This window comes from Mycolicibacter acidiphilus (assembly GCF_018455725.1).
GTDB classification, from domain to species: Bacteria; Actinomycetota; Actinomycetes; order Mycobacteriales; family Mycobacteriaceae; genus Mycobacterium; species Mycobacterium acidiphilum.
The window spans coordinates 1-110345 of the sequence record NZ_JAHCLR010000003.1 but is presented as its reverse complement, the minus strand read 5'-3'; the positions used below and the strand labels follow the sequence as shown (position 1 = coordinate 110345).

The window sequence follows — 110345 nt, the reverse complement described above, 5'->3', positions numbered from 1 at the left end:
ACCTCGACGCCGGCGGCGTCCGCGGGGACCAAGAACACCGCGATACCGGCGCCCTGCGCGTCGGCGGGCCGGGTGCGGGCGAACACCACGAACAGGTCGGCGACCGTCGCGTTGGTGATGAACCGCTTCGCACCGGAGATCAGCCAGTCCGTCCCGTCCCGGACGGCTTTGGTGGTCAGCCCGGCCGGGTTGGACCCGGCGCCCGGTTCGGTGAGCGCGAACGACGCGACGACGTCGCCGGCGGCCATCGGGCCCAGCCAACGGGATTTCTGCTCGTCGGTGCCGAACCCGACCAGGACCTGACCGGCGATCCCGTTGTTGGTGCCGAACATCGAGCGCAGCGCCAGCGAGGTGTAGCCGAACTCCAACGCCAACTCGACGTCCTGGATCAGGTCGAGGCCGAGGCCGCCCCACTGCTGGGGGATGGCGTAGCCGAACAGTCCCATCGCCTTGGCCTGCTCGCGGAGGTCGTCGGGGACCCGGTCACCGTCGAGGATCTCCTGTTCGCGCGGGACGACGGCGGTGCGCAGGAAGCGGCGGGTCTGGGCCAGGATCTCCGCGAAATCGTCGTCGCTGACTTCACTCATCCGCCTGCGAACCCTCCTGATCGATTTACGGCAGGATCATATATGAAATATGATGCATGGCTAGCGGGCGGACGAGAGGCGGAACTGCGATGGGACTGTTGACCGATCGGACGGCGGTCATCACCGGCGGAGCGCAGGGACTGGGCTACGCGATCGCGCAGCGCTTCGTCGCCGAGGGCGCGCGGGTGGTGCTCGGTGACGTGAACCTGGACGCCACCCGGGTGGCGGCCGAACGGCTCGGCGGCGCCGACGTCGCCGCCGCGGTGTCCTGCGACGTCACCCGCAGCGCGGAGGTCGAGGCCCTGGTGGCCACCGCCGTGCAGCGCTTCGGCAGCCTGGACGTGATGGTGAACAACGCCGGGATCACCCGCGACGCCACCATGCGCAAGATGACCGAGGAGCAGTTCGACCAGGTGATCGCCGTGCACCTGAAGGGCACCTGGAACGGGCTGCGCGCGGCGTCGGCGATCATGCGGGAGAACAAGCGCGGTGCGATCGTCAACATGGGGTCGATCTCCGGCAAGGTCGGCATGATCGGCCAGACCAACTACTCGGCGGCCAAGGCGGGCATCGTCGGGATGACCAAGGCCGCCAGCAAGGAACTGGCGTACCTCGGCGTCCGGGTGAACGCGATCCAGCCGGGCCTGATCCGCTCGGCGATGACCGAGGCGATGCCGCAGCGCATCTGGGATTCCAAGGTGGCCGAGGTGCCGATGGGCCGGGCCGGCGAACCCGACGAGGTGGCCGGCGTCGCCCTCTTCCTGGCCAGCGACCTGTCGTCGTACATGACCGGCACCGTGCTCGACGTGACCGGCGGCCGGCACCTGTGACCGAGGCGGTGATCTGCGAACCGGTCCGCACCCCGATCGGTCGGTACGGCGGGATGTTCGCCGCGCTGACCGCCGTCGATCTCGGCGTCGCGGCGCTGACCGGCCTGCTGGAGCGCACCGGGATTCCCGCCGACGAGGTGGACGACGTCGTGCTGGGGCACTGCTATCCGAGCAGTGAGGCCCCGGCGATCGGGCGGGTCGTCGCGCTGGATTCCGGTCTGCCGGTGCGGGTTCCGGGTATGCAGGTCGACCGCCGCTGCGGCTCCGGTCTGCAGGCGGTGATCCAGGCCTGCCTGCAGGTCCGCTCCGGCGACAGTGAACTGGTGATCGCCGGCGGCACGGAGAGCATGAGCAACGTCGTCTTCTACTCCACCGACATGCGCTGGGGCGGTTCCCGCGGCGGCGTGCGGGTGCACGACGGTCTGACTCGTGGCCGTACCACCGCCGGCGGGCGGCACCACCCGGTCCCCGGCGGCATGCTGGAGACCGCGGAGAACCTGCGCCGCGAGTACGGCATCTCCCGGGAGGCGCAGGACGAACTCGCGGTCGCCTCGCACCGGCGGGCGGTGGCCGCCCAGCGCAGCGGCGTGTTCGCCGAGGAGATCATCGGTGTGACGGTGCGGACCCGACACGGCGCGGAACTCATCGACACCGATGAGCATCCGCGTGCCGACGCCACGCTGGAATCGCTCGGCAGGCTCAAACCCGTTCTGTCGTCCGATGATCCGGATGCGACGGTGACCGCGGGGAACTCCAGCGGCCAGAACGACGCCGCGTCGATGTGCGTGGTGACCACGCGGGAGAAGGCCGAGCGGCTGGGGCTGACCCCGCTGGTGCGGTTGGTCTCCTGGGGTGTCGCCGGGGTGCCGCCGGAGGTCATGGGGATCGGCCCGGTGCCGGCCACCGAGGTCGCGCTGACCAAAGCCGGGCTGCGCCTGGCCGACCTGGACCTGATCGAGTTGAACGAGGCGTTCGCCGCGCAGGCGCTCGCGGTGCTGGCGGAGTGGGGATTCACCGCCGCCGACCGGGAACGCATCAACGTGCACGGGTCGGGGATCTCCCTGGGACACCCGGTCGGCGCCACCGGCGGCCGGATGCTCGCCACCCTGGCCCGGGAGCTGACCCGGCGTCACGCCCGCTACGGGCTGGAAACCATGTGCATCGGCGGCGGTCAGGGGCTGGCCGCGGTATTCGAGAGGATCGACTCGTGACGCGACTGGCGCAGACGTTGGGGCTCAACGAGTTCCAGACCGAGATCATCGCCACGGTGCGGCGCTTCGTCGACCGGGAAGTCATCCCGGCGGCGGCAGAACTGGAACGCACCGACACCTACCCGCAGGCCCTCGTCGACACGATGCGTGAGATGGGCCTGTTCGGTCTGATGATCCCGGAATCCCATGGCGGACTGGGGGAATCACTGCTCACCTACGCGCTCTGCGTGGAGGAACTGGCCCGCGGCTGGATGAGCGTCTCCGGTGTGCTCAACACCCACTTCATCGTCGCGTACATGCTGCGCCAGCACGGCACCGAGGAGCAGAAGCAGCGCTACCTGCCGCGGATGGCCACCGGGGAGACCCGGGGCGCGTTCTCGATGTCCGAGCCGGAACTCGGCTCCGATGTCGCCGCGATCCGCACCCGCGGCACCCGCACCCCGGACGGCGGCTACACCGTTCACGGTCAGAAGATGTGGCTCACCAACGGCGGCAGTTCCACCCTGGTCGCGGCGCTGGTGCGCACCGACGAGGGCGCCGAGAAGCCCCACCGGAACCTGACCGCGTTCCTGATCGAGAAGCCCGTCGGTTTCGGGGAGGTCAAACCCGGCCTGACCATCACCGGCAAGATCGACAAGCTCGGCTACAAGGGCATCGACACCACCGAGATGATCTTCGACGGCTACGCCGCCGGCGCCGACGACGTCCTCGGCGGCGTCCCGGGGCAGGGTTTCTTCCAGATGATGGACGGCATCGAGGTCGGCCGGGTCAACGTCTCGGCGCGCGCCTGCGGGGTGGGGCTGCGGGCATTCGAACTCGCGGTGCGCTACGCCCAGCAGCGCGAGACGTTCGGCAAGCCGATCGCCGAACACCAGGCGATCGCATTCCAACTGGCCGAGATGGCCACCAAAGTCGAAGCGGCGCACCTGATGATGGTCAACGCCGCCCGGCTGAAGGACTCCGGCGAGCGCAACGATGTCGCCGCCGGTATGGCGAAATACCTGGCCAGCGAGTACTGCAACGAGGTCACCCAGCAGAGTTTCCGGATCCACGGCGGTTACGGCTACTCCAAGGAGTACGAGATCGAACGCCTGATGCGTGACGCGCCTTTCCTGCTGATCGGCGAGGGCACCAGTGAGATCCAGAAGCAGATCATCAGCAAGCGCCTGCTGGCCGACTACCGGATCTGATCCCGGTGAGCGCCCCCGATTTCCCCGCACGATCCCAGCTCTCCGAGGAGGTCGCCCGGTTCGTCCGCAAGCGGATCTTCGACGGCAGCTACCCGGCCGGGCAGTACGTCCGGCTGGATCAGCTGGCCGCCGAGTTGGGCGTCAGTGTGACCCCGGTGCGCGAGGCGCTGTTCGGACTGCGGGCCGAGGGCCTGCTCGACCAGCAGCCGCACCGCGGCTTCGTGGTGCTGCCGCTGACCGGCCGGGACATCGTCGACGTCGCCGACGTGCAGGCGCACATCGGCGGGGAACTCGCAGCCCGCGCCGCCGCCCGCATGGACGACGACGCGGTGCGCGCGATCGAGGCCATCCAGGACCAGTTGGAGGCCGCCTACGCCGCCGCCGACGAGGAGCGCGCCGTGCGGCTCAACCACGAGTTCCACCGGGCGATCAACGTCGCCGCCGGTTCACCCAAACTCGCCCAGCTGATGTCCCAGATCACCCGGTACGCACCGGAATCGGTGTTCCCGATCGTCGCCGGTTACCCGGCCGAGTCGATCCGGCACCACCGCCGGGTGCTGGCCGCACTGGCCGGGCGTGACGAAGACCGGGCGCGCAGCGCGATGGCCGAGCACCTCGCCTCCGGCGCGGCACCGCTGATCGACCACCTGATCGAGCATGGGGTGCTCGACGGGCGGGACCAAGACTGAGGGGGGCCGCTCAGCCGCCGGAGTGCATGACGTCGGCCCCGGCCGGCACCGCGCAGTCATCCGGATCGGCCAGCCAGCCGTCGGGCAGCGAAACCTTGCCGGGCGACCCCTGCCGGCCCCGCGGGCCGGTGGCGGCGTCCGGGAACGGCACCGCGGGGTCCAGCCGGGCCAGCAGCGCGTCGAGGTCGTCGAGGGTGCAGACCAGCGCCAGTTCGCGGCGCAGATCCGAGCCGGCCGGAAAACCGTGCAGATACCAGGCGATGTGCTTGCGCATCTCGCGCATGCCCTTGTCCTCGCCGAAGTGGGCGGCCAGCAACTCGCCGTGCCGGCGGATGATCTGCGCGACCTCACCGAGGTTCGGGGGAGTGGGCGTCGGACGGCCGGTGAACGCCGCCGACAGTTCGGCGAACAGCCACGGCCGGCCCAGGCAGCCGCGACCGATCACCACACCGTCGCAGCCGGTGGCCGCCATCATCGCCTGCGCGTCGGCGGCCTCGAAGATGTCACCGTTGCCGAGCACGGGAATGCTGCGGACGTGCTGTTTGAGTGCGGCGATCTGCTCCCAGTCGGCGGTGCCGGAGTAGCGCTGCGCCGCGGTGCGGGCGTGCAGGGCAACCGCTGCGGCGCCTTCACTTTCGGCGATCCGGCCGGCGTCCAGGTGGGTGTGGTGGGCGTCGTCGATGCCGATGCGGAACTTCACCGTCACCGGGATGTCAGTGCCGGCCACGCCGCGCACCGCGGCGGCAACGATGTTGCCGAACAACCGGCGCTTGTACGGCAGCGCCGAACCGCCGCCGAGGCGGGTCACCTTCGGCACCGGACAGCCGAAGTTCATGTCGATGTGGTCGGCCAGACCCTCGTCGGCGATCATCTTCGCCGCCGCGTAGGTGGTGTCCGGGTCGACGGTGTACAGCTGCAGCGAGCGCGGCGACTCGTCCGGGCCGAACGTCGTCATGTGCAACGTGGCCTCGTTGCGCTCGACCAGGGCGCGGGCGGTGATCATCTCGCAGACGTACAGCCCGCTGACGGTGCCGATCCGGGACCGCTCCAACTCCCGGCAGAGGGTGCGGAACGCGACGTTGGTGACACCGGCCATCGGGGCGAGCACGACCGGGCTGGCGAGCTCGATCGACCCGATCTTCAGCGGCTGCTCGACGGTGGTCAGGACGCTGATGGTTCGAGCACCTTCTTCGCGGCCTTCTTCTCGGCCACCTTGGCCTCGCGCTCCAGCCGGCGCTGCTTGGCGGTCTCGAACTTCTCGCAGGTCTCTTCCAGCCCCTCGACGATCTTGCCGATCAGATCCTGGTAGCGGGCGGCCTCGCCGGTGAAGTCGGTCCGCTCGAGGATCCGCCACTTCTTCAGCACCGGCATCACCACGTCGTCGAGGTGGATCCGCGGGTCGTAGACGCCGCCGACCGCGATGATGACGGCCTTGCGCCGGAACTCCGGGACCACGTAGCCGGGCATCTGGAAGTTGTCCAGCACCCGGTGCAACGAGTTCATCGCCTCCTGCGGGGCGATGTTGAAGCCGTGCTCGGCGACGTCGCGGTAGAAGATCATGTGCAGGTTCTCGTCATGCGAGATCCGCGCGAGCAGCTGGTCGGCGACGCTCTCGTTGCACGCCTTGCCGGTGTTGCGGTGCGAGATCCGGGTGGCCAGCTCCTGGAACGTCACGTAAATGACGGAGTCCAAAGGACTTTCGGCGAACAGATCGCCGGAGATCTGCTGATTCTGGCCGGGGCTGAAACCGCGGTTGACGGTCTCCATCCGCAGCGTCTCCAGCTCGATCGGGTCGACGTTGCGGGTGACGACGAGGTAGTCGCGCAGCGCGATGCCGTGCCGGTTCTCCTCGGCGGTCCACCGGTTGATCCAGGTGCCCCAGGCCGAGTCCATCGAGTAGTTCATCGCGATCTCGCGGTGGTACGACGGCAGGTTGTCCTCGGTGAGCAGGTTCTGGATCATCGCGACCCGTGCCACCTCGGAGAGCTGCGCCTGCTCGGGGTCCCAGTCCTGGCCGCCGAGCGCGTAGTAGTTCTTGCCCTCGGCCCACGGAATGTAGTCGTGCGGGTTCCAGTCCTTGGTCATCGAGAAGTGTCGGTTGATGGCCTTCTCGACCACCGGCTCGAACTCTCGCAGCAGCTGAAGGTCGCTCAGCTTCGGCGCCATGGGCACTCCCGGGTTATCTGTGTCCGCTAGTTGCAGGAAATATATCTGTGTACGTCGGTATCAGCAAGTTTTTCGCGGGCGTGCCGCGTCACATATCCGGGTGAGCCGTGCGCCACCGGCGGTAGACGCCGAGTGCGGCGTCACGTCGGTCGTAGCGCATCGGTAACCGCCTGTCCGCCCAGTCCTTGGCGAATTCCGGGTAGAAGGTGTCCAACTCGAAGTACTTGCGGTCGTCCCGGTAGTACGGGCGGTAGTCATCGCGGGTGGTCAGGAACACGACCTCGTCGGGTGAGCAGTAGTAGAGCGCCGCCAGGCACATCGGACACGGGTGGGCCAGCACGTAGATGGTGGCGCCAGTGAGGTGCTCGCTCCCGATCTTCGTGCAGGCGTCGCGGATCGCGAGGATCTCGGCGTGCGCCGTCGGGTCATGGGTTTGGGCCACCTGATTGGCGGCTTCGGCGAGGATGGTGCCGTCGCGCACGATGACGGTGGCGAAGGGCCGGCCGCCCTCGGCGACATTGCGGTTGGCCAGGTCGATGGTGTGCTGTGCGAAGTCCACGCCGATCCACGGTAGCCAATGGGCACGCCGAGGCTGTGATAGTCAGTAGCTGATCTATGTTTCGGCTGGATGAGAGGCTCAACGATGGCACGCACGGACAAGGACAGCTGGGATCTGGCGACGAGTGTGGGGGCGACCGCCACCATGATCGCCGCGCAGCGGGCACTGGCCGCCGCCGGCCCGGACCCGTTGATTCACGACCCGTATGCCGCGCCACTGGTGCGCGCGGTCGGCATGGACGCCTACACCCGGCTGGCCGAAGGCACGGTCGACGTGCCGGCCGGCTCGGATTTCAACCCGCAGCGGATGGCGCAGGGCATGGCGGTACGGACCCGGTTCTTCGACGCGCACTTCCTCGACGCGACACGCGACGGCGTGGGGCAGGCGGTGATCCTGGCCGCCGGGCTGGATTCGCGCGCCTACCGGCTGCCCTGGCCTGCGGGCACCGTCGTCTATGAGATCGACCTGCCCGACGTCATCGACTTCAAGACCGAGACGCTGCGCGGCCTGGGCGCCGAGCCGACCGCGCAGCGCCGCACGGTGAAGATCGATCTGCGCGATGACTGGCCGGCCGCGCTGCGCGACGCCGGCTTCGACCCGGCCGCGCCGTCGGTGTGGAGCGCCGAGGGACTGGTGGTGTACCTGCCGTCGGAGGCTCAGGACGCACTGCTGGACAACATCACCGCGCTCAGCGCGCCCGGCAGCCGGTTCGCGTGCGAATTCATCCAGGACACAAGCGTTTTCGACACGCCGGCGTGGCGGACCCGCCAGGAGCGGATGGGCCGGCTGGGGTTCACCGTCGACATCGGCGAGCTGGTGTACCACGGTGAGCGCAACGACGTCGTCGACTATCTGACCGCCGCCGGCTGGTCGGTGTCCGAGCGGACGGTCTTGGAGTTGCACGGCGCCAATGGCTTTCCGTACTCCGACGACGAGGTCGCCCAGGCGTTCGCCGGGATGACCTACCTCAGCGCGACGCTGCGGTGATGATTGCGGTGCTGGTGCCCCCACCAGGGCTCGAACCTGGGACCTGCGGATTAAAAGTCCGTAGCTCTACCAACTGAGCTATAGGGGCCGTGCTGGATCAGGATACTGCCCGCCGAATCGGCCGGTGTGGGGGGTTGAACCAGGGCGGTTTGAGGATTTGGCCCGCAGTGCCCTAAGCTATCGAAGCTCCCAACGTGAACACGTCGGCGAGTACCCCGAAGAGATTCGGATCGGCCCCCTTCGTTTAGCGGCCTAGGACGCCGCCCTTTCAAGGCGGTAGCGCGGGTTCGAATCCCGTAGGGGGTACTACGACGCGGCGACGCGGAGTAAGCGGTAAACAGTAGTGAAGCAGTACAGCAAGGCCCTGTGGCGCAGTTGGTTAGCGCGCCGCCCTGTCACGGCGGAGGTCGCGGGTTCAAGTCCCGTCAGGGTCGCTTTATACGGCGAGGCACCTGGTGCCTTCCGGCCAGGTAGCTCAGTTGGTACGAGCGTCCGCCTGAAAAGCGGAAGGTCGCCGGTTCGATCCCGGCCCTGGCCACAGATAAACCCGCTGGTAGCAGCGGGTTTTCTTATTTCTGGACCGCCTCAGTCCGACGACGATGTGTCACGAGATGTCACAAGGGAACCGAGCGTTGCCGCCGCGGCGGCCAGCGCCGAGGGGTCCGAGTGGGCGTAGGTGCGAAGCGTGAAGCTGGCGTCGGTGTGCCCGAGCCAGGCCGCGATCACCGCCAGGGGGACATCCCGCTGGTGCATCAAGGTCGCGCAGGAATGCCGGGCGTCGTGGAGACGGACGTGGGGGAGACGCGCCGCCTTCAACGTCCGCGTCCAGTACTTGTAGAGGGTGTCCGGGTGATACGGGTTGCCGAACTCGTCGGCGACGACGTAGCCCTGGCCGACCCATTTGTTCCCCGCCGCGGCCCGCTCGGTCTCGGATCGTTTCTGGGCCTGCTGCAGCACGGGCTGCAGATCGTCCGGGATCGGCAGCACCCTCTTCCCGGCCTCAGTCTTCGGGCCTGCCTCGTGGGCGCCGCCGGCGACTGCTGTCCGGTTGGCGGCCACGGTCACCGTCGGCAGGTCTGAATCCAGATCTACCCCGTCCCACCGCAGGGCGCCGATCTCCCCGCGGCGCAGCCCGAGCAGCGCCAGGCGGATGAACGGTTCGAGGCGTTGACCGGCGACGTGGGCGAACAGAGCTTCGATCTGCTCAGTGGACAGCGTCGCCATCGGTTTCTTCGTCGTCTTCCTCGCCGGCACCAGCGCCGGGACGTTCCGGGCGACGATCCCCTGTTGCACCAGATCCGCCCAGACCGAGCGCAGCCGGGCGAGCATCGGGTTGATGCTCGTCGCCGCCCAGGGGGCGCGGACCTTCTTCGCGTTCTTGGTCAGCTTGGCGGGCGCGTTCCAGGTGCCCATCCGGCTGGTGCCGGCGGCCAGATCCCGCACGACGGTGTCGATGTCTGCCTTGGTGATCGACTGCACCCGCCGGTCGCCGAGGGCGTCCACCACCGGACGCAGGGCGGTGACGTAGGCGCTTCGGGTCTTCGGTCGAAGTTCCTTGCCGGCAAGCCAGGCATCCACAGCCTGCTGGACGGTCAAGGTCTCCGGGCGGACGTGGACTCCGCGGGCGACGTCGCCTTGGAGGGCGGCCAGATGATCCTTCGCATCCTGGAGCCTCACGAACCGCTTCCGGGTCTGATGGCGTTTCCCGCTGCGGGCGACATCGACCACCACCTCGTACCGGATCGCCCCGGAAGGCAGCTCCTTCCGTTTGATCTGCGGCGGCAGGTTGGAACGGGGTGCCCTGGTCACTCCGGGACCCCCATGCCACCGTCTGGCACCGACTCCACACCATCCGACAGGTCGGCGGCCGGGTCGATCTTCGGGTCGGGAAAGGCCCACCACGGCAAGGATTTTCGCCGAAACTTCTCCACCAGGAAACTCCGCTCGGCGGCATCTCGGGGGGCGAAGTCAATAGGCACCGTCCCCTGCAGCCAGGCAACCGCGCGTACCGCCCACGTTGGCCCGGTGCCGGTCAATGCCACCGGCGCCTTCGCCCGGGCTTCGCGCTCGTCGGGAAGCCCCTCCGGTAGCGGAGGGATGAGCAGCGTTATCGGCGACACCCCTAGTCCGACGGCGATGGCGGTGAGGTCGTCCACGGAGACCGTCCTGGTGCCCCGCTGAATCGCACTCAGCTGGGTGTGGGTCAGGGCCCGGTCCTCGGGCATCCGTTCGGCCAGTTTCCGCAGGCTGAGCTTCTGATCCGCACAGATCGCCCGGAGGTTCCGGGCGACGGCCTGGCTGGTCAATCCGGCTTCGACGGGCTTCGGCGGCATGCACCGGAGTGTAGCGGATATAGAGACACTCCGAGTTCATGTTGACACCGTCGTGGTTCGAGGTTAGATTCATCATTATTGATCCACGACGGAGTCAAGTAAAGGACAGGACGGATGGATATCGAGAAGCTTGCAGTCCGGCTGGCGCTGGTAATCGCCGAAGCGCAGGCGGAAACCCCGGAGCTCGAGAAGCCGAAGGTGCCGGTGCTGTTCACCGTCCCAGAGGCCACCGAGCACCTGCGCTGCGCCGAGTCGACCGTCTGGCAGCTGCTCCGCAACGGCGAGCTCGGCAGCGTCCGCGTCGGACGCCGGCGGCTCATCCCCGCAGACGCGATCACCGATTACCTGGCCGGCCCCGGCGCCGCCTGACCCCACAGACCTGACCCGGCCGACCATGGGCGGGCTGAACACAAGGAGAGACAGAAAATGACCAAGACGATCACCATCACCCCCGTCACCGAGCCGCTGTGGGTGAAGGGCTCTGAGAGCGGCAACCCCGGCTTCGCCTACGCGCAGTGCGACGGCGACACCGTTTTCGCCGCCACGATGGCGAAGGCCAACGAGAGCAGCCGCAGCGTCACCTACGTCGAGATCCCGCCGCTGTTTCCGGCCGATGCGAACCGGCTTCTGGCGGAGCTGGCCCCGATCCTCACGGAAGCCTCCGAGGAGGGCTGGGGTGACCGGCTCGACGACGACAATCTCGACGACCAGGCCGAGAAGATCATCGACCGGTACCGCGGATGCGACCGCGCTGAGTTGATCTCCGCCACCGTCGAGCCAGCGCTGATGAACGCCACCATCACCGCGGAGACCACCGACGCCGAGTTGGACGCAATCATCGAGCGGGTCGCCGCCGACGCCCGGGCTGAGAGCTACGGCTACTACGACCTCGAGGAGGTCGCCTACGCGCAACGCGACCGGCTTCGGGCGGAATCCGCCTGACCCCTACAGATTTCCGCCGGGCCGAAATGGCCCCAGAACAGCGGAAAACCCCGGTGCCAGCCGGGGCATCCAAGAAGAAACGATCTACCCAAGAAAGGTATCACAATGACGATTACAGAGGCACAGGGCGTCGACGGTTTCAACGAGGACGGCTACGACGCCGACGGCTACGACGAGAACGGTTTCGACGAAGACGGCCGCGACCGGGACGGCTACGACGAAGACGGTCTCGACGACGATGGCCTCGACCGCGACGGGGTGCCGGACGGCGATCTGGAGAAGCTCGCCGACCGGGCCATCGATGCGACTGATGGTGCGTGCCACGCCCACGTCGGTGACGACGGGGTGGAGCGCGGGATCGAGGTGCACGTCGTCAACGACACCACCGTGAAGCTGCGGCTGTACGGGCAGTACCCCTGCTGCTCCCGCACGGCCACCTACTGGGGTGGCCAGTGCGGCGGGTGTGGCGCCCAGGCATACACCCCGCAGGTGCGTTGGGATCGGGGCGATGATCCCAGCACCCTGCAGGTGCGTCTCGCGGAGATGCTCGCCCAGTACGGCCTTGGGCCGACGGATGAGATCGACACCGCGTGGGAGCTGGCTGAGGCGCTGACCAACTGCGAGGACCTCACCGACCTGTTCGGGGTGTGCGAATTCGAGACCGTCGCGGATGACTACGGCATGAACGATTACGGCCTGGCGCGCATCGGCGGCGAGCTGCATGAGGTGTGGGTCGACGCCGGTCGCTGGACGGTGACCCCGGTCCGCCCCGCCACCACCGTGGGTGACCTGATCGACCAGTTGGAGCGGATCGGCCGAGTTGACAGCGTCGGGCTGGCCACCTCGGACGAGCTGGTGGAAGAGCTCATGACGATGGCGGCCGACGCGGGCGTGTCGCCGGAGCGCGGCCGGCATACGGGCAGCTGGATGCTCTCGTTCGGCGGCCAGCGGATCACCGTCACTGACACCGCGGAGGGGTGGGTGGCGAAATGAGCTGGAATCCGCGGCGTTTCGCCGACACATTCCGTCCGATGCGTCGCGGAGACGACGATCCCGAGCTGCTGTGGTTGTCCGATTCCGCGATCGACCGGATTCTTTCGGCATTACGGCATCGGGGGCTCGAGCTTACCGCCGAGCCGCTGCCGGCCGATGGATTCATCCTGGGCTTGGGACGTCTCGTCATCGATGAGCGTGGTGAGGTGCTGGAAAAAGGCACCGCGATCCACGCCGCGGTCGTGGAGCCGGTCGCCGACTTGGCGGCCACCGGCGGGATGATCACCCAGCCGGGAGCGGTCGTGCCACACATCCCCGGTTTTCAGGTATGGCTGCTAGACCGTGACGGTGGCAGCCATATCAGTTTCCTGCTCAACCGCGACGGGAATCCCCCGTGCAGCCCCCCGGACGGTGGACGTCCGGCGTCGTCGACGGACGCCGCCGTGTATCCCCTCCTCAACTTTTTCACCGCACTGATCCGCGCAGCCTGGACGCTCTACGCCGAACCCACGGAGCGGGAAGTCACGGCGACGACCGCGGAAGCCGTTGTCGTGGGCGGCAGACAGCGCCGGGACGGTCGCCGACCGCGCAGCCGCCACCGCCCGGTCGAGGTGTCCGTGATTGACATCCGGGCGCCTCGGGCCGCGCACGCGTCCACCGTCGGCGGCGGCCACCACCCGATCACCCACGACCACCGCTGGACGGTTCGCGGGCATTGGCGGCGGCAGCCGTTCGGCCCCGGCCGCACACAGCGGCGGCGCATCTGGATCGATCCGTTCGTCTGCGGCCCGGAAGACAGACCGATAAGGAATCCGGTTCGTGTGCACCGGATTTGACCCCACAGATTTCCGCCGACGGAGCTCACCGGCCCCCAGAAAAGCGGAAACCCCCGTTGCACCGGGGGCATCCAAGAGAAGAAACGGCTCTAGGGAGAGGACTTTAGTAGATGAATTACGGTAACTACCACCTCCGGGGAATCCCTGGCGGCTGGGCGGTGGTCGATGAGGGCACCAAGCAGACGCTGGGGGAGATCACACGCGGCTGGCACAACAGCCGGGCATACAGCAACAGCTGTTTCACCCGCTACCACACGCTGTGGGACGCCCGCCTGCCGGACGGCCGTGTCCAGTACGGGCTCTGGTATCGATCCGACGCTGCTGAGTGGGTGATAAAGCACGCCGCAACCCCCCGCAGCGAGGATCCCACCGCGACCTACGGGGCCGGCCTGCCGTACCTGGGCGGCCGTCCCGCCGCCTGGCGGTCTCTCCGGGCGGCGTTAGACGCAGGCGGGATGTGGGCGCCTCACCTCGATGCTCCGGCCTACGCCCGGATAGCGGACTTGCGCCGCGTGGGGCGACGCCGGGTACGGCAGCTCGCCTTGAGCACCGAAACCGCTGACGCCCGACCGCACCTGGTAGGTGCCGTCCCCACCGCCCCCGGGTCTCGATGCGTGATCGGAGGGGAGCAGGTCGCACAGGTGATCCACCGACCGGTTCCCACCCCCGGGCAGCTGCAGCGCATAACGAAGACCGCGCACGCAGTGCCGCTGGATCGACCTTGGACGGTCGAGGTCATGTGCAAAGCGGATGCGCTGCCGATCCCGCAGTTTGAGGACCGAGTGGCTCTCCGCGATGCCCTGGCCGCGTTGCCCGTCCGTGCCACATCTGCCGATGCGTCCGCGGTACTGGCCGCCTTCGCACCTGCGACGAGTGCGGCTGCCTGATCCGCGGGGGAGAAGCCCCCCACCCCACCGGAATCCGTCAACGACCAAGCCGCGGGTTCCGGTGGGGGACGGGGTTTCCCACCATCACCTTCCCCTTCACGAAAGGTCTTCTCATGGTATCCATCGACCACGGACTCCCCGAGGTCATCGTCCTCACCAAACCTCACTGCCAGCCCTGCCGGGCGACGACCCGGGCGCTGGCCCAGGCCGGCATCCCGTTCGATGTCATCGACCTCACCGCCGATGACGACGGCCGGCAGATGGTGCTCGACCTGGGCTACAGCTCCGCACCTGTCGTCGTGGCCGGCGAGGAGCACTGGTCGGGGCATCGGCCGGATCGGATCAGTGAGTTGGCGCGGGGGCGTAGGGGCGCGGCGTGAACCCGCTCGTCGAGGTGAGCATCGCCGGAGTCGTCGGCTTCGGTATGGCCCTCGTTGCGTTCGGGATCATCTGGGGCGTCGTCGCCGTGACGGTGCCTCGGGTGCGACGGGCGTACGACCGCTGGGTGGAACGGAAGTCGGTGTGAGCAGCGCGGGAACTGCCCGCCGTGCCAGGCTGTCCCTGATCGTCCTGTACGTGGCGGATCTGGAAGCATCCCGGCGGTTCTACGAGGACACCGTCGGTCTGACCTTCGCCCGGGAGAAACACGGCAACGGCCCGATCCATTACGCCGCCACCATCGCCGGCGGCTGCGTCCTGGAGCTCTATCCCGCCGGGCCCTCCCGCCCGCCAACCCGAACCCGGCTCGGGTTCATGGTTCCAGGAGCGGCCGGCGGGGCCTGGCGGGATCCGGACGGGAATGTGGTGGTGGTCAATGCCGGCGGATAATGCAGGTGTGGACGAGGATTCAGCGGTGAAGGCGGCCTTGTCCGCGGCGGCCGACGGGATCCAAGCTGTCGGTGTAGATCCCCGGGAGCTGTTGGCACAGTGGGGAGGTCGGGTCGAGTGTCGGCAGGGTTGGTACCCACTGGTCGCGGCGACGGGTGCTGCCATCGCCGCGGTTGATCCGGACTACCGGATCGATGAGATCCGGGAAAAGTACGGAGAACTCCGCTTCTTCGCCACCCCTTCCGCCGGAACCACCGCCGCCGCCCGGCGTCGGATGGAGGCGATCACCGACGCTGCCGAAGAGATTTCCCGAACCGTCTGCGAAACCTGCGGCGCCCCCGGTTCCCTCCACCAAACCCCCCGTCGCTGGCTCGCCACCCTCTGCCCGGCGTGCGCCGCGGCGTCCGGGCGGGGATACCGGCCGGCGGTGACCGTCGACACCTAAAACCCCAGGTAAACAGCACAATCCGTCGGTAGAATAGCGACCATGAGTACCACACTTCCGCCGCTGGAAGCGCCCTTCGATGGCGGGTGGATGCCGATTTATCACCGCCTCGCCGAACGGCTGGCAGCGATCGACCCCGGCTTGGTGATCACCGAGGCGAAGGACAAGATCGGTCGCCTCAAGGTCCGCGTCACGATCGCGGACAAGGCCGTGCGGGAACAGGTTCGGGAGCTGATCGCCGAAGCCGCCGAGGAATCCGCGCACACCTGTGTTCGCTGTGGAGCCCCCGGGGAACCGACCCGAATCCATGTATGGATTTTCACTGTCTGCCCGGCCTGCGCCGAATTTACCGAGACCACCCATGGTCGCCGCAGTTACGCTATCCGGGATGTTCGCCACCGGTTGGCTGGAATCGCTGATGGGGCACCGGTTTTGATGGAAACCGGTGACGGGGAGCTGGTCGAGGTCGCTGCGGATCCCGGTGTCGAGCGTGTCCGGGCGGTGACGGTGGATGGCGGGCTCCGGTGGATCCGGGCGGATGCCGAGAGTCCAGGTGAGCCGCTTGGTGGGGTCGTGGATGCGGTGGTGCTGAAGGTCTACCAGGACCCTGGGGAGCCTGACGAGGCTGCCGGCGACCGCGAACCCGCGCGGCGGTCTGGCCACACCGTCGAGTGGATCATCGAACATCAGGAAGAGATAGCAGCGCGGTTCGAAAACTGGGAACCGAGCGCTGACGACGAGCGTGCCCCACAGTGACGCACCCATCGGGCCTGGTGGAGTTGCCTGATGCTCGTTGAGCACGAACTCGTCGTCCTCGGCCGGGTGCTGAAGGGGGGCGGTGGGGCACTCGACGTTGTAGCTGACAGACGCCTGGTCGGCATCGACCGGGCACGTGTAGTCGCCTCTAGACGCACCGACCGCACCGCTCTGCAGCAATCCGCTGTTCGCGGTGGCCTAGCATTGCAGCATGGGAGACATGGCAGCTGTTGGAGCACTCCCATCGTTCGAAAAGCCACCGGTGGTAGAAGTCGCGGTAGGTGTCCATTTTTTACAGCTCCCGGGTCTGGACACTGTGGCGCTGGTGAGGCTGGTCGATAAGTGGCGTGAACGCTTCCCTAAGGTTCGGCAGCAGGCGGCTCTACCACCCCCGGGACCGCAGGCGGCTTTCACATTCCAGGTCGGGAATGCCGCTCCTCTAGCGCGGCTGTGGGCACTGACCGAAGACGAGTCGCTACTGATCCAGGTGCAGCACGACCGGGTTCTGGTCAACTGGCGCAAGCAGTCAGGTGACGCACCGTACCCCCGCTACGACGTGCTGCGTGGTGAACTATCGAGCATCTGGGGTGACTTTGAACGCTACGTCGAAAGTGCACAGTTCGGCGTACTCAGGCCGACGGCCGCAGAAGTAGCGTTCTTCAATCGGATACCAGTCGGTAGCGCCGCTGATATTTCGCGGGTCATCGACGCACTCTCACCCAATTTCGTAATCGACGGGCTTGCCGCGACGAGACTCCAGATGGAACGTCAACTGAGCCGTGCGGACGGACAGCGGCACGGCAGTCAGACGATCTCCCTGAGCTACCCCGCTGACGAAAACAACCTGCAGCTTGAGATCGCATCTATGGTGGCAGTAGATGCTGAACTCTCTTCGTCGGACGTTCTAGGTGCGCTCGACACGGCCCACGCCGAGGGCGTACGGACGTTCGAACGCTTCACGACGGAGAGCGCGCACGTCGAATGGGAGAAAAGCTGATGCTGGTCATTGAACGGTCGCCAATCACGATGGCTGCCAGAGCCGTGCCGGTGTTTACCCAGGATGAGCTGGTTCGCCGGTGGGTGAGTGGAGGTGAACCGCACCCTCCGTTCCCGACACGTGCAGAGATCATTGTCTATGCACAACGTCAGGTCGTTGAACTCACACGGATACCTTACGGCTGGGATGGTGGCACCGGACGACCAGTGGACACCACGATCGCCAATCTTGCAGTCTCCCTGATCGGGGCCGTCACCCGTTCGGACGGTCTCGCAACCCCGCAGTTTTCGCCGCTTCCCGACGGGGGGGTGAGCATAACCTGGCTGGTCAACGGCGACCGGCTCACGATCGAATTCGAAGATGGCGAGCTGATGTTCCGTGCCTGCTGGGGCGACGGGAAAGATGCCTTCGACTACGACTTCGCGCCAGGCGATACCACCCTTTCGGGGCGGCTCGAGGCTGCCCTTGACGACTCGCGTACCTTTCTCGAAAAGATCAGTGCGGGGATCCAGCACCAACTGATCTCACGGTGAGTCCAGACGACCCGACTATCGGCTGCGAAGAGACCCTGCACCGGTATTCACCCAGCATTCCTCACGCCCAGTGGACTGTCACCGACCAGGGGACGCAGGAAGTGATGATCGCTGTGGCTGCGGTCCGTTTCGATGCTGACGGGATCTCCTGCTACCGCAACCGGATCCTGCTTGAACACGGCCTCAGCTGGTTGGATGTGAAGCGCGAACCGCGGAACGGCATCTTCTCAATCCTGGTCGGGGATGTCCGCGACGTGGGCCTTGGGGTTGCTTTCGATCCGTATCCAGAAACCGAGCAACCCCACCCCCGCGACGTGGCGCACTCACTGATCGTCGATAACGGTTTGCCGAAGAAGGAGGGGCGGGTAGCGCGGGAGACCCTCGCCAAGCGAGCGAAGATCATCCATACAGGAACTACGGCATGACCGTAATGACGAACTGATCCATGGGAGCTGCCCCAGTTCTGGTCACCGTCCCACAACCCTTCGGTTTCGGCACACACTTCGCCGGCGAGATATTCCCTGGTCACGCTGTCCCGAAACCCTGTTCCGAAATCCAACCGTGGTACGTAGTTCTCGATTTTCTGTCGGCGGGGTTTGCGAGAATCGTGGTATGAAAACGATCGGATACGCCCGGGTGTCCACCGACGACCAGAACACGGCGTTGCAGCTCGACGCTCTGCGGGCCGCCGGGGTGGATGCGGTCTACACCGACCACGGCATCAGCGGCGGAACTGCCAGCCGTCCCGAACTCGATGCAGCGCTGGCGGTCCTGGAGCCGGGCGACACCCTCGTCGTGTGGCGTCTCGACCGTCTCGGACGCTCCTTGGCCCACCTCGTGAGCGTCGTCGAGGATCTCGGCCAGCGGGAGATCGGGTTCCGCTCGCTGACCGAGAACATCGAAACCGCCTCTGCCAGCGGCAGACTCATCTTCCATGTCTTCGCGTCCATGGCCCAGTTCGAACGCGAACTCATCCGTGAGCGCACCACGGCCGGACTCGCGGCGGCGAGAGCTCGCGGAGTGAAGGTCGGCCGGCGCGCGGTGCTGACCGCTGATCAGGTCAACCACGCGGCCGTGCTGGTCAATTCGGGGGTGCCGGTCGGGAAGGTGGCCGAGAGCTTGGGTGTCGGCCGGTCGACGTTGTATCGGGCGCTCAGCCAGATCGACGCCGCGTAATGACCTTGATTCACCAGGCCATCGAGACGCTGCGGAAGGCCCCGTCGAACTCCGAGCGTGGTACCTAGTTTGAGACGCCGTCCTGTAGAACAGCTTCGGAGCAACCAGATCACGGGGAAGCAGGCGCAGCGGTGACGCGGATCTTCGACAACATCAAGCTGGACTTGGGTTCGCACCTGGAGAAGACGCTTCAGGTGTCGGACACCATGGACGTCGCCGTCGGCTACTTCAACTTGCGCGGCTGGGCGGTGTTCGACCCGCTGGTCACGGACAAGGCTGAGAGCTGGAGCGAAGGTGATCCGCCGATTGTCCGGATCCTCATCGGCATGGTGACTGCCGGCGTGCAGCAGGAGACGCTCGACGCCCTACAGGCCGGGCTGGAGGGTGCACCGGAGCCCGATGCCGACGCCAACGCCGCGCGTGACCGCAAGGCCGTTCTGATCGAACAGCTCCGGATGCAGTTAATGCGTGGCCTGCCGACGGCTGCGGACCGCGCCGCCTTGCAGTCGCTGCGGGATCTGCTCGCCACCGGCGCGGTGCAGATCAAGGTCTTCACCCGCCGACCACTCCACGGCAAGACCTACATCTGCTATCGCGAGGACCTCAACAACCCAATCACCGGATTCGTCGGATCCTCGAACCTCACCAGGCCCGGCCTCACCGTCAACTACGAGCTCAATGTCGACGTTCTCGACACGACAGCGGCCAAGGACCTCGCTCAGTGGTTCACGGATCGCTGGGACGACAAATTCAGTCGGCCGATCACGGCGGAGATCCTCGACCTCCTCGACGAATCGTGGGCACGCCGCGAACCCCGCCGCCCCTACGAGGTCTTCTTGAAGGTCTGCTACGACCTCTCCCGCGACGTCCGCGAGGGGCTAGCCGAGTACTCCGTGCCCAGCGCAATCCGCGAGCAGCTACTCGAGTACCAGGCGACCGCGGTGCAGACCCTAGCGCGCCGCATCACAACCCGGCGCGGCACGATGCTCGGTGACGTCGTCGGCCTCGGCAAGACCCTCACGGCGATCGCGGTCGCGCTGATGCTGCGTGACGAGCACGGGTACATGCCGCTGGTGGTGTGCCCGAAGAACCTAGTCAAGATGTGGAAAGAACACTTCGACGCCTACGACCTACACGGCAGCGTCGTCTCGTACTCGATGGCCCACGCGATCCTGCCCACGTTACGCCGCTACCAACTGGTCATCGTCGACGAATCCCACACGCTGCGAAACGACACCCGGCGGGACTACAAGGCGATCCAGGACTACATCCACAACAACGACAGCAAGGCCCTACTGCTTACAGCCACCCCGTACAATATCCGCTTCCAAGACGTAGCAAACCAGCTGGGTCTGTACATCGACGATGATGACGACCTGGGAATCGCACCGGTCAACGCGATTGCGGCCGACCCGAGACTCGTCGACAAGGTCGACGGCAAGACCACGACGATGGCCGCATTCCGACGCTCCGAAGATCCGGACGATTGGAAGCGGCTGATGAGCGAGCACCTGGTACGGCGCACCAGAACGTTCATCAAGAACAACTACGCAAAAACCGACAGCGACGGGCAGTACCTGGAGTTCTCTGACGGCACCCGGTTCCGATTCCCGCAGCGCATACCGAAACCAGTCGACCACTCCTTCGGCGCGGACGACCCCGCAGCGGTGATGGCTGGGGACACGACCCTTGACACCATCACGGCGCTGCGGTTGCCTCGATACGAGCTCGGCAACTACCTTTCGCCCACCGCCGCACCGACAGAAGCGGAGCAGGAGTTCATCGACAACCTGGCACGTGGCCGCGGGCATGTTGCCGGGTTTGTCCGCACCACCTTCTACAAGCGGCTGTCGTCCTGTGGACATTCGTTCACGCTCTCGCTAAAGCGGCACATCACCCGCAACGAGCTGTTCTTGTACGCCATCAATCACGGACTACTCATCCCCGTTGGGACCATCACCGAGAACATATTTGGTGAGGATGATGACGACCCGAACGGCGACGGCAACGGGGGCGAGGAAACAGCGACCCCGGAGAGTCGCTACGCGACATTGCAGGCAGCAAAGCCTGCCGGCCTGACCTGGATCAGGCCCGAGCTGTTCACGACTGCCGTGCGGCAGGCCCTGATCGACGACACCACTGCGCTCAAGGCGTTACTCGCGTTGTACGGCGATTGGAAACCGGAGACCGACTCGAAGCTCCAAGCGCTCATCCACCTTCTGCAGGTCGATCACCCGAACGAGAAGGTGTTGATCTTCACCGAGTACAAAGACACCGCGGAGTACATCGGCGCCGCGCTACAGGTAGCGGGCATCGACGACGTCGGTGTCGCGACGGGTGACAGCGAAAACCCAACCCGACTCGCACAGCGATTCTCGCCGGTCTCTAACACACTGCCGGGGCACGAACCGGACGTCGCCCCCCAGGATGAGCTGCGGGTTCTCATCGCCACCGATGTCCTCAGCGAGGGCCAAAACCTGCAGGACGCCCATATCGTCGTCAACTATGACCTGCCGTGGGCGATCATCCGCCTCATCCAGCGCGCCGGTCGTGTCGACCGCGTCGGACAGAAGGCCGACATCGTCCTGCTGTATTCGTTCTTCCACGAATCGGTGGACAACGTGATTGACCTGCGTCGTCGCATCAGCGAGCGCTTGCACGCCAACGCTGAGGCATTCGGGTCCGACGAACAGTTCTTCGGCTCAGACGGAGAGATCAAGGTTATTGCAGACCTCTACAAAGGCACCCTCGATGACACCGACACTGCCGATGATGTGGACGCATCCAGCTTGGCGTACCAACACTGGACCAACGCTGTAGAGGCCGACGCGGCACTCGCGGCGAAAGTGGCGAGCCTGCCGGACATGATTTCTGCTACTCGTCGTAAGCGTCTCACCGACAGTGACACGGGGGTGGTGTGTTACGTGCGGACCGACTCCGGTGTTGACGGCTTCGGTCGCGCAACCGCTGACGGCAACACTGCACTGCTGACCGGGCACGAAGTTCTCAAGACCTTTGAGGCCAGCCCCGACGAACCTGGCTTCGCGCCCTCGGAGGACCACGACGGCCTCATTGAGACGCTGGTCCGTGGCCCCTTGGCTACCCCAACTCTTGCAGCCGGGCGCCTGCGCGGCGTCCGCCGTACGCTGTGGCGTCGCCTGGGCGCGACCTTGCTCCACGACAATGCGGACACCGCATTGGCACTCGATGACCTCTACCAGCACCCGCTGACCAAAGACGCGGAGAATCGACTCCGCAGAGCCGTCCGCAACGGCGCAAGCGACGACGAACTTGCCACGCTGCTCACAGCCCTGCACCGTGATGGTGACCTCACCGTCGCCACCCGGACCGGCGAAGACCCGATCCGCATCGTCTCCAGCATGGGAATCCGCGAATGACCGATAACCGCCTGCTTGACCTCGTTGATGCGCAGGATTTCCGCACTCTGTTCATCGACGAACTCGGCTGGGACAACCCTGACCGTTCGCCTCTGACGTTCGATGTTGACGACACCAACTACACCCTCACCCAGGTCGCCGGGTACAAGGGCCTCCGTATCTGGCACTGCCCCATGCTGCCGTCGCGCCCCGTTCAGCGTCGGATCGACGTTCTCGTTGGTCAGGACAACCTTGAACGACTCGTCATCTTCACCGACAACCACCGGCAGGAATGGCGATGGCCACGGCGTGCGCAACTCGGCTCTGCCAATACGAAACTCACTGTCCACCAGCACCATATCGGGGACCGCACCAGCCACCTCGCCGAACGGCTACGTGCAGTGGAACTGGATTTCGACGAAGATCTACCACTCGTCTCCCTGTTGGAGAGGATGCGCGACGCATTCGACCGCGAGGCCGAGACGGCTTCCGTCGCGGCTGCGCGGCTGATGGGCACCCTCTACACCCATCTCGAAACCGCAGGTGTCGGTGAACATGACGCGACCCTGCTGCTCGCGCGCCTGCTGTTCCTGCTTTTCGGTGACGACGCGGACATGTGGAAGCCTCCGGCTCTGTTCGAAAACCACCTGCGCAACCAGACCACTGCGGAAAATCTTCACGACGACCTGATCAGACTCTTCGACGTACTTGACACACCCGAAGGTCAACGGGCTATCGATTCAGATGATCCGATCTCGTTCTTCCGCTACATCAACGGTGGGTTGTTCCACGGACCGCTCCGCCTACCGCAGTTGCCAGCGGAATTCCGCGGTGCCCTACTTGAAGCCTGCGCCTTCAACTGGTCGGTAATCTCGCCGGCGGTTTTCGGATCCATGTTCCAGACCGTGAAGAGCAAGGAAGCACGACGGCACGGCGGCGAGCATTACACCACCGAGGAGAACATCCTCAAGACGATCCGACCGTTGTTCCTTGACGAGTTCCGCGACCGCCTCGAACGGGCCTGGGACGACAAGGGCCAGCTCACCAAGTTGCACAACGAACTGGCCAAACTCCGATTCCTCGACCCAGCATGTGGGTGCGGCAACTTCCTCATCGTTGCCTACCGCGAACTCCGAGCGCTCGAACTTGAACTCCTCAAGCGTCGCCGCGACCTTGACATGCTCGACGGCATTGCTTCCGGTCGTGATCGAGCCCAGTTCTCGTTCGATGTGAGCCTTGACACCAAGGTCCGCCTCGATCATTTTTTTGGTATCGAGATCGAGGAGTGGCCAGCCCGGATCGCAGAGACAGCCATGCTGCTCGTCGACCATCTGGCAAACCAGATGATGGCCGAGGAGTTCGGCGAAGCTCCTGATCGCCTACCGATCACCATCGCTCCCACCATTATTCACGCCAATGCCCTGCACACGGACTGGGCGACGGTAATTACCCCGTCAGATCACGTCGTGATCCTCGGCAACCCACCGTTTATCGGGCAGTACACCAAGACTGCGAAGCAGACCGCGGACGCCAAAGCCATCTGGGGCTCCCGCTACAACGGCTACCTCGACTACGTCACCTGCTGGTACGCCAAGGCTATCGACTACTACGGTTCCTGTGCCGGACGCTGGGCCTACGTCTCCACGAACTCGATCTGCCAGGGAGAGCCCGTCGAGTTCCTGTGGCGCCCTATCCTCGATGCCGGATGGCGGTGTCGGTTCGCGCACCGCTCGTTCCAGTGGGTGACAGAGGCCCCTGGCGGGGCGGCTGTGCACGTCTCCATAGTCGGTTTCGACAAACTCACCGCCCCATCACCGGTCCTGTGGACGTACCCCGAGGGGGGCAAGGGTGCAGCGACTCGTCACGATGTACCCAACATCAATCCTTACCTCTGTGACGCGCGCAATGTCCTCGTTAGTAATCGAACTAAGCCGTTGTGCCCAGCACTGCCCTCCGTTGAATACGGAAACAAGCCGACAGATGGCAAGAACTTGCTGGTTTCAGCCGATCAATACGAACTTGTCACCGCCGATCCCATTGCGGAAAAATACGTTCGGAGGTTCGTCGGCGCGCGGGAGCTCATCCATGATCTGCCGCGGTGGTGCCTGTGGCTCGAAGGGGCTCCGGCGTCGGAGATTAAGACCAGCCCAGTGCTTCGCGAGCGTGTTGCCGCAGTGAGGAAGATGCGTCAAGAGAGCTCGAAGGCAGCAACGGTGAAGAAGGCTGCGACTCCACATCTATTCGACGAACGGCGCCAACCCGACGTCGACTACCTGGCCATTCCCGCTCACGTCGGCGAGCAACGACAGTACTTCACCGCCCGTCGATACACTCCAGACGTCATCTGTGGGAACGCGAACTTCCTCGCCTCAGATGCGGACGGATTCATCCTCGGCGTGCTCTCCTCGTCGATGTTCATCGCCTGGATGCGGGCCATCGGCGGTCGGATCAAGTCTGACCTCCGCTTCTCGAACACGTTCGTGTACAACACATTCCCGTTCCCGTCGATCACCGTGGAGCAGCGTCAGACGGTTACGACGGCGGCTGCACAGATAATCGCCAGTCGCGAGAGCCACCCTGAAATGTCCCTCGCGGACATCTACGACCCCGATCGGACACCTGCCGATGTCATCGCCGCGCATGAGGCCATCGACAAGGCGATCGACGCGATCTTCGGCGTCGATGAAACGTTGGACGAAGTCGCCCGCCAGCAACTGTTGTTCGAGCGGTACGCCGTGGTGATTGCTAATCCAGCAAAGCGGTGACCACCATCCTGGAGAAGTGCGGTGCGCCTGCTGCGGTTCAGGCGGACACATGGGGTGGAGTGCCGGCGACGTTTCCGTCGGCCCCCCGTGACACGATGCGTCCATGACGACCGTCAAGGTCCAGGCTGGCCAGTCCATCCTGGAGGGCTACGTCAAGAATCCCGCCACGGGTCTAACCGAGCTCATCTGGAACGCGTTCGACGAGGATGCCCACCTCGTGACAGTGACCTGCGAATATAACGACCTCCACGGGATCGAGGAGATCGCCGTAACCGACGACGGCAACGGCATGAACCGTGAGCGTGCGGAACTGGCGTTCTCCCGTGTAGGCGACAGTTGGAAGCTGATGCCAGGCACTCGAAGCGACAGTGGCGAACGGGTCGTGCACGGCCGCCACGGTCGGGGTCGCTACACGGCGTTCGCGCTGGGCAACCTGGTGCGCTGGGTTTCGACAGCGGAGCGGGTCGAGGGCGGTCTCGGAGTTGTCCAGGTGACCGGCAACCGATCGTCCCTCGACACTTTCGACATCATGGCGTCCGACGCGGACTCCGAGGTAACCGACACGGGCACCGTGGTCACGATCTACCAGTTGACACCTGGGGCGGTGTCCAGTTTCGACACTGCCGACGAACTGCGGCACGCCATCCTCACGGAGTTCGCGCTCCACCTCGAGCGGTTCAAGAACTTCCACATCCGCTTCCTCGGCGAGGACATCGACGCGGCGTCGGTCGAGGAGCACCGCGAGGTCATCACGCTGACCGATCCCGAAGGATGGGAAGGCGACGCCACCCTCACGGTAATCGAGTGGAAGCTGCAAAACGTCCGGCGGTGCATCTTCCTCTGCGACGCCGATGGCCGGATCCTCGATGAGGTGGAGGCCCGGATTCAGGCCCCGGGCTCCGAATTCACCGCTTACCTGACGTGGGACGGCTTCGTAAGCAGCGACCCGGTCGGGCTGGAGGACGACACCGACACACCACGCGGGCGCCTGATCGCAGCTGCTCGGGAAGCGTTGCGCGATCACCTGTCGGAGCGGCAACGGCTTCGCGAGGCCGCCGCGATCCAGCGATGGCGCGATGAGGGCGTCTGGCCGTACAAGACGGAGCCCAAATCGCCTATCGAGGTGGCCACCAGGGACACCTTCAACGTCGTGGCGCTGGCGGCGTCGAGGACCCTCGACGAGAGCAAGAGCGGACAGTCGAAGGCATTGGCGTTACGGCTGCTCAAGGAGACGTTCGAGACCGACCCCGAGGCTCTGCTGCCGATCCTGTCCGACTTGGCCCGCCTGCCGAAGGCGCGTATCGACGAACTCTCGCAGCTTTTGGAGCGTACCTCGCTCACGCAGCTGATCCAGACCGGTCGCGCGATCGGTTCCCGTATGGACTTCCTGAGTGGGCTGAACACGATCTTATTCGACCGGCAGATCAAGCGGCGTCTGCTGGAGCGGCGGCAGCTCCACCGGATCCTGGCGCACGAGACCTGGATCTTCGGCGAGGAGTGGAGCCTCACCGGGGACGACGAACGCCTCACCAAGGTGCTGACGAAGTTCCTGTCCAAGCTGGGAACCGACGTCGAGTTGGCCGGCCACAAGGAGGTACGTCTGGAGGACGGCTCCGACGCGATACCGGACTTGGTACTCGGACGTCGACTCCAGACTAACGCTGACTCGTTCGAGCAGCTGGTAGTTGAGCTGAAGCGCCCCAAGCACAAGCTTGATGACGGTGACGTCAGCCAGCTCCGCGCCTACGCCAGCGCCATCGTGAACGACGAGGCGTTCGCGCAGCCGAATGTGAAGTGGGACTTCTGGCTGGTCGGCAACGAGACGACGCGCACCGTCGACGAGCAACGCCAGCAGCCGCACCTGCCGTTCGGCGTCGTCACGGATACCGGCACGTACCGGATCGTCGTCAAGAAGTGGAGTGAGCTGATCTCAGCCGCTGAGCACCGCCTCAAGTTCGTGCAGAATTCGCTTGAGTACGAGACGTCCCACGACGCTGGCCTCGCCTACCTTCGAGAGAAATACTCGCAGTTCTTGCCGGTGGAGGCCACCGAGCACGGCGGGGAAGAAGTCCAGTCGGCGTAAGGCACCTGTTTCAGCCCCCGTCGAGCGGTCGCACGTCCCGGGTTCCTGTCGGCCCGCGACGATAGCCTGCTCCGATGGCAAGTGCGAGTGCTCCGCCCTTCACGCCGGGCACGGCGGAGGCCCCGGCGCACGCGATCGACGAGGCGTGACATGGCTTCCCCGCTGGCCGCCGGCTTGGCCGAGTTGCACGTCAACTACGAGTCGGTGGAGCCGTATCCGTTGGAGGTGCAGCTCAAGGCCGGCTCGCGGGCCGACGACCGGGAGACCTGGCGCGTTGTGAAGATGAAGTGGGCCAAGCGGAAAGACCCGAACCTCGGGAAGAACGTGGACGACCGCACGACCCTCATCTACAACGGCCGCATCACCATCACCGGAATCCCCGAGGAGGCCGAGCGGTACATGCTCGGGTCACGGTCGGCGCTGGCCTGGCTCATCGACCGGTACCAGGTGAAGACCGACAAGGCATCCGGAATCGTCAACGATCCCAACGACTGGTGCGATGAACACGACGACTCGACCTACATCGTGGATCTGATCAAGAGGATCACAACCGTCGCCGTGGAGACGATGAAGATCGTCGACGGACTGGGCGATTGACGAACGCCGCATACGTCCCTCCACGCCGAGCGGCAGCTACGGGCTGGTTGTTTCTCCACAGCGTTGTCCACAACTTGCTCCACAGCTTGCGAGATGCCAGACTGGAGTAGGAGTCAGCGATAAGTCCGCCAAGGGTGGACTTCCGGAAACGGATAGCTGACTCTGACTAATTTCGTGGGCCACCCCACGGCTTGAACACCGAGTGCAACGTCGGTTGGACGCAGCTCTGGTACCACTGGCAAGGCTTCCCTTCGAGGATGCGCTGGGTCGCCCAGAGTCCGTAGTCGGCAGCCTGAATACCCCAAGCCGAGGCTGCTGTCCAGATGCACAGGATGATCTGGCGATCCATCTGGCTGCATACATCCTTCAGTGCTTCTTTGGCCTGTATCCGCCGCTTGGCGGTACCGAACTCGCCGACAATGACAAACAGCCGGTCGTTCGGGCCACAGACTTGAGTCGCAATCTCCTTGAAGTGTAGGAACCAGGCCATCTTGTACAAGCGCATCTCCCCGGCCTGCTTAACGTAGGGGTAAGCGTTGGCCTTGTAGAGGAACGTTGCGTCGAACCGAGGAGCCTGCTGGCGGATCAGCTCGAATACTAGGCTCCGTGTGCGCTTGCTGTCGTCGTAGGCGTGAAACCCCTTGGACAGATTTGCCCCCTGGGCTTCGCACTCTGCACGCAGATGCAGCGCGTCCAGCAGATGCTCCCCGTGGCCTTGGCTGAACACTGCTGTGCCGAAGCCGAAATAGGCAGATGCGCCACCACCTTTCGAGGAAGGGACACCCTCGTAGTCCAGGTTTCCCGTTTCGTCGGCGTACATGTACACATCGGCCATGAGGTAAGACCTTAAGGTGGACCGGAGCTCATTTGGCAGACCTAAGGCGTCGCGTTCGGACCTGGACGGTCGCAAGCGACGGTAGTGCCAGTGCCCCGGGTACGCATCACCTGCCGGCGGTCACCAGACGACGACAAGGCGTCTGAAATCCGGGGTAGCGGTGACCTCACGGCGGTCGCACGCTCCCCGCATACGGGGATGAACCTGAACCATCATCGGCGCCGCCAGTGAAGAAAAGCCCGGAGGCACACCACCTCCGGGTTTCTTCGTCTGCGGCCCCTTTCGGGGACATGAAAACACCAGGTCAGACACCCGGAGGATCACTCCTCCGGAGTGTTACCCGTCTTCTGGACCGGCGGCATCGCCGTCGGCATGGCGACGATCGGATGATCGCCGACGATGTGGTGCTCCTTCACCAACATCCCGTGGGCGTTCACCGGCGCGTACTTCCCGTCGGGCTGAGGGACGCGGAAGACGGCGACCCCGGACATCTGCGGCTCGGTGCCCTCGATAGGGGTGCTCAGCAGCTTCCCGATCTTGACGAGCTTGGCCTCCAATTCCGTTGCCTGGGCTGCGATGTCGGCACGACGCTTCGAGATGGCCGCCTCCCGCTGGGGGCCGGCGGGAAGGGCGTCGGCCTCCGCGGTCCCCGCCTCGGCCAGCCCGGCCATCTCGAGCTTCGCCCCGGCGATGTCGTGGGCTTCCAGTTCCAGCAGATAGGAGACGGCGTTCGCGTCGATTCCGGTGTGCAGGATCGCATTCGGGTCGACGCGGAGCTGCCGGAGCATCGTAGGTCCGGCGATCTGCACGAAGTCCGCGGCGACCCGGCCGGCGGTCGGGACGACGACCGGGTCTGCGTAGGAGGGCTGATCCGGCAGGATCACCGTCCATCCGCGGGCGGTGTTGGACACCACCGTCACCGCGCCCTCCGAGATCTTCGGCCAATGGTTACCGATGAGGTTGTACGGGTCGGGCCCCGGCGGGGTGACATCCCGCAGGCCGACGGTCGGCCAGTTCCCCGTCACCGCTGCCTGGGACGTCGGCTGCCGGTGATGGTCGATGACGTGCTCGACGCCGGCCGACACCCCGACGGCGGTCAGCACCCCGGCGAGGGCGGCGGCGGTGCCGCTGAGCACTCGGCTCATCGCTATCTTCTTCATCTTCATCCTCCAATCGGATTGGTCGGCGGCGACGGTCGCCGCTCGGGGGGCTACGCGATCAGCCCGCGGATCGGCGGACGAGGCCACAGAACGCTCGTAGAGGCGTTCTGCCATGCCGATGAGGTGAAGACCGCAGGGAGGGGCTGTTCGGGCGCCAGCGTCTCGATGAGCAGGGAAGCCGTGCCGTGTGCGCCGAAGTTCGCGGCCCGGCCGAGGAGAACCTGATGCGGCCCGGCCGCGTTGAGGGACTCGGCCTTCCAGAGGCGGCGGTTGGCCGGACCCTTGACCTCGAGCCAGCAGCCGACAGTGAGCAACCAGAAGTCCGGCCAGTAGACGTGCTGCACGCCATCCCGGGCGACCACGGTCTGCGGCCCGGGCTCGTACGACCACAGCAGCCCGGCGCGGTCGAGCGCCTCGGCGAACGTGCGCTCGCTGGTCGATCTGAACTCCACCCCGGCGTAGGTCGCCTCGACGGTCTCGGGTGTCTCGCTCATCGCTCTCTCCTCTCGATCACTCCCCGACGGACGCCAGGGGAGTTGGTTTTCATCTCGCAGCGCCGGCCAATCACGCGAACCCCTGCCCCTAAAGGGGCAGTGGGTTTCGTGATTGATGCGCGGGGGGCTTCAATCACGCGGGTGCGTGATTGTCTGACCTGCGGTTTTGCGGAAAACGTGATTGAGCGTGATTGAAACGTGATTGCATTTCCACGAAAAATCGCCGTGATTGCCTGACCTGCGGTTTTGCAGAAACCGTGATTGAAGCGTGATTGAAAAACCGCCCGACCGTCGACGCTTGGGTGGTCGGTCGAAGACACCCAAGCGTGACTGGGATCACACCCAAGCGTCGCCTCCGGGACGTCGACGCTTGGGTGTTCTGGGGCGGCGCGTAGGTCAGCCATATGGGTTCTCCCACGGGTCGGAATCCGCCCCGGCGAACGACCCCCCGCCGGGGATGTCGGACACCTCCCGGACGCGGCCGGTGGCCCGGTACCGCGTCGGGGTACGGCTCCCCCCGCTCCCGCCGCGGGTGCCATCGATCCGGGTCATGAGACCGTCGTCGGCGAGCTTCTCGAGCTTCCGCCGAGCCTTCTCGATCTGCCCACGGGAGACCGTGTCGATGCCAAAGAGCTCCACGGCGTAGTCGGCCGCCGTCACCCCGTCGGGGTCGTAGAGAGCCAACTCAACCGGATCCACGCCCTCGACGCGCCGAATCGAACCGGCCGTGTGGTCGACTTCCAAGCGCCACGGCCCGACGTCGCCTTCAGCCTGCTTGAGCAGCGAGAAATCGATGAGGGGGTCACCGGCCTTGCCTGACAGCACGATCACCGTCCCGGCGCCGGCGGTCAGCCAGTTGCTGCCATATACGTCTGCGAGCTCCTTTGGCGCCCCGCCGTTGGCGTTCCTCTTCACGGTGTGGTGCAGCTCGAGGATGTCCACGCCATGGGCGAGGGCATGCTGTCTGGCCCTGTTGTATGCCGCCCCAACGGCGTCCTCGGACAGCCCGATGGCGATATCCTTCAAGCTGTCCACGTAAATCGTCGCAGCTCCCACGGATTCCGCCATCTCGGTCAAAAGTGATGGGCGGGTGAGGATGTCGGCAAGCGGCGGCCCGGTGCGGACGACGAGCTTCGCTGCGACCACAGCGCGGTCGGCGATGCTCAGTTGGCGCAGAAGGGATTTCCTGATCTGGCGTGGCCTGTCCATCGCGAGGTACAGGATTTTGCCGTCGGTGGTCGGGACTGGAAGTCCCAGAACCTCGTCCGCGAGGCCGAGCTGCGCTCGCAGCACCATGCCGGCCAGGGTGGTCTTGCCGAGCCCCGACGGGCCGACGATCATCAACGCTTCCCCGCCGGACCAGCAGATCTCATCGCCACGGCCCCAGAGAATCGGGCTGTCGGTTGCGTCATCGAAAAGGAAGGTGTCGCCGGCCGCGGGAGGCAGGTCGCCCCACAGGTCGGCGTCGGTCATCTCCGTCTCGGCGACGAGGTCGGCGTAGCGTTTCTTCGCCTCCGCCGCGACGTGGAGCCTCATCATCGCGTCGAGAATCTGGTGCTCAGTCCGATCATCGCCGCTGGTAGACGACTCAGCGGACCCCTCACCCGGGTCGAACTCATCGATCGGTGGGAGGCCGCCGGTGGTGAACTCCGTGACTACAGGTTCAGCGTCCACGCCGCCGTCATCGACGGTGACCGCCGCGTCGCGGTGACCGCGGATGATCTCGGCGACCTCATCCGCAGTCATCTCCCGCACGCCGGTCCAGCCGCCGGCGATCTCCAACAGGCCAGCCTCATCGGCACCGCGGAAACCGTTGCTGATCGTGCGCTCACAGTCCTGGATCCCGTACGTGGCTACCAGGCCGTTCACGTGGCACGCCTGGAGCAGCGCATCGCGGATCACCTCGCGATCGACCGGGAAGCGGCCGAGATACCAAGAGGCCCGGTTGAGGGCCGGATTGCGTCCCTGACCCGGGGTCATGGCTGCCAGGTCTTCGCACACTCGCTCGAGCGCTGAGACGAAGAACGGGTGCTCCTCGGCACCCTCGATGACCGTGATCGGGATGCCGGTATGGGCGCTCTGGGGGTGCGCTTTCGCCCCGATCAGCCACTCGGATACCCCGCCGCCAGCCGCCTTCGCGGCACCGTTCTTCGGCTTCGCCGTCCTCTTCTTCCCGTCCGACAACCACGCCTCGAACGCGCCGGCCTCGCCGTTGATCACAGTCATGGTCGGCCACCTTTGATCTCGTCAGACGGCGGGGCGATCCATCGCCAGCGCTGACTCGGATGCCTGAAATACGTTGGGGCACCGACGACATAGCCGCCGGTTCCCCTGTAATCGATTCCCTGACGGAGACCCGCCTTGCTGGCCATCCCGGTCGGTTTGATGTACAGGTGGCTGCCGCCGCGGGCGGTGAGAACCTCGCCGTAGATCTCAACGGGCATACTCGGCTCGAGCTCGTTCCAGCTCTCCCGGCCGCCGTGAACGTCGTCGATGTCGATCACGTCGAAGAACTCGCCGGTGGCGATCCCGATGCCGCAGTCTGGGTTCCGCGTCCACCACCGGCGGATCTGGTCGACGTTGGTGGTGGCGTCCTTGAATCCATGTGCCGTCGCGGGCCGCTTCACCGCGGCGTAGGGTTCAGGCATAGCCAGCGCCTTCGACTGCGACATCAACGGGAAGACCGGCCATCCGATCGCGGCGTACCGCACCGCGGCGTCCAGGGCGGGGATCGTCACCGCGCGCTCGGGATGGTTCAGGCGAAGATCCAGCTCGTCGAACAGCTTGCGGTCGCGGTCGGTGAGTGCGCGGCCCGAAGTTTCTGCTACCAACGCCTTATACCGGACCTGTAGAATGTCTCTCACGCGGCTCACGGTGTGCTCCTTGGGTGCGTGTCGAAATGGTTGGTGATGGCGGGGCCGAAGGGGGCTGCATCCCCTCTCCGGCCCCGCCATTCATCTCCTGGTGAAAACTTCGATCAGAAATCGAAGTTGTCGTCGTCCGCGGCCGGTGCGTCGTAGACGTTCGGGTTCGCGGGTGCCGGCGCAGCCGGAGCAGCCGGAGTCGGTGCCGGTGCTGCTGGAGCAGCAGGTGCCGGAGTCGGCGACACCGGTGCCGCCTGAACAGCGGCCACACCGTTCATACCCTGACCACGGGCGACGTCGATCTCGAAGATCTTCATCGTCTTCCCGTTGCGCTCGATGACGTCGACCAGTCGGATCCGGAGCAGGTCGCCCGGGGTCGGATTCGTCTGTCGCATCACGTTTTTAAGGCTGACCTGGCTGCATGTCACAGTGACGGTCTCGCCCGCCGGGAAGATGGTGTGTGATCCATTCTTCGCGAAGCTGTACGCCTTGTCCGTCAGCGCAACCACGATCTGCGGCACGACAGCGTCGTTGTAGTCCGTGCCGCCGTGCTGGTCGTAGTCCACGACACAGCCGGTGACGTGCTGGCCGGGCTTGGTGCCCCAGCCGACGTGCGATCCGGTCGACGCGAAGGTCTCCCAGCTGATGTTGTCTGCCATGATTCATGCTCCTTACGCATGTCGAAAATGGTTGGTGTACAGGGACTGTCGTGCTCAACGCCGGCTGCACCCCCGGCGAAGCTTGTGGTTACGCGTCGAGTCCGAAGCTCAACCGGGCCGCCGCGTCGAGCTGATCGGCGAGCACCGCGGCGGCGGCGACGGTCAGCTCGATCTGCCCGGCGCGCAGCGGGCCGGCGTCGTAGGTGTCGAGTGCGATGACGACGCTGTCCCCGGGGCCGTACGGGTTCATCCAGAGCGTCGCGGCGTCGCTGGCAACCGCGTACGCGCCGAACGGCCGGTTGCGCAGCTCATCGCCGAGCTCAACTGCCTGGCCGCAGGCGATGACGATCTTGGACTTCCCGACGGTGATCATCACCCCAGGGATGCCCTCCAGGCTGCCGCCGGTGAAGACCGCGAGATCGGCACCGCCGTCACCGACGGTGTACGTCGGCGCACCATCGGGGGCGAAAAGATCGTGGGCTGGCCGTGCTTCCCGCATCATGTCGGCGTAGGTGGCTGTGGTCATCTCAGTTCGTCTCCTTGCTGGTGGTGGTGGTGATCTCGGCCCGGCGGGCGCGGAAGACGGTCTGCATGTCCTTGTCTGCGACACCCGCGGTCTTGGCCTCAGCCCAGAGCCGGGTCAGGACGTCGACGGTGGTGATGTCGGCGAGCAGATCGGCGATGCGGGCCAGGTAGTCACGGCGGGCCTCGTACTCCTGCCGACCGGCGGTCAGCACGTCACTGGCGTAGCGCGCTGGCATCCCGGGGGCGGTCATGCTGCACCTCGTGCTGCGATGAGAGCCGCCTTGCGCTGCCGGAAAATGATGCGGTGCTCCGCCGGCGGGTCGGGGGTGTACGCGATGAGCCGCTCCCACACCGAGATCAGCTCGGACATCGATCCGGCCCTGGCCGCGGAGACGACGATCCCCGGCTGCACCGGGCCGTACCTGGTGATTTTTGTAGCGAGCTCGATGAGCCGGTCGGAGGCGACGTCGAGGTGCTGGGCCCGAGACAGCACATCGATCACGTGGGTGTAACCGGCCTCGAGAAGCTCGTCGTAGAGCGCCTCCTCGACGGTCATCTCCGAGTCGATCTCGAGCGGGGTAAGCAGCCCCTTCGTCCGCGTCCACTGCCGGCGGAGAATCAGGGCATCAATGGCTACACCGGCGGTCGTGGTGTCGAGAATGTACGGTCTCAGATCCCCGCTCTCCGGGTCGCCGAGCACGATGATCGCGTGGGTCATCTGCAGCGGGGTCGCGTCGGCGATGGTCTTCTCGAGCTCAACGCTGTACCGAAGACAGCGCTGGTAGACGGCCATCTGAGCCGCCCAGCTGCGCTGCGTCTCGGGCCGGTGCCAGTTACCGGAAAACTTGAAATCCAAGATCGTGGGCTTCCGGATAAGAGGGTGGGTGCCGACCACGATCCGGTCGGGCGTGCCGGCAACCCGCAGGTCGTGGCTGACGCGCGGCACCTCAACCTCACGAACCTGCATTCCGAACTGCGCCTTCAGCACCGGCCAGTTCGCCCGGACAGCCTCGATGACCTCGGGCCGGATGTCGCTGTCGTGCAGGTCGATTCCCTTGGGGAAAGCCCACTTTGACGGCGTGCGGATGGCGGTCACTGGCCCATCTCCGCGCGGTCATCGCACTCCAGCACGTAGTGCAGGTAGCTGCCGGTGTCCGCCTTCAGGCTCAGCCGGGCATCGGCCAAGGCACCCCGGACGACAGCGGTGATCTTCTTCGTGTCACCGTCGGCGGCGTTGATGGCCTTGGCGTACGCGGGGCTGCTGGACAACGTCTTAGCGAGCTCGCGCTGACGCCATTTCTCCAGTCCGACCGACGACTCCAGGCCGGAGATGAAGGTCGTGACGCGCTGGTAGGGGACGAGTTCCCCCGTCTCCGGGTCCCGGATCAGCGGCCGATCGCGGCCGTCACGCAGGAGGTTGTTCGTGAAATTCTGGCCGGTCATCAGGCACCGACCCGGTTGCGCTCGATGAGCGCCTCGATGCTTTCCTCGGTGACCATCACCCGCCGGCCGATCCGGACAGCCTCGAGTTCGCCGTCGGCGATCATCTGGCGCACCTTGGTCTCGCTGATGCCGCCGAACCGGCCACGCACGCCATCAGCTGCTGTCGCGCCTACGGGATTCAGCTGCGCCGGCTGCGCTTTCGGTCGCGCCATGGTGGTACTCCCTGGGCTTGGGCGACGCACTGTGCGTCGCGGTGTGCCTCAGTGGTACGCCGACTGCCTGACTACTGCCAAGCGACGACGCGATCCCGAAATCAACTACGTACCATGGTCTTTCGATGACACGTGCATACTTTCTGCGCATGCCCTGATCAGCCGTGATACATTGTTGGAATAGTTATGCAATGTGAGTTACGTCACCTTTTGTAAATCATTACCCAGATGCGCGCAACGCTGGGCTGCGCACCCCTGCGCGCCGTCCGGGATGATCTGATCATCGACGGCCACGACGGTGACTGGCTGGCTTCGATGCCCCGAAAGTGGTGGTGCCACCGGTGATTACGGCATCGAACCGTCAACCCGGCCGGGACACCGCCGCGCCCACGATGATGTCGGGGTTTCGCGCTCAGCTCACCGCTGCGCCGAATCGCAGCAGGTCAGGACTGTTTCGGTCGCTGCTGCGCGCGCTGCGCGGCGTCCAAGGCCGCGGCCAACCAATCCTCAACCGAGACGAACTCCACCGGGTCGACGAAGGGTGACAGCACCGCGGCGGCCGGCGGGAACCCCTCGCTGCCGTACCAGAATGGCTCGATCGCCTCGTCCCGGCGCTGTAGATCCAACCGCCAGGCATACTCGCCGCTGTACCGCTCAGGTTCCGCGGCCGTCATCGCCGCCACTGCCTCCTGGGCGGCCGTGAGGGCTCGTCCGAGGGGCTCTGGGCAGGCTCGGGGTGCTCGGTCATGCGACCATCATCGCGTCGACGCGGTGTAAACCCCTACAGGCCAACGTAATTCCATCCCGCGATCATCAATCCCGTTCGATCTCCGGGGACCCCTCAAGCTCGCCAAGTGCGTACGCCGCGGCCCTCCGGTCGGTGCCCCACGAGGCCAGCGCAGTGGCGAATAGGTACTCCCTCAACGCCCTGTCATACTCGCGAGGCTTCTCGCCGTCCGATGACCACCCCAGCGACCGCAAGTCCGCCGCAGACTCGCTCACCCCGGGTCGGCCATAGCGGAAAGTCCCGGCGTTGATGGCGCCCTGCAGCTGGTCGGACTCCAGCCCCGGCCGGATCAGCGAAGTCACCGCGAGCTGTGCCGGGCTCGCATCACCGGCCGTGATGATCGCCTGCGTGTCGACATCATCGATCACCACCAAGGCCGCCGGTCGGCCCCACTTCGACGGGGTCAGCTGTTCGATCTTCGCCTTCGGATCGGTGCACCCGGCCAGGGCCGCGACCGCGTCCGGGTTGATCCCCGGGATCCGCGTCAGGGGCAGCACACCGACCGGCAGCCGTACGCCCCCAGGGATGATCGAGACGCCGGCCGAGGTCGCGAAAACGCACCCCGGGAAGGGTTTTCCGTCGACCGCCGAATCGACGACGAAGACCGCGACGGCGACCTGCTCATCCGCCCACCCGACCCGTCGCCACTGGTCACTGAGGGCGGCGAGTCGACGATGAGCCATCTGGTCGGAGAGGGGTAGGGCCTTTACGTAGCTGGTCAGCCGGGCCACGCTTTCGCCATCGGCGGCCGTCACCGCGGTCGACGCCGCCGTCCACGCGGCTGGGAAGGGCCGGGCCTCCGGTCTGCTTCCACCGTCGCCGCCGGACGTCGGCGACGGTGGTGGTGGAGTACCAACACCCGATCCACCACCGGCCGGTGTCGGCCCCGGCGCGGACACCGTCGTCGCCCCGGGTGCTGTCGGCGCGGGTGCGGCTGGCGTGGGTTGTACGAGCACACCACTACGCCCACCGGGGCCGGTGCTGACTCCGGGGGTGACGCCGGTGCCGGGCGGGGCGGTCGAGCTCAGCCCGGGTGAGGCTGTCGGGGCCGTCATCCCGGACAGGCCGCTGAGACCGGTCGTCGGTGCTGCACCTGCTGCCGCGGCCGCCACCGGGACGGCGGTTGCTGCCTTGGTCACGATCGGTGTCGCCGACCCGGCCGCGGACGCAGATGGTGCGGCGGCAGGCTGGTTGCCGAGGGTCGTGGGTACGCCGAGCAGGCCCGTGTCCGAGGCCGGGGTGTTCGAACCGGAGTCGGACTTGGATCCTGAATCGCCGATGGATGATGCGCCGTTCGACCCGGTGGCGGTGGTGCTGCCTGCACCGGAGTTCGTCCCGGCGACGGCAGTCGGCTGGCTCGGGCTGTTCATCTGCGGCATCTGTCCGGGTTGGATCGGGCTGCCACCGCCCGCGCTGCCGGATGAGGGTGCTGAGGTGGCCGGCGTCCCCGGCGCGGTCTTCGGCTTCGGGGTGTCGGCGGTGGTCTGAGGTGCTGGTGCCTTCGCCGGTACATCCGTAATCGGCTTGTCGGCCAGCACCTTCCCGTCGCGCACAGGCTGACCCATGGCGTTCACCGGGCTGATCGTTCCGTCTGCCTGCGGGACGACGTAGACCGGGACACCGGTGGCTTCCGGCTTGCTCCCGGGCAACGCCGATGAGATCGATGAGCTCAGCTGGCGTACTTCAGTATTCAGCTGATCGGCGCGGTCGCCGATCTCATTCTGCCACTTCGTGCTTATCGCGGATTGAGCCTTCTTCTCAGCCTTGTCGATCTCTTCGGTGCCCGCCAGGCAGTCGGCGCGGATGTTCTGCTTGGCGGTTCTGATCCGGGTCGCCATTTGGTCCATCAGGGAGGCGATTCGACCGGCACTGGCTCCGTGTTTTTGGAGGTCGGCGACGGTGATGTGTAGCTGTGACAGCAGGGAATCACCTGCAGCGGAGCGGAAGTCGTCTGCGACTTGAGCGGCTGTCGGGACGGTTGCTGACGCGGCGTCGCCGTGGATGACGGTATAGCCAAAAACATGGTCGGAGACGCTCTGGCAGGCCGTGGCCGACAGCGCTGGCCAGTGCTCCCCGATCAATCCGTGGGGATCGTCTGGCTTTTCAATTTCGGTCACGATCGCAGACCAGATCGAAGCTAGACCCGACGGCCACCGATGTCGACTTTCCATCCCGGAGTGCAGCCTCGATGTCATGTCGTCCGGCCTGGAAATCAGCGTGGTCGGCACTCATGGCCCGGAGTGCGTCCTCCCGGGTTGAAGGTGCGCGATCGTATCGTCCCTGCGACTCATCCAGCACTGCCCACAGCCACCGAAGACCGGTCTTCAACTTCGCCACGTTCTCCCGCGCCGCGGACTCGGATTTCCCCGGCGCGTGTATCGCCCGAAGATCCTGCAGCACGGCGGATTCCGTCACCGCGAACTGCCGCTCGAGCTCACCACCCCCGGGACGTGTCGGTAGCTTCGCATCGGGGTTGTCAGGGCACGGGGTCGCCGAGTCCCACATCTGCACGAGGTCAACCGTCGCCGCCTTCGGTGCCACCGGCCGCGGCGACACTGACGGCCCGCAGGCGGTTAGGAGGACGGCCGTCGCGATGACCGCCACCACCGACCATCGCCCGCTGCGCCGCGCCGGGTTGCTCACGGCAAGCATGGCGGTAGCCACCCCTCTTGGGCCTCATCGACGTAGCCCGGCATCAGCATGCCCATCGTCAGATGGTGCGCGGCGAGGAGCCGCACGGCGGCGATTCCGAGCTCGCCCGTGGCTGGATCGGTGAGGCGCTCCGGCATCGTCCAGACCTCGCGGTGCATGAGGCAGCGACCCTGATCCCATCCGAGGATCATCAGCTGGAGGAGGGCCTGATGGTCGGGAGTGAGGCCGTCGAGAACGGCGTCGCGCGTGTCCTCGGTCAGCATGTGCCAATCGCGGGCCACCGTCATCAGACGGTCGAAGCCAGGCATGACGTCCTCGACGGTGGCGGTGTCTGCGCTCATTTCTCTGCTCCTTTGAACCGGCCGGCGTTGCCTTCATCAGTGCTCTCCAGCGCACGGTTCGCAGCCTCCCCGAGTCGCCCGATCGCGACGGCGTTCTCGTGGATCTTCCTGCCGCCGGCGAGCAGGCTCGCGATCGACGTGAGGACGTCGCCCGGGACCCCGCCGGTCACCGCCGGCGGGGTGAGCGCGGCGAGTGCGTCGGCGTGCGCGGCGTGGTGATCGGCCAGGGCTGCGGAGACTTGGTCGTGCTGGATCGAGATGTTGCTCATGTCGACATGCTACACCTCATGTTTAGTCATAACTAAACATCGTGTTACGCTGGCGGGGTGATCGACCTCCGCGTCTTGCGCGCCAAAGCTGGCCTGACCCAAGCCCAGGTCGCGGAGCGGCTGGGGGTGACGACCGGACGGGTGAGCCAGATAGAAGGCGGGGCGAATCTACGGCTATCGACCCTGGGCGAGTACCTCGCCGCTCTAACCGCCGACGAAGGAGAAGCCCCGATGAACGACCCCGCGATCGCGACTCTGATCGGAACGCTGTCTCGCGCCGCCGACCTCATTGGTGAGGCTCATCGCCTGGCCGACCCCGCCACATACACCGGCCAGGTCGACTGGACTTTGACGCTCGGCCGGGTCGACGGGACCACGGAAGAGCTGACCCCGGCGACGGCGGCAGGGAAGAAGGTATGAGCGGATGAGCGGACGTAACCGGGCGGCCGACGAGCTCCGCGCCGCGGCTACGGCGGAGCATCGCGCCGCGTTCGACACGATGCGGTCGGACCGGCGGTGGATGACGGCGTGGCTCATCACCGTCACAGCGCTCAGCATCGGTGGCAACGTCGGCAGCGCTGTACTCGGCCTCGGCCCGGGGTCAACCCGCACGGCGGGCATCGTGTGGGCGGCAGTCCCGCCGATCCTGCTCTGGTGGGCGGTCGAGGGGATGCCGACACTTGAGCGAATGATGGCCGAGTCCGGTAAGGATCGGATCTTGACGACGACCACCTGGGCGGTTGTCTGCGGTGCGTTCGGCTGGTCGGCGCACGGGCTCTACAGCTTCACCGTGGCCGTCCACGTGCCTCCGACACTTGCCTGGCTGGCCCCGCTGACGATCGACCTGTCCATCTTCCTGGCGACCCGCGGGCTGGTGAAGACGGCGCCGCAGTGGGCACGGATGAAGGCCGGAGTCGTGACGACCGGTCAGCCGATCGAGACCCCGCCCGCTCCGGCCAGGCCGCGGGTGAAGACGAGTGTCCTGGCGGGGCGGGAAGATGAGTCGACGGCACCCCGCCGGGGTGTGGAACGCGCCGTCATCGAGTCGCGCTCCCCGGCCGCCGAGCTGGCTCCGACGGCGGCCGATGCGACTCCCGTCGTCGGAGCCACCGACCTGCCCGAACCGTCGGCCGACGACCGCGCCACGGCGCAGCAGATCATCGCTGACGGGGTGACGATCCTTCCCGTCGACACCATCGCCCAGGTGCTCGCCGCCGTCTCCGCCGGGGTGTCTCAGAGGAAGGTCGCGGATGCCGTCGAAATCGATCGGAAGACCGTAGGGAAGGTGGTCGCTGCTGCCGGCGACCGGTTTCCCGTTCGGACGTTGACGGCTGTCGGAGCTGGGTCCGGTGGCGGTTGAGCACCTCTTGGAGGCCGACCGCGCGACGGTAATAGGGCTGCGGTGGGAGCTCCGGCTGTTCGGCCGCTACGTCCCGGCGTGGGACCCTGCGGAGCCAGAGTACGTCGCGGCCGCCTATCTGCTCTACGCCCGGGAGGCCGGCATCCGACCAATGGATGACGACAGTGGTCTCATCCTCTACTCGACACATGACGCGGATCCCGACATCGCCCGTGCTGAGCGGATGATCCTGCTCGACCTCGCCACCGGAGGACCGCTGCCTATCAACCATCAGAACTATCGATCACGCGAGTTCCGACTCACTCCGCAGTCTCTCGCGGCCGCGATCGAGCGGCTCACCGAGGACTGGCTGATCCTGGTGGATTCCACCGGGACGATCACGGCCAGGTACCCCGGCGAAGCGCCCACCGTCCGCCAGTGGCCCGCCGATCTGGCCCAGCGACGGATCAACCAGCGCCCCGGGTCGGCTGTCGCGGTGGGCCGCGTGGACCGGTCCGCGCCGGCTCCGACCGGACTGCCCCTGGCCCAGCCGTTGGCGGACCTGGTGGAGGACTCCGCCGGCGACGGCGGGGGAATCGGCGGACTGGCGGTGAATGGATCATCGGGGGAAACAAGCGCCGACCTGCGGGGACGGTCGGTGGCGGATCCGGTGGACCGCCGACCGGTGGATTCTGCCCGCGGTGAGAAGCCGTCCACCGGTGAGCGGTCCGGTGGATCGACAACGCCGTCCTCCGCCAGTTCGCCGACAGATCATCCCCGGTCCACCGGTGCCGATGGACCGGATCGGCCCGCAGCGGATCCGGTCCTCCGCCGGACCGTGCGGGCCGTCCTGGCGGCGCTGGTGTCCGCCGGGACGCCTCTCCCACGGTCCACCATCCGAAACCGCTGGCTCTCCGGACCGCAGAAGAAGAGACTCGCGGAAGCCCTCGACGCCGCGGTTGCCGCCGGCGTCGTCGCCCCAGCTGCGAGCCTTCGGGGCGCTGCCTTCATCATCAACCCCGCCCGGAAGGCCGATGTGGTCGCCGATGTGGCTGCCGTAGTCGATGAGGTGCTGGCCGCCGCCCGAGCCGGTTAGAGCACTGAGGGCAGTTAGCGCATTTAGGGCACTTACGCGTGCCCTCATCTCAGGGACGAACACCCCCACCCTCGCCTGACCTGGGAAAACGGAGTCGACTGAGCCTTCTCGCGGGAGATGAGGGCAGCTCGAAAGTGCCCTCGGTGCCCTCACCCGCGGAACCGTCTGGACACCAACCGATCTCACCCGACTTCACCCCGACCCCGTCCCGAGGTGTCCCCGACGCCAACCCGAGAGGGTGTGCAGCGCACCCAATTCCGCGTCGACCTCCCCGGGATCTGTTGCGCCACACTGCGCGCCGGAAAACTTTTTCGAGAAAAACCCCTTGACGTGTTGGCGTTCCGTCACGTGACAAATTAAAATCACATCAGCTGACGCCCTTATTCGCCTGGCGGCTCATAAGAGCATCAGCTGCGCAGCGATAAGAGGAGGCGGCCCGAAATGCCCGGTCAGGTAGCAGCTTTCACCGCGGTCACCACCGTCCTGGCAGACCTCGGCGATGACATCATCAGCCACCACCAGGGGGGCGGCGCCCCGGCAGCGGTCGCGATCATCGTGCAGGTGCTGGTGGTGGTCTTCTTCCTCATGGTGATCATCGGCGGGATCGCCGCCGTGGTCTCCGGAGGGAAATCCGCCAACGCCAAACTCCAGCAGGTACAGGCGGCGGCTCAGGCACGCTGGGAAGCAGAAGCACCCATCCGGGCCGCCCAGGCCGAGGCCGAACGGCTGGCCCGGGAGCAGGCGCAGGCGGCCGATTTGGCCGCCTGCCGGGCCGCCGCCGAACAGGAAGCCGCCCGGATCCGGTCGGAGGCCACGGCGAATGCCCAGCGTGCCGAGGCGGAACGACAGGCCGAAGAGGCCAATGCTCGGATCCGGATGGCCGCCGAAGCCGATGCCAGGGCCGCTTGGCAGCAGCAGGCCCCGCAGCCGCCGGTGGAGGAGTGGCCGGCACAGGGGCCGGCCGAGCCGGAGCCCCCGCGGGTGAAGAGCGGGGTGTGGGAAACCGCCGATGATCCGTTCGGCGATATCCGGATCGATGGATAGCTCATGGGATTCCTGCGTGAGCTTGCTGGGGCCTTCGCCGCCGGTTACCGCGGCGAGGAATATCCGCCGCCGCCGGCAGCACCCCCACCGTCGGCCGCTGATCTCATCGCAGGTGCCGAGCAGCAGGCCGCGGCGACCGTGGCCGCCGGCAGGGCCCGGGGGCAGCGATACGTGCAGCAGCTGAGGTCGCGGTATCGGCGTCTGGCCGGGGAATCAGCCGCGCGGATTGAACGGATCCGAGCGAAGCAGAAGAGCGGGTGGGAGTGATGAGCCGGTACCAGGTCTCGGAGTCCGAGCGGGAACGCCGCCGGTACGCCGAGGAGCAGGAGCGCCTCCGCTGGGAACGGAAACAGGCGGCCGCCGCGGAAGCCGACAGCGCCCGGGAAGCCCGTGAGCTTCAGCGGACGCTGGATGGGATTCGAGACCGCGGGGAACGCGAGGCGGCGGCGGAAGAATCCAGAATCCGCCGGGAAGCCGATCGGGTGATGGCGGAATCCGTGAAGGGGATCCAGGCGAAAGAGCAGGCGGCTCTCGGGGGTGCCCGAACCGTTCGGACGGGTGCGACCCACGGCGTCCGTCGGGCGATCCCCGTGTGGCATTACGGGACCAGCATGGCGGATCAGAACCTGTCGCCGAAGTTGGGGCATAACCCGGCCGGCGACGGGCCGCTGGTGTATCTCGGTCAGGGCGGCGGTATCCCGTCGTCGATGACGGCGACGGCGGTTCTCATCGCGAAACGACCGGAAGTGGCCCAGTCGAAGACGCACGCCACCTGGCACCGGCAGGTACTGATGCCTGCCTTGGAGGACGCCCGGAAACGCTATCCAGTGTTGGCGAAGCTCCGGGACGACAGCTGGTGGGCGGGGGTTTGTGAGGCAGCCGGGTTGGCCGACGTCGCCACCCGAACCGACACCCACCCCGGCACCGATCAGACCATCCCGCAGAAGGTCACCGTCAATTCCATCCCCAGCCTGGCCGGCGTGAGGATCGGCCCCGATGGTTTGGAAATCACCTACCGCCACCGGACGGGGGATTCTCCGGAGAGATGGTCGCGGGCATTGCCAGCGCTCCGGGCGGCCTTCAAGGCGGCCGGGGTGAACGCAGCGAATCTGGCAGTGACCGAGACCGCCAGCGGCGACATTCGGCTCGCCTTCCACGACCGGGATCCGTTGGCCGAATCAGTGCCCGTCAGCGGCCGTTTCGACGCCAACCGCGGGCGGTCGCTCCTCGGGATCACGGCCGGCGGGGACGAAGCCTGGATCACCTGGAATGGGTCAAGCGGGATGGTCATCGGCGGGGTCCCGGGCTCCGGTAAGACCGCCTCGATGCTCCCGGTTTTCGCCGATATGGCGGGAGCTGCTGAGCTTTTCGTCTTCGACGGTAAGGCCGGTTATGACCTGCACCCGCTGCGGCATATCGCCGCCGTCTACGACCGGAGCGGGGACGACGACGCTCCGTTGGAGACCTTGCAGAAACTGGAGGCTCTCCGGGTTGATCGGGCAGAGGCGATGCACAAATGCCTTGGTGCCAACAACTTTTGGAATATCTCGGAAGCCGATCGGAAAAAGCACGGCCTCTATCCGGTGTTCTGCGTGTTGGATGAGGTTCAGACCTGGCTGGACACCAGCGGAAAAAGCACGGAGGAGAAAGCGGTTTCCGGACAGATAACGAAGCTCGTCCGGACGCTGATTCAAAAAGGCCGGTCGGCGGGGATCGTCTGCATCTTGACCACCCAGAAACCGGACGCCCAGAGCATTCCGACGGTCATTCGCGATAACGCCGCTTTGAAACTTTGCTTCCGGGTGAGCACCCCGGAGCAGGCGGTTACCGTCTTGGGCAAACAGCCAGGAGATGCACCTGACCCAACCCGAATTCCCATGAGTTGCAAGGGCCGTGGGGTCATGGAAACCGAAGGACGGGGGATCGTTTTGCTCCAGGCGGGCTACCGCAGCCCGGAGGATTTGGAAGCGGAGCTGAAGGGGAAAATCCCGGTTCCTGACCAGGCCATGGTGGCTGCGGCGATGCTTGGCCGGAAGCCGCCGGAAGCCACACCGGAACCCCCGGCTCCCGAACCGAAACCAGCTTCCGAACAGACCCCGGCTCCCGAGCCGGCACAGGAGCCGGAACCGGAGCCCCCGACCGAACCCCCGACCGAACCCCCGGCCCCTGAATCCACCGATCCCGTCAGGGATTACGCAATCCGCGCCGGCTTGCTCCGCCCGGATGACCGCCCCGCTGGCAGCTTGGCAGACGAAGAGGACGACGGACAATGGTAGAACCGAGAATCGCTGTCGCCCTGGACATCACAACCACCGTGGTTTCTTTCGCCGCGGTCGTTGAAGGTAAACCCCTACCGCGGTGCGTGCCGATCGCTAGCCCGGATCCCGGCGGGGCCCACAGCTTCGCATCCACCTTGCATCATCACCATTCGATCGTCTCCCGGGTCATGGAAACCGTGCTGAAAGCCGGCGTCCCGGAGGTCTGTGTGCTGGTGAAAAACCTCTGGCAGGGCCCCGATCGGGATCCATCAGCTGAGCGCCGGGCCGGCCTCCGGTGGCTCCTGGCCGATGCCCTGGTCACCGCCGGTGTCCCGGTCGCCGAGATCCCGTTGTTGACCTTGAGCACCTTCATCGGGTCTTCGCCGGTTCCCGGCCGACGCGGGGCGGACGCCATCGTCTCCCGCCTGAAAGAGGCTTACCCCCGGCTTGAAATCCCAGGTCAAGGCTTCCGGGGTACCACTGCCGCGGCCGCGGTCGCCGGTGCGATGGCCTGCGGGATCGAGACCCTGATCCCGGTCACGAGCGACCGGTTGAAGATCCTGGCAGGCGCCGGGAACCGAGGGATCCAATGGCCGCCGTCACTCAAACCGCCGGCAACCCTGGGCGAATGGGCCCGACTCAACGCCAACGAAACCACCCCGGCCAACCTGGCCGGATAGAAGGAGGAGACCGAGATGACCGAACCAGACACTCACGCCGAGGCCATGGCTGCTTTCACCGCCAAGTTCGGCGGCCAGGACGCCGACGAAGACGAGGAGAAGGATTAATGAAAATTCCACTGCTGTATGCGATTCCGGTTGTCGCGGCTGCCGTCGTCGCCTCCGGCCTCGTCCTGGGCCTGGGTGCCCGCGAACACCCGGATCCGTGCGTCACCCGCGGATTCCATTCCACCGAAGAGTGTCCGGACGCCGCCGCGGTGCCGGTCGTTCTCCCACCGGACATGCGAACCGACGGCGACCGGACCCCGTTCGTCGGACGCCCCGCTCAGTCCGGCAGCTTCGATCCACCGCCGGGAGATCACACACCCCGGGTCGGCGACCCCCGCACCCCACCCGCGCCGGCGGATCATGCTCTCCCGCCGGGGGCGTTGCCGGTGGTGCCGAAATCGGTTTGAGGGCAGGGGAATTCGACCTCTGACCGGTGGCTATCGGCTTGAAAGCAAGAGAGTAACGTACCACGGTTTGATGTATGATGGAAAGCGTGACGGTTGCTACCAACGGATCCCGCCAGGCGCCAATCCCTGAAAATCCGACCGCGCCCGACTGGATCAGGACCCATCCAAACCCGGCCGTCCGCGACGTGGTCGCCGCCCTGTCTCATCTGCTCGCCGGCACCCGCCCGGAGAGGCAGGAGACCGGGAACACCTTCGCGGAGAAGGTTTTAGGTGTCACTCCGGACTCGCCGCTGACCGCCGAGCAGGCCCCGCTGACCGCGATAACCAGGATCACGTTTGGCCTGGTGCTCGCCGATTGGATCACCGAACACGGGGCGGCCGTCGGCCCGCATGGGGTACCGGCCCCGCCCAGCTGGACGATGGAAGCATTCGGTGAGGATACGAAATTTCGTCTGCCACAGAAACTTTCGGCTGGATTCCCCGCCGGGACGCTGGCTGATGTTCCCGTGGTGATCCGATTCAACGGGAGGGGCGGCTACGACGCCAACGAACTTGAAGTCGTCGCCAGGCCGTCCGATCAGGCGGTCGCGCTGGAAGTCTTGGAGAAAATTCGGGAGACGGCGAAGGCTCGGAATCCTTACCGGGGTCGGTGGCTGCGGGTGACCCTGAGCTCCGGTGGAAAGCTCGGTCTCTTGGTCGAAACCCCGCCGGAAACGAGCCGCGACCACATCGTCGCCGACGAAACCCTGTGGCGCGAGCTCGATCTGGCGATTAGATCGGTCGCGGAAGATCACGAGCGGCTCCGGGCAGCTGGGCTGGGCTGCCGCCGCGGGGTGCTGTTGTCGGGGCCGCCGGGGGTCGGGAAGAGTGCGGTGTGTGCAGCGGTGGCCGCCGAGCTGCACCGGGATCACGGATTTACGGTCTTGATCGCCGACCCGAAGGTCGGCGAATCCGCCCTCACCACGGTGATGCGTCAGGCCGCGGAGTTGGCCGGTGACACCGGTACTGCCGTCATCCTCGAAGACCTCGATCTGTTTGTGCCGTCCGATCGTAGGATCGGCGGCCGGGGGTTGGCAGAGCTCCTCGCCGCACTCGACGCAGCCCCGACTACCCGCCTGCTGACTTTGGCATCGACGAATAGTGTCTACCTCGACAAAGCCGCGGTTAGGGAGGGTCGATTTGACGCGAAAGTCGCTGTGGCACACCCGGATCGAATGACGATCGAGAAGCTGCTGAGCTGCTTCCTGCAGGGCCTCCCCGAGGCCGCCGAGGTTGACGTAGCCGCCGTCGCCGGGATGGCCGCCGCCGGTGAGACCTCAGGGGCGGCGCTGCGGGAGGCCGTCCGCCGGGCCGTCCTCGGCGGCCCGGTCACCACCGCATCACTGGGTACCGCAGTCCGGGAGATGCGGGCGCGGGCGGAGGCCGCTGCCCCAACCGACGGGAGCTACCTGTGACCACCGAGAGCCTGCTGCCCTACGTCCGTCTGACCCGGTCAGGCACCGGGGAAGCCGTGGTGCTTCTGATCACCGCCCACGGGGCCGAGCGGTTGACCCTCACCGCCGCTGCCCGGGTAGCCGGGGAGCTCACGGAGACCGTCGCCGACGCCCGCGAGCGGAGTCTCCGAGCGGACCTGGAACTGGCCGTCGGGACCCTCGCCGGCGGTGCCGAGGAGGGCGCCGCGGTGGCGAAGACGCAGGGCCTCACCCCGGGGTAGCAGGCGGAGATCCTGGCGCTGGCCCCTGATGACGGTCTGCCGGTCGACCCGTCGGGGAGCATGCCGACTATGGATCGGGCAGACTAACCTCACCGGTCGACCTGATCACCGTGTCACCCCCCGGCCCGTACCGATTGATCATCCCGGTCAGCCATTCCGCGCCGACCGGGTTCGCTGTGTGGACCCGTACGATCTTCGGCCACCCGCCGTGCTCGGCCAGGTGCAGCACGATCGGTCTCGTCGTGTCCTCGCCGCCGAGGTCGTGGTCCAGCGACAGCTCGATTACCGGGATGCCGCTGCGGAGGATCTCCAGCGCGGCGGACGATGTCCGTGCCACGGTCCAGCTCCCATCGGGCGGGTCGCGAAGATCGTCGACGAAGAGTTTGATGGGTGATGGCTTCTTCCCGGCGGGATGGCCTGCGCCGTACTCGATCGGGCCGCTGACCGTGTAGTCACCAACCTCGATCGACCGGGAGAGGCCCTCGTAGTAAGCGTCGTCGCGGACGGTCTCGGCGGCATCTCGGTGATCGCCTCCAGCGTCTTCGCGGTCACCGTCGGCGGGCTGGCCCATGGAGACGATTCTAGGGAGCTGGAACAGCCCGGTGATGTCAGGATGTGTCACAGAGATGTCACAAGACCTGTACCCGAACCCCCACTCCAACACACTGAAAGCCCAGGTCAGGCGAGTTAGGCATAGTTCGGCGACCTGGGAGAACGTGTCTGCCTTCGAACTGAAAAGCGGAAGGTCGCCGGTTCGATCCCGGCCCTGGCCACTTGGCTTTTCGGTCTCGACAGGCCGCTTTTCGGTCCCCTCGGACCCACGACCCGGGTCATGCACTCCGCCCGCAGCGGCCATGGCTGAGTGCACACGCCTTGTTGCCGACGTCACCTGCCGAGCCACCGAGTTGCGGGTGATCAGCCGGAGCGCTGGCTGTCTTCCGCCACCCGCGGTCGCAGGATCTCGGCGACCTCGGTCATCTTGTGCCGCGTCACCAGCAGCTCAAGGATCTGCCCCGCGGTCTGCGGCGGGTTGGTCCGGCGATTCGCCATCTCTCGCAACGCGCGCACCCCAGCATGCGGGTGTGCTGAGACGGTGTTGGCGGCGAACTGATGCGGGTACACGGTCTCGACATCGGCCTCCACGAGCACGCGTGCCGTGCTGAACCCAGCACGGCGATCATCGGTGACGATGGCGTCGGCTTTGCCGATGATTGCCGCGTGAACGACGTGGCCGTCGTCGGGGTCGTTGAGTCCGTAGCCGTACTCGCGGTCTTTGGGGGCGTGAACCTCCGAGCCCGGGAACGCCTGCTTCAGCTGGTTGAACAAATGCTGTCGGCGAACGGCGCTATCGCTGATCCCGCGCTTGCTGTGGAGGCCGGCGAGTACGTAATCCAGCTCGAAGAGAATCCCAGATCCCCACAGCGGTGCGTACGCCTCCTCAGTGGCGAGTTGCAGCAGGAAGTCGCGCTGAAGGTTCGGCACCAGAGCACAGGTGTCGAGGACAGCCCGATACATGTGCGCGAGTCTTTCAGAAGCCGCGGACGGTCAACGCTTGCGTTTCGCCTCGGTGAGCAACTGGGTGACCTCGTCGGCGTCGGCTTCCGCAAACTCTGCCGAGCTCTCGGTGATGAACCGGTTGCGGCGAGTGCGAAGCTCCTCGCGGTAGGCAAGGACATCAGCGAGGCGGAGCTTGCGACGGACTGCGCCCGGCACATGCGCGTGCAACTCTCCGTCTTGGATGAGGCGAACCACGGTGGGGCGGCTCAGGCCGAGGATCTCGGCAGCCTGCTGGGTGGAGATTTCCTGGTCGCGAGTGAGGATGCTTATCGACTGGCCGCGGCTGAGGGCGTGGACGACACGTTTGAGAACCTCGTGAAGCTGCTCGGTCAGTTCGACGCGGTCGTGTTCGCCCGCGCCGGACAAGAAGAAGGCGGGCGCAGGAGATGTCCTGTGTCGGGCCTCGTGCGCCTCGATGAAGCTGAGGACATTGGCAAGCCCATCGGCATCGGCTGGAACCGGGCTGACGATCTCCGCGGAGCCGGTGCTCATCGGTCACCTCACTTTTCGTCCCACCCTCGGAATGCGACCAGTCTAACGAAGTTGCGAAAGTTACGAAAGGGTGGTGAGGCGTCAGGCGTCGACAACCGCGTCCGTGGTGGGTGCGGGCGAGTCGGTGCCCCGCCTCCTGTGGTGATTGGCGTCCGGTGGCGGGTGGTGGCCGGCCAAGCGGTGGACGGTTCCGTCGTCGACGTGCTCATAGACTTGGCCGCTGTGCGCCTTGGATTCCCACCGCTTACGGCCGCAATCGCCGTCGCCGCCGTGATCGCGGCCACCGTCCTGCCGACCACCGCGACGGCCAGTGACAAGCTGCTGCTCGGCGGTGGAGCCGGGATCGCACTCAACGGCGACACGCTGTGCACGCTGACCGCGATCGGATACGACGACGCGGGCCGGCTGATCGGCTTCACCGCCGCGCACTGCGGGGGAGTGGGCGCACCCGTCGTCGTCGACGGCGCCGACGACGAGGGCGTCGTCGGCACGGTGACGGCCACCGACGACGGTCTCGGCTACGCGGTGATCGAATTCGATCCCGCCAAGGTGGCCGGCATCCGCAACTACGAGGGCTTTGCGATCAAGGGCGTCGACACCGACCCCGGTCACGCGCAGCAGGCCTGCATGCTCGGCCACGTCACCGGTGTCACCTGCTGGGACGGTGACTCCGGCGCGGTGAACCCCGACGGCAACGAGTGGTGGCAGCCGGGCGATGACGGGGCGCCGGTCACGGTCGACGACCTGATCGTCGGCATGGTCCCCGACGGCTCCGTTCCGGTCGCGCCACTGGCCCAGCCGGCGTCGGGGATCGTGTCGTTCAGTGCGATCCTCGACGACGTGAACACCCGGGGCGGTTCGGGCGCCGGGTTCACCCTGGCCGATTAGCGGTCAGTTGCCGATGTAGCCCTTACCCAGGTTGACGATGTTGCAGGTGGCGCCCTTCACGGCCGGGGCGGGCACATTGTTGGTGTGCGACACGATGGTTCGCCCGTTGACCGAGACCCGGCAGGTGATCGACCCCGGGGCGTCGCCCGGATGCGAGCCGGTGAAGGTCAGCGACCGTGCGTCGCCGTTGTAGTCGAACGCCGTCGACCACGGCAGGCCGACAGTCGTCACCTCCGGCTGGCCGTCGGCGCCTATATACGACACCAGCACACCCTCGGTGAAGGTTCCGGTCAGTTCGAACACGATCGGGATCGCGGCGTACGCCGGCGCGGGCGCGATGAGGGGTGCGACAACACCCAGGACGGCGACGGCGGACAGTCCACGGACCCGGCGAGTGATCGATTTCATACGCAGATGGTAGCGCCCGAGATTCCCAGAGTTCTCCTAATAGAATACTGAGTAACTTTGAGGTACGTTCAGCCTGGTTCGCGATTCCGAGGCGTTGCGCGGACGGCGGTCATCAGAGTTCCGGAAGTTGGCGGTATGTCGGGTCACGGCGCAGGGACACGTCGGTTCGTCGGCGCCGTGTTGGGCGTGTCCGTGGCGTTCGGGCTGGTCCCGTCGGCGCGGGCCGACTTCGACTTCGACCAGCTGTTGGACCCGTCGACGTGGTTCGCGGTGCCGGATGCGGACCTGGCCGGGGCCGCTGCCGCCGACGGGACCGCACTGCCGTACGGCGCGGTGCCGCTGCAGGTGGTGGAGACCATTCACGGCCAGGAACCGGTGGTCGACGTCTCGATCGGCGGCGGACCGACCGTGCCACTGGTGGTCGACACCGGGTCGGCCGGCGTCATCGTCCCGATCTGGGACCTGGGCTGGCAGCAACTGGCCTTCCCGACCGGCATCGGCATGTCCGAAATGGGCGGCGGCAACTACTTCTTCTACCTGCAGATCCCGGAGACCGTCGACTTCGGCAACGGCCTGGTCAGCAATCCGACCACCATCGACGCGGTCTTCTTCACGTTCCCGGCGTCGTTCACCGCGCCGCTGCTGCCCGCGGAGGGCCTGCTCGGCATCGGCGTGAACCAGGTCGGGCCGGAGTCCGAGCCGATGACCGCCGCAATGCCCGGAAACCTCAGCGACGGTGTGCTGATCGACGAGCCGCAGCACCTGCTGCAGTTCGGTCCGAACCCGCTGCCGGTGCGGGCCGTGGTCGAGGGGGCGCCGGGCGCACAGCTCACCGTGCAGTTCAACGACGGTCCGCTGCAGCAGATCACCGCCGTCATCGATTCCGGTGGAAAGTTCGGCGAATTCCCCGCGTCGGTGATCCCCGCCGACGTCGCCACCCACCTCGGAATCGGGAACCTGCAGTACCTCGACATGCAGACGCGCATCTCGGTGTACACCGCCGACGGCGCGACGCTGCTGTACTCCTATATCCCGACCGGCTTCGACGACGACCCCATCGTCACCGGCGGCAGCACCCTCGACTCCTACCTGAACAGCGTCAACACCGGGAACATCCTGTTCGCGCAGAACCCCGTCTACATCTCGAACTCGCCGAGCGGCGTCGGTCAGACGATCTTCGACCAACTGCCGCAGTGACTCAGCGGCGCAGGGTGTCGGGGCACAGTTCGGTCTGGGCGGCGTCGATCTGAACGTCCGCGGCCTCCGGGCTGTAGTAGAACGTGTTGGTGAGCTGGCGGACCAGGTCGCCCGACGAGGTGCCGGACCGGTAGGTGCCGGTCTGGCCGTACATCCGGAGCAGCGCGCAGACGTAGCGGCCGGAGGACAGCTTGACGGTGTCGGTGACGGGGACCGCCACGCCGGACTGGTCGACCTTGGCCAGGTAGCTGGCGTCGTCGGCGTGTGCGGCCGGTAGCACGGTGAGGGACGCAATCGCCATGGCGATTCCGGCGCCGGTGGAGATCATTCGCATGACGTCCATCGTGCCACCTCCGGCGCGTAAATCCCCGCGCGCCTCCAACTGCCTGACTATGGTGCAGCCATGGCTGTGAAGGATTCCCGCGAAGTCGTCATCGAAGCGAGCCCCGAGGAGATCTTGGACGTCATCGCCGACGTCGCCTCGGTCCCGGACTGGTCGCCGCAGTACCAGAGCGCCGAGGTGCTCGACACCCACGACGACGGCCGGCCGCGCCGGGTGCGGATCCGGATCAAGGCTGCCGGCCTCACCGACGAACAGGTCATCGAGTACACCTGGGCCGCCGACAGCGTCGGCTGGACGCTGATCTCCGCCGGCCAGCTCAAGGCGCAGGACGCCAAGTACACGCTCACCCCGCAGGGGGACAAGACCAAGGTCCGCTTCGACATGAACGTCGACCCGTCGATCCCACTGCCGGGCTTCCTGCTCAAGAGCACGCTCAAGGGCGGCATGAAGACCGCGACCGACGGCCTGCGCGACCAGGTCATCAAGATCAAAAAGGGTCGCTGACCGGGGCCGTTGAAACCCTGCCGGCGACCGGCGTCGGGACTAGGCTCAAGGTAGTGGCTGTTCGGGCATCGCGGGAGATCGTCATCGATGCGCCGTTGGAGAGAATCCTCGACGTCATCGCGGATTTCGACGCGGTACCCACGTGGTCGTCGATCCACCGGAGCGCCGAGATCGTCGACCGGTTCCCGGACGGCAGACCGCATCGCGTGAAGGTCACGATCAAGGTGGTCGGCTTGGTCGATCGGGAACTGCTGGAGTTTCAATGGGGCCCGGATTGGGTTCTGTGGGACGCGATCGCAACCTTCCACCAGCACGGGCAGCACGGCGAGTACACGCTGCATGCCGAGGAGCCTGACCGGACCCGGGTGGAGTTCGCGGTCACCTGGGAGCCGTCGGCGCTGCTGCCGGGATTCCTGGTCAACCGCGCCCGCAACCAGGTTCTGACCGCAGCGACCGACGGGCTTCGGTCCCGGGTGATGACGGTGCTGGCAACGGGGAAGTCGGGAACCTGATGGCGGTCCGGGCATCTCGCGAGATCGTGATCGACGCGCCGCCGGAGGCGATCCTGGATGCGCTCGCCGATGTGACCGACCTGGTGTCGTGGTCACCGGTGCACAAGCGGATGGAGGTGCTCGACTCCTACGCCGACGGCCGCCCCCACCATGTCCGCGCAACCATCAAGGTGCTCGGCCTGGTGGATCACGAGATCCTGGAGTACCACTGGGGCCCGGACTGGATGATCTGGGACGCCAAGGCGACCGCACAGCAGCGCGGTCAGCACGTCGAATACACCCTCAAACGTGAGGGCGTCGATCAGACCCGGGTGCGCTTCGACATCACCGTCGAACCCTCCGGGCCGATCCCGGGGTTCCTGGTGCGGCGGGCCAGCAAGCTGGTGCTGCAGACCGCCACCGAGCGGCTACGTCAGCGGGTCATGGGCGGCGCGGCGAATCCCCAGCCGTGATCGGACGCAGCGCCTCCAGCCGCCGCAGCGCCTCGTCGAGGGTGGCGTCGGGTTTGACGAACGTGAACCGCACCAGGTGATTCCAGTCGTTCCTCCCCGCGTCCGGTACGCAGAAGGCCGACATCGGGATCGCCGCAACCCCGGCGCGATGCGGCAACTCCGCGCAGAACGCCGTGCTGTCGTCGTACCCGAGCGGGCGCGGGTCGGCGCAGAGGAAATACGTGCCGAAACTGTCGTGCACGTCGAAGCCGATCCGCTGCAGCCCGGCCGAGAGCCGGTCCCGTCGGGCCTGCATCGTCGCGCGCAACTGCGCCACCCAGTCGTCGCCGGTGTTCAGTGCGAGTGCCACCGCCGGCTGAAACGGCGCCCCGCCGACGTAGCTCAGATACTGCTTGGCCGCCCGGACGCCGGCGATCAACTCCGCCGGCCCGCAGGCCCAGCCGATCTTCCAGCCGGTGCAGTTGAACATCTTCGCCGCACTGGAGATCGTCACCGTGCGCTGTGCCATGCCGGGCAGGCCGGCGATCGCCCGATGGCTGCGGCCCGGGTAGACCAGGTGCTCGTAGACCTCGTCGGAGATCACCAGCAGGTCGGCTGAGACCGCGATCTCGGCGATCGCGGCCAGTTCGGCGTCGGACAGCACCATCCCGGTCGGGTTGTGCGGGGAGTTGACGATCAGCGCCCGGGTGGCGGGGGTGACCGCGCGACGCAACGCGTCGACATCCAGAGCGAAACCGCGGCCGTCGGCAACCAGCGGGACGCTGACCCGTCGGCAGCCGGCCATCGCGACCACCGGGGAGTAGGAGTCGTAGAACGGCTCGATCAGCAGCACCTCCGAGCCCGGTTCGACCAGCCCGAACACCGCCGCGGCGATCGCCTCGGTGGCGCCGACCGTCACCAGCACCTCGGTCTCCGGGTCGTAGTCGACACCGTGGCGCCGCTTACGTTGCGCCGCAACGGCTTCCCGCAGCGCCGGGATCCCCGGCCCGGGTGGGTACTGGTTGATCCCCTGATCGATCGCGTCGCACGCGGCCTGCAGCATCGCCGGCGGGCCGTCCTCGTCGGGGAAGCCCTGGCCCAGGTTGACCGCGCCGATCCTTGCGGCCAGCGCCGACATCTCCGCGAAGATCGTGGTGGCATAGGGCTGCAGCCGCGACACCGTCATAATCGGCCAGCTTAGGAGCCGGTGCGCTCAGTTCGCTCAGCGGCGCCCGAACCCCTCGAAGATGTTCCAGGACTGGCTGCCCCTGACCGCGTGCAGGTAATAGGCCCAGTTGGCGGTGGTCATGGCGCCAGCGGCGAAACCGAGGCCGATCGCCCGCAGGATCTGGTCGCTGACGTCGGCGGCCACGCCCAGCGTCCCGGCGGCGATCGCCGCCCCGGCCCACACCAGGCCCTTGCGCCACATGCCTTTGACGAAGAAGTAGAACGGGAAGAACACGAACGCAAGGAAATTCGAGTTGATCCGCATCCGCTCGCGCCACGGCAGCGCCTTGAAAGCGGCCCGCGCCTCCGGCGACGACGTCGGCAGGCCGTAGGCGTCGAAGAACGCGAAGCGCTGCTGCCAGGACGGGGAAAGGCTCTCGGAGGTCGGGGCATCGGTCATGGGCAGCAGTGTAGGCAGCCGTCTTGTTCCGGCCGGCCGGTGCGACCGTCGCCGCCTCCCAACCATCCGGTTGATAGGGGGTCCCTGTTAGGGTGGCTGACAGGGGACTACTCTCCCAGCAGACGTAATCGAACAACCCACGTCGAACCCGAAATTGAAGAGGAATTCCAGCCATGTCCGAAGAAGCCTTCATCTACGAGGCCATCCGCACGCCGCGGGGCAAGCAGAAGAACGGATCCCTGAACGAGATCAAGCCGCTGAACCTGGTCGTCGGGCTGATCGACGAACTGCGCTCGCGCTTCCCCGACCTCGACGTCAACCAGATCAGCGACAACGTGATGGGCGTGGTGTCGCCGGTCGGTGACCAGGGCGGCGACATCGCCCGCACCGCGGTGCTGGCGGCCGGCCTGCCGGAGACCACCGGCGGCGTGCAGCTCAACCGGTTCTGCGCGTCCGGCCTGGAGGCGATCAACATCGGTGCGGCCAAGGTGCGCGCCGGCTTCGACGACCTGGTGCTCGCCGGCGGTGTGGAGTCGATGAGCCGGGTGCCGATGGGCTCCGACGGCGGCGCCTGGGCGTCGGACCCCGAGACCAACTACCAGATCGGCTTCGTCCCGCAGGGCATCGGCGCCGACCTGATCGCCACCATCGAGGGCTTCTCCCGCGAGGACGTCGACGCCTACGCGGTGCGCAGCCAGGACAAGGCCGCCGCGGCCTGGTCCGGCGGCTACTTCGCCAAGTCGGTGGTCCCGGTCCGTGATCAGAACGGGCTGCTCGTGCTCGACCACGACGAGCACATGCGCCCCGGCAGCACCGTCGAGAGCATGGGCAAGCTGCGGACCGCGTTCGACGGTCTCGGCGAGATCGGCTTCGACGCGGTGGCGCTGCAGAAGTACCACAACGTGGAGAAGATCAACCACGTGCACACCGGCGGCAACAGCTCCGGGATCGTCGACGGTGCCGCGCTGGTGCTGGTCGGTTCCGAGAAGGCCGGCAAGGAGCAGGGCCTGACCCCGCGGGCGCGGATCGTCGCGGCCGCCACCAGCGGCGCAGACCCGGTCATCATGCTGACCGGCCCCACCCCGGCCACCCGCCGGGTGCTGGACCGCGCCGGCCTGACCGTCGACGACATCGACCTGTTCGAGATCAATGAGGCGTTCGCCTCGGTGGTGCTGAAGTTCCAGAAGGACCTCAACATCCCCGACGAGAAGCTCAACGTCAACGGCGGCGCCATCGCGATGGGCCACCCGCTGGGCGCCACCGGCGCGATGATCACCGGCACCATGGTCGACGAGCTCGAGCGCCGCGGCCTGCGCCGCGCCCTGATCACGCTGTGCATCGGCGGCGGCATGGGCGTCGCGACCATCATCGAGCGCGTCTGAGACATCCAAGCGGAAGAGAAACGGGAAAACCTATGGCAGAGAACACCATCCAGTGGGACAAGGATGCCGACGGCATCGTCACGCTGACGCTGGACGACCCGACCGGGTCGGCCAACGTGATGAACGAGCACTACAGCGAGTCCATGCACAACACCGTGGAGAAGCTGGTCGCGGAGAAGGACTCGATCACCGGCGTCGTCATCACCAGCGCGAAGAAGACCTTCTTCGCCGGCGGTGACCTCAAGGCGATGATCCAGATCACCCCGGACCAGGCGCAGCTGGCGTTCGACAAGGTCGAGAACATCAAGCGCGACCTGCGCGCCCTGGAGACCCTGGGCAAGCCGGTCGTCGCCGCGATCAACGGCGCCGCGCTCGGCGGCGGCCTGGAGATCGCCCTGGCCTGTCACCACCGCATCGCGGCCAACGTCAAGGGCAGCCAGCTCGGCCTGCCCGAGGTCACCCTGGGCCTGCTGCCCGGCGGCGGCGGCGTCACCCGCACCGTGCGGATGCTCGGCATCCAGAACGCCTTCATGACCGTGCTGAGCCAGGGCACCCGGTTCAACCCGGCCAAGGCCAAGGAGGTCGGCCTGGTCGACGAGCTGGTCGACACCGTCGACGAGCTGGTGCCCGCCGCCAAGGCGTGGATCAAGGCCAACCCGGACAAGGGTGTGCAGCCCTGGGACGTCAAGGGCTACAAGATCCCCGGCGGCACCCCGTCCACCCCGGCGCTGGCGGCCAACCTGCCCGCGTTCCCGGCGATCCTGAAGAAGCAGCTCAAGGGCGCCCCGATGCCCGCGCCGCGCGCGATCATGGACGCCGCGGTCGAGGGGGCGGCGGTCGACTTCGACACCGCCAGCCGCATCGAGAGCCGCTACTTCACCAAGCTGGTCACCGGCAACGTCGCGAAGAACATGATCCAGGCGTTCTTCTTCGACCTGCAGCACATCAACGGCGGCGGCAGCCGGCCCGAGGGCATCGCCCAGGTGCCGATCAAGAAGATCGCCGTGCTGGGCGCCGGGATGATGGGCGCCGGGATCGCGTACGTGTCGGCGAAGGCCGGCTACGACGTGGTGCTCAAGGACGTCTCGCTGGAGGCCGCGCAGCGCGGCAAGGGCTACTCGGAGAAGCTCGAGGCCAAGGCGCTGTCTCGCGGCAAGACCACCGAGGAGAAGTCCGCGGCGCTGCTGGCCCGGATCACCCCGGCCGCCGACCCGGCCGACCTCAAGGGTGTCGACTTCGTCATCGAGGCCGTCTTCGAGAACCAGGAACTCAAGCACAAGGTGTTCCAGGAGATCGAGGACATCGTCGAGCCGAACGCGCTGCTGGGCTCCAACACCTCCACCCTGCCGATCACCGGTCTGGCTACCGGTGTGAAGCGCCAGGAGGACTTCGTCGGGATCCACTTCTTCTCCCCGGTCGACAAGATGCCGCTGGTGGAGATCATCCGCGGTGAGAAGACCTCCGACGAAGCGCTGGCCCGGGTGTTCGACTACGTGCTGGCGATCCGCAAGACGCCGATCGTGGTCAACGACAGCCGCGGCTTCTACACCTCCCGCGTCATCGGCACCTTCATCAACGAGGCGCTGGCGATGCTGGGCGAGGGTGTGGAGCCGGCCAGCATCGAGCAGGCCGGTCAGCAGGCCGGCTACCCGGCCGCGCCGCTGCAGCTCTCCGACGAGCTGAACCTGGAGCTGATGCACAAGATCGCCGTCGCCACCCGCGAGGGCATCGAGGCGGCCGGCGGCAGCTACACCAAGCAGATGAACGAGATCGTCGTCGAGAAGATGATCGAGCTCGGCCGCTCCGGCCGTCTGAAGGGTGCCGGCTTCTACGAGTACGTCGACGGCAAGCGCACCAACCTGTGGCCGGGCCTGGCGGAGACGTTCAACTCCGGTTCCAAGGACATGCCGTTCCAGGACATGGTCGACCGGATGCTGTTCGCCGAGGCGCTGGAGACCCAGAAGTGCCTCGACGAGGGTGTGCTGACCTCGACCGCCGACGCGAACATCGGCGCGATCATGGGGATCGGGTTCCCGCCGTGGACCGGTGGCACCCACCAGTACATCGTCGGCTACCCCGGTGGCCAGGCGGCGTTCGTGGCCCGCGCCAAGGAGCTGGCCGCCCGCTACGGCGAGCGGTTCGAGCCGCCGGCGTCGCTGCTCTAACCCGGCGACACGACGTGGAATCCCCCGAAACCCCGCGGTTTCGGGGGATTTCGCGTCTGCTGGCCCGCCGGGTCAGCGTCGCGGCGTGGCTCGAAGTTGCGCTGTGGCTGTCGTTCGGCTACGTCGTCGCCGGGGTGGGCTGGCTGTTCATCCACCCCGACAGTGTCGAACGCATCCAACTGCAGGCTCAGCAGCAGTTCGGCATACCACCGGACAGCATCTATGAACTGGCGACGGTCGCGGAGGTGACGGTGCTCTGGCCGGTGGTGCTGCTGCTGCCATCTGGAGCCTGTGGCGCCTGACCGCTCAGATCGCGCCGAGCTCGGCCGACACCCAGTGCCGCGGCCGCAGATGGATCACCAGCTGCTCGCCCAGCTCAGACAGGGCGAACTCCAGATACTTCTCCGCCCGTGCCGGCGGCAGGTAGCGGTGCGCCAACTCGATGTGGTGGGCGTCGGTGCCGCGTTCGACACGGCTGACGGCGCCCTCCACGGCGACGTAGCGCAGGCTCGGCTCCACCCGTTCGACCATCAGCGTGAAGCACCCGGCGGCCTCGATCAGGCCGGCTTTGCGTGACCCGGTAGCGGTCAGCACCCACGGTTCACCACCGGGGGTGTACTGGTACCACATCGGCACCGTCAGCGGTCCGCGGCCGGTGCCGCCGTCGACCGAGAGCGCCGCGATGTGCGGCTGTGCCAGAAACTGTTCCCGCTCGTCCTTACTCAGGGCCATCAGCCGAGATTAGCGACGTTGACCGCCTCAGGCAGGCTGGTTCGTGCGCTGCGGCTCACTGCGGTAGCGTGCCCGACGGCCGTCGATGCGGCACATCCGCCACACCAGGCGTGCCGCGGGGTTCATCAGGCCCACCTCGTGGCAGAGCATCCGGACGTCGGCGAACATCGCCTGCGTAGTCCGTGCGGAGGCGTCGGCACCACCGAACATCGTCTTGCGCACCGACCGTGGCACGCTGAAGCGGCCCTGGACGCCGCGCGGTGGAACCAGCACCTGGCCGGCCAGCATCCGGAAGACGACCGGGACGTACAGCGACATCCAGAACCGGTTGATCCGCCACGTTCCCGGCACACGTTTGCGCAGGTAGGAGTCGGCGAACGAGATGTGGCGGGACTCCTCGGCCACGTGGATCGCCATCACCTTCTCCACCAGCGGATGAACCCGGCCGGGCTCCCGCAGCGCGTTGGTCTGGATGACGTCGACCGGCACCTCCCCGGCGAGCACGCCGAAGAAGAACACGTTCGGGAACGGGCCCGCGTACAGCGCCAGCAGCGGCGACACCCAGCGCATCCAGCGCCGCATGCCCGGGACGTCGACCCCGATCCGGTTGACCAGCTCCTGGAACATCAGGACGTGGTTGCACTCCTCCACCGATTCGTGCAGGCAGTAGCGGTGTTCGGGGGAGCCGTTGGGGACCCAGGAGGCGTAGTGGATCAGGCCGCGGATCAGCATGCTCTCGAACTGCAGGGTGACCTTGGCGATGTTGGCCTGCCGCCACAGCCCGATCTCGATCTGCTTGTCCAGCGGCTGTGCCCGATACCAGGGGTGGCGGCCGAGCGGATCGGAGTCCGACAGCACCCAGCGCGGGTCGTCGGCCGTCACCGCCAACTCCGGCGCGTTCCAGTCGATGTCGGCGTAGGGATCGAAGTGCCGGCGCACCGACGCCTCCGACAGCGTCGTCAGGCTCGCGACGTAACCGGGGTCGTCGCCGATCTCCCGGGCCTGCTTCGAGCGCTTGACCAGGACCGATCCGATGAATGCGAGCAGGGTGACGACGAGCGCGACGGCCCCGGCCACGCAGCCGACATCAATCAGCGTTGTGAGCATCTGGACCCCCCTTCGCTCACGTCACGGCGGTGCGCTGCGGCAACGGTGCCGACAGAAGTTCAGGCTACAACGCCAGCGGGGGGCGTACAAAAGTAGCCACTCGATTTTTGTGCAGTGGTTATCGACTGTTCATCCGCCGCCACAGCAGGTCAGACCGCCGGACCCAGCAGATCGTCGGCGTCCTTGATGAGATAGCCGTAGCCCTGCTCGGCCAGGAACCGCTGCCGGTGCGCGGCGTATTCGGCGTCCAGGCTGTCGCGGGCCACCACCGAGTAGAACACCGCGCCGCCGCCGCCGGCCTTGGGCCGCAGCAGTCGGCCCAGCCGCTGCGCCTCCTCCTGGCGGGAGCCGAACGTGCCGGAGACCTGCACGGCCACCGACGCCTCCGGCAGGTCGATGGAGAAGTTGGCGACCTTCGACACCACCAGCGTGGAGATCTCCCCAGTGCGGAACGCGTCGAACAGCTTCTCCCGTTCAGCGGTGCGGGTGGAGCCCTGGATCACCGGGGCGCCGAGCTTCTCGCCGAGCTCCTCCAACTGATCCAGGTACGCGCCGATCACCAGGGTCTGCTCGCCGGGGTGCCGGTCCAGGATCGAGCGGACCACGCTGATCTTGGAGTGCACCGTCGAGCACAGCTTGTAACGCTCCTCCGGCTCGGCGACCGCGTAGGCCATCCGCTCGCCGTCGGTCATCGTCACCCGCACCTCGATGCATTCGGCCGGCGCGATCCAGCCCTGCGCCTCGATGTCCTTCCACGGGGCGTCATAGCGTTTCGGCCCGATCAAGCTGAACACGTCGCCTTCCCGGCCGTCCTCCCGGATCAGGGTGGCGGTCAGGCCGAGCCGGCGGCGGGACTGCAGGTCGGCGGTCATCCGGAACACCGGCGCCGGCAGCAGGTGCACCTCGTCGTAGACGATCAGCCCCCAGTCGCGGCTGTCGAACAGCTCCAGGTGGCGGTACTCGCCCTTGGTGCGCCGGGTGATCACCTGGTAGGTGGCGATGGTGACCGGGCGGATCTCCTTGCGTTCCCCGGAGTACTCGCCGATCTCGTCCTCGGTCAGCGACGTGCGTGCGATCAGCTCGCGCTTCCACTGCCGACCGGCGACGGTGTTGGTGACCAGGATCAGCGTCGTCGCCTGCGCCTTGGCCATCGCCGCCGCGCCGACGATCGTCTTGCCCGCCCCACACGGCAGCACCACCACGCCGGAACCGCCCGCCCAGAACGATTCGGCGGCCATCTCCTGGTAGTCCCGCAGCTCCCAGCCGTCCAGGGTCAGCGAGATCGGGTGCGCCTCGCCGTCCACATAGCCGGCGAGGTCCTCGGCGGGCCAGCCGATCTTGAGCAGCAGCTGCTTGACCCGGCCGCGCTCGCTCGGATGCACCACCACCGTGTCGTCGTCGATGCGGGCACCGAGCATCGGGGCGATCTTCTTGTTGCGCAGCACCTCCTCCAGCACCGCACGGTCCAGGCTGACCAGCGACAGCCCGTGGGCGGGATGCTTGACCAGCTGCAGCCGGCCGTAGCGGGCCATCGTGTCGACGATGTCGACCAGCAGCGGCTGCGGCACCGCGTAGCGGGAGAAGCTGACCAGCGCATCGACGACCTGCTCGGCGTCGTGGCCGGCGGCGCGGGCGTTCCACAGCGCCAGCGGGGTGATCCGATAGGTGTGCACGTGCTCAGGCGCGCGTTCCAGCTCGGCGAACGGCGCGATCGCCTGCCGCGCCGCCCCGGCCCGCTCATGATCGACCTCGAGCAGCACGGTCTTGTCGGATTGGACGATCAGCGGCCCGTCGGTCATAGCAACCGATTATCCAGATGGCGCCGACACCACCGAGGTGATGCGGTGGATCGCGAACTCGCGCATCTGCCCGGACGTCGAATCGAACGCCACCAACTGGCTGCCGCGCACCAGGACGGGGGAGACCTCCCGCTGGGTGGCCACCCCGGCGGTGTCGACGTAGCCGATCAGCACCGTGGCCCGTTCCAGCGCTGCACGCTTCAACAGGATCAGCGCGGTGCCGGGTTCCATCCGGATGTTGTCGAACGGCGCCGACGTCACCGTGCGCAGTACCCGGACCAGGGCGGTCAGGCTGTCGCCGCTCGGTCCGGTGGCCGGCCGGGGGCCGCGGCGCTCCGCCGGGGTGGGCACCCGCACGCCACGCGGCCGGATGTCGACGATCGTGCCGGTGGCGTCCTCGGCGGCGGGGGCGAAGCCGGCGTCGCGCAGCGCCGCGAGCACGTCGGCGATCGGGGCCAGCGCCACCGCCACCGTCGGCGCCAGCGCCCGCAGCCCGAGCCGTTCCGCGGCCGGCGCCGCGACCGCCTGGGCCAGCAGACCCGGGTCCTCACAGCGCACGAAGGAGGCGGCCATGCCGATCCGCAGCTGCCCGTGCCGGCGGGCGACGTCGTCGATCAGGTAGCTGAGCCCCTGTGGCACCGGGGTTTTGGAGTGCTTGGTGAAGAACGTGTGCAGCCCTGCGCCGGTGCGGCCGACGTCCAGGGCGTGCCGGATCGTCTGCTCGGAGACCCGGTAGACCATCGCCGCCCCGGCCGATTCGACGGCCGCCACCACCGCCAGCTCCTCGGCCAGTTCGCGCTTCAGCGGGCCGGGCACCACCACGGTCAGGTCGGCCTGCACCAGGAAATGGTCGACCGGCTCGGGCAGCACCCGCGCCATCACCGCGGCGGCAGCGTCGGGGTCGGTGAGCAGCGTCCTGCCCGGCGAACTGATCGCGCCGCGGCCGGCCAGCCCCAGCGCGTGCGCCTCGGTGAGCAGTTCGGCGACCGGGCCCGGCTGCAACCGCACCGCCCACCGCGGCCGGCGCCAGATCAGCGCCGCCGACGCGGTCGCGTCGCTGACACCGGCGCCCGCCGGCAGTTCGGCCAGCATCGCCAGCAGCAGCCGGCGGTCCAGGGGGGCGGCGGTGGAGAACAGCGGCGTGGACAGCGCCGCCCGGGGTTTGCCGTCCGGGCCGCGGCTGCCGATCAGGCCCGGCCGGGCCGGCAGCTCCAGCCAGGTGACGGCCAGCAGCTGCCAGCGTTCAGCCGTGGACTTCTCGGCGAACCGGTCGGCGGCCACCGTCGGGGCCCAGTACGGCCCGTCGGTGTCGGCCCAGTCGTGGGCGTCGAGTTCGGCCGCATCCGGGTAGTCGGCGGCGATCAGCCGGGCCGCCGCCGCCACCTCCAGCAGCAGCCCCAACCGGGGTTCGTCGATCCCCGTGGATTTGGACAGCCGCTTGACCTCGCGCACCCCCAGGCCGCCGCTGCGCAGTTCGGCCACCGGGGCGTCACCGAGCGTCGCCAGCAGCACGTCGAGTTCGCGGAGCAGGTCGATCACCGCGCCGGCCGCGGCACTGTCGGCGTCGGCGGCGGTGGTCTGCGCAACCACCGGATCCGGTGTGGTCAGCTGCACCGGGCCGGGCTGTTCGCCGCGCAGCACCTGCCCCACCAGTCGCGGCAGGATGACGGTCTCGTCGTCGACGCGCCGCAGCAGCCCGGCGGCCAGCAGTCGGGGCACCGGATGGTTCGGCGGTGCGTCGGGTGCGGCGTCCCGGGTGCGCCCGATCGGGGAACCGGCGAGCAGCTTCTCCAGCAGGTCGCGCTGCGGCTCGTCGCACTCGGCGATGGCCCCGGAAATGGTCGTGGTGATCGCCCTGGCATCCAGCGTGGCGTCTTCCACCGTGACCTGCCCCGGATGCCACGGCAGGCCGGCGCCGGCCTCGGCGGCCACCCGCAGTTCGCCGTCGGCCGCGGCGGTGCTCCAGCACAGCGCCCGTTCGGTCAGATCGTCGAGCGCGGCCCGCACCGCATCGGCCGGCGCCCGCTCACCCAGCAGCACGAGCAACTCGGTGAGCGGCACCGACCCGGTGTCGGCGTGCAGCACCAGCAGCGCGTCGAGCACCGCAAGCCGCAGGAAATCCAGTTCGTCGGTGGCCGCCCGGACAGACTGGCGCGCCTGCGCGCGGGCAGCCAGCGCCGCAATGCTGCCGGGCGGCGGCTGGGCCAGGTCAGGCCGCCGTTCCAGCAGCCGGATCAGCCGTTCGTCGGGCAGTTCGGCCAGCCAGGACGCCAGCGGCACGCGGGCGTGTTCGCTCATCGACGACCAGCGTAAATCAGCCGCCGCGGGCCGGACTTGCGTGCACAGGCCAACCAGTGGGCGTCGCCGATCCCGACCTGTCAGAATATGAACCGTGGCTGCAAAAATGGATGACAAGAACCACTACGTCGACAACGGCTGGCCGAGCACCGAGCACGGCGAACCCGCGGTGAGCGAGTTGCGCACCGACCGGGCCGGAGCGCTGTCGCCGTTCGGCGATGTCGTGTTCCCGCTGCCCGCCGAAGACCTGCCGTACGTGCATCCGGTCACCGTCGTCAACAAGTAGGTGGCGGCCGTGTCCGGAGCCGGGCCGCTCTCCCACCTGGATGAGCGCGGCGCGGCCCATATGGTCGACGTCAGCGCCAAGGCGACCACCAAGCGCATCGCCGTCGCCGGAGGCGTGCTGCGGACGACGGCGCAGGTGGTGCAGCTGATCTCGGCCGGCGGGCTGCCCAAGGGCGACGCGCTGGCCACCGCGCGGGTGGCCGGCATCATGGCAGCCAAGCACACCAGCGACCTGATCCCGCTCTGCCATCAGCTGGCGCTCACCGGGGTCGACGTCGACTTCGAGATCGGCGCGGAGCAGATCGACATCACCGCGTCCGTGCGCACCACCGACCGCACCGGGGTGGAGATGGAGGCGCTGACGGCCGTCAGCGTCACGGCGCTGACCCTCTACGACATGATCAAGGCCGTGGACCGTGCCGCGGTCATCGACGACATCCGGGTGCTGAGCAAGGACGGCGGCCGCACCGGAGCCTGGGAGCGTTCATGACCACCCGCACCGCCCGCATCATCATCGCGTCCACCCGGGCGTCGGCCGGGGTGTACACCGACCGCACCGGGCCGATCATCGCCGACTGGCTGGCCGAGCGCGGGTTCGCGCCGGTGGTCCCCGAGGTGGTCCCGGACGGCGAACCGGTCGGCGCGGCGCTGCGCGACGCGGTGGCCGCCGCAGTCGACCTGATCATCACGTCCGGCGGCACCGGGATCTCGCCGACCGACGACACCCCGGCGCAGACCGCGACCGTGCTGGACTACGAGGTGCCCGGCCTGGCCGACGCGATCCGTCGTTCCGGGTTGCCGAAGGTGCCGACGTCGGTGCTGTCCCGTGGGGTCTGCGGGGTGGCCGGCCGGACGCTGGTCGTCAACCTGCCCGGCTCGTCCGGCGGCGTGCGCGACGGACTCGGGGTCCTCGCCGATGTGCTGGACCACGCCCTGGATCAACTGCGCGGCGGAGACCACGCGTGAGCGCACAGGTGCTGCGGGCGGCCGTCACCGAGCAGCCGATCCTGCTGGTCGAACACGAAGCGCTGGTGGGGCATCAGGCCGCCGGCGCCGTCGTCGGCTTCGTCGGAATGATCCGCGACCACGACCACGGCCGTTCGGTGACCCGGTTGGAGTACTCCGCGCACCCGACGGCCGAGCAGGTGATGGCCGAGGTGCTCGCCGAGGTCGCCGAGCAGTCCACCGGCATCCGCGCACTGGCCGCCAGCCACCGCATCGGCACGTTGCACATCGGCGACGCCGCCCTGGTGGCTGCGGTGGCCGCGGATCACCGTCGGGAGGCGTTCGCCACCTGCGCGTACCTGGTCGACACGATCAAGGCGCGGCTGCCGGTCTGGAAGCACCAGTTCTTCGCCGACGACACCGAGGAGTGGGTGGGTTCGGCCTGACCGCCGCGCACGAAGAACGCGCACGAAAAAGGGGACCGGTGGCACCGGTCCCCTTTTTCGTGGTTTGCGCGTCAGGCGATCCGCGACGGCTGCTGCGCGAACGCGTCCAGCGCGTCGTTGCCGCTGACGTTCTCCGAACGAATGGCCTGCCACAGTTCCTGGTGGAAGCCTGCGGCGACGGCCGGGCGGTTGGCATCCGGTGCGGGCGCCTCATCGGCGGGGGCCTGCGGCTCCCACCACGGGGCCTGCGGGGCCGGCGGCGGAACGTCCTCGGGCGCGGGGGCCGGAGCCTCGGGGGCGGGCGCCTGCGGCTCCCACCAGTTGACCGGAGCCGGGGCCGGACCCTCCTGGGCGGGCGGGGCGTCCTCGGCGACCGGAGCGGGCGCCTGCGGCTCCCACCAGTTCGCCGGGGCCGGGGCCGGGCCCTCGGGGGCCGGCGGGGCTTCTTCGGCGGCGGGAGCGGCCTCCTGCGGCGCCCACCACGGGGCGGGCGGAGCCTCGGGGGCCGGGCCGATCGGGTTGTCCAGCGCGACGGTCTCGCCGTTCACGTCCGGGTTGTCGACGGGGGCATCCTGCGGGGCGGGCGGGGGCACCTCGCGCTGCGAGGCGCCCGACAGGCCACGGCCGCAGACAGGCCAGGCGCCGCGGCCCTGGGTGGCGAGCACGTGCTCGGCGATCGCGATCTGCTGCTCGCGGCTGGCCAGGTGCGCGGACGGGGCGTACTTGCCGCCGCCGTGGGCGCTCCAGGTGCTCGGCGAGAACTGCAGACCACCCTGGTAACCGTTACCGGTGTTGATGGCCCAGTTGTTGCCGGACTCGCAGCGGGCAACGTGGTCCCACTCGTCATCGGTGGCAGCCGCGGCGTGACCCGCGAAGGCGAGGCCGCCGCCACCGAGCACAGCTCCGGTGAAGGCGATCTTGGCGATGCTGACATTTGACTGGGTGGGCTTACGATGCCGTCCACTCATGCGCCGGAAACGTCCTCTCTATTACGCCTGCGAGGTCAGCTGTCGGGTTCGGGCTGGAGAGGCTGCCCGGCCGGTGTCGCATCTCAGCGACTCGGCTTCACCCCAAGGGGCCGTACACGGTCCCAGGTCCACTCTCGGCGGACCCGGTGGGTCCCCCGCCTCCATCCATGGTGTTCGTCGTGTTTCCCCGCCTCGTCGGATGGAGCTAGGCGCTACGAGTGAGGAAAGGTGTCTCGATCGAAAAGCGTCGAGGCACCCGGGGATGAACGGTAACCGGTTCGCCGCGTCCCGTCACCCTTTCGCGATTACGGTGTTTCCACTGGGAAAGCTGGTTGAATCCCCAGGAAGCGTCACCATATGCGCAGGTCAGAACGCCCTCAATCGGTCTGTTGTCAGCTCGTGACCAAACCGTTATGTGACATAAATCATGTTATCCGCTGGGCTTGGCCCGGCGGGCCGGCGTCGCCTCTCCGTCGTCGAGGCTCGCTACCCGCGGGTCTGATGCGGCGGGCTGGCGTCGCCTCTCCTTCGTCGAGGCTCGCTACCCGCGGGTCTGATGCGGCGGGCTGGCGTCGCCTCTCCTTCGTCGAGGCTCGCTACCCGCGGGTCTGATGCGGCGGGCTGGCGTCGCCTCTCCTTCGTCGAGGCTCGCTACCCGCGGGTCTGATGCGGCGGGCTGGCGTCGCCTCTCCTTCGTCGAGGCTCGCTACCCGCCGGCGAACGGCGGCAGGACGTCGACGGTCTCGCCGTGGTGCAGCACCGTGGACCGGTCCCGCACCGCGACGCCGTCGCAGAGATAGGAGCAACGCGGCAGCACCGCAGCCAACCGCGGGTTGCCTGCGGCCAGTTCCGCCGTCAGGTCGGCCACCGTTGCGCCGGCGGGCAGGGTGAGCGCCGCTGAATCGGTGCCGGCGGCCGCGCACGCCGCGGCGAAATACCGGACGGTCACCACGACCCCGGTCAGCGCATCGGAGGTGTTGGTCATCGCTCAGCCGCCGATCGCGCTCATCGTGCGGTCCGGCTGGATGAAGTCCGGGTTGTTGATCCCGTGCCCGGCCTTCTTCGCCCACATCGCCGCCCGCCACGCCTGCTCGACCGTGTCGTCGTCGGCGCCGTCGCGCATCAGCCCCATCAGGTCCGTCTCCTCCAGGGAGAAGAGGCAGTTGCGGATCTTGCCGTCCGCGGTGAGCCGGGTCCGGTCGCACGTGCCGCAGAACGGCCGCGACACCGAGGCGATGATGCCGAACTTGCCGGCCGGGGTGTCCTCGGTCTCCTCGACCACCCACAGTTCGGCCGGTGACGACCCCCTCGGCTCCGGGTCGGGGATCAGCCGGAACTGCTTCTCCAGCACCGCCAGCATCTGCTCGGCGTTGAGCCCGGCGTCGCGCTTCCATTTGCGCTCGGCGTCCAACGGCATCATCTCGATGACCCGCAACTGGTAGCCGTGCACCAGGCAGAACCGCAGCAGGTTCACCACGTCGTCGCCGCTGATCTCGGGGGCCAGCACGCAGTTCACCTTGATCGGGGCCATCCCGACCTTCTTGACCGCCTCGAGCCCGTCGAGCACGTCGGGCAGCCGGTCGCGCCGGGTGATCTTGGCGAAATGCTCCCGGTCGATGGTGTCCAGTGAGACGTTGATGCGGTCCAGGCCGGCGGCCACCAGCGCACCCGCCCGTCGGGCCAGCCCCAGGCCGTTGGTGGTCAGCGAGATCTCCGGGCGGGGCTCCAGTGCCGCGGCCGCGGCGACCGTGGACTCCAGTTGGCGGGCCAGCAGCGGTTCACCGCCGGTGAACCGAATGTCGGTGATGCCCATCTTGGTGACGCCGATCCGCATCAGCCGGATCAGCTCCTCGTCGGAGAGCAGGTGCTCGCTGGGGATCCAGTCCAGGCCTTCGGCCGGCATGCAATAGGTGCAACGCAGGTTGCAGCGGTCGGTCAGCGAGATCCGCAGGTCGGTGTGGACCCGGCCGAAAGTGTCGATGAGCGGGCCGGATGTCGGCATCTCACTGGCGATCGCGTCCTCGACGGCTTTCTCGAAGGCTGCTCGGGCGGCGCGTTTTTCCGGGTTGGTCTCGCTGTTCCTGGCGGCTTCGGCGGCGACCGCCAGGGGCGACATCTCCGGTGTGCTTCGGTCGTTCAGTGTCATACAGGCGCTCGATCCAGTCGGCCCGGTCAGTCGGCTGGCGCCGACTCGCTGAGCGAGTCGCGCCCGCGACACCGGGGTCGGTATCGGTGGGCCGGCGCCGCTGCGGCCCGGCCGGGTCGCAGAAGAAAGATCGGATCACGTTACGAATTGGACGCAGACTGACTTCGGCGACGCCACCAGCCTACCCAGTCAGCCGGGATGTCTGACAGACCGCCAGCCGAGTAGGATCAGCAGGCATCGCGCCCTTCGCTGATAGGGCGCTTCATTGTGTTTCGAGTGTCATCCGATCCGTCAGACAAGCAGGTGAGACCATGCCGACCGGCAAGGTGAAGTGGTACGACGCCGAGAAGGGTTTCGGCTTCCTGTCCCAGGAGGACGGCGAGGACGTCTACGTCCGTTCGTCGGCACTGCCGTCCGGAGTCGAAGGTCTCAAAGCGGGGCAACGCGTCGAATTCGGTGTCGCCGCCGGCCGCCGCGGTCCGCAGGCCCTGACCCTGAAGCTGATCGACCCGCCGCCGAGCCTGACCCGCACCCGCCGGGAGGTCGCCGGCCCGGCCGAGCACAAGCACAGCCCCGACGAACTGCACGGCATGGTCGAGGACATGATCACGCTGCTGGAGGGCACCGTCCAGCCGGAGCTGCGCAAGGGGAAGTACCCGGACCGCAAGGTCGCGCGCCGGGTCTCCGAGGTCGTCAAGGCCGTCGCCCGGGAGCTCGACGCCTAACCTGGACGGGTATGGGGTCCTACGTCGCCACCGCCGGTGAGTTCACCCGCGACACCGACTACATCACCACCCGCATCACCGCCGACGGACGCGACGGCTATCCCGTCGAACCCGGCCGGTACCGGCTGATCGTCGCGCGGGCCTGCCCGTGGGCCAACCGGGCGATCATCGTGCGCCGGCTGCTCGGGCTGGAGGACGTGCTCTCGATCGGCTTCTGCGGCCCGACGCACGACCAGCGCAGCTGGACGTTCGACCTGGACCCCGGCGGCGTCGACCCGGTGCTGCAGATCCCGCGTCTGCAAGACGCCTACTTCGCCCGGTTCCCGGACTACCCGAAGGGCATCACGGTCCCGGCGATCGTCGACGTGCCCACCGGTCAGGTCGTCACCAACGACTTCGCGCAGCTGACGCTGGACCTGTCCACCGAGTGGACGGCCTACCACCGGGCCGGTGCGCCCGCGCTGTACCCCGAAGCGTTGCGTCCCGAGATCGACGCGGTGGCCCGGCGGATCTACACCGAGATCAACAACGGCGTGTACCGCTGCGGCTTCGCCGGGTCGCAGGCCGCGTACGACGCCGCCTACGACCGGTTGTTCACCGCGCTGGACTGGGTGAGTGGGCTACTCGCGAATCAGCGCTACCTGGTGGGGGACACCATCACCGAGGCCGACGTCCGGCTGTTCACCACGTTGGCCCGATTCGATCCGGTGTATCACGGGCATTTCAAGTGCAACCGGTCCAAGCTGACCGAGATGCCGGTGCTGTGGGCCTACGCGCGCGACCTGTTTCAGACGCCGGGCTTCGGTGACACCACCGACTTCGTGCAGATCAAGCAGCACTATTACATCGTGCACGCGGACATCAACCCCACCCGGATCGTGCCGGGCGGCCCGGACCTGGCGAACTGGCTGACCCCGCACGGGCGGGAGGCGCTGGGCGGACGGCCGTTCGGGGACGGCTGCGCACCCGGGCCGACGCGGGCCGGTGAGACAGTACCGGCCGGGCACGGCGCGTAGCTTTCGTCGCGGCCGGTGACCCCGACACCGACCCGCCACCCTGCTAGACGGTCTCCGGCTCCCACACCGTGCGCACCGCCCATTCAGCGTGCGGCGCCTCGAACATCTCGCCGACGGGGTCGATCACCATCGTGAGCAGCTGTACCACCAGGCCGCGCAGCGGACCGCGCTGCGGGTCCACACTCGGGATGGTCAACGCCATCTTCGTACCGGGTCGGAAGAAACTGGTGGTGGTGTCGGCCGGGTCCCGATAGATCAGCAGCAACCGCCACGGCGACTGGCTGATCACACTGTCCACAGACAGCTGGATCGGGTGATCGCGGTCCACCGGCAACTCACCCTGCCGCTTCGTCATCACGCACTCGTCGAGGTCGAGCACCTCGCAGTACAGGTACGGCTCCGTGCGGGTCAGATGACCGTTGGAGTAGGCGCTGATCTGCGGCTGCTGCGGCGCCTCGTTCCGGCTCAGCTGCCAGGCGCCGAAGCCGGCGCCGAACGCGGCCAGCAGCACCAGCGCCACCACCAGCACCACCGTGCTGCGCTTCGCCTGGAGGGAACTTCCGCTGTAGAGCTTCATGTGCCGATTACCTCCGCGCTAGGGGATCGAGGCGGGTGCCTTCCTGTTCGACCAGCACCGGCCGGTTGCCACCGAAGCCCGGTATCAGCGAGTCGCCGTGGAAGGACAGGACGGTCTGGGCCAGCCCCGGGATCAGCAGTGCGGTGATCGCGGTGAAGCCCACCCACAGATCGGTGTATACCAGCACGCCGAGCGCCCCGCCCAGCACCCAGGCCAACTGCAGCGTGGATTCGGTGCGGCCGAACGCCGACGCCCGCGACTCCTCGGGCAGGTCGTCCTGCAGCGCGGCGTCCAGGGCGGCCTTCGCGATCGCACTCGAGCCCGACGTGACCATGGTCGCGATGACCGCCATCAGCAGGCTGCCGCCGAGCGCCGCCGCCAGCGCCACCGCGGTCACCGCCATCGTGCAGCGCACCACCAGCACCGCCGGATTGCCCAGTTTGAGTCGGGCTGCGGCGAAGTTGCCGGCGAAGTTGCCCGCGCCGGCCGCGGCGCCGATCGAACCGAGAATGCCCAGCTGCACCCAGCCGCTGGCGTCGTGCTGCTTGGCGACGAACGCGGGGTAGAGGAACAGGAAGCCCACCATCGCCTTGATCGTGCAGTTGCCCCACAGCGCGGTGATGATGTTGCGGCCCAGCGGCTGACGCAACGCGTCACCGGTCCGCTTGAAATGCTCCGGCCAACTGCGTTTTCTAGTGCCGTACCGGTAGCTCAGCGTCGTCGGCACCTCGCCGGTGGTGACCTCCACCCAGCGGGGGATCCGCATCGCCAGCCCGGCGCCGGCCACCGAGAACGCCACCACCATGAACAGCGCGCCCGGCAGCCCGAGCAGCCGGGTGAACGCGTACTCGATCCCGGCGGCGATCCCACCACCGACGATGGTGCCGCCGAGCAGGCCGAACATCGTCAGCCGGGAGTTCACCCGGACCAGATCGATGCTGGGCGGCATGACCCGCGGTGTCACCGCGCTGCGCAGCACCGTGAACGACTTCGACAGCACCATCATTGCCAGCGCGCACGGGTACAGCACCCACGGCGGGAAGCTGCCGGACACACCGTCGTAGTTGAGGATCAGCACCGCCGCCAGTGCGGTGCGCAACGCGAACGACGCGGCCAGCGCGACCCGGCGACCGTGCTGCAGGCGGTCCAGGGCCGGGCCGATCAGCGGCGCCACCACCGCGAACGGAGCGATCGTGACCAGCAGGTACAGCGCGACCCGCCCTTTGCTCTCACCGGTGGCCGCGGCGAAGAACAGGGTGTTGGCCAACGCGACCGCCATCGCCGCGTCGACGGCGAAGTTGGCCACCACCGGCCAGGTCAGCGCGGTCAGCCCGGACTTGTCGGCGCCGTCCGCGGTGGCGGCGCGCTGCACCAGTCCATACATCCGGGAGCCCATTTCGCGGCTGCGGGCCGCGGCGACCCGAGTGACCGTGATCCGCTCACCCGGAGCCGGGTCGCGCGGTGGTTCGTCGCGGCGACGGTCGTCGGACCGCTCACCCAGTGGTGGCAGGTAGCGGTTGGCGCTGGGATAGTGAGCCGTCTCGGGATGCTCGCCGACGGACGAGTTCTGAAGGCGCTGTCCGGCGGCGGACGGCGAGCGCTGTGGCCGATCCGAGTCAGGGTTTTCCCGCCGTCGTGCAGACACGGACCGATTCTCTCTCATCCCCGCGATAGGGCGTGCAGGCGACACGTGTGGCCGACCGCGCCGACCTCAGGCACTATTAGGCAGGAAATTTAACGGAAGGGACCAGCGTGACCGGACCCAGCGCAGAGTCAGCGGCGGCGACCATCGCCGACTTCGCCATCTCTGCAGGCCCCCCTGCAGCCCCCTCGGTGGTGCCCGCGGTGCTGGCTGCCGCTGTTGACGCGGCGCGCGCGGCGGTGGCCGAGTTCAGCGGCGCCGACACCGTCGGGGAGCACCTCGGCGTCGACTACGAGGACGCGGCCGCGGCCACCCACCGGTTCACCGCGCAACTGCCCGGCTACCAGGGGTGGCAGTGGGCGGTGGTCGTGGCGGCGATTCCGGGGTCCACGCACATCACGGTCAGCGAGGTGGTGCTGGTTCCCGGTCCGACGGCGCTACTGGCCCCGGACTGGGTGCCGTGGGATCAGCGGGTTCGGCCGGGCGACCTCAGCCCGGGGGACCTGCTGGCCCCGGCGCCCGGCGACCCGCGCCTGGTTCCCGGGTACACCTCCAGTGGGGACCGGGAGACCGATGAGGTGGCCGGCGAGATCGGGTTGGGCCGCCGCTGGCTGATGAGCCCGGAGGGTCGGTCCGACGCGGCGGAGCGCTGGCACGACGGTGAGTTCGGCCCGGGATCGGCGATGGCGCGGGCGACCAAGCGGGTCTGCCGCGACTGCGGGTTCTACCTGCCGTTGGCCGGTGGCCTCGGTCGGATGTTCGGTGTCTGCGGCAACGCGATGTCCGCCGACGGTCGGGTGGTCGACGCCGAGTACGGCTGCGGCGCGCACACCGACACCCCGCCCCCGCCGGCGGGTTTCGGCTCGCCGGCGTTCGAACCGTACGACGACGGGGTGGTGGAGGTTCTCGAGAACCCCGCGGCTCCCGAGGCGCCCGCGACGGCAGAGACGTCCGCCACGGCAGAGACGCCCGCGACGGCGGAGACGCCCGAGGTCCCCGAGACGGTGGTCTCCGATTCCCCCGACTCCCCCGTTGAGGTGGGGGAAGCCGGGGAACCGGAGGCGTCCTAACCGAAGTTCAGCAGGTACTCGCCCGGTAGTACGGCCACCATGTCGTAGAGGGTGTTGCCGATCGTGATGGGCACGCTGATCAGATAGTTGACGATGTCCTGCGGAATGCCGGCCAGCTCGCTGAAGGCCATCCCGAAGTTCATCGACGTCAGGTCGTTGATCATGCGTTCGACGTCGCCGATCAGGGTTCCGGGCAGGCTGATGAGGCTGCTGAACAGGCCCTGAACCGCGGCCATCTCAGCGCTGAGCAGGCCGCTGAGGTCGAACGCCTCGGCGGAGGCGGAGACGTCCATCGCCTGCGCCACTGCAGCGATGCTCTCCGGCGCCGCGGTGCTGAGCAGGGTGACCGAATCGGACACGGCGACGAGGGCGCCCGGATTGCTCATCGGGGTGGCTGCAACCGGGGCCAGGCCTACAGTCAGCAGCGCGGCGACGCCGCCGACGCTCAGCTTCCATGAGTTGAATCTCAGAGTTTCCACGATGTCCTCCTTGGTTGATCTTGTGATGAGAGACGATACTCCACAAAACGAGACAATCAAGGTCAAGCAGGGCCAAAAAAGTGGACCGTGGCTCGAAATCGTTGAAGTGTTTGTCAGCCGTTCTCAGCTGCGGCCTTGATGGCCTGCAGCGAAGCGTTCATCCCGTCGAGCAGTTCCCGCTCGAAACCGGGTACTCCGCCCATGAACGTGTTCGTCAGGAACCGGGACACCGGTGAGATGCCGTCGTGCGCGTGCCGGCTCTCGACCACCCGGGTACCCGACGCCGTCGGCTCCAGCCGATAGCTCCAGACGCTGCCGTTGATCGGGATGCGGAAGGCCAGCTGCCGTTCCGGCGAGAACTCGGTGACGACGCAGGTGGTGGGCCAGAACATCCAGCCGCGCCGGTTGACGTTGATGGTGCGGGTGCCGACGCGCGGTGCGCCGAGCGGCTTCATCCACCGGCACTGCGGGCTCCACTGCGGCATCCGACGGAAGTCGGAGATCAGCTCCCACACCTTCGCAGCCGGGGCGTTGATCTCGATCTCGGTCTGCAGCAGTGGGTTGCTCATCTGGGCCTCCTGGGGTGGCTAAAGTCCGGTCTGGGCGCCGCGGGCGCCGCGTCGTGCGGCACTGCGCTGCACCAGAAAGATACCGGTGCCGAGCAGTCCGACCCCCAGGCCGGCCAGGCTCACCGGCCGCCACGTCTCCAGGCCCGGGACCAGGAACGCCGCCACCGCGGCGATCAGGAAGCCGGCTGCCCCGACCGCGATCACCGGCCAGGCCTGCAACATGGCGGGCGGCAGCGGCGGAGGCTCGATGGCGGGCTCGGTGGACATCGCCGTCGACGTTAGCCGGTGCGCCTCCGGGCGGCCGGTTGGATCGCCGTACCCGATCACCTGACCTGCTAGATTCCCCGCGGGACGGCACGACGTTCGTCGGAAGCCGCGGATTTCGGGGTCGGGAGCGGGATGGACTATCGCAGCGGAGCGGTGGCGTGGCGCTAGCCCCGGGGTACTGCATCGAGCGGACGCTGGGTTCCGGCCAGCGGGACCGCTACGTGTTCACCACGTTCTCCGACAGCGAGGACGACGCCAACCGGCAACTCGCTGCCCGGTACCCATCGCGGACCACGACATGACCGTTCTCAACGCACCCACCGTCGTGGACGTCCACGACCCCGCCGACGCCCGGCTGGATGACTTCCGCGACCTCAACAGCATCGACCGCCGCCCGGACCTGCCCAGCGGGAAGGGCCTGGTGATCGCCGAGGGAGTGCTGGTCGCGCAGCGGATGTTGGCCTCGCGGTTCACCCCGCGGGCGCTGCTCGGCACCGACCGGCGGCTCACCGAACTGGCACCGGACCTGGCCGGCTGCGCCGCCCCCTACTACCGGGTGACCGCGGAGGTGATGGCCGAAGTGGTCGGGTTCCACCTCAACCGGGGTGTGCTGGCCGCCGCGTCGCGGGTGCCGGAGCCGACGGTTGCGGACCTGGTCGACGGTGCCCGGACCATCGCGGTACTCGAAGGCGTCAACGACCACGAGAACCTCGGCTCGATCTTCCGCAACGCCGCCGGTCTCGGCGTGGACGCGGTGGTGTTCGGCACCGGCTGCGCCGACCCGCTGTACCGACGGGCGGTGCGGGTCTCGATGGGGCACGCGCTGCTGGTTCCGTATGCACGGTCGACGCAGTGGCCGGGCGATCTGACCATGTTGCGGGACAACGGGTTTCGATTGTTGGCGATGACGCCCGATCCGCGGGCGCAGACGCTGTCGGCCGCCATGACCGACCTGGGTGACGCACGGGTCGCAGTGCTGGTCGGTGCGGAGGGTCCCGGGCTGTCCGAGACCGCGATGCGGGCCAGCGATGTTCGGGTGCGCATCCCGATGTCCCGGGGCACCGATTCGCTCAACGTCGCGACGGCGGCGGCCCTGGCGTTCTACGAGCGGACGAGGCTGTCGGGATGAGCCGGCCGGAACCCACCCCGTGGGCGACGGGTCTGGTCGTGGCGGGATTCGTCGCCGCGGTCTCCGGGACGGCGATCGCGGTGCTGAGCATCGGCCTGATCCGAGTGCACCCGATGCTGGCGGTCGGACTGAACCTGGTCGCGGTCGGCGGACTGGCACCCACGGTGTGGGGCTGGCGGCGCACCCCGGTGCTGCGCTGGCTGGCGCTCGGCGCCGGTGTCGGCGTCGCGGGAGCGTGGCTGGTGCTGCTGGGCCTCGCCGGTCAGCGCTGACCGGCGGAACCGGTCGAACGCACACCCAGCAGCACGTCCTCCCAGCCCGGGATCTCCGGCTTGCTGCGGCGGCTGCGAGCCGAGGACGCGGACGACGCGCGCTGCCGGACCGGCTCGTCGGGAACGGCGGGCGCCAGCGGCTCGTCGAATTCCAGTTCGGCGACGGTCGCCACCGGCCGCAGCGGCCGCTCGAAGTTCGGGTCGATCAGTTCGGTGGCCACGTCGTCGACGGCGGTCACCGTCCCGCCGTGCGCCCCCGGGGCGAACCGGAAGTGGGCGATGTTGTCGGAGCGGCCGGCCTTCCAGGCCAGCTGCACCGTCCACCGGCCGTCCTCGTTGCGCCAGGCGTCCCAATCGGTGTCGTTCGGGTTGAGGCCGCGTGCCACCAGTGCGCTGGTGACCACCTCCAGCAGCGTCAGCACCGCCGGTCCGTCGGCGAGCACCGGGTGGGCGGCGGCGGCGAGTTCCGCGGCCCGGGACCGCTCCAGCAGCACCGGGTGGGCGAACCGCTCCACCCGCGAGACGTCCACCCCGGCGGCCGCGGCCACCTGCTCGACGGACGCACCGGCGCGGATTCGGGACTGGATGTCGCGGGGGCGCAGCATGTTGCCTCCAAGGTCGAGCTGGGTCTGTCCGCGGTTCTCGCCGCGCAGCGATCCGCGCAGCCGGTCGTCGATCCGCAACCGGAACATCTCGGTGCGCGCACCGTCGTCGGAGTTGCTCTCGCAGATGATGTGTTCGCCGTCGACGTCGAGACCTACGACCGTCAGTTTCCGCATGATGTCTCCTCGCGAAGGCCCGTTGGGTCCGCACTGTAGTGCGTTATCGACTCGTTACCCGGTCGACACGCCGCCGCAGCTCAGAGACGCTCTACGACCCAGTCGACGCAGGCCGTCAGCGCGCTGACGTCGTCGGGCTCGACGGCCGGGAACATCGCGATCCGCAGCTGGTTGCGGCCCAGCTTGCGGTACGGCTCGGTGTCGACGATCCCGTTTGCCCGCAGCACCTTGGCGACCGCCGCGGCGTCCACCGCGTCGGTGAAGTCGATGGTGCCCACCACCGACGAGCGCAGCGCGGGGTCGCTGACGAACGGGGTGGTGTAGTCGCGGGCCTCGGCCCAGGAGTACAGCCGCTGCGCCGAGTCGGCGGTGCGCTTGGTCGTCCAGTCCAGCCCGCCGTTGGCCAGCATCCAGTCGATCTGGTCGGCCATCAGCACCAGCGTGGCGATGGCCGGGGTGTTGTAGGTCTGGTTCTTGAGGCTGTTGTCCACCGCGATCGGCAGCGACAGGAACTCCGGCACCCAGCGGCCCGACGCGGCGATCGCCTCGATCCGGTTCAGTGCCGCCGGGCTGACGATCGCCAGCCACAGCCCGCCGTCGGAGGCGAAGTTCTTCTGCGGCGCGAAGTAGTAGGCGTCGGTCTGCGTGATGTCGACCGGCAGGCCGCCCGCACCGGAGGTGGCGTCGATGACGACCAGCGCGTCCCCGGCGCCGTCAGGGCGATTGATCGGCACCGCCACCCCGGTCGACGTCTCGTTGTGCGCCCAGGCGATGACGTCCACGCTCGGGTCCGACGTCGGCTGCGGGGCGCTGCCCGGGTCGGCGCTGATGATGATCGGGTCGCCGACGAACGGGTTCTTCTTCACCGCCGAGGCGAACTTGGCGCTGAACTCGCCGTAGGTCAGGTGCAGGGAGCGCTGGTCGACCAGGCCGAACGCCGCGGCGTCCCAGAACGCGGTCGCGCCGCCGTCGCCGAGGATCACCTCGTAGCCGTCGGGCACCGAGAACAGGTCACGCAGGCCGCTGCGCACCCGGCCGACCAGGTCCTTGACCGGTGCCTGCCGGTGCGAGGTGCCGAATAGGCCGGCCCCGGTGGTCACCAGTGTCTGCAGCTGCTCCGGACGTACCTTCGAGGGCCCGCAGCCGAACCGTCCGTCGCCGGGTTTGAGGGTGTCGGGGATCGTGAGCTGCTCAGCCATGGTCACTAGCGTAGACAGCGCCCTGTCGGGCCGATCAGGGTAGGTTTACTGTGACGCAAACCACACGATAAAAGCGGTCTGCGTCACGGTCACAGTGCCGGTCGCGAGTCTGGACGGATTGCCGGTACCCGCGGTATCGTTAGACATAACGCATGTAAATGTAAACTTCAGGGGAGGTCTCTCCGATGGCTCAGAAACTGGCTCGGACTCGCATGGTGCGGCGCTGGCGCGCGAACATGGAGGTCTCCGACGACACGCAGTACGTCGACATGCTCAACACCCTGTCCGAGGGGTCGGTGCGCCGGCACTTCAACCCCTACGTCGACATCGACTGGGACTCCCCGGAGTTCAAGGTCTTCGAGAACGACCCCCGCTGGGTGCTGCCGGCCACCGACCCGTTCGGTAAGCACCCCTGGTACCAGCAGCAGTCACTGGAACAGCAGATCAAGATCGGGATGTGGCGGCAGGCCAACGTCGCGAAGGTGGGTCTGCACTTCGAGTCGATCCTGATCCGCGGCCTGCTGAACTACGCCTTCTGGTGTCCCAACGGTTCGGCCGAATACCGCTACTGCCTGCACGAATCGGTCGAAGAGTGCAACCACACCATGATGTTCCAGGAGATGGTGAACCACATCGGCGCCGACGTGCCGGGTATGCCGCGGATGCTCAAGTGGCTCGCGGCGTTCATCCCGTTGGTCGCCGGTCCGCTCCCGATCCCGTTCTGGTTCGGCATCCTCGCCGGCGAGGAGCCGATCGACCACATCCAGAAGGACATCCTGCGCGAGGGCAAGACCCTGCATCCGATCATGGAGAAGGTGATGGCCATTCACGTGGCCGAGGAGGCGCGGCACATCTCGTTCGCGCACGAATACCTCAACAAGCGGGTGCCGAGCCTGTCGCGGCGCAAGCGATTCTGGCTGTCGCTCTTCGTCCCGCTGACCATGCGGGTCCTGTGCTCGGCGATCGTGGTGCCGCCGAAGGCGTTCTGGCGCGAGTTCGACATCCCGCGCTCGGTGCGCAAGGACGTGTTCTTCGGATCGCCGGAGGCCCGTCAGTGGCTTTCGGACATGTTCGCCGACGTTCGGATGCTCAGCCATGACACCGGGTTGATGAATCCGGTCGCGAAACTGGTGTGGCGGATGTGCCGGATCTACGGGCCGCCGGCGCGCTACCGCGCCCAGCCGCAGCGTGCGCACCTGACCCCGGCCGCCTAGCGTCCGATGCCTCACGTCATCACCCAGGCGTGCTGTAACGACGCCTCCTGTGTGTTCGCCTGCCCGGTCTACTGCATCCACCCCAGCCCGGACGAGCCGGACTTCGCCACCGCGGAGATGCTCTACATCGACCCGGACTCCTGCGTGGACTGCGGGGCGTGTGTGCGGGCCTGCCCGGTCGACGCGATCTACCCGGACACCCAACTGCCCGAGAAGCAGTTGCCGTTCGTCGAGATCAACCGGTCCTACTACCCGGAGCGGCCGGAGGGTGTGAAGCTGCCGCCGACGTCGAAGCTGGCGCCGGTGCTGCCCGCCGCCGAGGTGCACCAGCGCGGCAAGTACCCGCTGACGGTCGCGATCGTCGGGTCCGGCCCGGCGGCCATGTACGCCGCCGACGAACTGCTCACCCAGCCCGGCGTGCTGGTCAACATGTTCGAAAAACTGCCCACCCCTTACGGTCTGGTGCGCGCGGGGGTGGCCCCGGATCATCAGCAGACCAAGCTGGTGACCCGGCTGTTCGACGAGATCTCCTGGCGGCGCGGCTTCAACTTCTTCCTCAACGTCGAGGTGGGCGCCGACGTCAGCCACGCCGACCTGCTCGACTACCACCACGCGGTGCTGTACGCCTCCGGTGCCCTGCACGACCGGCGGCTGGAGATCGACGGCATGGGCCTGCCCGGCACCGGCACCGCGACCGAGGTGGTCGGCTGGTACAACGGGCATCCCGAGTTCACCGGCCTGCCGATCGATCTCAGCCATGAGCGGGTGGTGATCGTCGGCAATGGCAACGTGGCACTGGACGTGGCGCGGGTTCTCACTCGTGACCCGAATGAACTGGCGCACACCGACATCGCCGACTACGCGCTGGCGGCGATGCGCGACTCCAAGATTCAGGAGGTGGTGATCGTCGCCCGTCGCGGGCCGATCGACTCCGCCTTCACCCTGCCGGAGTTGGTCGGACTGACCCAGGCGGCCGACGTCGTGCTGGACGCCGAAGACCACGCCCGGGTGCGCAATGACCTTGCGACGGTCCGGGATACCTTCACCCGGCAGAAACTGGAGATCCTGGCCAAATTGGGCGACGCATCGGCTCCGATCACCCGGCCGCGGATCCGCTTCGCCTACGAGTTGACACCGGCCCGGGTGCTCGGCGAAGAACATGCCACCGCAATCGAATTCACCCGCACCGGCACCGATCAGGTGCGCCGGCTCGACGCGGGTCTGGTGCTGACGTCGATCGGGTATCACGGCACTCCGATCGCCGACCTGCCGTTCGACGACGCGGCCGGCGTGGTTCCGAACGAGGGCGGCCGGGTCATCGATCCGACCACCGGGCAGCGGATCCCCGGGGCCTACGTGACGGGCTGGATCAAGCGCGGCACCAACGGTTTCATCGGCACCAACAAGTCGGACTCGCTGCTGACCATCCACACGCTGGCCGCCGATTACAACGCCGGCCTGCTCGGTGAGCCCAAGGGCGGACCCCGGTCGGTCGCCCGGATGGTGCACGCCCGCAAGCCCGACGTCGTCGACGCAGCCGGCTGGAAGGCGATCAACAACGCCGAGAAGGCCAGGGGCGCAGCCGAAGACCGGCCCCGGGTGAAGTTCACTCGGACAGCGGACATGCTCGACGTGGTCGAGGATCAGCACAAGGATCTGCCGCTGCTGCAGAACCTGCTCGGGGCGCTGCGGCGGCGGTAGGGCGTGGCCGTCACGGCACTGCCCGACCTGAAATCCGATGTGGAACCGTAAGCTGATCGCCGGCAGCGGTGCGTATCGCCGCGCAGTTGACTTCTACCTTTACGAAGCCAGTTACGACTGGGAGATGCTGGGCGGGGTACTCGCGAGCGCGGCCGGCATTCTCGAAGAAACGGTGTTCGCCGGCATCGACCCCGGGCAGGTTCCTCTCGCAGATGTTCTGGTCGCCGGGGAGATCCTGCTTGGCGAGCTCTTCGATCACGGGGTGCTGATCGGCGAACTGACCGACGGGGATCCGGGGTTGGAGGTCTGGGCCGGGACGCGCGCCGATTGGTTTGCGCGCATCCGGGATTGGGTCGACGCCCACGGCGAAATCCCGCTGCCGGGGGAGTTCGGCTGGCTGTCGGACCCGACACAGCAATCCTGGCGGGCGGTCTCGGATTATCACGAAGCGCCCGATCGGATGGACCCGCGGCGCATCACCGCTCACGACGCGTTTCACCGAGCGGTCGAGTTGTTGTGCGCCGATCCGGCCGGTGTCATTCCGGTCGGCACGGTGTTCGTGGTCGCGCACGCCACGCTGCGCGAAGCCGTGTACCGCGCTGCGCCGCAACGGGTGCCGTTCCCCCTCGACGAGGTCTCGACCGTTGCGGACCTGCTGTTCACGCAGTTGTTCGACCGCGGTCTGACACCTGGTGACCTTACCGATACCGGCTTTATGCCGTGGGCCGGTACGAGCGCCGACTGGCGGCAGCGCGTGCGGGACTGGTGTGACCAGCACGGTCGTCTGCCGGAACTGCGCGACTGCGGCTGGTTGGTGCCGGCCACCGTCCCCGCGGAGACGGCCGTGTCGGCTGCCGACTGCTTCGACCGCGTGCTCACCACCAGGTGGTCCTACCGGGATTACGTCGACTGGGATCTTCGTGACGCGGGCGAACACCCGGTTGACATCTGCTTTCCGTTTCAGAGCGCCACCAGCGTTGTGCAGCGACTGCTGGTCCCGGGAAACACCCGGCCGTCAGTAGACGACGACATCGTTCACGCCGCCGATTTGATCCTCAACGAACTCTTCGACCACGGTGTCGTCGCCGGCGAGCCCATCGATGAGGAGAACTCGTCGTTCCGTCCGTGGCCCGGGACCCGTGACGACTGGCTGGCTTACATCCGCCACTGGTTGGCCGAGCAGGACCGCCGTCCTCGGGAGGGAGAACTCGCCGCCCTCTACCGGTTGTCCGCGGCGGACGGCCCGTCAGTTCAGACGCCCACCGGAGCGATCACGGCTGGTGCGCAGTACCGAGCGGAGGTTGATTTCTATCTCTTCGACGCCAGTGATGACTTCGTCATGCTCGGAGACCTTTTTGCCTCGGCGTACCACCTGATCCGTGCGGTACGACCGGCCGGCACCGCCGAGAGTCCGGTGCCACTCGATCAGGAAATGGCTGTCGGAGAGGCGATTCTCAACGAATTGTTCGACCACGGGGTGCAAGCCGGTGAGCTGACCGGTACCGGTGACGAGTGGTTCGTGGCGTGGCCCGGAGGCCGGATTGCCTGGATCGCCCGTATCCGTGACTGGGTGCGTGAACATGGCGACACCCCAGGGATCGGTGACTTGGGCTGGCTTCATGACCCGACCATGCAGTCGTGGCGCGGGAAGTCGGACTACCACGAGTCGCCCGACCGGATGGCGCCCGAGCGCATCACCGTGCACGCCGCCTTCAGCGAGTGCACCGACCGGCTGCGTGCGCAGGCAGGCCGTGACGGCGTGGTGTCACTTGGACTGGTCTTCCTGTCGGCGCACGCGGTCCTGCGCATGGCGATTCACCCGCAGGTGCCGGGCCGGACGCGTCATTTCCCGCGGCGGACATCCTCACGGTTGTGGGTCTGATCCTCGGCGAACTATTCACCCAGGGTCTGCAGCCGGTCGAGTTGACCGACACCGACGTTATCGCCTGGAATGGAACGCCGGCCGACTGGCAGCTACGTATCCACCGCTGGGTCGAGCAGCATCAGCACCTGCCGCGGCTGGGTGAATGTTGCTGGCTGCGTGATCCCGCCGCGGCACTCGCAGCGATGCCGGTCAACGCCCGCGTTGATCAGGTGATCACCGACCGGGCGAGTTATCGAAACGCCGTCGAGTTGGACCTTCGCTACATCGACGACCGCCCGGTGACCGTCCAATCGATATTTCGGTCGGCCGCCACCGTACTTCGCTGGCTGACGGTCCCGGGTAACGAGCCCGACAAGCCACGCGCGTGGCACGACGTCGTCCATGTCGTCGACCTGATGCTCAACGAGTTCTTCGACCACTGCGTGGTCGTCGGCGACACCGAGGACGAACCCCCTGAACCCGAACCCGCCGACGCGCTGTTCGTGCCGTGGCCCTACGTCAGCGAACTCGCGCCCTGGCCCGGGACCCGAGTCGACTGGCTGGAACGCATACACCGGTGGGCCGACGAACACCGCCGCTACCCCGGACAGGATGAAATCGGGGTTCTGTACCTGCCTGGCAAGGAATAGAACCGGAGCCTTTAAGCCCCGCGGGCGAGCACCCGGTCGAAGCCGGCTACCGAGTCCGCGCTGCGCGGCCCCGGCCCGACGTACAGCGCCGACGGGCGGACCAGCTTGCCGAGGCGCTTCTGCTCCATGATGTGCGCGCACCAGCCCGCGGTGCGCCCGCAGGTGAACATCGCCGGCATCATCGCCGGTGGGACCTGGGCGAAGTCCAGGATCACCGCCGCCCAGAATTCCACATTGGTCTCGATGGCCCGGTCCGGGCGCCGCTCCCGCAGTTCGGCCAGCGCGGCCTGCTCCAGTGCGGCGGCCACCTCGAAGCGAGGGGCGGCCAGCCGCTTGGCGGTGGCCCGCAGCACCCGGGCGCGCGGGTCCTCGGCCCGGTACACCCGGTGCCCGAAGCCCATCAGCTTCTCCTTGCGGTCCAGGATGCCCTTCACCACCGCGCGGGCATCCCCGGAACGCTCCACCTCTTCGATCATCGGGATCACCCGGGCCGGGGCGCCGCCGTGCAGCGGGCCGCTCATCGCGCCGATCGCACCGGACAGGGCCGCGGCAACGTCGGCGCCGGTGGAGGCGATCACCCGGGCGGTGAACGTCGAGGCGTTCATGCCGTGCTCGGCCGCCGACACCCAGTAGGCGTCGATCGCCTCGACATGGGCCGGGTCCGGCTCACCGCGCCAACGGGTCATGAACTGGCCGGTGGTCGTCGCACACGCGTCGATCGCCGACTGCGGCACCGCCGGAACATCGGTCCCGCGGGCGGACTGCGCGACGTAGGACAGCGCCAGCGCCGAGGAGCGGGCCAACTGGTCGCGGGCGTCGGCGTCGGTGGTGTCCAGCAGCGGGCCGAACCCCAGCGCCGGCGCCAGCATCGCGACCCCGGCCTGCGCGTCGGCCCGCACATCGCCGGTGCGCACCGGAAGTTCCAGTGGCTCAGCCGGTTTCAGGCCGTGCTCGAAGCTGCCGTCGACCAGCAGTGCCCACACGTCGCCGAAGCCGACCCGCCCGGCCAGCTCCTCGATGTCGACGCCGCGGTAGCGCAGCGAGCCGCCGTCCTTGTCCGGCTCGGCGATCTCGGTGGTGAACGCCACCGTCCCTTCCAGGCCGGGCACGAAGTTCTCGGGGACCACAGTCATGGCGGTGATTCTGTCACCCCCGCGTCGGCCGGTGTTACCGACCGGTAAGTCCAGCTCCCGAGCGGTAGCGTGGGCGACAAATGACCACCATCAACAACGACCACCTGGCGGCGATGCGCGTGGAGTACACCTCAGAGAAAGACCACAGCGGCGACCTCGACGAAAGCTGGCTCGACGCAGGCTGGCAGGCGCTGCTGCGCACCTGGCTTGGTGACGCCGAACGTGCCGGGGCGGCCGAACCGAACGCGATGGTGCTGGCCACCGTCGAGGACGGCCGGCCGGTCAGCCGGTCGGTGCTGTGCAAGGGCATCGCCGAGGACGGCATCACCTTCTTCACCAACTACGACTCCGCCAAGGGCGCGCAACTGGCGGCGACGCCGTATGCGTCGGCGACGTTCCCCTGGTATCAGCTCGGCCGGCAGGTGCATGTCCGCGGCTCGGTGACCAAGGTCGACCCGCAGGCCACCGCGGGCTACTGGGCGAAACGGCCGCGCGGATCCCAGCTGGGAGCCTGGGCGTCACACCAGTCGCAGCCGATCGCCTCGCGGGCCGTGCTGCTCGATCAGCTGGCCGACGTCACCGCCCGCTTCGCCGGCGACGACGTGCCGGTGCCGCCGCACTGGGGCGGGTATCTGATCAGCGCCGATGTGGTGGAGTTCTGGCAGGGCCGGGAGAACCGGCTGCACAACAGGATTCGGGTCACCGATGGGCGGATCGAACGGCTGCAACCGTGAACTACGGGAGCTTGCCCTGGTTCTGCGGGCAGTAGGCGAGTACCGCGGCGGTGATGAATCTGCCGGCCAGCGATCCGATGTCGCCCGGAGGTTGGCGTCCGGCGGTGCCGGGCCGATTCGCGTTGTTCACCATCCGGCTGCGTACGTCGTCGAATGACATTCCGCCGTCCAGCTTTTCGCAGACCCGATGTGCCGTGTCGATGAGTTCAGGAACGTTCTGCCCGGCAGGCCGCTGTACGTCGAGCATTGTCAGGAAGCGCTGATCCTGGTCGGGATCGGCCCTGGCGAAGCCGGCGACACCGAGCAGCAGCGCGCTCGCCAGCAGACCGACTCGAAGCCACATGCTGCACAGGATGGCACACCGGGCGTGCCAAGCTGACCCGGTGAGGCTGTTCGCCGACACCGCCCCGCTGCGCAGCCCGGATTTCCGTCGGCTGTGGCTGGCCGGCATCCCGACCGTCATCGGGGCGAACCTGACGATCTTCGCGGTGCCGGTGCAGATCTACGCGCTGACCCGCAGTTCGGCTTACGTCGGGCTCACCGGGCTGTTCGCGCTGGTGCCGCTGGTCGTCTTCGGACTGCTCGGCGGCGCCTGGGCCGACGCGATGGACCGCCGCAAACTGTTGATCATCGCCTCGTGCGGGTTGGGGCTCGCATCGGTGCTGCTGTGGGTGCAGGCCGTGGCGCAGGTGAACAACGTCTGGGCGGTGCTGGGGCTGCTCAGCGTGCAGCAGGCGTTCTACGCGGTCAATGCGCCCACCCGGTCGGCGGCGATCCCGCGGATGCTCCCCGGCGGCGACCTGCCGGCCGCCAACGCGCTGAACATGACCGTCATGCAGTTCGGTGCGATCGTCGGCCCGCTGCTGGCCGGGCTGCTGCTCGGTTTCGCCGACCTGTCCACGCTGTACCTGATCGACGCAGTGAGCTGCCTGGTGCCGATCTGGGCGACACTGCGGCTCTCTCCGATGCCGCCGGTCGCGACGGCCGCCGCGGATCCGTCACGGTGGGGGATCGCGGCGGTGCTGGACGGCTTCCGCTACCTGGCCGGCAACACCGTGGTGCTGATGTCGTTCGTGGTGGATCTGATCGCGATGGTGCTGGGGATGCCGCGGGCACTGTTCCCGCAGATCGCCTACGCCGATTTCGGCGGGCCGGTCGACGGCGGCACGACGATGGCGCTGCTGGCCGCGGCGATGTCGGTCGGTGCGGTCGGTGGTGGGGTGTTCTCCGGCTGGCTGCCCCGGGTCAACCGGCAGGGGCTGGCGATCGTCGTCTCGATCGTGATCTGGGGTGCGGCGATGGTCGGCTTCGGGCTGGCGGTGGCGCGGGCCGGCGGGCATGTCGGGCCGCCGCTCTGGGCGGCGCTGGCGTTCCTGGCGGCCGGCGGCGCCGCGGACATGGTGTCGGCGGCGTTCCGGTCGACGATCCTGCAGGAGGCGGCCTCCGATGAGATGCGCGGCCGGCTGCAGGGGGTGTTCATCGTGGTGGTGGCTGGTGGGCCGCGGCTGGCCGACACCCTGCATGGCGTGGCCGGAGCGGCGGTCGGCACGGCCGCGGCCGCAGCCGGCGGCGGGGCTCTGGTGGTGGTCGGTGTGCTGGTCGCGGCGCTGGCCGCGCCGGTGTTCGTCGCCTATCGGCGCCCGGTGACGGGCTGAGTGACGATGTCGACGTATCGCCCCGCGAGTGATACCTCCCCCCGGGCGGGCGCTTTGACTCGTAACCGACTACCTTCACCTATACACACCCAATCCAAATCGACTGGTTAGTCGAACAGCGCAATGCAAAGGGGTTCTTGTGGCCGCAACCGATGACACCGCCACCCTGAAATACCCGGGCGGCGAGATCGAGCTGCCGATCGTCCGCGCCACCGAGGGGTCTGACGGCATCGCCATCGGTTCGCTGCTCGCCAAGACCGGGCACACCACCTTCGACAACGGTTACGCCAACACCGCGCCGGTGAAGAGCGCCATCACCTACATCGACGGTGAAGCCGGCATCCTGCGGTACCGCGGCTACCCGATCGAGCAGCTCGCGGAGAAGTCGACGTTCATCGAGGTCAGCTACCTGCTGATCTACGGTGAGCTGCCCACCACCGATCAGCTGGCCGAGTTCACCCGCAAGATCCAGCGGCACACCATGCTGCACGAGGACCTGAAGCGGTTCTTCGACGGCTTCCCGCGCAACGCGCACCCGATGCCGGTGCTGTCCAGCGTCGTCAACGCGCTGAGCGCCTACTACCAGGACTCGCTGGACCCGTCCGACAACGACCAGGTGGAGCTGTCCACGATCCGCCTGCTGGGCAAGCTGCCGACGATCGCGGCCTATGCGCACAAGAAGTCCGCCGGGCAGCCGTTCCTGTACCCGGACAATTCGCTGTCGCTGGTGGAGAACTTCCTGCGGATGACGTTCGGACTGCCGGCCGAGCCGTATGCGGCCGACCCCGAGGTGGTTCGGGCGCTGGATCTGCTGTTCATCCTGCACGCCGACCACGAGCAGAACTGCTCCACCTCGACGGTGCGGCTGGTCGGCTCGTCGCGGGCCAACCTGTTCACCTCGATCTCCGGCGGCATCAACGCGCTGTGGGGCCCGCTGCACGGCGGCGCCAACCAGGCAGTGCTGGAGATGCTCGAGGACATCCGTGACAACCACGGCAACGTCAAGGACTTCGTCACCAAGGTGAAGAACCGCGAGGACGGCGTGAAGCTGATGGGCTTCGGGCACCGGGTGTACCGCAACTACGACCCGCGGGCGCGGATCATCAAGGCGCAGGCCGACAAGATCCTGGCCATGCTCGGCGGTGACGACGACCTGCTGAGCCTCGCCAAGGAACTGGAAGAGGCGGCGCTCACCGACGAGTACTTCATCGAGCGCAAGCTGTACCCGAACGTCGACTTCTACACCGGCCTGATCTACCGGGCCATTGGCTTCTCGCCGCGGATGTTCACCGTGCTGTTCGCGCTGGGCCGGCTGCCCGGCTGGATCGCGCACTGGCGGGAGATGCACGACGAGGGCGACAGCAAGATCGGGCGCCCGCGCCAGATCTACACCGGCCACACCGCCCGCGACTACGTCGCGATGAACGGACGGTAGGCGCGACGATGGCGAACTCCAAGCCGCAGGTCACCGTGCCGACCGGGCCCGCCCCCGACGAACTGGTCATCGAGGACATCGTCGTCGGTGACGGTGCGGAGGCCGTCCCGGGCGGTGTCGTCAACGTGCACTACGTCGGCGTCGAGTACGACACCGGTGCCGAGTTCGACAGTTCCTGGAACCGCGGCGAGACCATCGAGTTCCCGCTGGACGGCCTGATCGCCGGCTGGCAGGACGGCATCCCCGGCATGAAGGTCGGCGGCCGCCGCCAGCTGGTGATACCGCCGCTGCTCGCCTACGGGCCGGCCGGCGCGGGACACCAGCTGTCCGGCAAGACGCTGGTCTTCGTGATCGACCTGCTCGGCGCCCGCTGATTGCGGATCGTCGCAATCAGCGAACCGAATGGAAAAGCGAAAACGGTTCGACACCTTCTCTGAATAATCGAAGTCTCATACACTCCAGGTGTCCTGGGCGTGTATCGCGATTTCGGATATTCAAGGAGGGCGCATGCCGGGCTCCGAAAACCACACCGTGACCGGGTGGCGAAAAGTATCGCGCTGGTACCGGCGACCGCCCGGCCTGGGCTGGCTGGTGGCATTGGCGATGGTTCCCCTGCTGCTGGCTCTGATCGGTCAGGGTATGACCGATCGCTCCGAACTCGACGCTCACGGATCGGACCTGTCGGTCCCGTCGCTGACGGTGCCGAGTGCCAGCGTGCCGGCCCGGCCGGGTCTGTCGTTCGCCCCGCTGTCGATTCTGCGCAACGGCCACGTCGTCACGCTCAACGGTGACCTGCCCGATATCGCTTCGCGCACAGCGCTTCTCGACATGCTCCAGGGTGTGTTCGGCGGCGGCGTCAGCCTGGTCGACAACCTGAACATCAAGGCGGGTGTCGCCACCCCGGACATCGCCAGCCTGATGTCGGTGTTCAAGGCGGCGGCGTCCATCTCGGACTTCAAGTTCAAGATCAACGGGGACGCCGTCACCCTGCTCGGCAGCGATGCCGCCGCGGCGGACCGGGCCGCTGTCGAAGCGGCGGCGCGGGCGGCATGGCCGAATCTCAAGCTGTCCAACGAGATTCAGACCCCGACAGCGACCGCCCAGACACCCGGCCCGTCGGCGCCGAGTCCGACCGGGGACTGTGCGAACCTGCAGTCCGACATCAACGCACTGATGAGCGCGCCGGTCACCTTCGTGACCAACGGCCACACCCTGACGCCGAGCGCCCAGCAGCAGCTGAGCCGGGTGGCGGAGAAGCTGAACGGTTGTCACAGCGGCCATGTCGCCGTCAGCGGCTACACCGACAACACCGGCAACGACGCCGTCAACGTGCCGTTGAGCGCCAACCGGGCCAAGTCGGTCGCCGACTTCCTGGTCGCGCACGGTGTGCCCGCGGGCAGCGTCACGTCCAACGGGTTCGGCTCCGCCGACCCGGTCGCCAGCAACGCGACACCGGATGGTCGCGCCCAGAACCGCCGCGTCGTGATCACCGTCAACTAAGGAGGGTCTGCAATGGATTTCATCGTTCATTGGCTGTGGTACCTGCTGGCATTCCTGGTGGGCTCCGCGATCGCCTGGCTACTCACAATTGTGTCGATTCGCCGCACCAGCGAAGAGGACGCCATTGCCGCCCTGCCCGGCTCACGTGAGATAGGAGTGAGCTGATGCACGGCACCAATTGCTGGCTGATTGCGCTGTCGTTTCTGCTGGGACTGCTGCTGACGTTCGCCTTCATGATCCGGCGGGTCAAGCGGGAGGTGCCGGCGATCGATGCGCCGCCCTACGGCGCCGGGTCGGCGCGGGCGGGTGCGGGCGGCAGCGGGCCGGCCGGCTGGACGATCAAGGGCAACGAGGACTCGATGCTCTACCACGGCCCGGCAAGCCCGTCCTACGACGTGACGATCGCCGAGGTCTGGTTCGAAGACGAGGCGACGGCCGCCGCGGCCGGGTTCATTCGGTGGGACAGCCGGCAGAAAGACAAGGAAGACTGACGCCCCGGCGCTAGTGCGGCGGCGGCAACTGCAGCAGCAGGCGCGCCCCGCCCAGCGGGCTGTCCTGCAGCGTCGCGGTCCCGCCGTGCAGTTCGGCCTGCTGCGCCACCAGCGCCAGCCCCAGACCCGACCCGGAGTGCGACGCCGTCGACCCGCGGGAGAACCGCTCGAACACCACCCGGCGTTCATCCTCGGGTAGCCCGCTGCCGTTGTCGTCGACGGCGATCTCCACCCCGTCGCGTGAACTGACCGCCGACAGCTGCACCCGGGTGGCGCCGCCGTGCTTGACCGCGTTGGCGATCGCGTTGTCCACCGTCAGCCGCAGCCCGGCAGGCATGCCGAGGATGATGCACGTCGGCGACGGGACCAGCGAGACCTCCAGGTCGGGGTAGACCCGCATGGCGTCGTGCGCCGCCCGGTCGAGCAGCTCGGTGATGTCGACCGGAACGTGGTCGTCGGACGTCGACAGCTCACCCTGCGCCAGCCGCTCCAGGGCGCCCAGCGTGGCCTCGATCCGGGTCTGGGTGCGCACGACGTCGTGCAGCACCTCGTTGCGCTGGTCGTCGGGGAGGTCCAGCGTAGTCAGCACCTCCAGGTTGGTGCGCATCGCGGTCAGCGGCGTGCGCAGCTCATGCGACGACACCGCCGCGAAGTCGCGGGCCGAGGCCAGCGCCTCCTTGGTGCGGTCCTGCTCGGTCCAGATCCGCTGCAGCATGCCGCGCATGGCCTCGGCGATCTCGACGGCCTCGGTGGCGCCGCGCACCTCGATCTCCGGCCGCTCGTCGCCGGCGTCGATCGACCGGGCCTGCTGGGCCAGCCGGCGCAGCGGCCGCACCGCGAACGACGCCAGCAGCCAGCCCAGCACCGCCGCCGCGCCGATCGCGAACGTGCACAGCAGGATCACCCGGCGATGCAGGTCGTGGATGTCGGCCAGCGTGGCGTCGTAGGTGGCCCCGACGGCCAGTGTGCGCGGACCCGGCCCGGGGATGGCGACCGTGCGCACCCGGTAGCGCACCCCGTCGATGTAGGTGTCGGCGTAGCCCGGCGGCAGTTCCGGCAGCACCACCGCGGAGTTCGACGTCACCTGGTCGGCACGGCGCAGGGTGATCACCGCGTCGGTGGCGCCGGCCGATCGGGGCAGTTCGCCGAGCCCGATCAGCGGCACCGTCAGCCCGGCCGCCTGGTCGAGCCGACGGTCCAGCCAGTACTCCCGGTCGCCGGTGATGCCGATCCAGACGATCGCGCCGATGATGACGGTGACGATCGCCGTGCCGATCGCCGTCGCCAGCGCCACCCGGGTGCGCAGCGACGGGGTGCGGGCGAAGACCCGGCGCAGGATGGTCATGGTGTTCACGGCGGTGCTCACTGCGTTCGCAGCACGAAGCCGACGCCGCGCACTGTGTGCAGCAGCCGCGGCGCCCCACCGGCCTCCAGTTTGCGGCGCAGGTAACCGATGAACACGTCGACGACGTTGGTGTCGGCGGCGAAGTCGTAGCCCCACACCAGCTCCAGCAGTTGCGCGCGGGACAGCACCGCGGTCTTGTGCTCGGCAAGCACGGCCAAAAGGTCGAACTCCCGCTTGGTGAGGTCGACGTCGACCCCCTTCACCCGGGCGCGGCGACCCGGGATGTCGACCTCCAGCGGCCCGACCGTGATGGTCTCCGAGGAGGAACTGGCCGCCGACCCGCGCCGGCGCAGCATCGCCCGCACCCGGGCCACCAGTTCGGCCAGCACGAACGGCTTGACCAGGTAGTCGTCGGCGCCGGCTTCCAGGCCCGCCACCCGGTCATCGACGGAGCTGCGCGCCGAGAGCACACACACCGGCACGTCGTCGCCCATCGCCCGCAGCGCCGTCACCACACTCACCCCGTCGAGCACCGGCATGTTGATGTCCAGCACGATCGCGTCCGGGCGGACCTCCTTGGCGCTGCGCAGCGCCTCCGCGCCGTCGGCCGCGGTCGCCACCTCGAAACCGGACAGCCGCAGCCCGCGTTCCAGCGAGGCGAGCACGTCGGAGTCGTCGTCGACGACCAGTACGCGGGGGGAGGCAGCGGCGTTGACGGGGTTGTTCATGCCGGTCATTTTGCCTGATCGTGGCGGACCGGCGCGGGATGCGACGGTGCGTGCCTTACCGTCGATTCCGTGAACACGGCGTCCGTGCTGCGCCGGCTGCTGCCGTATCTGCGCCCGTACTGCGCCCGCTGGGCGGTGATGCTGGTGGTGGCGGTCACCGGCCTGGCCGCCACCGTCGCGATCCCGCTGATGACCAAGGCCGTCATCGACGGGCCGGTGGCGCACCGCGACCAGCCGGGACTGTGGGCGCTGGGCGCGGCGGCCACCGCGCTCGGGGTGACCGAGGCACTGCTGATGCTGACCCGGCGCTGGCTGGTCGCGCACGCCACCATGGGCACCGAAGCCGATCTCCGCACCGACCTCTACGCCCGGCTGCAGATCCTGCCGATGACGTTCCACCGGCGCTGGCAGTCCGGTCAGCTGCTGTCGCGGATCATGAACGACCTGGCCACGGTGCGCCGATTCCTGTCGTTCGTGGTGGTGTTTCTGGCGCTGAACACGCTCCAGATCATCGCGGTCGTCGTGATCCTGCTGGTGCTGTACTGGCCGCTGGGGGTGGTGGTCTGCGTGTCGATCCTGCCGGTGGTGGTGACCGTGCAGCATTTCCGCCGCCAGTACACCCGACTGTCCCGGGCCGCCCAGGATCAGGCCGGCCACGTCGCCACCCGGGTCGAGGAGTCGGCGCTGGCGCTGCGGACGGTGAAGGCGTTCGGCCGGGAGCGGCACGTGTTCGACCGGTTCGACGCCGAGGCGGTGGCCCTGCACGACGTGGGGGTGCGCAAGGTGACGGTCGCCGCCCGGTTCTGGACGCTGCTGGAGGTGATCCCGAACCTCACCCTGATCGTCGTGCTGGCGTTCGGCGCCTACGCCGCGGGACACCACCTGGTCACGATGGGCACCCTGGTCGCGTTCATCACGCTGATGATGTCGCTGGTGTGGCCGGTGTCGTCGCTCGGTTTCCTGCTGTCGGCGGCGCACGAGGCGATGACCGCCGCCGACCGGATCACCGACGTCTTCGACGCCCCGGTGGAGATCACCGACGGGCCGCTGACCGTCGTGCCGCGCGCCGGTCGGCTGGAACTGGTGGACGTCGGTTTCCGTTTCCCGGACGCGGACGAGTGGCTGCTGCGGCACCTGAACCTGGTGATCGAACCGGGGGAGACGCTGGCGCTGGTCGGTGCCACCGGGTCCGGCAAGTCGACGCTGGTGGCGCTGCTGTCCCGGCTGTACGACGTCACCGAGGGGACGATCCTGCTCGACGGCGTCGACATCCGGGAGTTCACGCTGCCGGTGCTGCGCCGGGCGGTGACGACGGCGTTCGAGGACCCGACGCTGTTCTCGATGTCGGTTGCGGAGAACCTGCGCCTCGGCGCCCCGGACGCCACCGACGACGACCTGGCGCGGGCGATATCGACGGCGTCGGCTCGCTTTGTCTATGACCTGCCGTTCGGACTGGACACCCGGATCGGCGAACAGGGGATGAGTCTGTCCGGTGGGCAGCGGCAGCGGCTGGCGCTGGCCCGTGCGCTGCTGGCCGACCCGACCGTGCTGGTGCTCGACGACACGCTGTCCGCTTTGGACGTGCACACCGAGGCCGCCGTGACCGGGGCGCTGCGCCGGGTGCTGGCCGGTGTCACCGGCGTCGTCGTCGCCAACCGGGCGTCCACGGTGCTGCTGGCCGACCGGGTGGCGTTGCTGGCCGGCGGCACCATCACCGACACCGGGTCGCACACCGAACTGCTGGCTGGGGTGCCGGCCTACCGCTATCTGCTGGCCGCCGACGACGAACTCGACGACGGCGCCGAGCGTCCCGCCGAGTGGCTGGAGGCGCGGCGGTGACGGCCGAGTCGACGGGTTGGCGCGGCCGGCTGGCCGACCCGGCGACGGCCCCGGATGTGGAGGTCATGCCGGGTGCCGGCGCCGCCCGGGCGCTGCTCGGCTCGCTGCTGCGGCCGCACGCGGTGGCGGTGGGGCTGCTGGCCCTGGTGGTCGTGGTGGCGAACGCCGCCCGCCTGGTCGTTCCGCTGCTGGCCCAGCGCGGTATCGACCGCGGCATCCCGCCGCTGCTGGCCGGCGGTTCGCCGCGGACCCTGGCGCTGATCGTCGGTGTACTGGTCGCGGTGGTGCTGGTGCAGGCCGGCAGCCGGATGCTGTTCCTGGTGTGGTCCGGGCGGATCGGGCAGCGGGTGCTGCTGGAACTGCGCCGCCGGGTCTTCACGCACTTCCAGCGCCTCGACGTCGGATTCCACGACCGCTACCCGGCCGGGCGGGTGGTGAGCCGGCTGACCAACGACGTCGACGCGATCTCCGAGTTGCTGACCAGCGGATTCGACAGCCTGGTCAGCGCCGCGCTCACGCTGGCCGGGACGTCGGTGCTGCTGATCGTGCTGGATTGGCGGCTGGGGCTGCTCTGTCTGCTCGCCGTCCCGCTGCTGGTGGTGCTGCTGCGCTGGTTCCGGGCGGCGTCGGCGCAGACCTACCGCGCGGTGCGGGAGAGCGCCGCGCTGGTGATCGTGCAGTTCGTCGAGACCATGACCGGGATCAAGGCGGTGCAGGCGTATCGGCGCGAGCCGCGCAACCAGCAGATCTTCGCCGGCGTCGCCGACCGGTACCGGGCCGTCAACGAGCGCGCCTTCACTCTGGTGGCGATCTTCAGTCCGGGCGTCAAACTGATCGGGAACCTGACCACCGGGCTGGTGCTGCTCTACGGCGGCTGGCGAGTCCTGCACGGGCACATGACAATCGGGACGTTCACCGCGTTCCTGCTCTACCTGCGGATGTTCTTCGAACCGATGCAGGACATCACGCAGTTCCTCAACACGTTCCAGTCGGCGTCGGCGGCGCTGGAGAAACTCGCCGGGGTGCTGGCCGAGCGGCCCGCGATCACCGACCCGGTGGCGCCGGTGGGACTGCGCGAGGCGCGCGGCGAGATCGCCCTGCACGCGGTCGATTTCGGTTATGTGCCGGGCCGGCCGGTGCTGAGCGGGTTGTCCCTGCACATCCCCGCCGGGCAGACGGTGGCGCTGGTCGGCAGCACCGGTGCCGGCAAGAGCACCATCGCCAAGCTGATCGCCCGGTTCTACGACCCGGCCGCCGGATCGGTGACGCTCGACGGCGTGGATCTGCGTGACCTGCACCAGGATGCGCTGCGCCGGCAGGTGGTGATGGTCACCCAGGAGAACTTCCTGTTCGCCGGCACGGTGGCCGACAACATCCGGTTCGGGCGTCCCGCCGCGACCGACGCCGAGGTGGTCGCCGCCGCGCGACGGGTCGGCGCCGACGGGTTCATCGCCGCGCTGCCGAACGGGTACGGCACCGACGTCGCCCGGCGCGGTGAGCGGCTGTCGGCCGGGCAGCGGCAACTGGTGGCGTTCGCCCGGGCGGTGCTGGCCGACCCGGCGGTGCTGATCCTGGACGAGGCGACGTCGTCGCTGGACGTCCCCAGTGAACGGATGGTGCAGCGCGCGCTGCGGACGGTGCTGGCTGACCGCACCGCCCTGGTGATCGCCCACCGCTTGTCGACGGTCGAGATCGCCGACCGAGTGCTGGTGATCGAGGACGGCCGGGTGGTGGAGGAGGGGGCGCCAGCGGCGCTGATCGAGACCGAGGGGCATTACGCGGCGCTGCACGAGGCGTGGGTGCGGGCGATTTCGGCGCGCTAAGCGTCGCTCAGCGGGACGGACCGCGCCGAAATCGCGGGGGTTAGAGCCCGATGTGGCGGTAGCGGGCTAACCGAGTGGCCGTCCGCTGCGCGTCGGGCACGCCGCGCAACGCGGACAGCTCACCGGCGATCGCCGTCGACACCCGCTTCACGAAGTCGATCGGCTCATCGGCGGCGTCCGGGCACTCCGGCACGATCACGTCCACGATCCCGGCGGCCAACAGATCCGCCGACCGGATGCCCTGCGCCGCGGAGAGCTCCGGCGCATGGTCGGTGTCGCGGTACACGATGGCGCTGGCGCCCTCCGGGGGCAGCGGAGCCAGCCAACCGTGCGTCGCGGCCAGCACCCGATCGGCCGGCACCATCGCCAGCGCCGGGCCGCCGCTGCCCTGGCCCAGCAGCACCGAGACCGTCGGGACGTCCAGCGTGATCAGCTCGGCCAGACAGTGCGCGATCTCCCCGGCCAGCCCGCCCTGCTCCGCCTCGACGGACAGCGCCGGCCCGGCGGTGTCGATGACCAGCACCAGCGGCAGCCGCAGACCGGCGGCCAGCGCCATCCCGCGCCGTGCCTCGCGCAGCGCCGCCGGCCCGACGATCCCACCGACCCGGCGCTGCTGGCCGACCAACACCGCCGGCTGGCCGCGGAACCGGGCCAGCGCCAGCAGCGTGGTGGCCGCATCGCCCACCCCGGTACCCGACAGCAGCACCCGCTCGGTGGCGCCGTGCCGCAGCAGCATGCCCACCCCGGGCCGATCCGGGCGGCGGGTGGCCAGCACCGAATCCCAGGCCGGGACATCCGGCACCGGCTGCGACCGGACCGGCGGCGGTGGCGGTCCCGGCGGATCGCAGATCACCTTCAGCGCCCGGATCAGCGTGCGGCGCAGCCACTTCAGCGGGATCACCCCGTCGATCACCCCGTGGGCCTGCAGGTTCTCCGCGACCTGCACTCCCGGTGGGAACGGCTCACCGTAGAGCTGCGCGTACACCCGCGGTCCCAGGAACCCGACCAGCGCACCCGGCTGGCCCAGCGTCACATGTCCCAGTGAACCCCACGACGCGAACACCCCGCCGGTGGTCGGATGCCGCAGGTACACCAGGTAGGGCAGGTGGGCGCGCTTGTGCAGTTCCACCGCCGCGGCGATCTTCACCATCTGCAGGAACGCGACCGTCCCCTCCTGCATCCGGGTGCCGCCGGAACTGGGGGAGGCCAACAGCGGCAGCCGCTCGGCGGTGGCGCGGGTAACCGCCGCTGTGATCCGCTCGGCGGCGGCCACCCCGATCGATCCGGCCAGGAACGCGAACTCACCGGCGATCACCGCGACCCGTCGGCCGGCCACCCGGCCCTCCCCGGTGATCACCGCCTCGTCGCGGCCGGTGGCGGCGCGAGCGGCGGCCAGTTCGGCGGCGTATTCAGCGCTCATGGGCGTCGTCACCGGTGCGGTGTCCCAGCTGAGGAACGAGCCGGGATCGAGCACCGCCTCGCGCAGTTCATCGGCCCCGATCCGGCTCATTCCCCGACCCTAATAGGCTCTCCCCATGATCGGTGTTACCCGCGACGGCAGCGTCCTGACCCTTGAACTGCAGCGCCCCGAGCGCCGCAACGCCTTGAACTCCGAATTGGTCGACGGTCTGCGCGAGGCCGTGCAGCAGGCTGCGAAGGAGGATGTGCGGGCGATCGTGCTGACCGGGCAGGGCACGGTGTTCTGCGCCGGTGCCGATCTGTCCGGCGACGCGTTCGCCGCCGACTACCCCGACAAGCTGATCGCGCTGCACAAGTCGATCGACGAATTCCCGATGCCGGTGGTCGCCGCGATCAACGGCCCGGCGATCGGCGCCGGGCTGCAACTGGCGATGGTCTGCGACCTGCGGGTGGTGGCACCCGAGGCGTTCTTCCAGTTCCCGGTCGCCAAATACGGTCTGGCGCTGGACAACTGGAGCATCCGCCGGCTCGCCACCCTGGCCGGCTACGGCCGGGCGCGGGCGATGATGCTCACCGCGGAGAAGCTGCCCGCCGCCGACGCGCTGGTGACCGGGATGGCGAACCGGCTCGGCACCCTGGCCGACGCGCAGGCCTGGGCGCAGGAGATCGCCGGGCTGGCTCCGCTGGCGCTGCAGCACGCCAAGCGGGTGCTCAACGACGACGGCGCCTATGAGGACCAGTGGCCCGTCCACAAGGAACTGTTCGACCGGGCCTGGGCCAGTCAGGACGTCATCGAAGCCCAGATGGCTCGCATCGAGAAGCGTCCGCCGACCTTCCACGGCGCCTGACCGGGAGCTGACGACCATGCTGCGGGGGGCGGTGCGGCTGGCTCGGATGTCGGGTGGCGCGGCGGCGCTGGTCGCCGGCGGGTGGACGCTGCGCGCGCTGCGCGGGGCTCCCGCCGCGCTGGGAGCCGACCCGGCCGCCATCCATCGGGTGGCCGCCCGTTCGCCGCACTACCGCGACGGCGTCTTCCACAACGCCGAGCGGGTGTCGCTGCTGAACCTCGACACCGAGGAGCAGCGCTTCGTGCTGTGGGAACTTTTCCGAGGCCGGGCGGCCAGCCGGGGGCCGATCCCGATTCCACTGGCAGCACCGGACTTTCCCGGCACACCCGGAGCGCTGGCGGTCACCTGGCTGGGGCACGCGACAGCGCTGGTCGAGGTCGACGGCTACCGGGTGCTCACCGACCCCGTCTTCAGCGAACGGTGCTCGCCATCGGATGCGCTGGGACCCAAGCGGATGCATCCGGTGCCGGTGGAGCTCTCGGCGCTGCCGGCCGTCGATGCGATCGTCATCAGCCACGACCACTACGACCATCTCGACATCGACACCGTCACCGCGCTGGCCCGCACCCAGCGCGCTCCGTTCGTCGTCCCGCTCGGCGTCGGCGCGCACCTGCGGGCGTGGGGCATCGACCCGCACCGCGTCGTCGAACTCGACTGGGATGAGCACACCCGGATCGGCCGACTCACGCTGACCTGCACCCCGGCCCGGCATTTCTCCGGGCGATTCCTGACCCGCAACACCACCCTGTGGTCGTCCTGGGTGATCGGTGGGCCTGCGCACCGGGTCTACTTCGGTGGCGACTCCGGCTACACCGCCGGTTTCGGCCGGATCGGCGCTGAGCACGGTCCGTTCGATGCGACGCTGCTGCCGATCGGCGCCTACAACCGGGCCTGGCCGGACGTGCACATGAACCCCGAGGAGGCGGTCCGGGCGCACCGGGACCTCAACGGCGCCACCACGTCGACGCTGCTGCCGATCCACTGGGGCACGTTCCGCCTGGCGCCGCACCCCTGGACCGAGCCGGTGGAACGACTGCTGGCCGCGGCCGGCGACGACGTGCCGGTGGCGGTGCCGAAGCCCGGCGAGCGCGTCGACCTGCAGAACCGGGCGCCGCTGGAGCGGTGGTGGCGGGTGTGACGATCGCCGTCGGTCTCAGCGACGACGACGTCGCCCGGCGGATCGCCGCCGGCCAGACCAACGACGTCCCGGCGCGGGCCGCGCGCAGCGTCGCTGAGATCGTCGCCGCCAACGTGTTCACCCGGATCAACGCGATCCTCGGTGTGCTGTTCGCGATCGTGCTGACCACCGGGTCGCTGATCAACGGGCTGTTCGGCCTGCTGATCGTCTTCAACTCGGTGATCGGCATGGTGCAGGAGATCCGCGCCAAACAGACGCTGGACAAACTCGCCATCGTCGGCCAGGCGAAACCGTTGGTGCGCAGACGATCCGGCACTGCGGAGCTGCTTCCCGCCGACGTGGTGCTCGACGACGTCATCGAGATCGGTCCCGGCGACCAGATCGTCGTCGACGGCGAGGTCGTCGAGCAAACCGATCTGGAGGTCGACGAGTCGCTGCTCACTGGTGAAGCTGACTCGATCGGCAAACACGTAGGCGCCCAGGTGATGTCGGGCAGCTTCGTGGTCGCCGGCGCCGGCGCCTACCGGGCCACCCGGGTGGGCCGCGACGCGTACGCGGCGAAACTGGCCGAGGAGGCCAGCAAGTTCACCCTGGTCAAATCCGAACTGCGCAGCGGTATCGACGCCATCCTGAAGTTCATCACCTACCTGCTGATCCCGGCCGGCCTGCTGATCATCTACACCCAGCTGTTCACCACCGACGTCGGCTGGCGGGCGTCGGTGCTGGCGATGGTCGGGGCGCTGGTGCCGATGGTTCCCGAAGGCCTGGTGCTGATGACGTCGCTGGCTTTCGCGGTCGGCGTCATCCGGCTGGGCCGACGGCAGTGTCTGGTGCAGGAACTGCCGGCGATCGAGGGGCTGGCCCGGGTCGACGTGGTGTGCGCCGACAAGACCGGCACGCTCACCGAGAACGGCATGCGGGTCGCCGAGACCGTCAACCTCGACGGCGGGCTGCCGGCCGAGCAAGCGCTGGCCGCGCTGGCCGCCGCCGACCCGAGGCCCAACGCGAGCATCGCGGCCATCGCCGAGGCGTTCCCGTCGGCGCCGGAGTGGACCGCGACCGCCACCGCGCCGTTCAAGTCGGCCACCAAGTGGAGCGGAATCTCCTACGGCGGCAACGGCAACTGGCTGATCGGCGCCCCCGACGTGCTGCTCGACCCGGCGTCGCCGGCGGCCGCCCGGGCCGAGCGGATCGGCGCGCAGGGGTTGCGGGTGTTGCTGCTGGGCGCGAGCGACCGGCCGGTCGACGATCCGCAGGCGCCCGGTGAGGTCACCCCGGTGGCCCTGGTGGTGCTGGAGCAGAAGCTCCGCGACGACGCCCGTGCCACCCTGGATTACTTTGCGACCCAGGACGTCTCGGTGAAGGTGATCTCCGGAGACAACGCGGTGTCGGTGGGTGCGGTCGCCGGCAAGCTGGGGCTGGTCGCCGACGCGATGGACGCCCGGCAACTGCCCGATGACACCGCCGGCCTGGCCGCCGCGCTGGAGACGCACACGGTGTTCGGCCGGGTGCGTCCAGATCAGAAGCGGGCGATGGTGGCGGCGTTGCAGGGTGACGGCCACACGGTGGCGATGACCGGCGACGGCGTCAACGACGTGCTGGCGCTCAAGGACGCCGACATCGGGGTGGCAATGGGGTCCGGCAGTCCGGCGGCGCGGGCCGTCGCGCAGATCGTGTTGCTGGACAACAGGTTCGCCACCCTGCCCTACGTGGTCGGTGAGGGCCGGCGGGTGATCGGCAACATCGAGCGCGTCGCGAACCTGTTCCTGACCAAGACGGTGTACTCGGTGTTGCTCGCACTGCTGGTCGGGCTGACCGGGCTGGGGTCGGTGCTGTTTCACACCAAACCGATGCTGTTCCCGTTCCAGCCGATCCACGTGACGATCGCCGCGTGGTTCACCATCGGCATCCCGTCGTTCATCCTGTCGCTGGCGCCCAACAACGAGCGCGCGCATCCCGGGTTCGTCCGGCGAGTGATGACCGGGGCGCTGCCGGCGGGGTTGATCGTCGGCGCCGCCACGTTCGGCTCCTACCTGATCGCTTACCACGGCATCGCCGCGACGCCGGCCGAGCAGTTGCAGGCGTCGACGACTGCGCTGATCACCCTGCTGGTCACCGCGGTGTGGGTTTTGGCGGTGGTGGCGCGGCCCTACCAGTGGTGGCGGCTGATCCTGGTGGCGTGCTGCGGCCTGGCCTACGTGGCGATCTTCGCGATCCCGCTGGCCCGGGAGAAGTTCCTGCTGGATCCGTCCAACGTCGCGCTGACGTCGGTGGCCCTGGGCGTCGGGGCACTCGGTGCCGCCGCCATCGAGGGGCTGTGGTGGGCGCAGGGCCTCCTGCTCGGGGAGCGACCCAAGTTGTGGCGGGAGTCGGCACCGGCGACAATTGCCGGGCGATAGGGTCTGCGGGGCGAAAGGACTGATCATGGGTTTTATGGACAAGGCCAAGGGGCTGCTGGCGCAGAACGCCGACAAGATCGGGCAGGCGGCCGAGGCGGCCATCGACAAGGCCGGTGACCTGATCGACGAGAAGACCGACGGCAAGTTCGCCGGGGTCGTCGACAAGGCGCAGGATGCCGCGAAGGACGCCGCCAAGAAGGCACTGGCCGACGGCACCGACGAGAGCGCGCAGGCCTGACCCGATGGCGAAGCTCTCCGGATCCATCGACGTCCCGCTGCCGCCCGAGGAGGCGTGGGCGCACGCCTCGGATCTGTCGCGGTACAAGGAATGGCTGACGATCCACCGGGTGTGGCGCAGCGTGCTGCCCGAGGAGATCGAGAAGGGCACCGTGATCGACTCGATCGTCGAGGTCATGGGCATGCCGAACCGGATCCAGTGGACGATCGTGAACTACAAGCCGCCGAACACGATGACGCTCAACGGCGTCGGCCGCGGCGGTGTGAAGGTCAAGATGCTGGCCCGGGTGACCCCCACCGACGACGGTTCGGTGGTCGGCTTCGACGTGCACCTCGGCGGCCCGGCGCTGTTCGGCCCCATCGGCATGCTGGTGGCCGGCGCGCTCAAGAGTGACATCAACGAGTCGCTGCGCCGGTTCGTCTCGGTGTTCGCCGGGGTGTGACGCTGCGCCCCGGCTGGCTGGTCGCGCTGTTCGCCGTGATCCTGTCGGTCAGCGGCTGGCTGCCGTGGCTGACCACCGCGGCGAACGGTGGCGGGCACGCCAGCGCGATCGGCGGCACCGCCGGCAGTGTGGCGCTGCCGCCCCGGTTCGGTGTCGGGCAACTGCTCATGCTGCTGGCCGCCGTCCTGCTGGTGGCCGGCGCGATGATCGGCCGGGAGTTGTTCGCCCGCTCGGCAGCGGTTGCGGCGCTGACGGTTTCGCTGACGATCGCTGCACTGATCGTCTTCTACTACCGGCTCAACGTGGCCGGCCCGATCAGCGCCGGGTACGGGCTGTACGTCGGTGTGGCGAGCGCGGCCGGCGCGGTGGCCTGCTCGGTGTGGGCGCTGGCGTCGGTGCTGGGCGGCCGGCCGCGCTAGCCGCCGCTCACCTGGGCCTCCGGGAACGTCCACTGGCCGGACAGGATCTGCGGTTCCGGCCGGTAGAGCCGGACCAGATAGTTCCAGCCCGGGGTGATCGGCAGGCAGTTGACGACGCCCGGCGTGCAACCGCCGAACTGCACCGTCACCGATCCGTCGTCGGACTTGGTGGCGGTGTCGCCGTTGATCGAGTAGGACTGCTGCGGGTTCGCGGTGAAGTAGCCGTCCCGATTGTACACGCTGATCGACCAGAAGTCCTGCACCGGAACGTTTTTCACGGTCAGCCGGTAGACGGTGCTGCCGTCGTTGCGGGCCGGGGTGACGTTCAGGTACAGCGCGTCCTGTTCGCGGTTGCCGCCCCACGCCGAGGCGGCGCCGATCAAGTGGCGGATCGGGTCGGTGTCCTGCGCCGTCCCGAACATGGCCCGGGTGTCGGGGATCGTCTCGGCCAGGGTCAGTAGCGCGTCGCCGACCTTCTTCTGGCTGACCGGATCCCAGCGGGGCACCTCGAACGTGCCGGAGTCGTTCTGCTGCACGGTGATCGCGTCCTGCAGGGCGCGCGCCGCCGCCAGATCGCCGGGATCCCGCGGGTTGGCCAGCGTGCGGACGGCGACCAGCACGTAGCGGGTGCCGACGTCCTTGCGGTCCAGGGTGTGCTGACCGCCGCCGTAGAACACGTCGGTGATGTACTCGTCCTGATTGATGACCTGCGCGGACATGAAGCGTTGTGCCGGGTCGGGCAGTGTGATCGTCACCGGCGCCGCCTGCAGGTCGAACACGGCCGCGGAATACAGGGTGTCCCGGTTGGGGCGGACCACCAGTTGGCGGTCGATCGGGGTGAAGTCGCGCCAGTGGTAGAAGCGGCCGAAACCGTTCTCGTTGACGATCCGGGTGAACTGCTCGTCGGTTGCGGCCCGCACGAAATTGTCCGGCGAGACCAGCACCATTCCGTTGGGGGTGCTGCGCGGGGCGTCGTCCACCAGTTTGTCCGGGCCGGCTTTCGTCACCGTCAATCCGCAGCCGGTGAAGATCAGCGCCGCCGCCACCATGCTGACCGTGGAAACCCATCGTTTGGCCATGCAGCGCAACCTACCTGCCGCTACCGACCGGTGTCGGTAAAGACAGCGAACTCTGCGGGGGCGTGAACGCTTGCACGTGTCCGTCGTCGCACGTATGGTCCGAAATGAGAGTTAGCCCATAAAACGTCGAATTTGTGATGAGACAGCCCTGGGGGAGTGGCCGTGAGGATCATCAATAACGCAGTTGTCGTCGTCGCGCTCGGCAGCGCGCTGGCGGTCGGGGGCGGCGCACCACTGTCGGCTGCTGCGACCACCCGTGCCGTGACGCTGACGTCGTCGGACTCGTTCCAGCCGACCCTGCAGGAGTTGCTGGACGCCGTCCACGCCGCCGCGGCGAAGGACGCCGCCCTGCCATTCGCGCCGGAGGGCAGCGAGGGCGTCGTGACGACGATGCTGCAGAACACCAACTACGAGTTGCTGATGTCGGGGATATCCCGGGTCACCGAGTTGTTCAACGGGTGGTTCTTCCAGTCCCCGGAGGTGGTGGCCGCCGACGCCTCCGACACCCGCCAGTACTTCCAGTTCTTCACCCCTGACATCTATTACCACGTCACCGCCGGGCTGCACGAGGGTGCGACCTACAAGCTGACCGGCACCCTCGGCGGCGGAACCGAGGCGTTCGCGATCGCCACCGAGAAGATCGACGGCGCATCCGCGGTCACCCAGGGCAGCCTGGAACTCGACCACGGTCTGGTCGTCAACCCCGACGGCACGTTCACCGTCTACATCGGCCCCACCGCGCCGCCGGGTGCGGCGAATTTCCTCGACGACACCACCGCCACTCAGAGCGGCGCCGCCTCGCTGCTGATCCGCGACATGATGGGCAACTGGGCGCAGGGCGGGTCCAACGTCAGCCTGCAGTGCATCTCGGACTGCCCGCCGTTCTTCGCGATCCCCAGTGGCGGCCTGCTGCCCACCCCCGACGGCGGCGACGCGGTGACGGATGTGGCCGGCACCAAGATCACCTCGATCGATTCGCTGCTGAGCACCCTGTTCGGCGCATTCGCCCAGATCGTCCCGCAGTTCAACGACATGAACGTCGGGTTGGCGCAGATCGCCGGGATCAATGAACCGGTCAACTCCATGAGTGCGCTGCAGTCGGAGACCGACCTGTTCCCGACCGGCCTGCCGAGCGCGGCCGTGTCGGCCGGGAACTTCGATCTCGATCCCGGCCAGGCGCTGATCGTCAAGGTGCCCGATGTGGCCGCCGGGTACAGCGGCATCGAGTTGATGAACGTGTTCGGCGGCGGCCTGCCGTCGACCCTGTCGCAGACCACGCTGAACAACACCACCGCGTTCCACTCCGCCGATGGCTACACCTACTACGTCGTCAGCGCCACCAACCCGGGGGTGGCGAACTGGCTGGACTCCGGTGACACCACCCGGGGGGAGATCTTCGCCCGGTTCGAGAACCTGCCCGACGGTGCCGACCCCTACGGCGAGGGCGTGACGACCCAGCTGGTCGACGTCGCCGACGTCGCCAAATACCTGCCCACCGACACCCCGACCGTCAGCCCGGAGGAGTACGCGGCGGACATGGCACAGCGGGTGTTCTCCTTCGACTACGCCCTGGACGCCTCGCGGATGCACGCCCAGCCGGCGTGGCTGCTGCAGGAGGGCCTGCTGTACGGGATGAAGGGGCTGGTCGGCGAGGACGACTTCCAGAAGGTGTTCGGCGAGCAGCCGGCCACCCCGATCGCACTGCGGCTGACCGACGCGCTGAGCCCGAACTGGGACGCCGTCACCCAGGACCTCACCGACCACCCGACGCAGAGTTGGACGGCGATCCTCGACAACCTGCAGTTGGCCTGGAGCGACATCAGCCTGCCGATGCAGTGGGCCGGTATCGCACCGGTGCTGGCGCTGCTGACCGGGCAGAACGTCGGCACGGCGCTGCAGGAGTCGCTGCTCAACCCGAGCTACGGCATCCTCGCCGGGTTCCTCAACGCCCGCGACGACCTGGCGACCGCGATCCTGACCGCCAACAACAACTTCCCGACCGAACTGGGCGCCACCGCGGCACATGAGTGGGCGAACATGAGCGATCTGGTGGCGAACACCCCGCCGATGACGCTCGGTGACCTGGGCTCGTTGCTGCTGAATCCGGGCGAGTTCTTCGGCGGCGCGTGATGGCTGCACGGATCGGTGCCATCGTCGACGACGTCGCCACCGGCAGCTGCGGGTTGCCTTGAAGGGACTTGGCAATCCGGCTTCGGTGGGGCGGATGCGTTCTAGCCTGGTGGGATGAGTGTGCGATGCGCCGAATGCCAATGTCAGTGCGATTGCTGTGCGGACCGCTGCAGATGCAGTTGCTGTCGACCGGAGGAGTCCACTGCGCCGGAGTAGTGGGCGTGCGGCAGCTGGACACTGCTGAACTGGGCGGGGGGCGTCGGTGCCGGCGCATCCGCGCCTGCTGACCGATCTGTTCGTGCGGTAACAGGGTCTGGTGCTGCGGTCGCAGACCGCTGCATACCATCTGGTCGAGGCGCTGACGAGCGGGGACCCGGCGACGATCAGCCAGGCATTCGCACCGGAGCGCAGAGCATCTTCGGGGCGCTGCAACAGATTCCGGGCACGGGGAGCGCGATCTTCGACGACGTCGCCGCCGGGAGCTGGGGATTGCCGTGACGCGGTCCGGCGTTTGGTGCCATGACACCTGCCTGCGGGCTTAACGCCGTTGAAGGTTTGCCGCCGTCCGTGAAGGTGTTGCGTCCCAACAAATGCGGGTTAGTCGCCGTTGGCAGTCGTCCCGGCTGATTCTCGGCGATGGCCCAAACGGGACTTCTGCGGGCAGAGACGTTGCGCAATAATTCCTGCGTGAACCCGAACACTTCGAAGCGCAGTTTCGCCGACTGGCAAAGCGGTCATCCGCCGATACCCGCTGAAGGCGTCGACGCCCTGATCAGTGCTCCTCCGCCTGACGATTGGCGTGAGCAGTCTGAGCAGTGGCTGGCCTGGATATTCGAGGGAGTCAGCATCCTGGGCTGGACCATGACCCAGTACGGGAACAAGATGGTGATCGCCAGTGGCCCGGGGGCCCCGTCGAGTCTCAGCAGAGGCCTGCCCATCATCGACGCGATCAAGACGTTTTTGAGTCTTCCCGAGCCGTCCGGGGGGTAACTGGACTTCCGGTCGCGGTCGATTGCGTGTGGTTCGTGCGCGATGCGGCTGCGCGTCGAGCCTCACGAAGCGCGATCAGGTCACCGCGTTCCGGCACCGCTGCATCCATGCCGCCGGCCCGGATGCTCATCGGGCGTCTCGACCAGCATTTTCGCTGCTAGATAGTGCCCCCGGCAGGATTCGAACCTGCGACACCGGCTTTAGGAGAGCCGTGCTCTATCCCCTGAGCTACGGGGGCGGGGGACCTGTGTGAATAGGTGTTGAAAACTCTAGTGGATCGCCCGGCGCGCTTGGCGTGCGGTGCTGGGGGCGCGCCGGGTGAGGGTTTTTGGCGTTGCTGGAGCTGCGGGCGGGGTTGATGTGCGTTCTGGGGCTGGTGTGACCGGTCGGAGGGCATCGGTGTGCCCTGGTGGGTGGTCAGGCGGCGGTCGCGGGCTGCTGTTGTCGCCGTTGGTGGAGGTAGTTGGCGATGGCGTTGCGGCCGAGGGCGAATCCGATCATGACGGCGTGTTGTCGGGTGGCGGTGTGTGCGGTCATGCGGCCGCCGTAGAGGGTGCGGTCGAGGGTGTTGTTGAGGGATT

General features: G+C 67.8%; 119 protein-coding genes, 6 tRNA genes, 2 pseudogenes and 1 riboswitch (1 of these 128 running past the window's edge). Of the genes and pseudogenes, 75 read left to right on the top strand and 52 right to left on the bottom strand.

The annotated features are described in order from the left end of the window. Positions 1-587: the 5' portion of an acyl-CoA dehydrogenase family protein gene (locus KIH27_RS02315; RefSeq protein ID WP_214091300.1), read on the bottom strand. It extends 574 nt beyond the left edge of the window; 587 of the gene's 1161 nt are visible here — the first part of the coding sequence; it begins with the start codon at positions 585-587; its stop codon lies beyond the left edge, outside the window. An 89-nt stretch (positions 588-676) separates the two neighbouring features. Here KIH27_RS02315 and fabG point away from each other — a divergent pair, with 89 nt between their 5' ends. Genes fabG through KIH27_RS02295 form a run of 4 tightly spaced genes read left to right on the top strand, consistent with a single transcriptional unit; the run spans position 677 to position 4507 of the window. Next, complete coding sequence (gene fabG / locus KIH27_RS02310) at positions 677-1417, top strand: 3-oxoacyl-ACP reductase FabG (RefSeq protein ID WP_214091299.1); 741 nt, start codon at positions 677-679, stop codon at positions 1415-1417. Next, positions 1414-2628, top strand: a complete 1215-nt coding sequence (locus tag KIH27_RS02305; protein ID WP_214091298.1) for an acetyl-CoA C-acetyltransferase — start codon at positions 1414-1416, stop codon at positions 2626-2628. The genes fabG and KIH27_RS02305 overlap by 4 nt, the downstream gene beginning before the upstream one ends. Beyond that, complete coding sequence (locus tag KIH27_RS02300; RefSeq protein WP_214091297.1) at positions 2625-3818, top strand: acyl-CoA dehydrogenase family protein; 1194 nt, start codon at positions 2625-2627, stop codon at positions 3816-3818. Before KIH27_RS02305 ends, KIH27_RS02300 begins: the two co-directional genes overlap by 4 nt. Positions 3819-3823: 5 nt before the next feature. Next, complete coding sequence (locus KIH27_RS02295; RefSeq protein ID WP_214091296.1) at positions 3824-4507, top strand: GntR family transcriptional regulator; 684 nt, start codon at positions 3824-3826, stop codon at positions 4505-4507. A gap of 10 nt (positions 4508-4517) precedes the next feature. Here the strand turns inward: KIH27_RS02295 and dusB are convergent, their stop codons facing one another. From dusB to KIH27_RS02280, 3 genes are all read right to left on the bottom strand, one after another. After that, entirely contained in the window at positions 4518-5651 is a 1134-nt protein-coding gene (gene dusB, locus KIH27_RS02290) for a tRNA dihydrouridine synthase DusB (RefSeq protein WP_214091461.1), read from the bottom strand. 17 nt (positions 5652-5668) lie between these two features. Then, a complete protein-coding gene (locus KIH27_RS02285) occupies positions 5669-6673 on the bottom strand; it encodes an acyl-ACP desaturase (RefSeq protein ID WP_214091295.1) in 1005 nt (334 codons plus the stop codon). An 88-nt stretch (positions 6674-6761) separates the two neighbouring features. Continuing rightward, complete coding sequence (locus KIH27_RS02280) at positions 6762-7232, bottom strand: nucleoside deaminase (RefSeq protein WP_214091294.1); 471 nt, start codon at positions 7230-7232, stop codon at positions 6762-6764. 84 nt (positions 7233-7316) lie between these two features. On the opposite strand from KIH27_RS02280, the gene KIH27_RS02275 reads away from it, so the two are divergent. Next, on the top strand, positions 7317-8219 hold the full coding sequence (locus KIH27_RS02275) for an SAM-dependent methyltransferase (RefSeq protein WP_214091293.1): 903 nt from the start codon (positions 7317-7319) through the stop codon (positions 8217-8219). 12 nt (positions 8220-8231) lie between these two features. On the opposite strand, the gene KIH27_RS02270 is transcribed toward KIH27_RS02275, so the two are convergent. Further along, positions 8232-8307: transfer RNA gene (locus KIH27_RS02270), tRNA-Lys, on the bottom strand. 145 nt (positions 8308-8452) lie between these two features. On the opposite strand from KIH27_RS02270, the gene KIH27_RS02265 reads away from it, so the two are divergent. The 3 genes from KIH27_RS02265 to KIH27_RS02255 all read left to right on the top strand — a co-directional run bounded on the left by KIH27_RS02265 (position 8453) and on the right by KIH27_RS02255 (position 8757). After that, a tRNA-Glu gene (locus KIH27_RS02265) sits at positions 8453-8525 on the top strand. Between the two features lie 54 nt (positions 8526-8579). Continuing rightward, positions 8580-8653: transfer RNA gene (locus tag KIH27_RS02260), tRNA-Asp, on the top strand. A 30-nt stretch (positions 8654-8683) separates the two neighbouring features. Beyond that, positions 8684-8757 (top strand) — tRNA-Phe (locus KIH27_RS02255). A gap of 47 nt (positions 8758-8804) precedes the next feature. On the opposite strand, the gene KIH27_RS02250 is transcribed toward KIH27_RS02255, so the two are convergent. Together KIH27_RS02250 and KIH27_RS02245 are read right to left on the bottom strand one after the other, a co-directional pair. Next, entirely contained in the window at positions 8805-10028 is a 1224-nt protein-coding gene (locus KIH27_RS02250; protein ID WP_307856762.1) for a tyrosine-type recombinase/integrase, read from the bottom strand. Continuing rightward, positions 10025-10552: a helix-turn-helix domain-containing protein gene (locus tag KIH27_RS02245; protein ID WP_214091292.1), complete on the bottom strand. Its 528-nt coding sequence runs from the start codon at positions 10550-10552 to the stop codon at positions 10025-10027. The genes KIH27_RS02250 and KIH27_RS02245 overlap by 4 nt, the downstream gene beginning before the upstream one ends. A gap of 114 nt (positions 10553-10666) precedes the next feature. Here KIH27_RS02245 and KIH27_RS02240 point away from each other — a divergent pair, with 114 nt between their 5' ends. The 18 genes and pseudogenes from KIH27_RS02240 to KIH27_RS02155 all read left to right on the top strand — a co-directional run. Continuing rightward, positions 10667-10921, top strand: a complete 255-nt coding sequence (locus KIH27_RS02240; protein ID WP_214091291.1) for a helix-turn-helix domain-containing protein — start codon at positions 10667-10669, stop codon at positions 10919-10921. A 57-nt stretch (positions 10922-10978) separates the two neighbouring features. Then, a complete protein-coding gene (locus KIH27_RS02235) occupies positions 10979-11494 on the top strand; it encodes a hypothetical protein (RefSeq protein WP_214091290.1) in 516 nt (171 codons plus the stop codon). Positions 11495-11599: 105 nt separating this feature from the next. Continuing rightward, entirely contained in the window at positions 11600-12487 is an 888-nt protein-coding gene (locus KIH27_RS02230; protein ID WP_214091289.1) for a hypothetical protein, read from the top strand. Beyond that, positions 12484-13323 carry an AcrVA2 family anti-CRISPR protein gene (locus tag KIH27_RS02225; RefSeq protein ID WP_214091288.1) on the top strand — a complete coding sequence of 280 codons (840 nt, stop codon included), beginning with the start codon at positions 12484-12486 and terminating at the stop codon, positions 13321-13323. Before KIH27_RS02230 ends, KIH27_RS02225 begins: the two co-directional genes overlap by 4 nt. Before the next feature lie 110 nt (positions 13324-13433). Beyond that, positions 13434-14210, top strand: coding sequence for a hypothetical protein (locus KIH27_RS02220; RefSeq protein WP_214091287.1), 777 nt, complete (start codon positions 13434-13436; stop codon positions 14208-14210). A 113-nt stretch (positions 14211-14323) separates the two neighbouring features. Next, a complete protein-coding gene (locus tag KIH27_RS02215; RefSeq protein ID WP_214091286.1) occupies positions 14324-14590 on the top strand; it encodes a glutaredoxin family protein in 267 nt (88 codons plus the stop codon). Continuing rightward, positions 14587-14736 carry a hypothetical protein gene (locus KIH27_RS02210; RefSeq protein WP_214091285.1) on the top strand — a complete coding sequence of 50 codons (150 nt, stop codon included), beginning with the start codon at positions 14587-14589 and terminating at the stop codon, positions 14734-14736. Before KIH27_RS02215 ends, KIH27_RS02210 begins: the two co-directional genes overlap by 4 nt. Further along, on the top strand, positions 14733-15038 hold the full coding sequence (locus tag KIH27_RS02205; RefSeq protein ID WP_214091284.1) for a VOC family protein: 306 nt from the start codon (positions 14733-14735) through the stop codon (positions 15036-15038). Before KIH27_RS02210 ends, KIH27_RS02205 begins: the two co-directional genes overlap by 4 nt. A 7-nt stretch (positions 15039-15045) precedes the next feature. Further along, positions 15046-15483 (top strand): hypothetical protein, encoded by a 438-nt coding sequence (locus tag KIH27_RS02200; RefSeq protein WP_214091283.1) that lies wholly within the window; start codon positions 15046-15048, stop codon positions 15481-15483. 42 nt (positions 15484-15525) lie between these two features. Beyond that, positions 15526-16239 carry a hypothetical protein gene (locus KIH27_RS02195; protein WP_214091282.1) on the top strand — a complete coding sequence of 238 codons (714 nt, stop codon included), beginning with the start codon at positions 15526-15528 and terminating at the stop codon, positions 16237-16239. A 211-nt stretch (positions 16240-16450) separates the two neighbouring features. Further along, entirely contained in the window at positions 16451-17236 is a 786-nt protein-coding gene (locus KIH27_RS02190) for a TIGR04255 family protein (protein WP_214091281.1), read from the top strand. Further along, positions 17221-17769, top strand: a complete 549-nt coding sequence (locus KIH27_RS02185) for a hypothetical protein (RefSeq protein ID WP_214091280.1) — start codon at positions 17221-17223, stop codon at positions 17767-17769. The genes KIH27_RS02190 and KIH27_RS02185 overlap by 16 nt, the downstream gene beginning before the upstream one ends. Beyond that, positions 17766-18194 (top strand): hypothetical protein, encoded by a 429-nt coding sequence (locus KIH27_RS02180; protein WP_214091279.1) that lies wholly within the window; start codon positions 17766-17768, stop codon positions 18192-18194. Before KIH27_RS02185 ends, KIH27_RS02180 begins: the two co-directional genes overlap by 4 nt. A 187-nt stretch (positions 18195-18381) precedes the next feature. Further along, on the top strand, positions 18382-18945 hold the full coding sequence (locus tag KIH27_RS02175; RefSeq protein WP_214091278.1) for a recombinase family protein: 564 nt from the start codon (positions 18382-18384) through the stop codon (positions 18943-18945). A gap of 131 nt (positions 18946-19076) precedes the next feature. Beyond that, positions 19077-22343 (top strand): helicase-related protein, encoded by a 3267-nt coding sequence (locus tag KIH27_RS02170; protein WP_214091277.1) that lies wholly within the window; start codon positions 19077-19079, stop codon positions 22341-22343. Then, entirely contained in the window at positions 22340-25087 is a 2748-nt protein-coding gene (locus KIH27_RS02165) for a class I SAM-dependent DNA methyltransferase (protein ID WP_214091276.1), read from the top strand. Before KIH27_RS02170 ends, KIH27_RS02165 begins: the two co-directional genes overlap by 4 nt. A gap of 103 nt (positions 25088-25190) precedes the next feature. Beyond that, entirely contained in the window at positions 25191-27170 is a 1980-nt protein-coding gene (locus tag KIH27_RS02160) for an ATP-binding protein (RefSeq protein WP_214091275.1), read from the top strand. A gap of 141 nt (positions 27171-27311) precedes the next feature. Continuing rightward, a pseudogene (locus KIH27_RS02155) lies at positions 27312-27767 on the top strand (type ISP restriction/modification enzyme); the annotation flags it as partial. Between the two features lie 166 nt (positions 27768-27933). On the opposite strand, the gene KIH27_RS02150 reads toward KIH27_RS02155, so the two are convergent. The 13 genes from KIH27_RS02150 to KIH27_RS02090 all read right to left on the bottom strand — a co-directional run bounded on the left by KIH27_RS02150 (position 27934) and on the right by KIH27_RS02090 (position 37477). Then, positions 27934-28602 (bottom strand): hypothetical protein, encoded by a 669-nt coding sequence (locus tag KIH27_RS02150; RefSeq protein ID WP_214091273.1) that lies wholly within the window; start codon positions 28600-28602, stop codon positions 27934-27936. Between the two features lie 320 nt (positions 28603-28922). After that, positions 28923-29747, bottom strand: coding sequence for a hypothetical protein (locus KIH27_RS02145; protein WP_214091272.1), 825 nt, complete (start codon positions 29745-29747; stop codon positions 28923-28925). 65 nt (positions 29748-29812) lie between these two features. Continuing rightward, positions 29813-30256, bottom strand: a complete 444-nt coding sequence (locus KIH27_RS02140) for a PDDEXK family nuclease (protein ID WP_214091271.1) — start codon at positions 30254-30256, stop codon at positions 29813-29815. 396 nt (positions 30257-30652) lie between these two features. After that, positions 30653-32482, bottom strand: coding sequence for an AAA family ATPase (locus KIH27_RS02135; RefSeq protein ID WP_214091270.1), 1830 nt, complete (start codon positions 32480-32482; stop codon positions 30653-30655). Then, positions 32479-33087: a bifunctional DNA primase/polymerase gene (locus KIH27_RS02130; RefSeq protein WP_214091269.1), complete on the bottom strand. Its 609-nt coding sequence runs from the start codon at positions 33085-33087 to the stop codon at positions 32479-32481. Before KIH27_RS02130 ends, KIH27_RS02135 begins: the two co-directional genes overlap by 4 nt. 146 nt (positions 33088-33233) lie before the next feature. Then, positions 33234-33779 (bottom strand): hypothetical protein, encoded by a 546-nt coding sequence (locus KIH27_RS02125; RefSeq protein WP_214091268.1) that lies wholly within the window; start codon positions 33777-33779, stop codon positions 33234-33236. A gap of 88 nt (positions 33780-33867) precedes the next feature. Next, positions 33868-34305 carry a hypothetical protein gene (locus KIH27_RS02120; RefSeq protein ID WP_214091267.1) on the bottom strand — a complete coding sequence of 146 codons (438 nt, stop codon included), beginning with the start codon at positions 34303-34305 and terminating at the stop codon, positions 33868-33870. 1 nt (position 34306) lies between these two features. Then, a complete protein-coding gene (locus tag KIH27_RS02115) occupies positions 34307-34555 on the bottom strand; it encodes a hypothetical protein (protein ID WP_214091266.1) in 249 nt (82 codons plus the stop codon). Continuing rightward, a complete protein-coding gene (locus tag KIH27_RS02110) occupies positions 34552-35400 on the bottom strand; it encodes a hypothetical protein (RefSeq protein WP_214091265.1) in 849 nt (282 codons plus the stop codon). Before KIH27_RS02110 ends, KIH27_RS02115 begins: the two co-directional genes overlap by 4 nt. Then, on the bottom strand, positions 35397-35747 hold the full coding sequence (locus tag KIH27_RS02105; RefSeq protein WP_214091264.1) for a hypothetical protein: 351 nt from the start codon (positions 35745-35747) through the stop codon (positions 35397-35399). The genes KIH27_RS02110 and KIH27_RS02105 overlap by 4 nt, the downstream gene beginning before the upstream one ends. Next, complete coding sequence (locus tag KIH27_RS02100) at positions 35747-35959, bottom strand: helix-turn-helix domain-containing protein (protein ID WP_214091263.1); 213 nt, start codon at positions 35957-35959, stop codon at positions 35747-35749. Before KIH27_RS02100 ends, KIH27_RS02105 begins: the two co-directional genes overlap by 1 nt. 443 nt (positions 35960-36402) lie before the next feature. Beyond that, entirely contained in the window at positions 36403-36633 is a 231-nt protein-coding gene (locus KIH27_RS02095; RefSeq protein WP_214091262.1) for a hypothetical protein, read from the bottom strand. A 139-nt stretch (positions 36634-36772) separates the two neighbouring features. Next, positions 36773-37477, bottom strand: a complete 705-nt coding sequence (locus KIH27_RS02090) for a hypothetical protein (protein ID WP_214091261.1) — start codon at positions 37475-37477, stop codon at positions 36773-36775. Between the two features lie 271 nt (positions 37478-37748). Here KIH27_RS02090 and KIH27_RS02085 point away from each other — a divergent pair, with 271 nt between their 5' ends. After that, on the top strand, positions 37749-38234 hold the full coding sequence (locus KIH27_RS02085; protein ID WP_214091260.1) for a hypothetical protein: 486 nt from the start codon (positions 37749-37751) through the stop codon (positions 38232-38234). Positions 38235-38849: 615 nt separating this feature from the next. Here KIH27_RS02085 and KIH27_RS02080 read toward each other — a convergent pair. The 3 genes from KIH27_RS02080 to KIH27_RS02070 are packed head-to-tail and all read right to left on the bottom strand — an operon-like array spanning position 38850 to position 40008. Further along, a complete protein-coding gene (locus tag KIH27_RS02080; RefSeq protein WP_214091259.1) occupies positions 38850-39389 on the bottom strand; it encodes a hypothetical protein in 540 nt (179 codons plus the stop codon). Beyond that, positions 39386-39739 carry a hypothetical protein gene (locus KIH27_RS02075; RefSeq protein ID WP_214091258.1) on the bottom strand — a complete coding sequence of 118 codons (354 nt, stop codon included), beginning with the start codon at positions 39737-39739 and terminating at the stop codon, positions 39386-39388. The genes KIH27_RS02080 and KIH27_RS02075 overlap by 4 nt, the downstream gene beginning before the upstream one ends. After that, positions 39736-40008, bottom strand: coding sequence for a hypothetical protein (locus KIH27_RS02070; RefSeq protein WP_214091257.1), 273 nt, complete (start codon positions 40006-40008; stop codon positions 39736-39738). The genes KIH27_RS02075 and KIH27_RS02070 overlap by 4 nt, the downstream gene beginning before the upstream one ends. A 57-nt stretch (positions 40009-40065) precedes the next feature. Between KIH27_RS02070 and KIH27_RS02065 the strand changes: the two genes are divergently transcribed. The 6 genes from KIH27_RS02065 (at position 40066) to KIH27_RS02040 (ending at position 46425) form a co-directional block, all read left to right on the top strand. After that, on the top strand, positions 40066-40428 hold the full coding sequence (locus tag KIH27_RS02065; RefSeq protein ID WP_214091256.1) for a helix-turn-helix domain-containing protein: 363 nt from the start codon (positions 40066-40068) through the stop codon (positions 40426-40428). 4 nt (positions 40429-40432) lie between these two features. After that, a complete protein-coding gene (locus KIH27_RS02060; protein ID WP_214091255.1) occupies positions 40433-41368 on the top strand; it encodes a hypothetical protein in 936 nt (311 codons plus the stop codon). Then, positions 41358-42443 (top strand): hypothetical protein, encoded by a 1086-nt coding sequence (locus KIH27_RS02055; protein ID WP_214091254.1) that lies wholly within the window; start codon positions 41358-41360, stop codon positions 42441-42443. The genes KIH27_RS02060 and KIH27_RS02055 overlap by 11 nt, the downstream gene beginning before the upstream one ends. A gap of 441 nt (positions 42444-42884) precedes the next feature. Continuing rightward, entirely contained in the window at positions 42885-43487 is a 603-nt protein-coding gene (locus tag KIH27_RS02050; RefSeq protein ID WP_214091253.1) for a hypothetical protein, read from the top strand. 266 nt (positions 43488-43753) lie between these two features. Next, the gene (locus KIH27_RS02045) at positions 43754-45763 is read left to right on the top strand and encodes a hypothetical protein (protein WP_214091252.1); all 2010 of its coding nucleotides are present in this window, start codon (positions 43754-43756) and stop codon (positions 45761-45763) included. Between the two features lie 170 nt (positions 45764-45933). Beyond that, complete coding sequence (locus KIH27_RS02040; protein ID WP_214091251.1) at positions 45934-46425, top strand: hypothetical protein; 492 nt, start codon at positions 45934-45936, stop codon at positions 46423-46425. Positions 46426-46529: 104 nt separating this feature from the next. On the opposite strand, the gene KIH27_RS02035 is transcribed toward KIH27_RS02040, so the two are convergent. Then, positions 46530-46835, bottom strand: a complete 306-nt coding sequence (locus tag KIH27_RS02035) for a hypothetical protein (protein ID WP_214091250.1) — start codon at positions 46833-46835, stop codon at positions 46530-46532. 119 nt (positions 46836-46954) lie between these two features. Between KIH27_RS02035 and KIH27_RS02030 the strand changes: the two genes are divergently transcribed. Further along, positions 46955-48334 (top strand): ATP-binding protein, encoded by a 1380-nt coding sequence (locus KIH27_RS02030; protein WP_214091249.1) that lies wholly within the window; start codon positions 46955-46957, stop codon positions 48332-48334. Beyond that, positions 48331-48594, top strand: coding sequence for a hypothetical protein (locus tag KIH27_RS02025; protein WP_214091248.1), 264 nt, complete (start codon positions 48331-48333; stop codon positions 48592-48594). The genes KIH27_RS02030 and KIH27_RS02025 overlap by 4 nt, the downstream gene beginning before the upstream one ends. 67 nt (positions 48595-48661) lie before the next feature. Here KIH27_RS02025 and KIH27_RS22330 read toward each other — a convergent pair whose 3' ends face one another. Continuing rightward, the gene (locus tag KIH27_RS22330) at positions 48662-49165 is read right to left on the bottom strand and encodes a cyclic-phosphate processing receiver domain-containing protein (RefSeq protein WP_250149443.1); all 504 of its coding nucleotides are present in this window, start codon (positions 49163-49165) and stop codon (positions 48662-48664) included. Between the two features lie 129 nt (positions 49166-49294). Here KIH27_RS22330 and KIH27_RS02015 point away from each other — a divergent pair. Further along, positions 49295-49367: transfer RNA gene (locus KIH27_RS02015), tRNA-OTHER, on the top strand. 142 nt (positions 49368-49509) lie between these two features. Here KIH27_RS02015 and KIH27_RS02010 read toward each other — a convergent pair. Together KIH27_RS02010 and KIH27_RS02005 are read right to left on the bottom strand one after the other, a co-directional pair. Continuing rightward, the gene (locus KIH27_RS02010) at positions 49510-50109 is read right to left on the bottom strand and encodes a PIN domain-containing protein (RefSeq protein WP_214091247.1); all 600 of its coding nucleotides are present in this window, start codon (positions 50107-50109) and stop codon (positions 49510-49512) included. A gap of 30 nt (positions 50110-50139) precedes the next feature. Then, entirely contained in the window at positions 50140-50643 is a 504-nt protein-coding gene (locus tag KIH27_RS02005; protein ID WP_214091246.1) for a helix-turn-helix domain-containing protein, read from the bottom strand. A 222-nt stretch (positions 50644-50865) separates the two neighbouring features. Between KIH27_RS02005 and KIH27_RS02000 the strand changes: the two genes are divergently transcribed. Beyond that, positions 50866-51531: a chymotrypsin family serine protease gene (locus KIH27_RS02000; RefSeq protein ID WP_214091245.1), complete on the top strand. Its 666-nt coding sequence runs from the start codon at positions 50866-50868 to the stop codon at positions 51529-51531. 3 nt (positions 51532-51534) lie between these two features. Here KIH27_RS02000 and KIH27_RS01995 read toward each other — a convergent pair whose 3' ends face one another. After that, positions 51535-51939: a hypothetical protein gene (locus tag KIH27_RS01995; protein ID WP_214091244.1), complete on the bottom strand. Its 405-nt coding sequence runs from the start codon at positions 51937-51939 to the stop codon at positions 51535-51537. Between the two features lie 186 nt (positions 51940-52125). On the opposite strand from KIH27_RS01995, the gene KIH27_RS01990 reads away from it, so the two are divergent. Then, complete coding sequence (locus KIH27_RS01990) at positions 52126-53136, top strand: PecA family PE domain-processing aspartic protease (protein ID WP_214091243.1); 1011 nt, start codon at positions 52126-52128, stop codon at positions 53134-53136. A 1-nt stretch (position 53137) separates the two neighbouring features. Here KIH27_RS01990 and KIH27_RS01985 read toward each other — a convergent pair whose 3' ends face one another. Next, complete coding sequence (locus tag KIH27_RS01985; protein WP_214091242.1) at positions 53138-53479, bottom strand: DUF732 domain-containing protein; 342 nt, start codon at positions 53477-53479, stop codon at positions 53138-53140. A 60-nt stretch (positions 53480-53539) separates the two neighbouring features. Between KIH27_RS01985 and KIH27_RS01980 the strand changes: the two genes are divergently transcribed. Genes KIH27_RS01980 through KIH27_RS01970 form a run of 3 tightly spaced genes read left to right on the top strand, consistent with a single transcriptional unit; the run spans position 53540 to position 54947 of the window. After that, on the top strand, positions 53540-53983 hold the full coding sequence (locus KIH27_RS01980; RefSeq protein ID WP_214091241.1) for an SRPBCC family protein: 444 nt from the start codon (positions 53540-53542) through the stop codon (positions 53981-53983). Positions 53984-54036: 53 nt separating this feature from the next. Next, entirely contained in the window at positions 54037-54495 is a 459-nt protein-coding gene (locus tag KIH27_RS01975) for an SRPBCC family protein (protein WP_214091240.1), read from the top strand. Further along, positions 54495-54947 carry an SRPBCC family protein gene (locus KIH27_RS01970; RefSeq protein ID WP_214091239.1) on the top strand — a complete coding sequence of 151 codons (453 nt, stop codon included), beginning with the start codon at positions 54495-54497 and terminating at the stop codon, positions 54945-54947. Before KIH27_RS01975 ends, KIH27_RS01970 begins: the two co-directional genes overlap by 1 nt. On the opposite strand, the gene KIH27_RS01965 is transcribed toward KIH27_RS01970, so the two are convergent. Beyond that, positions 54916-56112, bottom strand: coding sequence for a pyridoxal phosphate-dependent aminotransferase (locus tag KIH27_RS01965; protein WP_214091238.1), 1197 nt, complete (start codon positions 56110-56112; stop codon positions 54916-54918). The two genes, KIH27_RS01970 and KIH27_RS01965, sit on opposite strands and share 32 nt — an antisense overlap. A gap of 36 nt (positions 56113-56148) precedes the next feature. After that, positions 56149-56553 (bottom strand): DUF2628 domain-containing protein, encoded by a 405-nt coding sequence (locus tag KIH27_RS01960; protein ID WP_214091237.1) that lies wholly within the window; start codon positions 56551-56553, stop codon positions 56149-56151. Positions 56554-56726: 173 nt separating this feature from the next. Here KIH27_RS01960 and KIH27_RS01955 point away from each other — a divergent pair, with 173 nt between their 5' ends. The 3 genes from KIH27_RS01955 to KIH27_RS01945 are packed head-to-tail and all read left to right on the top strand — an operon-like array spanning position 56727 to position 60402. After that, positions 56727-57935, top strand: a complete 1209-nt coding sequence (locus KIH27_RS01955) for an acetyl-CoA C-acetyltransferase (protein WP_214091236.1) — start codon at positions 56727-56729, stop codon at positions 57933-57935. 32 nt (positions 57936-57967) lie between these two features. Next, a complete protein-coding gene (locus tag KIH27_RS01950) occupies positions 57968-60100 on the top strand; it encodes a 3-hydroxyacyl-CoA dehydrogenase NAD-binding domain-containing protein (RefSeq protein ID WP_214091235.1) in 2133 nt (710 codons plus the stop codon). Positions 60101-60114: 14 nt separating this feature from the next. Next, positions 60115-60402: a hypothetical protein gene (locus tag KIH27_RS01945; protein WP_214091234.1), complete on the top strand. Its 288-nt coding sequence runs from the start codon at positions 60115-60117 to the stop codon at positions 60400-60402. A 4-nt stretch (positions 60403-60406) separates the two neighbouring features. Here KIH27_RS01945 and KIH27_RS01940 read toward each other — a convergent pair whose 3' ends face one another. The 4 genes from KIH27_RS01940 to KIH27_RS01925 all read right to left on the bottom strand — a co-directional run bounded on the left by KIH27_RS01940 (position 60407) and on the right by KIH27_RS01925 (position 66036). Continuing rightward, entirely contained in the window at positions 60407-60832 is a 426-nt protein-coding gene (locus KIH27_RS01940; protein ID WP_214091233.1) for a pyridoxamine 5'-phosphate oxidase family protein, read from the bottom strand. Between the two features lie 27 nt (positions 60833-60859). After that, positions 60860-61939, bottom strand: a complete 1080-nt coding sequence (locus KIH27_RS01935; protein ID WP_214091232.1) for an AurF N-oxygenase family protein — start codon at positions 61937-61939, stop codon at positions 60860-60862. Between the two features lie 149 nt (positions 61940-62088). Next, positions 62089-63738, bottom strand: a complete 1650-nt coding sequence (locus KIH27_RS01930) for a DNA repair helicase XPB (RefSeq protein ID WP_214091231.1) — start codon at positions 63736-63738, stop codon at positions 62089-62091. A 9-nt stretch (positions 63739-63747) separates the two neighbouring features. Next, positions 63748-66036, bottom strand: coding sequence for a helicase-associated domain-containing protein (locus KIH27_RS01925; protein ID WP_214091230.1), 2289 nt, complete (start codon positions 66034-66036; stop codon positions 63748-63750). A 106-nt stretch (positions 66037-66142) separates the two neighbouring features. On the opposite strand from KIH27_RS01925, the gene KIH27_RS01920 reads away from it, so the two are divergent. Genes KIH27_RS01920 through KIH27_RS01905 form a run of 4 tightly spaced genes read left to right on the top strand, consistent with a single transcriptional unit; the run spans position 66143 to position 67712 of the window. Beyond that, positions 66143-66322 carry a hypothetical protein gene (locus KIH27_RS01920; protein WP_214091458.1) on the top strand — a complete coding sequence of 60 codons (180 nt, stop codon included), beginning with the start codon at positions 66143-66145 and terminating at the stop codon, positions 66320-66322. Beyond that, the gene (gene moaC / locus KIH27_RS01915) at positions 66323-66811 is read left to right on the top strand and encodes a cyclic pyranopterin monophosphate synthase MoaC (protein ID WP_214091229.1); all 489 of its coding nucleotides are present in this window, start codon (positions 66323-66325) and stop codon (positions 66809-66811) included. It begins immediately after the preceding gene. Then, entirely contained in the window at positions 66808-67287 is a 480-nt protein-coding gene (locus KIH27_RS01910) for a MogA/MoaB family molybdenum cofactor biosynthesis protein (protein WP_214091228.1), read from the top strand. Before moaC ends, KIH27_RS01910 begins: the two co-directional genes overlap by 4 nt. Beyond that, a complete protein-coding gene (locus tag KIH27_RS01905) occupies positions 67284-67712 on the top strand; it encodes a molybdenum cofactor biosynthesis protein MoaE (protein ID WP_214091227.1) in 429 nt (142 codons plus the stop codon). The genes KIH27_RS01910 and KIH27_RS01905 overlap by 4 nt, the downstream gene beginning before the upstream one ends. Before the next feature lie 71 nt (positions 67713-67783). On the opposite strand, the gene KIH27_RS01900 is transcribed toward KIH27_RS01905, so the two are convergent. From KIH27_RS01900 to moaA, 3 genes are all read right to left on the bottom strand, one after another. After that, positions 67784-68680 carry a transglycosylase family protein gene (locus tag KIH27_RS01900; protein WP_214091226.1) on the bottom strand — a complete coding sequence of 299 codons (897 nt, stop codon included), beginning with the start codon at positions 68678-68680 and terminating at the stop codon, positions 67784-67786. Positions 68681-68689: 9 nt separating this feature from the next. Beyond that, positions 68690-68870, bottom strand: a riboswitch (cyclic di-AMP (ydaO/yuaA leader). A gap of 516 nt (positions 68871-69386) precedes the next feature. Further along, the gene (locus tag KIH27_RS01895) at positions 69387-69665 is read right to left on the bottom strand and encodes a MoaD/ThiS family protein (protein WP_214091225.1); all 279 of its coding nucleotides are present in this window, start codon (positions 69663-69665) and stop codon (positions 69387-69389) included. A gap of 3 nt (positions 69666-69668) precedes the next feature. Beyond that, positions 69669-70682, bottom strand: coding sequence for a GTP 3',8-cyclase MoaA (gene moaA, locus KIH27_RS01890; protein WP_250149456.1), 1014 nt, complete (start codon positions 70680-70682; stop codon positions 69669-69671). Positions 70683-71137: 455 nt separating this feature from the next. On the opposite strand from moaA, the gene KIH27_RS01885 reads away from it, so the two are divergent. Further along, on the top strand, positions 71138-71551 hold the full coding sequence (locus KIH27_RS01885) for a cold-shock protein (protein ID WP_214091223.1): 414 nt from the start codon (positions 71138-71140) through the stop codon (positions 71549-71551). A gap of 11 nt (positions 71552-71562) precedes the next feature. Continuing rightward, entirely contained in the window at positions 71563-72567 is a 1005-nt protein-coding gene (locus KIH27_RS01880) for a glutathione S-transferase family protein (RefSeq protein ID WP_214091222.1), read from the top strand. A gap of 43 nt (positions 72568-72610) precedes the next feature. On the opposite strand, the gene KIH27_RS01875 is transcribed toward KIH27_RS01880, so the two are convergent. Continuing rightward, the gene (locus tag KIH27_RS01875; RefSeq protein WP_214091221.1) at positions 72611-73144 is read right to left on the bottom strand and encodes a DUF2771 domain-containing protein; all 534 of its coding nucleotides are present in this window, start codon (positions 73142-73144) and stop codon (positions 72611-72613) included. A 7-nt stretch (positions 73145-73151) separates the two neighbouring features. Then, positions 73152-74672: pseudogene (locus KIH27_RS01870) on the bottom strand (MFS transporter); the annotation flags it as partial. A 224-nt stretch (positions 74673-74896) separates the two neighbouring features. On the opposite strand from KIH27_RS01870, the gene KIH27_RS01865 reads away from it, so the two are divergent. Beyond that, the gene (locus KIH27_RS01865) at positions 74897-75856 is read left to right on the top strand and encodes a DUF3027 domain-containing protein (RefSeq protein ID WP_214091219.1); all 960 of its coding nucleotides are present in this window, start codon (positions 74897-74899) and stop codon (positions 75854-75856) included. Here the strand turns inward: KIH27_RS01865 and KIH27_RS01860 are convergent. From KIH27_RS01860 to KIH27_RS01850, 3 genes are all read right to left on the bottom strand, one after another. Beyond that, complete coding sequence (locus KIH27_RS01860; protein WP_214091218.1) at positions 75853-76335, bottom strand: hypothetical protein; 483 nt, start codon at positions 76333-76335, stop codon at positions 75853-75855. The two genes, KIH27_RS01865 and KIH27_RS01860, sit on opposite strands and share 4 nt — an antisense overlap. 113 nt (positions 76336-76448) lie before the next feature. Further along, entirely contained in the window at positions 76449-76904 is a 456-nt protein-coding gene (locus KIH27_RS01855) for an SRPBCC family protein (protein WP_214091217.1), read from the bottom strand. A gap of 18 nt (positions 76905-76922) precedes the next feature. Next, a complete protein-coding gene (locus tag KIH27_RS01850) occupies positions 76923-77171 on the bottom strand; it encodes a DUF2530 domain-containing protein (RefSeq protein WP_214091216.1) in 249 nt (82 codons plus the stop codon). Positions 77172-77329: 158 nt separating this feature from the next. On the opposite strand from KIH27_RS01850, the gene KIH27_RS01845 reads away from it, so the two are divergent. From KIH27_RS01845 to KIH27_RS01835, 3 genes are read left to right on the top strand one after another with little or no spacing between them, the layout of a single operon-like run. Then, positions 77330-77473, top strand: coding sequence for a hypothetical protein (locus KIH27_RS01845; protein ID WP_214091215.1), 144 nt, complete (start codon positions 77330-77332; stop codon positions 77471-77473). Then, positions 77470-78300 (top strand): TrmH family RNA methyltransferase, encoded by an 831-nt coding sequence (locus KIH27_RS01840; protein WP_214091214.1) that lies wholly within the window; start codon positions 77470-77472, stop codon positions 78298-78300. Before KIH27_RS01845 ends, KIH27_RS01840 begins: the two co-directional genes overlap by 4 nt. Next, on the top strand, positions 78297-78572 hold the full coding sequence (locus tag KIH27_RS01835; RefSeq protein ID WP_214091213.1) for a DUF2537 domain-containing protein: 276 nt from the start codon (positions 78297-78299) through the stop codon (positions 78570-78572). Before KIH27_RS01840 ends, KIH27_RS01835 begins: the two co-directional genes overlap by 4 nt. Here the strand turns inward: KIH27_RS01835 and sepH are convergent. Together sepH and serC are read right to left on the bottom strand one after the other, a co-directional pair. After that, positions 78563-79351 carry a septation protein SepH gene (gene sepH, locus KIH27_RS01830; protein WP_214091212.1) on the bottom strand — a complete coding sequence of 263 codons (789 nt, stop codon included), beginning with the start codon at positions 79349-79351 and terminating at the stop codon, positions 78563-78565. The two genes, KIH27_RS01835 and sepH, sit on opposite strands and share 10 nt — an antisense overlap. 80 nt (positions 79352-79431) lie before the next feature. Beyond that, positions 79432-80550, bottom strand: a complete 1119-nt coding sequence (gene serC, locus KIH27_RS01825) for a phosphoserine transaminase (RefSeq protein WP_214091211.1) — start codon at positions 80548-80550, stop codon at positions 79432-79434. Positions 80551-80735: 185 nt separating this feature from the next. Between serC and KIH27_RS01820 the strand changes: the two genes are divergently transcribed. Genes KIH27_RS01820 through KIH27_RS01805 form a run of 4 tightly spaced genes read left to right on the top strand, consistent with a single transcriptional unit; the run spans position 80736 to position 85979 of the window. Continuing rightward, the gene (locus tag KIH27_RS01820) at positions 80736-81764 is read left to right on the top strand and encodes an AurF N-oxygenase family protein (RefSeq protein WP_284144668.1); all 1029 of its coding nucleotides are present in this window, start codon (positions 80736-80738) and stop codon (positions 81762-81764) included. 6 nt (positions 81765-81770) lie between these two features. Further along, on the top strand, positions 81771-83465 hold the full coding sequence (locus KIH27_RS01815; protein ID WP_214091210.1) for an FAD-dependent oxidoreductase: 1695 nt from the start codon (positions 81771-81773) through the stop codon (positions 83463-83465). 37 nt (positions 83466-83502) lie between these two features. After that, positions 83503-85347 (top strand): hypothetical protein, encoded by a 1845-nt coding sequence (locus tag KIH27_RS01810; RefSeq protein WP_214091209.1) that lies wholly within the window; start codon positions 83503-83505, stop codon positions 85345-85347. Further along, complete coding sequence (locus tag KIH27_RS01805) at positions 85338-85979, top strand: hypothetical protein (RefSeq protein WP_214091208.1); 642 nt, start codon at positions 85338-85340, stop codon at positions 85977-85979. The genes KIH27_RS01810 and KIH27_RS01805 overlap by 10 nt, the downstream gene beginning before the upstream one ends. 11 nt (positions 85980-85990) lie before the next feature. On the opposite strand, the gene KIH27_RS01800 is transcribed toward KIH27_RS01805, so the two are convergent. Beyond that, complete coding sequence (locus KIH27_RS01800; protein ID WP_214091207.1) at positions 85991-87112, bottom strand: citrate synthase 2; 1122 nt, start codon at positions 87110-87112, stop codon at positions 85991-85993. Positions 87113-87192: 80 nt separating this feature from the next. Between KIH27_RS01800 and pdxH the strand changes: the two genes are divergently transcribed. After that, entirely contained in the window at positions 87193-87846 is a 654-nt protein-coding gene (pdxH, locus tag KIH27_RS01795; protein WP_214091206.1) for a pyridoxamine 5'-phosphate oxidase, read from the top strand. A 1-nt stretch (position 87847) separates the two neighbouring features. Here pdxH and KIH27_RS01790 read toward each other — a convergent pair whose 3' ends face one another. Next, positions 87848-88189 carry a DUF732 domain-containing protein gene (locus tag KIH27_RS01790; protein ID WP_214091205.1) on the bottom strand — a complete coding sequence of 114 codons (342 nt, stop codon included), beginning with the start codon at positions 88187-88189 and terminating at the stop codon, positions 87848-87850. Between the two features lie 10 nt (positions 88190-88199). Here KIH27_RS01790 and KIH27_RS01785 point away from each other — a divergent pair, with 10 nt between their 5' ends. The 6 genes from KIH27_RS01785 (at position 88200) to arfC (ending at position 92927) form a co-directional block, all read left to right on the top strand. Beyond that, positions 88200-89501, top strand: coding sequence for an MFS transporter (locus tag KIH27_RS01785; protein ID WP_214091204.1), 1302 nt, complete (start codon positions 88200-88202; stop codon positions 89499-89501). Positions 89502-89640: 139 nt separating this feature from the next. Further along, the gene (locus KIH27_RS01780) at positions 89641-90936 is read left to right on the top strand and encodes a citrate synthase (RefSeq protein WP_214091203.1); all 1296 of its coding nucleotides are present in this window, start codon (positions 89641-89643) and stop codon (positions 90934-90936) included. 8 nt (positions 90937-90944) lie between these two features. Next, positions 90945-91310, top strand: a complete 366-nt coding sequence (locus tag KIH27_RS01775) for an FKBP-type peptidyl-prolyl cis-trans isomerase (protein WP_214091202.1) — start codon at positions 90945-90947, stop codon at positions 91308-91310. Positions 91311-91443: 133 nt separating this feature from the next. Next, complete coding sequence (arfA, locus tag KIH27_RS01770) at positions 91444-92436, top strand: channel-forming protein ArfA/OmpATb (RefSeq protein WP_250149440.1); 993 nt, start codon at positions 91444-91446, stop codon at positions 92434-92436. A 12-nt stretch (positions 92437-92448) separates the two neighbouring features. Next, a complete protein-coding gene (gene arfB / locus KIH27_RS01765) occupies positions 92449-92601 on the top strand; it encodes a channel accessory protein ArfB (RefSeq protein ID WP_214091201.1) in 153 nt (50 codons plus the stop codon). Continuing rightward, the gene (gene arfC, locus KIH27_RS01760; protein ID WP_214091200.1) at positions 92601-92927 is read left to right on the top strand and encodes a channel accessory protein ArfC, sunset domain variant; all 327 of its coding nucleotides are present in this window, start codon (positions 92601-92603) and stop codon (positions 92925-92927) included. The genes arfB and arfC overlap by 1 nt, the downstream gene beginning before the upstream one ends. A gap of 10 nt (positions 92928-92937) precedes the next feature. On the opposite strand, the gene KIH27_RS01755 is transcribed toward arfC, so the two are convergent. Both KIH27_RS01755 and prrA read right to left on the bottom strand, forming a co-directional pair. Continuing rightward, on the bottom strand, positions 92938-94272 hold the full coding sequence (locus KIH27_RS01755; protein ID WP_214091455.1) for an ATP-binding protein: 1335 nt from the start codon (positions 94270-94272) through the stop codon (positions 92938-92940). A gap of 17 nt (positions 94273-94289) precedes the next feature. Further along, positions 94290-95000 carry a two-component system response regulator PrrA gene (prrA, locus tag KIH27_RS01750; protein WP_214091199.1) on the bottom strand — a complete coding sequence of 237 codons (711 nt, stop codon included), beginning with the start codon at positions 94998-95000 and terminating at the stop codon, positions 94290-94292. A gap of 138 nt (positions 95001-95138) precedes the next feature. Here prrA and KIH27_RS01745 point away from each other — a divergent pair, with 138 nt between their 5' ends. Together KIH27_RS01745 and KIH27_RS01740 are read left to right on the top strand one after the other, a co-directional pair. Then, complete coding sequence (locus tag KIH27_RS01745; RefSeq protein WP_214091454.1) at positions 95139-96839, top strand: ABC transporter ATP-binding protein; 1701 nt, start codon at positions 95139-95141, stop codon at positions 96837-96839. A gap of 65 nt (positions 96840-96904) precedes the next feature. Next, positions 96905-98662: an ABC transporter ATP-binding protein gene (locus KIH27_RS01740; protein WP_214091453.1), complete on the top strand. Its 1758-nt coding sequence runs from the start codon at positions 96905-96907 to the stop codon at positions 98660-98662. A 40-nt stretch (positions 98663-98702) separates the two neighbouring features. Here the strand turns inward: KIH27_RS01740 and KIH27_RS01735 are convergent, their stop codons facing one another. Further along, the gene (locus KIH27_RS01735; RefSeq protein WP_214091198.1) at positions 98703-100172 is read right to left on the bottom strand and encodes an acetyl-coenzyme A carboxylase carboxyl transferase subunits beta/alpha; all 1470 of its coding nucleotides are present in this window, start codon (positions 100170-100172) and stop codon (positions 98703-98705) included. A gap of 25 nt (positions 100173-100197) precedes the next feature. Here KIH27_RS01735 and KIH27_RS01730 point away from each other — a divergent pair, with 25 nt between their 5' ends. From KIH27_RS01730 to KIH27_RS01705, 6 genes are read left to right on the top strand one after another with little or no spacing between them, the layout of a single operon-like run. Further along, positions 100198-100929: an enoyl-CoA hydratase gene (locus KIH27_RS01730; protein ID WP_214091197.1), complete on the top strand. Its 732-nt coding sequence runs from the start codon at positions 100198-100200 to the stop codon at positions 100927-100929. Between the two features lie 16 nt (positions 100930-100945). Then, complete coding sequence (locus KIH27_RS01725; protein WP_214091196.1) at positions 100946-102067, top strand: MBL fold metallo-hydrolase; 1122 nt, start codon at positions 100946-100948, stop codon at positions 102065-102067. Further along, on the top strand, positions 102055-104466 hold the full coding sequence (locus KIH27_RS01720; RefSeq protein ID WP_372451285.1) for an HAD-IC family P-type ATPase: 2412 nt from the start codon (positions 102055-102057) through the stop codon (positions 104464-104466). Before KIH27_RS01725 ends, KIH27_RS01720 begins: the two co-directional genes overlap by 13 nt. A gap of 25 nt (positions 104467-104491) precedes the next feature. Next, positions 104492-104704, top strand: a complete 213-nt coding sequence (locus KIH27_RS01715) for an antitoxin (RefSeq protein ID WP_214091194.1) — start codon at positions 104492-104494, stop codon at positions 104702-104704. A gap of 4 nt (positions 104705-104708) precedes the next feature. Then, on the top strand, positions 104709-105146 hold the full coding sequence (locus KIH27_RS01710) for a type II toxin-antitoxin system Rv0910 family toxin (protein WP_214091193.1): 438 nt from the start codon (positions 104709-104711) through the stop codon (positions 105144-105146). Then, the gene (locus KIH27_RS01705) at positions 105143-105565 is read left to right on the top strand and encodes a hypothetical protein (protein WP_214091192.1); all 423 of its coding nucleotides are present in this window, start codon (positions 105143-105145) and stop codon (positions 105563-105565) included. Before KIH27_RS01710 ends, KIH27_RS01705 begins: the two co-directional genes overlap by 4 nt. Here KIH27_RS01705 and KIH27_RS01700 read toward each other — a convergent pair. Then, the gene (locus tag KIH27_RS01700; RefSeq protein WP_250149451.1) at positions 105562-106512 is read right to left on the bottom strand and encodes a DUF1254 domain-containing protein; all 951 of its coding nucleotides are present in this window, start codon (positions 106510-106512) and stop codon (positions 105562-105564) included. The two genes, KIH27_RS01705 and KIH27_RS01700, sit on opposite strands and share 4 nt — an antisense overlap. Positions 106513-106806: 294 nt before the next feature. On the opposite strand from KIH27_RS01700, the gene KIH27_RS01695 reads away from it, so the two are divergent. Both KIH27_RS01695 and KIH27_RS01690 read left to right on the top strand, forming a co-directional pair. Then, the gene (locus tag KIH27_RS01695) at positions 106807-108774 is read left to right on the top strand and encodes a hypothetical protein (protein ID WP_214091190.1); all 1968 of its coding nucleotides are present in this window, start codon (positions 106807-106809) and stop codon (positions 108772-108774) included. A gap of 687 nt (positions 108775-109461) precedes the next feature. Continuing rightward, complete coding sequence (locus KIH27_RS01690) at positions 109462-109764, top strand: hypothetical protein (protein WP_214091189.1); 303 nt, start codon at positions 109462-109464, stop codon at positions 109762-109764. 165 nt (positions 109765-109929) lie between these two features. Here KIH27_RS01690 and KIH27_RS01685 read toward each other — a convergent pair. After that, a tRNA-Arg gene (locus KIH27_RS01685) sits at positions 109930-110002 on the bottom strand. Between the last annotated feature and the right edge of the window lie 343 nt (positions 110003-110345).

Coding starts and splice junctions, on each gene's coding strand:
- fabG (WP_214091299.1), top strand. CDS start 677: ATGGGACTGTTGACCGATCGGACGGCGGTCATCACCGGCGGAGCGCAG.
- KIH27_RS02285 (WP_214091295.1), bottom strand. CDS start 6,673: ATGGCGCCGAAGCTGAGCGACCTTCAGCTGCTGCGAGAGTTCGAGCCG.
- KIH27_RS02275 (WP_214091293.1), top strand. CDS start 7,317: ATGGCACGCACGGACAAGGACAGCTGGGATCTGGCGACGAGTGTGGGG.
- KIH27_RS02245 (WP_214091292.1), bottom strand. CDS start 10,552: ATGCCGCCGAAGCCCGTCGAAGCCGGATTGACCAGCCAGGCCGTCGCC.
- KIH27_RS02240 (WP_214091291.1), top strand. CDS start 10,667: ATGGATATCGAGAAGCTTGCAGTCCGGCTGGCGCTGGTAATCGCCGAA.
- KIH27_RS02235 (WP_214091290.1), top strand. CDS start 10,979: ATGACCAAGACGATCACCATCACCCCCGTCACCGAGCCGCTGTGGGTG.
- KIH27_RS02230 (WP_214091289.1), top strand. CDS start 11,600: ATGACGATTACAGAGGCACAGGGCGTCGACGGTTTCAACGAGGACGGC.
- KIH27_RS02225 (WP_214091288.1), top strand. CDS start 12,484: ATGAGCTGGAATCCGCGGCGTTTCGCCGACACATTCCGTCCGATGCGT.
- KIH27_RS02220 (WP_214091287.1), top strand. CDS start 13,434: ATGAATTACGGTAACTACCACCTCCGGGGAATCCCTGGCGGCTGGGCG.
- KIH27_RS02215 (WP_214091286.1), top strand. CDS start 14,324: ATGGTATCCATCGACCACGGACTCCCCGAGGTCATCGTCCTCACCAAA.
- KIH27_RS02195 (WP_214091282.1), top strand. CDS start 15,526: ATGAGTACCACACTTCCGCCGCTGGAAGCGCCCTTCGATGGCGGGTGG.
- KIH27_RS02190 (WP_214091281.1), top strand. CDS start 16,451: ATGGGAGACATGGCAGCTGTTGGAGCACTCCCATCGTTCGAAAAGCCA.
- KIH27_RS02185 (WP_214091280.1), top strand. CDS start 17,221: ATGGGAGAAAAGCTGATGCTGGTCATTGAACGGTCGCCAATCACGATG.
- KIH27_RS02175 (WP_214091278.1), top strand. CDS start 18,382: ATGAAAACGATCGGATACGCCCGGGTGTCCACCGACGACCAGAACACG.
- KIH27_RS02165 (WP_214091276.1), top strand. CDS start 22,340: ATGACCGATAACCGCCTGCTTGACCTCGTTGATGCGCAGGATTTCCGC.
- KIH27_RS02160 (WP_214091275.1), top strand. CDS start 25,191: ATGACGACCGTCAAGGTCCAGGCTGGCCAGTCCATCCTGGAGGGCTAC.
- KIH27_RS02150 (WP_214091273.1), bottom strand. CDS start 28,602: ATGGCCGATGTGTACATGTACGCCGACGAAACGGGAAACCTGGACTAC.
- KIH27_RS02145 (WP_214091272.1), bottom strand. CDS start 29,747: ATGAGCCGAGTGCTCAGCGGCACCGCCGCCGCCCTCGCCGGGGTGCTG.
- KIH27_RS02140 (WP_214091271.1), bottom strand. CDS start 30,256: ATGAGCGAGACACCCGAGACCGTCGAGGCGACCTACGCCGGGGTGGAG.
- KIH27_RS02135 (WP_214091270.1), bottom strand. CDS start 32,482: ATGACTGTGATCAACGGCGAGGCCGGCGCGTTCGAGGCGTGGTTGTCG.
- KIH27_RS02125 (WP_214091268.1), bottom strand. CDS start 33,779: ATGGCAGACAACATCAGCTGGGAGACCTTCGCGTCGACCGGATCGCAC.
- KIH27_RS02120 (WP_214091267.1), bottom strand. CDS start 34,305: ATGACCACAGCCACCTACGCCGACATGATGCGGGAAGCACGGCCAGCC.
- KIH27_RS02115 (WP_214091266.1), bottom strand. CDS start 34,555: ATGACCGCCCCCGGGATGCCAGCGCGCTACGCCAGTGACGTGCTGACC.
- KIH27_RS02105 (WP_214091264.1), bottom strand. CDS start 35,747: ATGACCGGCCAGAATTTCACGAACAACCTCCTGCGTGACGGCCGCGAT.
- KIH27_RS02100 (WP_214091263.1), bottom strand. CDS start 35,959: ATGGCGCGACCGAAAGCGCAGCCGGCGCAGCTGAATCCCGTAGGCGCG.
- KIH27_RS02095 (WP_214091262.1), bottom strand. CDS start 36,633: ATGACGGCCGCGGAACCTGAGCGGTACAGCGGCGAGTATGCCTGGCGG.
- KIH27_RS02075 (WP_214091258.1), bottom strand. CDS start 39,739: ATGAGCGCAGACACCGCCACCGTCGAGGACGTCATGCCTGGCTTCGAC.
- KIH27_RS02070 (WP_214091257.1), bottom strand. CDS start 40,008: ATGAGCAACATCTCGATCCAGCACGACCAAGTCTCCGCAGCCCTGGCC.
- KIH27_RS02060 (WP_214091255.1), top strand. CDS start 40,433: ATGAGCGGACGTAACCGGGCGGCCGACGAGCTCCGCGCCGCGGCTACG.
- KIH27_RS02050 (WP_214091253.1), top strand. CDS start 42,885: ATGCCCGGTCAGGTAGCAGCTTTCACCGCGGTCACCACCGTCCTGGCA.
- KIH27_RS02045 (WP_214091252.1), top strand. CDS start 43,754: ATGAGCCGGTACCAGGTCTCGGAGTCCGAGCGGGAACGCCGCCGGTAC.
- KIH27_RS02040 (WP_214091251.1), top strand. CDS start 45,934: ATGGAAACCGTGCTGAAAGCCGGCGTCCCGGAGGTCTGTGTGCTGGTG.
- KIH27_RS02035 (WP_214091250.1), bottom strand. CDS start 46,835: ATGATCCGCCGGCGCGGGTGGGGTGCGGGGGTCGCCGACCCGGGGTGT.
- KIH27_RS02030 (WP_214091249.1), top strand. CDS start 46,955: ATGATGGAAAGCGTGACGGTTGCTACCAACGGATCCCGCCAGGCGCCA.
- KIH27_RS22330 (WP_250149443.1), bottom strand. CDS start 49,165: ATGGGCCAGCCCGCCGACGGTGACCGCGAAGACGCTGGAGGCGATCAC.
- KIH27_RS02010 (WP_214091247.1), bottom strand. CDS start 50,109: ATGTATCGGGCTGTCCTCGACACCTGTGCTCTGGTGCCGAACCTTCAG.
- KIH27_RS02005 (WP_214091246.1), bottom strand. CDS start 50,643: ATGAGCACCGGCTCCGCGGAGATCGTCAGCCCGGTTCCAGCCGATGCC.
- KIH27_RS01995 (WP_214091244.1), bottom strand. CDS start 51,939: ATGAAATCGATCACTCGCCGGGTCCGTGGACTGTCCGCCGTCGCCGTC.
- KIH27_RS01985 (WP_214091242.1), bottom strand. CDS start 53,479: ATGGACGTCATGCGAATGATCTCCACCGGCGCCGGAATCGCCATGGCG.
- KIH27_RS01980 (WP_214091241.1), top strand. CDS start 53,540: ATGGCTGTGAAGGATTCCCGCGAAGTCGTCATCGAAGCGAGCCCCGAG.
- KIH27_RS01970 (WP_214091239.1), top strand. CDS start 54,495: ATGGCGGTCCGGGCATCTCGCGAGATCGTGATCGACGCGCCGCCGGAG.
- KIH27_RS01965 (WP_214091238.1), bottom strand. CDS start 56,112: ATGACGGTGTCGCGGCTGCAGCCCTATGCCACCACGATCTTCGCGGAG.
- KIH27_RS01960 (WP_214091237.1), bottom strand. CDS start 56,553: ATGACCGATGCCCCGACCTCCGAGAGCCTTTCCCCGTCCTGGCAGCAG.
- KIH27_RS01955 (WP_214091236.1), top strand. CDS start 56,727: ATGTCCGAAGAAGCCTTCATCTACGAGGCCATCCGCACGCCGCGGGGC.
- KIH27_RS01950 (WP_214091235.1), top strand. CDS start 57,968: ATGGCAGAGAACACCATCCAGTGGGACAAGGATGCCGACGGCATCGTC.
- KIH27_RS01940 (WP_214091233.1), bottom strand. CDS start 60,832: ATGGCCCTGAGTAAGGACGAGCGGGAACAGTTTCTGGCACAGCCGCAC.
- KIH27_RS01935 (WP_214091232.1), bottom strand. CDS start 61,939: ATGCTCACAACGCTGATTGATGTCGGCTGCGTGGCCGGGGCCGTCGCG.
- KIH27_RS01930 (WP_214091231.1), bottom strand. CDS start 63,738: ATGACCGACGGGCCGCTGATCGTCCAATCCGACAAGACCGTGCTGCTC.
- KIH27_RS01925 (WP_214091230.1), bottom strand. CDS start 66,036: ATGAGCGAACACGCCCGCGTGCCGCTGGCGTCCTGGCTGGCCGAACTG.
- KIH27_RS01920 (WP_214091458.1), top strand. CDS start 66,143: ATGGATGACAAGAACCACTACGTCGACAACGGCTGGCCGAGCACCGAG.
- KIH27_RS01910 (WP_214091228.1), top strand. CDS start 66,808: ATGACCACCCGCACCGCCCGCATCATCATCGCGTCCACCCGGGCGTCG.
- KIH27_RS01900 (WP_214091226.1), bottom strand. CDS start 68,680: ATGAGTGGACGGCATCGTAAGCCCACCCAGTCAAATGTCAGCATCGCC.
- KIH27_RS01895 (WP_214091225.1), bottom strand. CDS start 69,665: ATGACCAACACCTCCGATGCGCTGACCGGGGTCGTGGTGACCGTCCGG.
- moaA (WP_250149456.1), bottom strand. CDS start 70,682: ATGCCGACATCCGGCCCGCTCATCGACACTTTCGGCCGGGTCCACACC.
- KIH27_RS01885 (WP_214091223.1), top strand. CDS start 71,138: ATGCCGACCGGCAAGGTGAAGTGGTACGACGCCGAGAAGGGTTTCGGC.
- KIH27_RS01880 (WP_214091222.1), top strand. CDS start 71,563: ATGGGGTCCTACGTCGCCACCGCCGGTGAGTTCACCCGCGACACCGAC.
- KIH27_RS01875 (WP_214091221.1), bottom strand. CDS start 73,144: ATGAAGCTCTACAGCGGAAGTTCCCTCCAGGCGAAGCGCAGCACGGTG.
- KIH27_RS01855 (WP_214091217.1), bottom strand. CDS start 76,904: ATGAGCAACCCACTGCTGCAGACCGAGATCGAGATCAACGCCCCGGCT.
- KIH27_RS01850 (WP_214091216.1), bottom strand. CDS start 77,171: ATGTCCACCGAGCCCGCCATCGAGCCTCCGCCGCTGCCGCCCGCCATG.
- KIH27_RS01840 (WP_214091214.1), top strand. CDS start 77,470: ATGACCGTTCTCAACGCACCCACCGTCGTGGACGTCCACGACCCCGCC.
- KIH27_RS01835 (WP_214091213.1), top strand. CDS start 78,297: ATGAGCCGGCCGGAACCCACCCCGTGGGCGACGGGTCTGGTCGTGGCG.
- sepH (WP_214091212.1), bottom strand. CDS start 79,351: ATGCGGAAACTGACGGTCGTAGGTCTCGACGTCGACGGCGAACACATC.
- serC (WP_214091211.1), bottom strand. CDS start 80,550: ATGGCTGAGCAGCTCACGATCCCCGACACCCTCAAACCCGGCGACGGA.
- KIH27_RS01820 (WP_284144668.1), top strand. CDS start 80,736: ATGGCTCAGAAACTGGCTCGGACTCGCATGGTGCGGCGCTGGCGCGCG.
- KIH27_RS01815 (WP_214091210.1), top strand. CDS start 81,771: ATGCCTCACGTCATCACCCAGGCGTGCTGTAACGACGCCTCCTGTGTG.
- KIH27_RS01810 (WP_214091209.1), top strand. CDS start 83,503: ATGTGGAACCGTAAGCTGATCGCCGGCAGCGGTGCGTATCGCCGCGCA.
- KIH27_RS01800 (WP_214091207.1), bottom strand. CDS start 87,112: ATGACTGTGGTCCCCGAGAACTTCGTGCCCGGCCTGGAAGGGACGGTG.
- pdxH (WP_214091206.1), top strand. CDS start 87,193: ATGACCACCATCAACAACGACCACCTGGCGGCGATGCGCGTGGAGTAC.
- KIH27_RS01790 (WP_214091205.1), bottom strand. CDS start 88,189: ATGTGGCTTCGAGTCGGTCTGCTGGCGAGCGCGCTGCTGCTCGGTGTC.
- KIH27_RS01785 (WP_214091204.1), top strand. CDS start 88,200: ATGGCACACCGGGCGTGCCAAGCTGACCCGGTGAGGCTGTTCGCCGAC.
- KIH27_RS01775 (WP_214091202.1), top strand. CDS start 90,945: ATGGCGAACTCCAAGCCGCAGGTCACCGTGCCGACCGGGCCCGCCCCC.
- arfA (WP_250149440.1), top strand. CDS start 91,444: ATGCCGGGCTCCGAAAACCACACCGTGACCGGGTGGCGAAAAGTATCG.
- arfB (WP_214091201.1), top strand. CDS start 92,449: ATGGATTTCATCGTTCATTGGCTGTGGTACCTGCTGGCATTCCTGGTG.
- arfC (WP_214091200.1), top strand. CDS start 92,601: ATGCACGGCACCAATTGCTGGCTGATTGCGCTGTCGTTTCTGCTGGGA.
- KIH27_RS01755 (WP_214091455.1), bottom strand. CDS start 94,272: ATGACCATCCTGCGCCGGGTCTTCGCCCGCACCCCGTCGCTGCGCACC.
- prrA (WP_214091199.1), bottom strand. CDS start 95,000: ATGAACAACCCCGTCAACGCCGCTGCCTCCCCCCGCGTACTGGTCGTC.
- KIH27_RS01745 (WP_214091454.1), top strand. CDS start 95,139: ATGCTGGTGGTGGCGGTCACCGGCCTGGCCGCCACCGTCGCGATCCCG.
- KIH27_RS01740 (WP_214091453.1), top strand. CDS start 96,905: ATGCCGGGTGCCGGCGCCGCCCGGGCGCTGCTCGGCTCGCTGCTGCGG.
- KIH27_RS01735 (WP_214091198.1), bottom strand. CDS start 100,172: ATGAGCCGGATCGGGGCCGATGAACTGCGCGAGGCGGTGCTCGATCCC.
- KIH27_RS01730 (WP_214091197.1), top strand. CDS start 100,198: ATGATCGGTGTTACCCGCGACGGCAGCGTCCTGACCCTTGAACTGCAG.
- KIH27_RS01725 (WP_214091196.1), top strand. CDS start 100,946: ATGCTGCGGGGGGCGGTGCGGCTGGCTCGGATGTCGGGTGGCGCGGCG.
- KIH27_RS01715 (WP_214091194.1), top strand. CDS start 104,492: ATGGGTTTTATGGACAAGGCCAAGGGGCTGCTGGCGCAGAACGCCGAC.
- KIH27_RS01710 (WP_214091193.1), top strand. CDS start 104,709: ATGGCGAAGCTCTCCGGATCCATCGACGTCCCGCTGCCGCCCGAGGAG.
- KIH27_RS01700 (WP_250149451.1), bottom strand. CDS start 106,512: ATGGTGCTGGTCTCGCCGGACAATTTCGTGCGGGCCGCAACCGACGAG.